Here is a 115,343-nt window from a genome sequence, read left to right as displayed (position 1 = left end):
TGGGCCATTAGTGAATGACAAAACAGGATACAAGCAGCTACGAATACTTTCGCTTTCATATTTTTTTATTATGAACTATGATAATGCAGGTTGAACTTTCATTTTATTTTTGAGTGATGCCTTTCCATTCATCTGTTCTGAAAGGGGCAGCGGGCAATCCTTCATCATTTACGAGGTTACATTCCGGATTATCGGCCCAGGCATATCTAACAGCAAGTGGCCCGGCAACTTTATCACAGGAAACAATCACTTCATTTCCTTTAATGATTGCCTTTGCCCAATGAAATTGTTTGTCATTACCCGCAATGGCAAAACCTGTCAATTCCTTTCCATGTTTTGCTAAAAGGCCTTTGCCTGTATTGGTAAAACTGATCCGGATACGATTCCCATCTTTCCTAAAACTTTTATAGACCGGGCCAGATGCGATGCAATCTTCTTTATACACGAGTTTATCAGCAATTAAAGCCAGCCGGCGGCCAACTTCCTGTTTGTTTTTTGGATGGATATCATTCGCTTCGCCAATATCTATGATGCAAGCCATACCTGTATTAGGAAGAGACAGTGCAAGTGTTTGCGCTTCCCTCAATTCGGCCCATTCACTTTCAGATGGAAGTGGTTTTGTTTTCATGTAATTGGCTAACTGCGCAAACAAAAAGGGAAGATTTCCCTGCTGCCAGCGTTGGCGCCAGTCTGTGATCAGCATAGGAAATAGTTTTCTGTAATTATAAGCTGCGCCAGCATTCGATTCCCCCTGGTACCAGATAAATCCCTTAATGCCATAGGGAATCAGCGGGTTAATCATCGCATTGAAAAGTACCGTTGGATAATATTGATAGTTGAGTATTTTTGGAAAAGCGGTTTCAATATCTTTCTTATACAACCATTTTCCCGCTAAAGAAATTTTAGAAGCACCACCGGCAATATAAAGATCTTCCGCAGGAGGATTTAATCCACCACCGCCCCACATCATGGCTACTCTTACTGCAATAATATTTTCCCCATGCTGTACCAAACGTGCAGGAACAGTATAAGAATGAGTGGCATTGGCATTCCAGATATTCCTGCAAATTTCTTCGCCATTGAAATAAAGCGAATAGTTCATTTCGGGATGTCCAAGGTTGATGGTTAAATCTTTTTGATTAAATGATTCAGGCAATATGATTTTTTTTCTTAGCCAAACCATTCCTTCATAATAACCAATTCCAAAATCCTTTAGCACATTAGGCATTTCGATAGTAGTCCACTCAGCATCATTATATTCTTTGGCCGGAACTATTTTATCTGTATTATTCTGGGGATTGTAAACAATATTCCAAATGCGTACCCAGTTCAAGCTATCGGTTACAAAATCTTTCTGATCAAGGCTAAGCGTGTCATTACTGAGTACTCTTGTTTTGGTAATGGGGGATGTAAGCAACATGTCGCGGCTCGTCCATGCTTCTACAGGTGTTCCGCCCCAGGTGCTTTGAATAATACCTATCGGAACATTTTGATCATGATGTATTTTACGGGCAAAAAAGTAGGCAACCGCTGAACATTCCTTTACATTTACAGAATCGCAAACTTTCCATCTGCCGCCACGAATATCAGGCTGAGGTTTTAGTTGTTTATCCTGCTCAACAACAAGAAAACGTATTTGCGGAAAATTGGCATTCGCAATTTCTTTACCGGCGTCTTTTGCCTGTTGCACCTGCCATTCCATGTTTGACTGGCCTGAAGCAACCCATACATCGCCAATCAAAATTCCTTTGAGCTTTATTTTCGTACCTGGGTTACCCGGTTCAGAAAGCTCAAGCACATAAGGACCGCCTGCTTTAAATACCGGAAACCTGATTTGCCATCTTCCTTTACCATCGGCTTTTGTTGTTGCCCGTACATTACCAAGTTTCGCAACGATAATTGCACCGGGAGTTGAATTTCCCCAAACAGGAATTTTGACACCTCTTTGTAAAACCATGCTGTCTCCAAATACTTTCGGCACACTGATTTGAGCAAAAGAGAATGTTTGAAAGAGAAGGAATAACGTAAAAAACAGAAGCGATGTTCTTACCGGTACTTTCATTGCAATCATTTGATTTTAGAATATGTAAGAGACAATTTTTTCATGAGTAAATCCTAACCTAAAGTTTAATAGCAGTCAAAAAGAAAACATCACTCTCACGTAAGTCCAGTTCTTTTGAAAATGGGATACCATCTTTTATAGTAATGATCTCTTTTAAAATGGGCTTAATCATGCAGAATAATAAAACTGTTTTCTTCATACTCTCTTCTATGTTTAAATTCTATTCACTCCATACCAATACACCGGCGGGTTTCAGTGTTTTTTCCCCGATTAAAATTTTACCTGTTGCAGGAATATTCACAGTATAGTTTTCTGATGAATAATTCACTGCTGTGTAAAAACCATCACGCCAATACACATATATGCCATCCGGATAATTTTCTACGCTGGCCCCGGCCTCTTTATAAATACTTTTCAGCACATCTTTTTCCAAAGCGCCTTCTTCGGTATCCACACCAATGTAGGTTACAGAACCTTTGCCCAGCCTGCGGGTAACCACGGCAGCGGCGCCCTCGTAAAACTGGTTGTTGTAGGTGGCCAATACATTTGTGCTATTTTCAGGAACCAACAAATCGGCCCAGTTGTTCCATTTATAATGCGAGGCATTCATTACAATATCGCCCTGGGCATGGGCAGAGAGCATATCGGTAGCTTTGATACGGGCCCCAATCAGTGTGCTGACAGGCGCCGCCATCCCTCCTTCCCAAAAATGCCCCATGCGGTTTTTGGTGGCCGTGCGGCAGGTGATGATTAAGTGGCCGCCATTTTCCGCATAACTGTACCACTTTTTTATCAGTGCTGAATCAACCATTTCATAAGCAGGTATAATCACAACTTTATACTTAGAAAGACCGGCGGTTTCGGGTACTATGTCAACAGGCGCACCCAGGCTTTTTGCCATGCCGTGAAACTTTACCGGGTAGTTCCATGCATCCCACTGAAGGGTTTGTTTTTGCCGGTCTATCGTCCAAAAATTTTCGAGGTTCCATACAATAGCTGTGGAGCGTGCAGCAAGCTTTCCGGGCATGTTTACACCCGGGTTATATTGCCTGCGCAGTTCTTCTATTTCTTTCATAAACTGCACATACTCTTCGCCGCCAGGCGATGGGGTTACCCCATCGGTAAGCATAATACCTGCGTGGTATTGCTCCGAGCTATAATTGATTTGGCGGAAACGGTAAGAGCAAGCCAGCTTTCCGCCAGCCGCAAAACTGTGGTACAGCCACATGCGCACCGTGCCTGGTAAAAGCAAGGGGTTATAACTTCCCCAATTAACCGGGCCGGGCTGCATTTCCATTACGCCTGTAATGCCACCCCGTACGGATTTATAATAATCTGCCGCAAAGGAAACTACGCGGCTGTTGCCCAACCTGAAACCGAGGTTGCCGATGTTATCGGTTCCGCCATTGGGATAGGCAGTATAAGTGGCAAAATCCAGTTTGTTGGTCCGCATGGCATCAGAACCGGTACATACTGCGGTATAGTTGGTGGTTATAAACTGGCTGGGCAAAACAAAACTTCTTAAAATACCTGCCTGAAAATCGAGAAACTCGGCCTGCGCATCCGCAGTATAACGTTTAAAATCAAGGAGGGCATGGGGGTTGTTGCCCCACCAGCCAACCAGGTTGGTATTAGGTATAATTACCTGCTCAAAATTGTTAAACCACTGGCTCCAGAAAGCTGCACCCCAGGCCGTATTTAATGCATCAATGCTTTTGTATTTATGCTTTAACCATGTCCTGAACGCCTCCTGGGATGCAGGGCTATAATCAGGAACTGCGCCGGGTTCATTGTCAATCTGCCAACCAATCACATCCGGGTCTTTCCCGTATTGTTTGGCCATTTCAACCACTATCGCTTTTACAAAACCCCTGAACCTTTCATTCACAACGGAAGCCAGGCCACGTGTGCCGTTCTCCGCACGAATGTAGTGCCCGTCCATAATGAATGTTTCCGGGTAGTTTATTCGCATCCAGGTGGGCGTGGTGGCAGATGGCGTACATAAAATCAGCTTCAGTTTATGTTTTTTGCAAATGCCTAACACTTTATCAAGCCAGGTAAAATCAAATTTCCCCTCTTCGGGCTCCATTTTAAACCAGGCAAACTCGGCCAGGTGTATAAATTCGAAGCCCATATCGGCAATTTGCTTAATATCCCTTTCCCACTGGCTTTCCGGCCAATGCTCAGGATAGTAATAAATGCCGGTGGTTACGAGGTTTTCTCCGCGAAAAAAACGATTGGTTTCCTGCGACCTGGCAGCCATAGCCAGAAGGAACATTGCGGATACGAGCAGTGATATACTTTTTTTCATTAAGACATTTTTTTGGCCTCAGCGGTTAACACATCAGGCAATATTCCGGCAAGCGTGCACCCAAAGGTGTAATATTATGCAGTGAGCAAATTTGCAGTGCCGGCAATTTTGTTCAACAATAAAAACTGGCTTATCACCTATCGTCTACCAGCAATATCGGTATCAACAGTACCTTGATCAGTTTTATTTTAACATGGGCACCCTGCTGCTATTTTACCTGTGCCGAAGGCACAAAACATTATGGATGTTCTGCAGCCAGGCCCTAAAAAATACTTTACAGCGTTTTTAAAAACTGAGCCTGCGGAACAGGTTAACTGCCGCAGGCATCAGTACCATTCTAAACTGCTGCTAAATGAAACCAGGAACCTTAATAGACATCAAGTTCCGGATTGCTATTTTGATATTAACCAGCTAAATACTCTATAGTTTTGAACTTGAAAATTTAGCCTCATCCCTACCCCACCTCATCCGCCAGAGAACATTTTTTATTGTCCAGGCGACATAACTGCTATGAGGCTTTGGTTGTGTCACTCACTTGTACTGCACCGCTTTACTGAACAGCAAAGGCAGCATCCCGCAACATGGCAATTATTCATACCCTACCTCAAAAAAAAGTTCCGTTATGGTTTGCGGCACAAGAGTGCGACGCAACGAAGCTTCATTCTTATTCTATTGCCGGGCCCATAAAAAATCTGAAAAAACTTTTAAAAGACTGAGCCTGCAAACAGTTTAACTGCTGCAGGCCTCAGTTCCATTTAAAACTGCTTGTTTTTTGAAGACAGGAACCATGATTGACATCAAATTCCGCATTGCTATTCAGAAATTTTTATCACAATTTTTATGTGGCTGTTCAAAACTTATTTTGTCAAACCTTCATCTGCAGGAAGGTCTCTCAATGTCAATTAACAATGAGTTTCTTAGTAACATTAATTTTTTGCCAAACGGTAAGGCCACTTTAGTTAACAAGAAACCGCGTAAGTAAAAATGTGGCATGGCCGTTAGCTTTTCCATTATAAATCAGGCTATTGAATTACAGCTTATAAAGGCAAGTTGAAAAACGCTGGTTGTAACCGTTAACAACCACCTTTTATCCCGGCTGTTTGGGGCGTCTTTAATCAACATATCTTTATTTTGCCCCAGCCAAAAGAGCGTCAATTGTTCTTTGATCTTTTACTGTACTGTTATTCCTGTCCAAAGCTCCGCCTGTATCCCACCAGAAAGGTTTTATACCACGGGCCAATGCCTCCCTGGTTACAAAAGTTATCCAGTAGTCCACAGACTTGTTATGTAAGGCCAGGTCTTTGGGGATATGGGGGGAACCATCACGCCTGTAAGCCCCATACTCGCCCATGATAACCGGAATGCCTTTGTCAACAAATTTTGCCTTAACCTTGTCGAAGTCAGAAATATGGGCATCCTCTTCACCATACGTGGGATTACGATCCGGTTCAATGGTTGAATGATTGCCGGCGCCCCAGTAGTAAACCATTTTACCCCAGCTCACATCTTCGCCAAGGAAACAAAACTGCGACGGCGTATAGTTATGCACTTCAACCATCAGGCGATTGTCCACCGGATCTTTGGGAAGTGTACTCATCAAATCTGATGTTAACGTTGCCGATGTACTTGGCCCTTGAAGAATAAGAACGCGGTGGCTGTTTTTTCCGCCTGTAGAACGAACAGCATCAACAAAGGTCTGATGGTATAGTGCCAAGACTTCCATTTCCTCCGCATTATCAGCAGCGGGTTCATTAGCGCTGGCAAACATGAGATGCTCGTCAAAGTCCCGCATAACGGTAGCTATTTGCTCCCACAACGCTTTTTGTTTAGCATTGACAGAATCCTGCTTTAGTTTGCTGATGTTGTTTTCGAGCCAGCCACCATCCCAGTGAATGTTGAGCATAACATATAATCCGTTATTGACACAATAGCCCACAACTTCTTTTACCCTGTTCATCCAGTTTTGATCTATGTGTGCTGTGGCTTTGTTGTCAACATGCAAATCCCATGCGCATGGTAAACGGATAGCAGTAAAACCTAATTGCTTTACAGATTTTACATAGGCTTCAGTGATCTGTGGATTGCCCCAGCTTGTTTCCCCGCCTGTAGCTTCCAATGTATTACCAATGTTCCATCCTAATTTAAATTTAGCCGCCAGTTGCACAGCAGTGCTCATTCCTGTTGAAACAGGGGCCTGTGGGGATGTGTTGTAAGATGGATATATTGTGGCAGGTTGCGAAACCTTAACTATTCTTGCCTGTCCGTTTGCGGCATCTACTGATAATACTACAGAACGGGCAGCGCCTGTTTGATTGGATGTGGCAGTTGCCTGAATGGTACTGCTACCGCTACTGCCGGATGTTTTGCTTAAATGTAACCATGAAGCCCCGTTGCTGACAGTCCATTGTGCATTTCCGTTAATGGCAATATCTGCTGTTCCGCCCTCCGCCGGAAGTGTAATTTCAGAGGGAGATGCGGAAAGTTCCGGAGTTATTTTATCGTTTTTTTTACAGCCTGTAACCAACAGTACTGCGAAGACAAATTTCAACATTGTATAAATTCTGATTTTGTTCATTTTTTCTGTCCTGACGATTTGAGATTTTTTTGATAAAGCTTTTTATACTTTTAATTAAAAGCCAGGAAACAGGCTATAAGGGCTGAAAAGCCGCCCAATGAGCCGGACGATGAACGGATTGCGACGCAACGATGCCGCCATGAAAAACCAGGGCTGGTATCCAAAAAAAGCGTGTTTTGCCAATCAATCCGTTTCATAAAGAAATAAGTATAAACAACCTTGATATAACAAACCTGAAGGAGTGCGGCATTTTTCATAACCTGCCCTCCAGGCTTTTCGCTGTATGTATTAAAGACTATTTTATTTTAACTACCCTTACATTATCGAATGCCGCATAAAAACCGGTTGCGGTTGCTGCCGTACCGTAATTATGCAGGTAGATACTCAAACCCGTATTGCCGGTACCACCCAATAAATTAGCTAAACTTGTAACGGAAGCGCCTTTTCCATCCCCAAGTATTGCGTCTTTAGAGCGGAATGAGGATAAGGGAATGGTTACTGTTTGCCATCCCTTGGTGGAGAACGCGGCTGTTTTGGTATCAGAAACTTGCCAGGGCTCGTAGCGTGCCATATAGTTGCCTGCAAAGCCACTTACAAAGCACAGTGTACTGCCGTTCCACGGGTTGGCTACACTTATCTCAAACTTAATTGCCCAATTGCCCACGGGGTCTGAAAGATTAGCAGCCGGCACCCATTCATTTGCCCCAATTGGGAAATTATAGGTACCATCAAAAGCTGAGCCGTCTCCACTTTGCATAATGCCGCTTTTATAGGAAACAAACATGGTGTTGTCGGTACCAAATACTCCATCGAAGTCGGGTCTTACCGTGATCCAGCCACCACTGTTTGCAGTACTGTTAACAGTGAGGCCGGCGCCACCCCACCATTGCCAACCAAAATAGTTACCCCACTCCATATTCGCCAAAACACCGGTATTGCTAAGTTGTGTATTTACATTGTAAACAGTGGTTACTGATCCAAATTGAGTAGTGATTGATACAGGGCCGCTGTTAGAAACAGAAGGCAAAACAAAACCAACAGAACTGCCATCCGCAGACGATTCGAAGGAAGTGATATTTGTTCCGGAAAAGCTGAACGATTGAATGTTTTTCAGATAAGTGCCGTAAACATACACCGAATCACCTGCAATGGCATTTTCGTTGGACACTGCAGTAATTGTAGGTATTGCAACTATTTTAAATGCCACCGAGCCACCTTTTGTTGTAAGCAATACCTGGTCCGTAGGTTGTTGTGCCGGCATAAGAAAACCCAGGGAAGTACCATCTAAGTTAGAGTTGAACGATGTTATGCCAGTTCCCGCATAAGAAAGACTTTGAACCAAAACTAAATTAGTGCCGTACAAAAAAACGGAGTCGCCAGGGTTGGCAAACACATTTGAAATAGCAGCAATCACCGGCTCACCAGGCCCTAATTTAAACGGAAAGGTGGTAGTGCCTCCGGTTGTTGTGTATTCTATCGTATAAAGTTTGGTGGTATCAACTGTTGAAAACATAATGGCTGGTATTTGTACTACGGCACTGTTCTCGGCAAACAAAGTGCTGTTGAAAGACGCATTTACACCATTAAATTTTATTTCAACCGCATTCTTCAGATTCTGCCCTGTAATAACCACCCACTGGCCATCTGCTACAAGGCTGTTAAGTATGGTGTCATTTGGAGTAGCCACATAACTCCTGATCTCTGAAATAACCGGAGGCCTCTCAACATCTTTTTTGCAAGCCGGCGATAATGCGGCTATCAATATGAAAAGCTGCAAAATATATAAGCGGCTATTTAATGATTTATTCATAATAGTATTTGTAATGTTATAGATTAATAGTACTTAACGGGGGGCTCAGCCAGGTTAGGATCTGCTGCCAGTTCTGATGCAGGCAACTGCAGCGTAAACGATGAAATGGTAGCCGGTACCACGGCTGTGCCAATAGGTGGATCCGGAGTAGCTACACCGTTTGAATAAGAAAATGTTACCCGCTTTTGATTATTGAGAATGTTAACCGCTTTGGTGGGGTTCCAATAAGAAAGGCGTACCAGGTCCAGCCAATATTGCCCTTCAAAAGCTAATTCAATTCTTCTTTCTTTAAGAATGCCGTCTATATTGATTGTTGAAACAGGATCAACACCGGCCCTTGTTCTTACTTTATTAAAGAATTTCAGCGCCTCGCCATCAGAGGTACTTGCATTATTCCCCAGAATCGCTTCGGCATAAACCAAATAAACATCTGAAAGGCGAAGCAGCGCATCATGCTCGATAGATGCGGTAAAGGTCATAGAGGGTGAGTTATTATCCTTTTCGTTACCGATAATATGCTTCTTCATGCTTTGGCTGGTAGCCTTATAGCCGCCGCCGGCTGCATTTAATTCAGGATAAAAGTCACCGTTCATCATGAATGAGGCTTTCCTCCTTACTGTATCCTTTGCCGAATATTCCAGGTACAAATCATAGGTAGCATCCAGCGCCGTCCACGCACCATTTTTTTGAGGATTAATGTCATTTGAAGGAGAATACGTGAGTAATAAATTGCCCTCTTCCCAACCAATACTTGCACCTGTAGCCCACTGAAGCGCAAATAGTGATTCCTGGTTGTCGTTGTACTGAGACTGGAACAGGTTGTAATAATTAGGCAACAAATCCAAACCACTCTCATTACAAACATTTCCCGCATACTTTTTTGCGCTGTCTAATAATTTCTGATCACGGCTTCCATTGCTTTCCAAACCAGACATAGTAAGGTAAACCTTTGCAAGCAATCCTTGTGCAGACCAGGTTGTTACCCTTCCTTTTTCATCATTACGGGGCAAACTATTGGCGGCAAAGGTTAAATCGTTGGCAATAAACCTGTACACATCAGAAACGATGTTACGTTTCTGCAATGGGTCTTTAATAAGCTTGCTGTTATCTTCAATAATAGGCACTGCACCCCACAGCATAGCAAGATAATAATAGGCAATGCCGCGAATAAATTTTGCTTCGCCGATGGCTGCATTTCTATCTGCCTCACTAATTGCTTTATCTGCATTTTGTTCAATTGAGTTAATAACACCATTGCATTGACCAACCAGGTTGTACAATCCTTTCCATCCACCCTGCATTACACTGTTACCCGCAGTAATGGTGCGTGTGTAAAGCTGCACCCAATCGCTGATCCATTGACGGTTGCCGTTTCCGCTTAATATATCCCCCAAAGGCAAATAGGCTTCGTGATGCCACACACCCCAGGTAGCGCCGCCATAGAGACTGGCAGTGGCTAATCTTAAATCTGACTTGGTTTTATAAAAATTTTCCGAGCTAATTTGCGATTGAGAAGGGCGATCGAGAAAGCTTTTATTACAAGCAAAACAAAACACCACAATCAATACAATCAATATTTTTTTATTTAGATGTTTCATGATTCACAAACTTTTTTATTTAGTTAAATTCAGGTTCACGCCGAATGTGAATGTTCTTGGCTGAGGATAATAGCCGCCATCCCAACCAGCCTGCAGCGGATTCCAGGATCCTATCTCAGGGTCCATACCGGAATAGTTGGTTATGATAAAAGCATTTGAAACAGTTGCATAAACTCTAAGTGCATGGATGTGCGCCCTGGATAATAGTTTTTCAGGAAGCCGGTAGCCCAGTGTAATGTTTTTGCACCTGATGAATGAACCATCTTCAATGTACAAATCAGACGGGCGGAGGTTTTCGTTTGTGTTATCATTTCTCAAACCAACAAATTTTGTATCCGGATTTGATACATAAGCATTGTTGACATCAGAACGAGATCCATTGGGATCCACATACTCAACCCTTGCATAGCCTAAGACAGACTTGAAATAATTGGTATTGTTACCAGGGTAGGTTTGTGAAATTGCCAACTGGTTAAACACCTTATTTCCATAGCTTCCGCTGAGAAAAATGTTTACATCGAAATTTTTATACGTGAAGGAGTTGTTGAAACCGAACTGAAACTTAGGTAAAGGAGAACCTAAAAATGTTTGATCTTTCGTATTGATAACACCATCCCCGTTAAGGTCCTTATATTTTCTGTCGCCATACCAAATTCCGCCGCCATTGGGCGAAACAGGATAAGGATTTCCACTTTGATTTACCGGAAGTGCGTGAGATTTAAAATCTTCAGGCGTTGCAAAAATGCCATCGAACTGATATCCAAAAAATGAACCGATTGCCTGGCCAACTACAGTTTTCTCAAAAACGTATCCGTTATAGGTTTGAGATAAATTGGCTGCATCCCCGCCATTGCCTAAACTGATTATCTTATTTACGTTACGCGACACTGTAAAGTCTGTTTTCCAGGTAAAGTTTTTACCGGCAATGTTGGTAGTGCTAATCCTGAAATCGAACCCTTTATTACTAACGGCTCCAACATTCACGAAGGGGGCCTGCATGGCCCCGGGTGACCAGCCCGTGGTAGTTCCGGAAAACAGCGGCAGCGGCAGCTTTAATAATAAGCCATCTGTTTTACGATCGTAAATGTCAAACGAGAAACTTACCCTCCAGTTTAAAAATGCTCCGTCAACGCCTACATTAGCGTATTTGGTTTTTTCCCAGCTTACATAAGGGTTTGCCAGGTTATATTGAAACTGCGCTGAACCGGATAAGCCATTATTAACAGAGGACAAAAGCGTAACAAAAGTGTTGCCTGGTATTCCCTGGTTATTGGTAACGCCATATCCAAGGCGCAGCTTTAATTCATTTACAAATTTTACACTTCTCAAAAATGATTCATTATTTACCTTCCATGCAAAAGCGCCGGAGGATGTAGTTACCCAACGGTTATCTGCAGGAAAATTGGAAGAGCCATCCCTGCGGATATTACCCGTTAGCAGATATTTATCTTCCCATCCAAGATTAACACGCCCAAAATAAGATTCAAGCGCAGGCCCTGACCCTTTTATACCACTGTTTGCAGCCGTATTGGCATCGCCACTGCTGATGGATGTTACATTATCGGAGGGAAAGTCTCTCCTGGATGCGGATATACTTTCAAAAGTGCTTAATTGAGATTCGTGGCCGGCTAACGCGTTTACGCTGTACTTGGCAAATTGATGATTGTAGGTAAGGTAGTTCCTGACTACAGTATATGCATTTCGTGAGGATGATGAAGATGCAGAGTTGGTAGTATTCTGGGCCCTGCCAAAATCATATTTTGGGTTGAAAGTATTTTCGACATTAAAATCAAAATTTCCGGATACTTCATTCCTTAATGACAAGTCCCTATAAAACTGGATTTCCGCATATACGTTTCCAAATACCTGGTTTCTTTTTTTAGTATGGGAATTCAACAACGCAAGCCCCACCGGGTTGGGAATAGGTACAACCCAACCGGCATCATTGGTAACGCCGCCCCAGCTTCCATCCAGATTTTTTACCGGAACATCTGGTGTTAAGCTCAGTGCATTCGAAATAACACTTGAAGTGGTTGAATTTACATTCTCGTCAACATGTGCCAATTGAATGCTGGTTCCAATTTTCAGCCAATTGGTGGTTTTGTTATCTAAGTTTAAGCGAACCGAATATCTTTTAAAACCAGAACCCAACGCAATACCTTCCTGGTTGAAATAGGAAGTGGACAATAAATATTGTGTACGGTTATCGCCTCCGTTAACAGTAACTGAATGGTTTTGCATAGGCGCTTTACGAAACAATTCTGCCTGCCAATCGGTACCCGCTCCCAAATATTTAGGGTTTGCCAATTCCGGCCTGGCATCAAACTGCCATACAACCGCACGATCATTTAACAGTGAAGCGAATTCCTGTAAAGTAACCGTGGGGAGCTTTTTAGGGATTTCCTGGTAACCATAATAACCGTCGTACGTAATGGTAGGAGTTCCCACCCTGCCTCTTTTTGTGGTAATGATTATTACGCCATTGGTGGCTTGTGAACCATAAATAGCAGAGGCTGAAGCATCCTTTAAAACATCAATACTTTCAATTTCAGAAGGATTGATCGTATTCAATGGATTTGATCCGCTGCCCGGATCGCTGGGGGATGGAATAATAACACCATCTATCACATACAGCGGGGCACTGTTTCCGCTGATTGATGATACGCCACGCACCTGTACCGATACACCACCGCCAGGCTGACCTGAAACCTGCTGCACCACAAGGCCGGCTACCTTTCCCTGCAATGCCTGGTCTATGGTTGCGGGCAGTGTTTTGCGCAGCTCTTCACCGGTAATGGAAGAAATAGCACCGGTTACATCCTTACGCCTGGTTTTGCCATAACCAATAACTACAACATCCTTTAAGTCAATTCCGTTTTCTTCCAGCTTCAGGTTAAGCACAATGCTTTTTCCTATTGTAACTTCTTTTGGCAGGTAACCAACCCTGCTTATAACCAGTACATCGCCGGTTTTGGCGGCAATAACAAAATGGCCGGTACTGTCAGTAGAGGCAAACATATTGGTGCCTTTAATTAAAACAGTTGCATCCTGCAGGGGCTGATTACCCACTAATGAGTAAACTTTACCGTTTATTTTTTTTTCAGTATTGTCCTGGGAAAAGCCATTGACAGCTAACAGCAGGCAACACAGGAAAAAGAGCAGTTTGTTTTTAATTTTTTGTACATCTCTTTCAGATCTCATAAGCAAACAATTAGTGGTTAAAAAATAATTAGCAGTAATAGGCGCATATTTTAAATAATGATGATTTTACACATTATTAATCCTTAGGCTCTTCGTTGTATCATCATTTCTGGGTTTTATGGCCGCACCGTTTGTATAGTAATTGCTTAACGCTATCACTATACACTTCCCTGCTTACACAGCCCCGATGCTATCGGGGATTACAGTGATTTATTGGGGGTCATTCACTTTTTTCCACTGTAAAGCTGTGTAAGCAATGAAGCGCTTTTGTTGAATAATGAACCAACCGTATCCCGAAATTTCGGGACGACGCAACGGAAGCCCTATGCTTAGTCTAAAAGCCGGGCCCCAAAAATCATTTCATCTTAACCGTAATTTTTTCGCCCGTGTAGCTTACGGTTGCATCGGCTTTTTGATCTGCATCCAATTCTTTGGGCCTGTCTTTATTTATCCATATTATGCGGAAGTTTCTTTTGGCAAGCATGCCATTAAAATAGCCTTCGCGTTTACTTATCGTTAGTTCTTTTGCCGCTTCAGCGTATGTAAAAACTATGTTTGAAAAAGCTCCTTTTTCGTAGTTATAATTGACGCCTTCATCTTCGTACAGGTTAAATGCGGCATCAGTTCCTGTATATACAAACAGGGTAATGGTATCCGCTGGTTTTTCGTTGCTGTATTGTAATGCGGGCCCTACAGGTATTATGGAACCCTCTTTAATCATTACAGGCATTTTTTCATAAGGGGCATCCGCGTTAATCTGGCGGCCACCCTCAAAATATTTTCCGGTATAGAAATCGTACCACCCGGTTGCTTTGGGCAAATACAATTGCCTGGATGTTGCTTTGTATTGGTACACCGGGTTAATAAGCAGTGAAGGCCCGAACATATATTGGTCGCCAATATTCAGTACAGCGGTATCTGCTGCAAAATCCATTGCCAGCCCGCGCATGATAGTGTAATTATGATGATAGGCCGCACCGGCTAATGAATATATATAAGGCAGCAGGCGGTACCTAAGCCTGTCGTAGTAAAGAAAACTTTTGTACGCCGGATGGCCTTCAGGGGCAGTGTTAAATACTTCTCGGTAAGGGAACTGCCCATGTGAGCGGAACAGCGGCACAAAAGCGCCAAACTGCGACCACCTGGTTGATAATTCCCTCCATTCTTCCAGGCTTTCAGCACGAGGTTTTTCAAATTTTTCAGGCACAACAAAACCGCCTATGTCCATCGTCCAGTATGGCAGGCCTGAAAGCGAGAAATTTATTCCTGCCGCTACCTGGTTTTTCATATCCGTCCATGTAGAGCCAATATCACCGCTCCATATAGCAGCCGCATAGCGTTGCGAGCCGGCAAAGCCTGAACGCGTTAACAGGAACACCCTTTTATCCGGGTTGGCTGAACGTTGGCCTTCGTAAATACCCTTTGCATTTTGCAGGGGATAGGCATTCAGGTATTCCGCGGCGCTGCCTAAAGCGGTAGGCGTCATTTGCAGTTTTCTTTTTTCGGCGCTAACGTTAGAAAGTATGTCCGGCTCGCTTGCATCCATCCACCAGGCATCTATGCCTTTGCTGTATATTTTTTTGTTTATTAAATCCCAAAAACCTTTGCGGGCATTTTCATCAAAGGCATCGTAGAAGGTTGAAATATAGCCTTTGCCTATCCAATCCCGTTGCCTGTCTGCTATGTTCTTTTTATACAGCCAGCCATTTTTATTAAACAGGTTGTAAGCGGCGATGCCTTCGTAAAATTTTGGCCATACAGATATCATTATCTGCGTATTATATTTATGATGCAGCATGTTGATCATACTGTCTGGTGAGGGAAAACGGGCTGCATCAAATTCCTGGCTGCCCCATTCGGCCTCTTTCCAGTAGCTCCAGTCTAACACAATATTGTCTATCGGTATTTGCCTTTTGCGGAACTCCTGAACGGTAGATAAAATTTCATCCTGGGTTTTGTACCGCTCACGGCTTTGCCAAAAGCCCAATGCCCATTTGGGAACAATGGGGGCTTTGCCGGTAAGCAGCCTGTAACCGGAAACCACCTCATCCATATTGCCGCCGTAAATAAAGTAGTAGTCAACCTGCTGCCCGGCTTCAGAACTGAAGCTGAACAAATCCTGCTCTTCCGGCGACAGCGGCTCCTGCCACTTTAAGGCCAGGTAAGATTCACCGCCTTCCGGTATCCACTCAATACGTACCGGAACTTTTTTGCCGCTTGTCATGCTTAATGGCAGCAATGCAGGGGCAGGGTTCCAGGCTTTGCGCCAGTGGTCAAGCACCAGGTTTCCATCCAGCCATACCTTTAATGAACCTCCAAATACAAATTTTAACTGATGAAGCCCGGAAATGTAACTGGCCAGGCTGCCCTGCCAGGTTACTATGCCCGTGGCGGGGTTAAACGCTGCGGGAAGCTGGATTTTTGAATCTCCAAGAAACTCCATATCAATGCCCGTTTCTGCCCTTTCTGTAACAATGTGCTGTGGTTGTTGCCTGTTGTTGGCGTAAGAAGCCGTAAGCCATCCTGTTTCGCCGTTTTTTGAGAAAAGCTGCATGTCAGAAAGCGGGTGAAGCGGCCTTACATCCCCTGCTTTGGTAAGGGAGTAATTATCCCAGAGTATGCCATAATTGTTGCTGGAAATCAAAAAGGGAATAGCCACTTCTGTGTTGTTCTGAAAAAAACTAACCTGCTGGCCCCGGTAATTCATCATGCCATCCTGGTGCTGGCCCAGGCCGTACAGGGCCTCGCCGGGAGTTATTTGGAAAGATTGAGTAAGGTTATAGTACCGCCTGCCATCAAATATGGCGGATTGAAAGCTACGGCCGCCAATGGGTTTTTCGTTCAGTATCTTTTTATCGCTGCTGTCTTTAAAGGTAACGGCGCCTGTTTTCAGGTTTACAACGGCTTTAAGGCTTTTTGTCTTTAACGTCAGGCTTTCTTCAGAAGGGATAACATCCCAGAAAACGTCAATATTTTTACTGTAAACGGTAACAAGGCTTTGCGTATTGGCAATTTCTTTACCCGGCGCCACTGTTACCCTTATAATATTATCGGCCACAACTTCAAGCTTAACAGCATAGGGGTTGCCGGTAAAAAGCGGGTCTGTAAAAACAATCACCCCATTTTTGGTATTTATGTAAGGTGGTGTTTCTGCCAATAAGGCGTTACCAAAAGCGGTAAACAACATTGTAAGCAGCAGCAGTCGAAATTTCATTATCAGCAATCTTTCGGTAAAAACAATGCTGTAAAACTACTTCTGTACTGCTTAAAACAGGGGTGGCCAATGTTGCAAACTACGGCCTTAAATGTTGCAAAAAGTTGATTTTCACGCACAAACAAACGAAGATGATTGATATCTCCTTTAATACTGTTGTTGTAATTATTAAAGGTTGACCGTTTTTATCACCCACACTCCAGCTAATTCTTTTGCCCGGCACCTTGTCCTGGTACGCAATTTTGACATGTATTTACCTGCAGGGTTACGACTGAACCGTACATTAGTAAATGATAAAAAACAAGAAATTTTTTGTACCCGGCAGTAGGACTACTATGAAGCTTTACTTGCGTCGCACTCTTCAGGGCTTTGTCCGCTCTTCGCCATGGTGCGTACATAAAGCCTGCCCACGAAAGCAGCAGCGTGCTGCACCTTCGGGTGAGGGATTGAAGCGGTTACCCCGGTGAGGGCCTTGTGCGGCTGGTTTGTGCCGGAGTAATAGCGGAAAGCCCGGCCCGAGGTACGAGGGACACCCCCAAAAAATCTTATCAAAGCATAATGCAACAACGCCGGGCATAGAGGGCCTGAAGTTGCAGGTATTAGGGCATGCCAAACCTATTGCCCGTCTTTTCTTTTTTTATCCGCCGCATACTGCGATGGCAGCACCCTGAATTCTTCTTTAAAAAGCTTGGCAAAGTTTTTTGGGTTGTTAAACCCAACCTCGTAAGCAATCTCAGCAACAGACATCCCGCTTTTTTCCAGTAACTGGGCAGCTCTTTTTAAACGCATCAGGCGAACGAATTCCAATGGCGTTTTTCCGGTTAGCGACAGGATTTTCCTGTACAGGGTAACACGGTTCATAAACATGTCCCGGCTAAAGTCTTCCACTGAAAAATCAGGGTTGTCCATATTTTTTTCAACTGCCTCCATGGCCTGTTTCAGGAATTTTTCGTCAACAGGCGTTACGGTTACCTCCCCTGGGCTAACGTCAATTTGTTTTTGAAAACGCTTTTGCAGCAGTTCCTGCTGTGCCAGCAGGTTGTTAATGCGTGAAGCAAGTATTTCGAAAGTAAAAGGCTTGGTAATATAATCGTTAACGCCGGCCTTTAAACCTTCCAGTTGTTTTTCCTCGCTTCCCATTGCGGTAAGCAGTATAACCGGGATATGCGCCGTGAGCGTTTCTGTTTTAATTTTTTTGGCCAGTTCAACACCGTCCATCAAGGGCATCATAATGTCGCTTACTACAAGGTCTGGGTTTACCAGTTTTATTTTCTCCCAGCCTTCTTTTCCGTTGGCAGCTTCTTCTACCCTGTATTGCCCCTTTAAATTGTCTTTTAAATAAAAGCGGATGTCTTCATTGTCTTCCACTATCATGATGGTTTTCTTTCTGCCGCTCTTTTGCCCGGCCAGGGTATCTCCCGGCGCCGGATGTTCCGGGGCTTCAGCCTGTATGGCCGTCGCAGTGTTGCGGGTGGGAGGCTCATATATTTTTTTAGCCGGAAGCAAAACTGTAAAGCAGGTTCCCTGGCCCGGTTCGCTTTTTACCGTTATAATGCCATTGTGCAACTTTACAAATTCCCTGGTTATGGCAAGGCCAATACCGGTTCCCTGGTTTACCATGCTGTCAGGTAAATCTGTTTGAAAAAAACGTTCAAAAATCTTTTCCTGCATAGCCTGCGGGATGCCTATGCCCGTATCCTTTATTTCTATGCAAACAGTTCCCCCCGCTTCGTTATCTATGGGTGGGTTATACGCCATACTTACCTGCACTGTTCCGTTATCATGCGTGTACTTAAAAGCATTTGAAAGCAGGTTGAACAATATCTTTTCAATCTTATCCTTGTCAAAATAAATTTCAAGGCTGTCTGTATTGCAGGAAAAGGAAAACCGTATATTCTTCTTTTCGGCTATGTCCATAAATGAAAGGCTTATCTCTTTGCCAAAGCCGATTATATCGCCAATGGCGGGGTGCAATTTCATTTCCTGCACTTCTATTTTCCTGAAATCGAGCAGTTGGTTTACGAGGCTTAATAAGCGTTTGGCATTACGCTGAACAAGGTTTAACTGTTTTTTCTGTTCCTCATCGCCGGCATGTTTAATAATCTTGTCCAGCGGTGCTATTATCAGGCTTAACGGCGTACGGAATTCATGGCTTACATTGGTAAAGAATTTGGTTTTTAATTGCTCGAGAGCATGGGCCCTTTCTGCTTCCCCGCGTTGCCGGGCAACTTCGTAGCGCATGTGTATCCTGTCTAATGTAATGCGCCGCGCCAATAACAATAACCCGGCAATTATGACTATGTAAATACAGTAAGCTGCAGTGGTGCGCCAAAACGGGGGCTCTATGTTTATCCTTAGGGTTTTTACATCGCTCCATAAGCCATCCTTGTTTAGCACTTTTACTTTAAAGGTGTAGTTGCCGGGGTCAAGGTTTGTATAAGTAACCCTCCGTTGGGCAGCATTGGCATATAGCCACCCTGTATTAAAACCCTCCATCATGTAGGCGTATTTCTCCCGGTCGTTATGCGCAAAATCAAGCAGGGCAAATTCAATGGCAAACACATTTTCCCTGTATTTCAAATCAATATGCTCAAGCTTGGGCAAAGCCTTTGGCAAAAGCACACGGCCATTGATGAATTTGCCCGGTTCCACATTTTCGCTTAATATCTGTAAGCCGGTTAAAACAATTTTAGCGTAATAAGCAGGCCGCTTTACTTTATCGGGCCTTATAATATTAAAACCGGATGGCCCGCCAAAAAACAACTCCCCCCGGCGGTTTTTTAAGGCAGCATTATCATTAAACTCACGGTTTTGAAGATTATTGGTTTCATCATAATTTATAATGGAGAGGGTAACCCCATTTTTTGCCAGGTTGGGCACGGCATTGCATAAGCCGCTGGGGGTGGAAAGCCACAGCGTTTGATTATTGTCTTCAAGTATGTTGAGTATTATATTATCAGGAAGCCCTTCAGCCATAGTAAACAACTGAAAATGCCCGGTTGCATCATCAAAAAGGTTTAGCCCTTCCCGTGTGCCTGCCCAAATTCTGCCTTTACTGTCTTCAATAAGGCAGATAACATTGTTATTGCTTAAGCTTTTGTTGTGTGTGTTATGATTATGCAAAACAGGGGTAGCGCTGTTTTTGCCAAAAACGGAGATGCCGCCGGAAGTACCCACCCACAGGTTCCCCTTTTTGTCCTGCATAATGCAGGACACATAATTAGAGGGCAAGGAGTCCCCTGGCTGGCCTTTGTATTGCGTATGATTAAACCGGTTGGCTTTACTGTCAAACATATCCAGCCCGCCCCCCAGTGTACCTATCCATAAACGCTGCTCACGGTCTTCAAATATTTCCCACACATTGTCGTTGGAAAGGCTGGATGCATCATCATCGTTATGCCTGTAGTGCGTAAACTTTTTTCCGTCGAAGCTATTGAGGCCGCCGGTGTAAGTACCAATCCACAGAATGTTTTTACTGTCTATGCACAAGCTAACAATTACATTATTGCTCAGGCTGTTTTTATTGCCGGGCTTATGCAGGTATTGCTTAAATGTATTTAGCTGCCTGTTAAAATAAATAAGGCCGCCGCCATTAGTGCCAATCCATATATTCCCCTGTTTATCCTCAACAAAACGGTTAACATCATCGTAGGGAAGGCTGCCTGTATTTGACTGATGATGATGATAATGCGGGAACTGCAGGATTTTACTATTTAAATAATTAACCCCCTGCTTATACGTCCCCAGCCAGATAATGCCGTTTTCATCTTTAATGAGTGCATTAATGGTATTTTGGCTGATACTTTTGGGGTCCTTAGGATCGTTAAGCAGGTAATTGGTACTGTAATCGTTCTTTTTATCAATCAGCGTAATGCCGCCATGGTCTGTAGCCACCCAGATTATTCCGGCATCATCCTGTACAATTTGGCTTATAAGATTAGAACTCAGCCTGGATGAAAGTGTATTTTCAGTAAACATTCTTACAGACCTGTCATGCGGGCGAAAAAGACAAAGGCCGGAAGAGTAGAACACGACCCAAACGTCCCCATCGCCATCAACATAGAGGTTACCTGGAGCAATCCCTTCATTAAACTGCTGCAGGGCAGTACTTGAAGAAATAACCCTGCCCGATGCGATATCGTACTCCTGCAAAAAACCATCCTGGTAAATTGCCCAAAGCGTTCCGTGTTTTGTCTCTTTAACAGAAACAATTTTTCCAGCAGGATCGGAATGGTTTTTATTTTTTAATGGCTGCGTTACACTGCCATTACGGGCATACAAAAACAAATCATAGTTATTGTTAAGAAACCAATATCTTCCTTCCCCCCCTTTTACAACGTTCAGAATGTTCTGCGGGGGCAGGCCAAGTTTAAGCAAATAGTCTTCGTAACCGGCATCAAACTTTTCGCTATCAGGATTATAGATGCAGGGCCCGCTCATAGTTACCACCCATATTTTACCATCAGGAAGCCCGTAAAGCGCCTGCACGCCATTATCTAACAGTGAAGAACTGTCATTAAGGTTTTTTCGGAATATCTTACAGGAATATCCATCATAGCGGTTAAGGCCCGAAGAAGTGCCAAACCATAAAAAACCATCCTCATCTTTAATAATGGCATTAACCTGGTTGTGAGAAAGGCCGGTATAAGCATCTATCTTAAAGAAATTATACTGATCATTTTGAGAAAAAACAGAAAGTGACTGTATCATCAAAACAATCGCTGCCAAAAAACGCATCGGGTTAATTTTAACTGAACAAATTGCAATCATCAGCGATCCGAATCCGGGGTATCAAAAGCAAATTAATTAAAAATCACCGGCTGCTGCTTATTTGTTCATGCTTAACACATTCCTGCCTTTGAGAAGGTGCTGGGGATATTTAATTGCAGGTAACCAGGTTGATAAGTTAGCAATGGTTTTTATGACACGCAGGAAGCATTGCAAACAATTTCTATTGCTGAAGTATTCCATTGAGTAGTTTGTAAGGTATTAGATTAGGCTTAAAAGAAAAATCCCTGTAAATCAATAAAATTTACAGGGAATGATACGAATTGAGCAGTCAAAAAGTCGGGTGGACTGGATTCGAACCAGCGACCCCTTGCACCCCATACAAGTGCGCTACCGGGCTGCGCCACCACCCGAAACCGGTTAAGCCTTCATTTACAGTGCTTTTTGTATAGCCCTGCTTTTTCCGGCGGGCTGCAAATGTAAAGGCTTTTTACAAAATTCAACCTATATTGCGGCAAATTTTATAAGCCTCTCATGAATATTCTTCTAAGAAAGGTACTTATCGCTTATCCAGGTTCTGTTTTCAACAATTCCGTAAAAGATATTTTGGTTTCCGGTGGCGTTATTAAAAGCATTGATGATGCTGTGGATGCACAGGATGCCGATGTGATAGACATACCGGGTTTGGTGGTATCGCCTGGCTGGGTGGATATTTTCTCGCATTTTGCCGATCCCGGCCTTGAATACAGGGAAACGCTGGAAACAGGCGCGGCAGCCGCTGCGGCTGGTGGTTTTACTACCGTTTTTGCCATACCCAATACAGCGCCGGCCATACAAAGCAAAACACAAGCTGAGTATGTAGTGCAAAAATCAAAGTCGTTACCGGTTAATATATACCCGCTGGGGGCTGTTACTAAAAACCTGGAGGGTAAGGAACTGGCGGAGATGTACGATATGCATGCCAGCGGCGCTGTTGCCTTTAGCGATGGAACGCAGCCCGTTCAGTCCGCTGGTTTGTTATTAAAAGCATTGCAATACGTAAAAGCTTTTGATGGTGTTGTGGTACAGGTACCGATGGATAAAAGCATTGGCCAATATGGCTTAATAAACGAAGGTGTTGTTTCTACCCGGCTTGGCCTACCCGGTATACCTGCTATGGCAGAAGAACTGATTGTGGCCAGGGACATTAAGCTGGCCCGCTATGCGGAGTCTAAAATCCATTTTACAGGTGTAAGCACGGCCAAATCCATGGAGTACATTAAAAGGGCCAAGGATGCGGGGTTGCAGGTAACCTGCTCTGTTACGCCTTACCATTTGTACTTCTGTGATGAGGACATGGTTAGTTATGATACCAACCTGAAAGTAACACCGCCCCTGCGTTCCAAAGCAGACAGGGAGGCGCTGAAAGATGCAGTGCTGAACGGCTGGGTTGATTGTGTGGCATCTCATCATATACCCCACAACTGGGACAGTAAAGTATGTGAATTTGAATATGCCAAACATGGCATGATTGGATTGCAAACAGCCTACGCGGTGTTACAAACCGCTATTCCGCAGTTAAATGCAGCGCAGGTTGTAAACCTGTTATGTACCAACGCTTCAAAAATTTTCAACCTGCCAACCCCTGGTTTTGCCGAAGGTGAAGCAGCAGCGTTAACATTGTTTAACCCGGCCGGACAAACCAGGCTTACCAAAGAAAATAACAAAAGCAAGTCAGCCAATTCTCCGTTCTTCGATCAAACTTTAACGGGTGAAGTGGTGGGCATCATCAACAGGAACGGCCTGTACAGGAACTGAGGCAGTATTGGTATGTTGCCGTTACTACCTGCAAAGCCTGTAGATGCCCGCAATGCTGCTGCGTAATGGACAAAGCGTACAAGAGTGCGACGCAACGGAAGCCTAATTCTTGTTCATCTGCCTGGTCAATAAATTTTTTTTTAACGCGATAGCCAACACCCCTTTAGGGGATGGAGGCAGCAGTAACACAATATTCATGAAAGATATCATCAACAGTTACGGAATAAAATTCGGCATTATTAACGGCCTTATTGCCGCCGGGCTTATGTTTGGCACCTGGGCTGCCGGCCTTGATGTGTTTGTAACCTACCAGTTCGCCTCCAGCTTTATCCCGTTTATGATTGTCATTTTAATCATAGCCGGTTTAAACCTCCGCCGCAACAATGGCGGTGTATTGCCTTTTAAAGACGCGTTGCGGTTTGCATTTTTATCTTATGTAATAGCGGCGGTTATTTACGCCATTGGCAACTACATACTTTTTAACCTGGTTGATAAGGAGCTTACAGAAAAAGCGTTTAACCTTAGCCTTGAAAAAACGAAGCTGATGATGGAAAAACTAAAAACCAGCGATGAGGAGATTGAAAAGACCCTGGAAAAGGCAAGGGAAGGCAAAGGCGATACTGGTTTTAAGACAATTTTTTTAGGCTTTGGCATAGGTTTAATCTGGGATTTCGTAAAATCGCTTTTGATAGCTATCATCATCAGGAAAGAGAAGCCTGTTTTTAACGAACAATAACATTAGCGGATGCACTTGTCAATTGTGATACCCTTGCTGAACGAAGAAGAATCGCTGCCGGAACTAACGGCATGGATAGAGCGTGTGGTTAATGAAAACAATTATACCTATGAAATAATATTGGTTGATGACGGCAGTACCGATAATAGCTGGCAGGTAATTGAAAACCTTGCCGCGGTAAACGCCAACATTAAAGGCATCAGGTTTCAACGCAACTATGGTAAGTCGGCAGCGCTTAACGAAGGCTTCAGGGCGGCAAAAGGAGATGTGGTAATAACCATGGATGCCGATATGCAGGACTCGCCGGATGAAATTCCCGGCCTTAGGGAAATGATTATTACCGACGGTTACGACCTGGTGAGCGGCTGGAAAAAAAAGCGCTTTGATAATACGCTGACTAAAAATATACCTTCTAAATTTTTTAACTGGGCCACACGAAAGGTTTCAAAAATATACCTGCACGATTTTAATTGCGGCCTTAAAGCCTACCGCCACAAAGTAGTTAAAAGCATAGAAGTGTATGGGGAAATGCACCGGCAAATACCCGTATTAGCCAAATGGGCAGGCTTTAAAAAAATTGGCGAGAAAGTAGTGCAGCACAGGCCGCGTAAATACGGCACTACAAAATTTGGATGGGAGCGTTTTGTAAACGGCTTCCTGGATCTTGCCTCCGTTACCTTCGTTGGCAAATACGGCAAAAGGCCCATGCATTTTTTTGGACTGTGGGGCACATTATGCTTTTTATTAGGCTTCATACTAATCATTTACATGGTGGTTACCCGGCTAATGTATCCCGATACCGGCCTTAGCAACAGGCCGCCTTTTTACATGGCCCTTACCATTATGATCATCGGCTCGCAGCTTTTTTTAGCAGGCTTTATTGGTGAGCTGATAGCAAGAAATTCTCCCGGTAAGAATTTTTACTTAATTGAACGTAAGCTGGGTATTGAGTAGCGGTTTATTTGGTTACCGGCGACGGTTTTCTATGGCATCGTCCCTTGAGCAACCTTGCGTGACGAAGCAGCAAGATTGGAACACTTGTACGTTCGGTTCATTGGGCGGCTTTTCAGGCCCGGGTAGTGCATAACCCATCAAAAACTAATGAAAAAAATTATCATCATAGGTTCGGCACATCCCCTGCGCGGCGGCGGCATCGCTACATTTAACGAGCGGCTGGCCCGCGAATTCCAGCAGCAGGGTTTTGACACCACCATCTATACATTCTCCCTGCAATACCCTTCCTTTCTTTTTCCGGGCACAACGCAATACTCATCTGAGCCTGCGCCAAAAGACATCAGAATAAAAGTGGCCATTAACTCCATCAATCCTTTCAACTGGTTTAAAGTAGGCCGGGAGATAAAGAAATTAAACCCTGATATTGTGCTGGTACGCTACTGGCTGCCCCTGATGGGCCCCTGCCTTGGCACCATTTTGCGGATAATAAAAAAGAACAGGCACAGCCGTGTGGTGTGCATTGCAGACAATGTTATACCCCACGAGAAACGCCCAGGCGATTATGCCTTTACCAAATACTTTGTAAAACCTGTTGACGCGTTTATTGCCCTTAGCGAGAGTGTATTGCGGGATATAAAGCAGTTTAGTAACCGCCCAAGCCGCCTTATCATGCACCCTTTGTATGATAATTTCGGCACACCCTTAAATAAAGCTGAAGCAAGAAAGCACCTGGGCTTAAAAGACCATGAAAAGATAATTTTATTCTTTGGCTTTATACGCAAATACAAGGGGCTTGACGTATTGTTGCAGGCGATGGCTGATGAGCGCATAAGGCAGGCCGGCATTAAACTGATGGTAGCCGGTGAGTTTTATGGAGAAAGGGACACGTATGATAAGCTGATTGATGAACTTGAACTGCGCCCCCGGCTAATACTGAAAACGGATTTTATTACCGACAGCGAGGTGAAATATTACCTGGGCGCCGCGGATTTTGTAATTCAGCCTTACCGCAGTGCTACGCAAAGCGGTGTTACCCCCCTCGCCTACCATTTTGAAAAGCCGATGCTGGTAACCAATGTGGGCGGCCTGCCATCTTTTGTACCGCACGAAAAAGCCGGCCTGGTAGCCGAGCCCAACGCGGCAGATATAGCTGAAAAAATATTGCGGTTGTACCAGTTGGGCGAATCTCACTTTTTGCCTCATCTTCGGGAAGAAAAAAAGAAATACACCTGGGATGTGCTGGTAAAAGCGGTGGAAGAACTGGCAGAGATGAGTTAATTTGTTAAGGTACAAAATCACCCACTCACCACTCACTACTCACCAAAAAAATCCACTATGATATACAGAAGCCGTGCACCATTAAGAATAGGCCTTGCCGGCGGCGGCACCGATGTTAGCCCCTACAGCGAGGTGTATGGCGGCGCCATTCTTAACGCTACCATTACTTTATACGCCCATGCCAGCATAGAACCTATTGATGAAAACGGTATTATACTGCAGGCACTTGACAGAAAGGAAGAACAGCGCTTTGAATGGACGCATGAACTGCCCATTGATGGCAAACTTAACCTGCTGAAAGGTGTTTACAACCGCATCCAGAAAGATTATGGCCTGCCGCTTACCAACTTCCGTTTGTCAACTTATGTAGATGCACCCGCCGGCAGCGGGCTGGGCACATCATCCACGCTGGTTGTAGCTATTATTGGCGCGTTTGTCGAAATGCTCAAACTGCCGCTTGGCGATTACGACATTGCCCACTATGCTTACGATATTGAGCGTAACGACCTTAAACTGGCAGGTGGCAAACAAGACCAATACGCGGCCATGTTTGGCGGCGTAAACTTTATGGAGTTTTACACCGGCGATAAAGTAATTGTAAACCCTTTGCGCATACGGCAGGAATACCTGAACGAACTGGAAAACAATATTGTGCTATACTTTACTTCAGACAGCCGGGAATCTGCCAATATTATTAAAGAACAGCAACGCAATGTGCAGGAGAACAACGAAAAATCCCTGGAAGCCATGCACCATTTAAAAGACCAGGCCCGCATGATGAAGGAAGCGTTGTTAAAAGGCCGCCTGCACGAAATGGGCGAAATACTCGATTACGGCTTTACCCAAAAGCGCAGTATGGCGCACAACATAAGTAACGATAAAATAGAAACCATTTACGCCGCGGCTAAAAAAGCCGGTGCTACCGGTGGCAAAATAAGCGGCGCAGGCGGTGGAGGTTTTATGATATTCTACTGCCCCGGCAACACCCGCTATAAAGTAATGGATACATTAAATACCTTTGGCGGCGAAATAAAAAGTTATCGCTTCAGCAAGAGCGGCCTTACTACATGGGCAATGCAGTAAACCAATGTACAGCTATGAATGAAACCATTGTTAATATTATAGAAGCTTCCATCAATACCAAGCAACAGATCCTCGCCGATGCCGGCATGCTGGCCCGTATGGAACAGGTGATTGATGTAATGGTTGCCGCTTTTAAAGCAGGCAACAAGGTATTGTTCTGCGGCAATGGAGGCAGCGCCGCGGATGCACAGCACCTGGCTGCCGAGTTTTCAGGCCGCTTTTACAAAAACAGGCCAGCCCTGCCTGCGGAGGCTTTGCATTGCAACACTTCTTACCTAACCGCCGTAGCCAACGATTACAGTTACGATGTTATCTACTCCCGCCTGCTGGATGGCATTGGCGTTAGTGGCGATGTGGTGGTTGGCCTCAGCACGTCCGGCAATTCGGCCAACGTGGTAAAAGCCTTTGAAACAGCAAGGGAAAAAGGCATTATTACCGTGGGCCTTACCGGCGCCAATGGCGGTAAAATGAAGCCGCTTAGCGATTACCTGTTCAATGTGCCCGCCACAGATACGCCACGCATACAGGAGAGCCATATTTTAATCGGCCATATCATTTGCCAGTTGGTAGAAGCCAAAGTGTTTCCCGGCTAAGCAAAGCTTGCGCTTTGTTTAATTTTTTTTATGGACCCGGCCGGAGTATTTCATGGCATCGCTGGTTGCGTCGCACAGCGTGTACGTTCCGTTTTTCATGGCGACATTTAAGCGTATGATAGCTTTAGCTAAAGCCTTGCGCCATGCGGCGCTAATTAACCCAGGCCTTAAGGCCTGGGTTAACTAAAAGAAAAAGACCTGGCTTTAGCCAAACCTTTCATGGCCAGAGCAATAACTAATAACATTCCAAATTAAAAATGAACCTTCAATTAAAAATAATTTTACTACTTGCGTTATTAATTAACGGACAAAGTTTGACAGCCCAGGTCAGCTATTCGAAATTTGAGGTTAACGAACAAATGACTGACACTTTTTCTTTTGCTAAAAAATGGGATTATTCTTGGAATATCTTAAAAGATGAAGCTACGGGCAGGCTCGAAAGCGCAGATGACCACGCTTTAACGGCTGAGGATACCGCTCATTTGTTTTATACCGCCAACTGCAGCACAAACGTACAGGGGGGATATAATATTAGATATGGCTTTGCCGAAAAAAAGCAAGATCTGGTTACATTATGTTTTTCAGATGGCTTACCCGCGTATGCCAGCAGATTTTATCTTTTCATACAAGGAGACAGCTTTTATTTTAAACCGGAGATTATATTACCACAGCGTAAAATAGAACAGGAGCAAATCATTGAGATTAATGAACAGAAACTTATACTTAATAAAAAGAACTACAGGAATGGGGATATCATTATGGGATACGCTGATATTGAATTTACAGAGATAACTGTCAGCGTTAATAGCCGAAAGCAGCAAAAGAAATTTTATATGCGGGGGTATTTCAGAACTCGAGTTAAGCAAGGTTCATCTTAATTAATACAGTCTCCCCCGGTTCGTATCTCTTACGCATTGCTGCGTAAAGAACAATGAGTACAAGTGTCCCAATCTGCTGCTTCGTCACGCAAGATTGCTCAATAGACGATGATAGTAGCAACAAAGTTCAGTACATAAAAAACATAAGGTTAAGAAAAACGATACCGGCACCCCGGTGCGTGTCTCCACGCACTGGCGATAAACTCAAAAAACATAAATTGAAAAATCATTCCGCTTGCCTGGTGCGTGTCCCCCCGCACCGGCGATAAGCTTAAAAACACAAATTGAAAAATTATATCAACGATACCACTGTAACCGAAGCCATTATACTTGCCGGCGGGCTGGGCACAAGGCTGCAGGCAGCCATACCGGGTTTGCCAAAATGCATGGCCCCCGTAAATGGCCAGCCATTTCTTGCTTACATAATGTTTTATCTTCAGCAACAGGGTATTCACCGCTTTATATTTTCGCTGGGTTATATGCATGAAATGGTGGAAGAATTTTTGCATCACCAGTTGCCGCAAAAAAATTACCAAGCTATAGTCGAAAATAATCCGCTGGGCACGGGCGGCGCCATTAAGCTTGCCTGCGGCAAGGCAACAGGGAGTAACGTTATAGTGGTAAATGGCGATACATTGTTTAATGTAAACCTGCCCGCTCTTTCTATGTTTCATGTATCAAACAAAGCGGAATGCACTGTAGCGTTAAAGCCCATGAAAGATGTTGACCGCTATGGCGTGGTGGAAATAAACAAGGACGCATCCATACTGTCTTTTAAAGAAAAACAATACTATGCATCAGCACTTATTAATGGTGGCCTGTACGCTTTAAATGTTGCCGCCTTTTTAAGCAAGCCGCTGCCGGAAAAATTTTCTTTCGAGAAAAATTACCTTGAAGCATACTACAATACCACAGCCATGTACGGGCAGGTGCAGGATGAATATTTTATAGATATTGGCATACCGGAAGATTACAACCGGGCACAGGAAGAATTGAAATACCTCTTCACATAATTTCATATCATTGCAGCTATGTTAGATTTTACTTTAATTGACAAAAACTGGACTTTATTTCTCGACCGCGACGGCGTTATTGATGTGGATAAGGAAGACAGCTATATTTTCAACGTACAGGAGTTCTTTTTCCTGGAAGGCGTACTGGCCGCAGTTAAAAAACTTAATGAAACATTTGGCGTTATTGTAGTTGCCACCAATCAAAAAGGCATAGGCAAAGGCCTTATGACGGTAGAAGACCTCGATAATATTCATGCATACATGCTGGATGAAATAAACAAAGCCGGCGGCCGCATTGATAAAATATATTTTGCATCAGACCTTGATGACAACAGCCCCAACCGCAAACCGCAGCCGGGCATGGCCTGGCAGGCAAAAACTGATTTTCCCCAAATAGACTTCAGCAAAAGCATTATGGTGGGCAACCGTGTTACCGATATGCAGTTTGGCCGTAATGCAGGCATGCACACAGTATTCCTGGCCACTACCAATCCTGAAATACCTTTTCCCAATGAGTTTACCGATGCAAGGTTTAACAGTTTGTACGAATTTGCACAGGCATTACCTGCAACAAAATCTTAAAAAACTATAACAGCGTGGCTATAATGCGCAGCGCCACCTGTTCGTTGTACATTTGAATGATATGCCGGATATGAAAAAAATGTTGATTGTGTTGTGCCTCTCCAGTGTGTTGCAGGCCGGTGCGCAAAAAATAGCAGGCAGCGATATGCAGTTGCTGAAGCAAACAGAAGACAGTTTGGCTGTTTTATGCAAAAAAATGATACGGGACGATAACCCTTCAAAACGTTTTGAAGCAGACAGCTTGTTTACCCGCACCCTGGTTAGGGCACTACGCATCCCTAACTCTTTCTGGTACAATTTTGATTCAGTTATTACGGTTTCCCAACTTTATGCGCCGGATAGCAGCTTTCGCATATTTACCTGGCAGTACCAGAAAGATGAAGATTATTTCCGCCAGCGCGGCGCCATACAGATGAACACGCAGGATGGCAGCCTGAAGCTGATACCTCTGCTGGATGGATCGGACTTTACCGCCACCCCTACGGACTCCATAAGGACCGGCCGTAACTGGATCGGCGCCATTTACTACGGGGAGATACTGGAAAACACTTACAACAATCAAAAATATTACACACTGTTCGGTTACGATGACAACAACATCAGCAGTACAAAAAAATGGCTGGAAGTATTGCATTTTGATGAAGCCGGCAATCCGCAGTTCGGCGGCCGCTTTTTTGATTACAAAGATGACAGCCTTAAAGCGCCACAGCCCGCTTACCGCTTTTGCCTGGAGTATAAAAAAGATGGCCGGGCCCGCATGGTATATGATGCGGAAATGAACATGATCATCTTTGACCACCTGGTAAGCGAAGCCAACGACCAAAGCAAAAAATTCACGTTAATACCCGATGGCGATTACGAGGGCTTTAAATGGACCAATGGCAAATGGGTACATGTAAACAAAATATTCGACCAGCAGTTGGAAGATGGCCAGGCCCCTATGCCCGAGCCTTTAAAGGATGACGCAGGCAACAATAATGAGCAGAAACTGCAGCAACAGTCAGAAAAGAACAGGGCAAAGAAGAAACCCAAAGGCCAGGGCTTTTAACCATTATACCGCCGCAATGGGGATGCATCGCCTACCAGCCATATATGCCCGAAAGGATCAATAAACCCGCCCTGCCGGTGCACACCCCAGGGGACTTCGTGATCCCTCACTTTATCATGATCGCCTTTGGCGCCTGCCGCCACGGCCTGTTTAACAAAACTATCAGGATCTTCACAGAATACTTCCACCCTTGCAGAAGTAATGCCCAGCTTTTGCGGGCTCTCCCAGCCATTGTTTTCCGGCTCTCCAACAAAGAAAGCCGCGCCGGCAATTTCAAGGCCGGCCACGCCGCCCACGTTCCACAGCTCCGTAGCCCCCAGCGCCTGCTTGTACCAAGCCACAGCTTCATCCGCATTGGAAACAGCAAGCATGATAGATATAACGGTTGACATAATGGTTGTGTATGGTTTTCTAAAGTTTCCAAATATACTTCAGCCTTCGGTTAAAGCTGCGCCTGCATTTAAGTTTACAGCAATAAAATACAAACGGGTTTTAACCAAATTGTATCCTGAAAAAAATATTTCAGGGGGTGCCCCCAAGCTATCGCAAGGGGTCGGGCTTTCCACTATTACTCCGCCACAGAAACCCCTCGCACATAACCTTCAGCGGGGTAACCGTTTCAATCCCTCACCCACAGGTGTAACAGATTGCTTTCTTTGCAGGCAGGCTAATTGCACAACAATTGTCTTACATCACACTTTTAGATACAGTAAAAGATAACCAAAATAATTTCCCCTGCTGCCGCCAACACCCGATATTGCAGCAAAACACTAGCTATGGACTTAAAGAAAGCTGCCGCACTGAAGGCGCTTGAGTTTATCAAAGATAACATGTCAGTGGGGCTGGGTGCGGGTTCCAGCATAGCCCACCTGGTAACGGCAATAAAGGAAATGCAGGCGGACGGCGGCCTTACAGTTAATCTATACACATCATCTTACAGTACAAAGCAACTGTTGCTCAACAACGGTTTTACGGCGGGTGATGTATCCAGCATTACCAAACTGGATATCTATTTTGACGGTTGCGACCAGTTTGATAAAAACTTACATGCCTTAAAAAGCGGCGGCGGCATACATACCATGGAGAAACTGCTCGCTTCCATGGCAACAAGGTTTATTATTATCGGCGACGAATCCAAATACAGCGAAACATTGGGCACTACATTCCCGCTGGTGCTGGAAGTTTTACCGGAAGCGGTACCTTTTGTAACCATGCAGGTTAAAAAATTTTTTGAGGATGCTGATGTGCAATTGCGCATGGCCGCGAAAAAAGATGGCGCCGTTATAACAGAGCGCGGCAACCTGCTGCTGGATGTGTACGTTAAATTCTGGCACCCGCTGGCCATTATTAACCCGGCGCTGAAAAGCATTAGCGGTATTGTGGAAACATCCCTGTTTTATAATATGGCTGATATGGCCATACTGGGTACTGCCGAAGGTGTTAAGCTGATGAAGAGATAGTTGTGAGTGGGGGGTAGTGAGTGGTGAGCTATGAACTGTAAGGTATAAATTTCGGGAGGGTTACTTTCTACGCGTAAATGCCGCACAATGAACCGAACGATGAAAGGATTGCGACGCAACGAAGATGCCATGAAATACTGTTGCTGGTATCATAGTCGTGTTGGCGAATCAATGCTGTTTCTTTAATGCTGCAAGCCCTGGGCCTGCCGAAGGCGGTGTAATAAGATCTCATTACGTAAGACGGCATCAACAAGCTTCAACTGATATTAATTTTATAAAGGAACCAGTATTGACTGGTGAATGGGAATGACAAATAACCTCTGACAACGTGCAATAAAAAAGCCCTCGCATAGATATGGAGGGCCATGTCTTCTACTTTGTATTTTGATCACATGAGAAAGAGAAGAACAATCATTTTAAAACTATTTTTTCTTTAGTATAAACTTGTTGCCGGCATAGGGCACGCCACCGTAGTAAACAGTAAGGTTTAAAGTAATGATGCCTGTACAGGAAAACACGAAACCTGAGCCTTGTACTTCGGCTGTAGTGCTGCCGTAACCGCCGGTGCCTTGTTTGGCAACAGTGGCCTGGCCACTTTCGGGGTTTACATCAACAACCGTATTCTTCTGGTTTACCCCACCCCAGGCGGTTGCAGGATAACCGAGAAAATTAACCTGGTTCTCAGAAGGGCCTTCCAGTACCTCAATGATGTCGCCGGGGCTGTAATCGGCCCAGTCGTCCTGAACCACTTCGTAAGTGCCGGCAGATGCTGCCGCGGAAAAAGCACAAACAGCAGTTGCAGGCCAGGTAAGTGCCATTTTATAGGCCGGGAAAGAGGAGAAGGATGTGGGGGTATTGGCCATAGAAAATTTACGGCCATCAGCAGTCACCACCTCATTTTGCAACGAGTACTGGGTACCTGGTGTTATTTCGGCAGGGGCCAGCGCTGCGGCCAGTTCTGATGTTTTTACCTCCAGCGTAGTACTGCCGGAATAAGGTACATTTTTAATCAGCTTCCAGGCCGAGGCATCCAGCACGTTAGAACCTGTTGCCACATAAATATTTACGCTGGCAACCGCCGAGCCATACTCGCTTACTTTTATAGAAACGGTAGCATCAGGGTTACTGAAATCAAGGTTGGTATTAACGGTTTCGTCAAGCACCAGGTAAGAGCCAACCAACAGGTCTTCGTACTGGGCATTGATGCTGTCTTTTTTGCATGACTGCAGGCCTGCAAGCATTATTATTGCCGCACCCGCCAGTAGTATGTTGAATAGTTTTTTCATTGCCGGTAATTTTTTAGTGGTATAAATTGTCGGGGTTAATATCCCAGAACACTTTTACATTGGTAGCATCTTTCTGCTTCACTTTCTGGTTAAAGTTTACATATACCGAAGGGTAGAAGAAAGAGCGTATGAAAAGACCTGGGTCTGGTATGATGGCCAACTGGAAATTATCCGGCTTGGCGGTACGGCGATAGTTGTTATAAGTTTCCAAACCGTTGCCCCACGCAGCTATGTAATATTCTTTCTCAATAATGTTCAGCTTAGCATCTGTAGTTGCCGCCGCCCTGTATTGCTTTACCACATAGTCTATGTAAGATTGCTTTTTGTATGGAGTAATGAGAAAAGCAGTGTCGGAAGTGGGCAGGCCATAGTTAATGGTTGCCGGGAAGGCTTCTACCTTGTCGAATGAAGCTGAAATGGCGCTCACAAGCAGCGCTTCAGCATCGCCGGTGGTACCCAGTGTTAAGGCAGCCTCTGCCTGCAGGAATAAAGAGAAAGAGCTAAGCCAGATGGGTTCCATACCAGCCCCTTTGGCCCCGGTTTCGCGTCCTGAACTTTGGCCAACTGAAGTATTCTGGTCTGCATCAAAAGCGCCTGCCGCGGGGTAAACGCCCCAGGTTGTTTTTACAAGCCCATCGGCGCCGATGCCTTCATTGTTGCCATGGTCTCTGCCCCACCAGCCACCGGGCAATACGCAATAGGGCGATGTGGCCGGGTAATTGGGCGGGAAGGCCCTGAAATAACAGGCAAGGGCAAATTGCAGCTTGGTTTGGTCGTTAAGGCGGGAGTCTGAATAATCCGTGGGGCTGATGCACTGGCGATAAAAATAATAACGGGTCCGGGGATCCATAAAACCCTTTTCCTTTGCGCAAACCCACATAGCATAAGTGCCAATATAGGCGCCTGCACCGTTATCGGTACCATAGTTGCCTACATAGCGGCCATCGCGGCTATCAGGCGCCTGTGTACGTGTACCGTAGAAGAAGGAAAAATCCTGTGATGCTGTTTTAATAATATCACCCTCAGCAAGAATGGCGTTTATCTTATCTTTTGCACCGGCATCAACAAGGCGTGTTTGCACGTAAGCACGAAGCTTAAGCGTTTTGGCGAGTGTAATCCATTTGGCAGCGGAACCGGCATAAAACAAATCATTGGTTGGGCGTGATGCCGCTGTTTGACCTAATGTTGATATTGCCGAATCCAGCAGGTTAATGGCTGCCGCATATACATCTTCATCATTATCGGCAGCCGGGTTGGTGTTATCAACACCAAGGTTGGCTTCGCTGTAGGGCACATCGCCAAACAGGTCAACCAGTGTAAACAAAGTAAATGCCTTCAGCACTTTGCCGATGCCTGAATGTATGTACTGCCCTTTTGCCTCGGCAATGGGTATCATCGTATTCGCAGTTTTGAAGATGGAAGTGTAGGCGTTGGTCCAAACACCATCAAAACTGCCTGCTGAATATGCGTTAAAATAAGTTGGGCCAAACATGGTTTGCTGACGTACCAGCGGGTCTGTAAGGTCTGATACGCCGCGGTGAAAGTTTTCAAAACTCAGCAACAGGTTATTAAGGTACAGGTCTGCATCGCCTGCGCCTGTTGTGGCCAGGTTTGGGTTTGACAGCAGCGTATCGAACTTATCGTTAAGCCTGCTGCAGCTCACCGTAAACAAAACCGGCGTTATTATGATGACCAGTAAAAGTATTTTTTTCATCGTAAAATAATTTTATGCGGTTAAAAAGTTACCCTTATACTGCCCCCAAAACGGCGTGAAGAAGGGCCTGCAAAGAAATCCAGCCCCTTGGCATTGCTTACACCAAGGCTGTTGCTCTCAGGATCAAACCTTGCGTTTTTAGGAAAGTTGGGCGCATAGTAAAACAGGTTTGTACCGGAAAAAGTGAGCGATACCGAGCCAAACGGTGTTTTATCCAGGAATCTTTTGGGAAGCGAATAAGAAAGCGACAACTCTCTTAAACGTACAAGTGTGGCATCCCAGATGGCGGAAGAAGAAGGGCCAAAACCAAGATTATTGAAATAGATATTGTTCACACTTTGCTGGATATCATTTGGTGTTCCATCCTGTTTAACTGCGTTGGGCAGTATAAGCGGGGTTTTTCGGTCTGTACCAACATCGGCGGTAAGGCCGCGGGCCAGTAATGTACGCACTGTATTAGACCACATGCGCCCCCCATGCGTATAATCCCACTGCATACGGAAGCTGAAGCCTTTCCACGATAAGGTGCTTACACCGGTAAGCTTGTAGCTTGGGTTGGGGTCTGCAATAATGCCTATATCGGCAGAGCTGAGGTAATAGCCGTTATTATCAACGATGTATTTGTTACCCTTGCTGCTGTCCACCTGTATGAAAGTGCCTTGAATAATACCTAAAGGCTGTCCTTCTATGGCAAAAGTCCCCAGGTTGGAGTAGCCTCCTGTCTGTATTTGTTTGATGTCGGAAGGCAGGTCGTGTACTTTGCTCCTGTTAAGGGTAAAGATGCCGTTAAGGTCCCACTGCCAATCAGCACTGCTGATAACAGTCACTCCAATATTGGCTTCTATACCTTTATTGTCAACAGCACCAGCATTAACAAAGGTTGATGTAGAGCCCGTCGAAGGGTCTAACTGCCTTTCGAGTATCTGGTTATTGGCTGTTCTAAAGTAGCCCGTTAAATCTACGCTTAACCTGCTGTTAAAGAATTTGCCTTCTATACCGGCCTCCACTTCTTTAATAAGTTCCGGCTTTAAATTGGGGTTGGGCAGGCGGTTGGGAATCGCGGCTGTGTTAACCACATTGCCTGTTGCATCAACAAATGAATTGGTTGTAATTGCCAGGGATGGCCTTGTATTGTAAGGATCGGGAAAATGGGCAGAGGTTGAGTACCCCAGGCGCACTTTAAGATAATTAATCGTCTTTGATGATTTCAATGCTTCAATAGCGGAAGTGGGCACAAATGAAGCGCTTACGCCGGGATAGAATAACCGCCTGTTATCTTTCTCCAATGTAGAAATCCAGTCATTCCTGCCGCTTAATGTCATGTAAAGAAACTCGCGGAAGCCTAACTGGGCCTGCGCATAGGCGCCAGCCCTTATTTTTTCGCCTTTGTAGTTCAGCAATCCACCACCCTCGCTGTAAATATCATGGCTAATAAAGTTGCTGTGGTTAAAAAGCCCGTACACCAACTGCTGGGTACTCTTCATACCATCCTGGTTATAACGGTCTTCACGTAAATCGAAACCGGCATCAACGGTAAGGTCAAAATCAGGGGTAAGGTCGCCTGTGTAATTAAAGTTTAGGGTATGGTTAAGTATGGAGTTAAATACGTTGGTGGTCCTGAAAACACCGTTTACATAACCCACACCGCCAGCTTTGCCCCCTTTATTAACCTGCAGGCTTGTTTGCTGGCTGTAAACATCCACGCCAAAGCGGTAGTTTACAGTAAAGCCGGGGTAAATATCATACTTAAGGCCAATGGACCCATAGGAGCGATAAGTTTTATCTGTATTCCGTGAGTTGTTAACCGTCCAGCGGGGGTTTTCTATATCATTGCCTCCCCTGTAATAGATAGACTCGTGTGTAATAGGGTTCTCATAAGGCAGCCCCATCAGGTTAATGCTTCTTGGCGTAAACAGCAAATAGCCAAAAACGGAGGTTACATCAGGGCCGCCGCCGCCGCTGTTGGCGCCTACAGCCGGTGTTTGAAAATCTGTAATGGCAAAATTCAATACGGCATTTAAGGTAAGTTTGTTGCTAAGCCTGGCTGAACCGCCAAGGCCGAAGTTATTCTTGTACACACGGTTATTGGGTGTAAAACCCTGGTCGCCCAGGTAAGAATAGTTGCCGTTAAAAGACACTTTTTCCGAAGAACCAGATATATTGATAGAAGTTGTGCTTACAAGCCCGGTTCTGAAAAAGGGCCTTACATTATCATACGCTTTATAGTCCTGTGTTTTCCCTGCAAACAGCTCGGGATAAGCAGCTATCTGGGATGGAGAATATGCTAATTGCGCCGGGGGATCTGTAAACTTAGCTCCCCAGTTGCTAAATGCTGCGGAGGGCACAAGGTCAAACCCGCCACCATACTCATTTTGATAGTTGGGAAGGTTGGCAATCTTGTTGGCAAATAAAGACTGGCTTACTGTAACTTCTGATTTACGTGCTGACTTTTTTGATGAGCCGTTTTTCGTGGTAACCAGCACAACACCGTTCCTGGCGGCCTCCCCATATAACGTAGTTGCACTAAGACCTTTTAGCACAGTAACACTTTCAATATTGTTTGGGTCAAGGTCAAGAAACCGGCTGGAGGTAGATGTACCGCCACCATACTGAAAGTTATTATCAGTGTTGTTTCCACCGTCAAAAGGCACGCCATCTACAATAAATAACGGGGTAGCCGCACCGCCGGTAATGGTGCTGATGCCACGTATGGAAATGTTCGTTCCCGAGCCGGAAATACCGCTTGAATTAAGCACTTCCATGCCCGGCACTTTACCATTCAGTACCCTTGCCAGGTCTCCTTCAGGCCTTAGCTGCAGGTCTTTTGAGGCTACCGTAGACACCGCGTAGCCAAGCGCTTTCTTTTCCCGCGTAAACCCCAGCGCGGTCACCACTACCTCGCTAAGGCTTTTTGTATCTGCAACCAGCGTTATTACCAGGGCGGTTTCCTTTGCCGCTACTTCCTGCGTAATAAATCCCACGGCAGAAATTACCAGCACAGCATCCGGTTTTGCAGAAAGCGAGAAACCGCCATCCGAACCTGACACCGTACCATTTTTTGAACCTTTGATTACAATGCTCGCCCCGGGAACAGGTAAGCCCTTGTCATCTGTTATCGTTCCCGAGATTTTGGAATTTGCCTGGGCCAGGGCAAAGCAATAAAGGCCCAGAAGTGCCGGGAGGCACATCAGTAGTTTTTTTCTCATAAAAGTGTTTTAAAGTACCGTTTATAAAAGTTTACAACCGGCTATACGCAAGAAAAGGCCGACCATACCAATGGCAGCCTTTTCTTATCGAAGTGCTTAAAAATAGTGATTTTTACTAAACCAAAATAGTTTGTTAAAAAAAAACTGTGAGTTTCTTTTATTTTTTAAAAAGTTTTGTTCCAGATTTTTTGATTCATGGCTTCTCAAGTTCCGCTTAAGATCAATTTAAAACAACGTATTAGTTCCCTGCACAGCAATAGCAGCATTTAATCCTTGCTCAGTAAGAAAGTACAGTTATTTTTAGGAATAAGATTTTTTAGGGGGTGTCCCTCGTACCTCGGGCCGGGCTTTCCGCTCATACTCCGGCACAAGGCCCTGCTGCAAATGGCCTCACCGGGGTATCCGCTTCAATCCCTCACCCGAAAGTGTAACCTCTTTCTTCTTTTGCAGGCACTCTTAACTACAACACAATAGGCCGGATACTGCAACTATTAATAGTGAATCCATACCGGTTTCTTAGCGGTGCCGGCATGCTAATACTTCACAACAGTTTGTTCATGCTTACAGATGCACAGCTTTTAAAAAATCAATTATTACAACTTATACCGGTAAATAATTAAAGGCAAACACATGCTAACTGAAGCTTTGATTTAATGCATCCGCACCTGTAGATTTATACCACGCTAACATGTTGCCATACTTTTTTTTCACGCTTTTAAACAGCCGGCTATTTATGCTTTGGCTATTCTTCTTATAAAATCCAGTCTTCGTCAATAAGCAGCCATATAATCCTCAGTACTTATTTCAGCCCTTCTATTTATCACAAATACTTGTGATACAGGTAATTTTTTATCCTATACATTATTTAACATTTAAACATTCGTTTATGACCAGAAAAACTTACGCAACTATTCTTTTGGCGCTCTCTGTTGTATGCGCTGAAAAAACCAATGGCCAGGCTAACACGTCATTATCTAACCTGGCAAATCCAACCTCTATTAATCAACACCTTATACCTAATGCGAGTAACCTTCGGGATATTGGCAGCGCTGCCAACAACTGGCGCAATTTTTATTTCGGAACCGGTATTTATTTCGGTAACAGCTTAACAGTGCACTTGTCAGGAACAGATAATTTTTTCGCAGGGCGCAATGCGGGCAATCCTGCTCTTACCGGCCTTTCCAATACAGGTGTGGGAAATTATGCGCTTGACAATGTTACTACTGGCAGCAACAATACGTCACTTGGCTTCAGGTCACTTAATTCTTTAACTACAGGCACCAACAATACAGCACTAGGCTTTAGAACCTTGTACAGCACCACTACTGCGGGTTATAATACGGCTGTAGGCTACAGGTCTCTTTACACCAATACCACAGGGGCAAATAACACCGCCATAGGGTATCAAACTTTGCAAGCCAGCACAACGGCAAACAATAACACCGCCGGTGGTTATTCTTCGTTGTATTCAACTACTACAGGGTCTAATAATACGGCATACGGATATCGCTCACTATATACCAATACTACGGGTGCCCGGAATGTAGCTATAGGTCACAATACCCTCACCTTAAATACTACAGGCCAGTATAATAGTGGCGAAGGGTATGAAGCCCTGTATTCCAATACTACCGGCGGCTACAATGCAGCGGTTGGAACTTATGCCCTTAGAACAAATTCAACCGGATCTTACAATACTGCTACCGGTTACGGCGCCTTGTACAGCAATACAACCAACTACAACACAGCTTATGGCGCTTTTTCTTTATACAATAATACAACCGGCTCTTACAATACTGCCGCTGGCTATGCTGCCTTGTACATAAACACAACCGGCACACGCAACTCTGCTTTCGGCCATTATGCGCTGGAAGTAAATTCAACCGGCAATGACAATACTGCCGCTGGTTATTATGCGCTTCAAAGCAATAGTACCGGTACAAACAATACGGCCACTGGTTCACAGGCCTTATACACTGCAACCACCGCCGGCTACAACACCGCGGTTGGTTCACAGGCTTTGTACTCCACCACAACAGGAAACTATAACACTTCTGCTGGCTACTATTCTCTGCGGGCAAATTCAACCGGCTCATCCTCTTCTGCTTATGGGTACTATGCACTATATTCCAACACTTTAGGTATTGGCAATACAGGCATTGGGTCCTACTCACTTGAATCCAACACAACAGGCGATTACAACGCGGCTCTTGGCCGGTTTTCATTATCAGTAAATACAACAGGCAACTACAATACCGCTGTAGGCTATAGTGCCGATGTTAGCGCAGGCAGTTTTACAAATGCTACCGCTTTGGGCTACAACGCAACAGCTACAGCCAGCAACCAGGTTAGAATTGGTAACAGTACAGTAACAAGCATAGGTGGTTATGCCAACTGGAGCAACATTTCTGATGGACGTTATAAGAAAAATGTCAAAGAAAATGTTGCAGGGCTTGACTTTATCAATAGACTCAAAGCTGTTACGTACAACCTCGATATAGCGGGTCTGAATAATAAAATGGAAACCCGGACAAGGTCTCTTACTACACCGGAAAAAATATCAGAAAGCGAAAGAAGAGCGATAGCCGAAAAAGAAAAAGTTATTTACAGCGGTTTTGTAGCACAAGATGTTGAGAAAGCTGCTAAAGAAATAGGCTATGAATTCAGCGGTGTGGATGCTCCTAAAAGTGAAACTGATGTTTATGGTTTGAGATATGCTGAATTTGTTGTGCCATTGGTAAAAGCTGTACAGGAACTTTCACAACAAAATGAAGCCATGCGGCAGGAAATTGCCGAACTGAAAGCAATGATTGGCAAAAACCCATCTGCTGTATTAAATGTTTCCGACGCATCGCTGGAACAAAATACCCCAAATCCGTTTAAAGGCAGCACTGTTATTAACTATTCTTTGCCTCAACGTTTTGCCTCCGCACAATTGGTGGTATATGATGCATCTGGCAAGGCTCTTAAACAATTGAACTTGTCCTCACAACAGGGCAAAGGCAGGATTACCCTTGATGCCGCCACACTCTCCTCAGGCGCTTACAGTTATTCGCTGGTTGTTGATGGCAAACTTGTTGGCACTAAAAAAATGCTGCTGTCAAAATAAATGCCCGTGCAAACTTTTCACAGACTTTTTACGTCAGCCATGTTTTGCAAAACATGGCTGACGTATTTATGCCCAGCAAGCTGCTACAGCAGGCTAAAACAATCCTGCAAAAGCCGTTGAATAAACGGATAGCAGCCGCTGAAAAACTCATTCCGCCTGCAAGTTGCCGCATAAAATAAATTTACCCGGTAAATAACAATTAAACCTATTCAACAAAAAACTAACACTATGATCAACAGGACATGCGCTGTTACGCTCGTTACTCTTTTTTCTTTTGGCTCCCTATTATCTTATGGGCAAGCCAACCAATCGTTATCCAACCTTTCTAATCCAACAACGATTAATCAGCACCTTACTCCTAATATTACCAACACGCGGGATCTTGGTACTTCCGCCATAGGATGGAGATCAATTTACCTTAACTCCAGGTTATTTCTTAATGGTGCGCTAACTGTACACGCACCAGCTACCGGCAATTTTTTTGCAGGCCCTTACGCCGGTAATACCGCTGCTACCGGTGAATCAAATACCTCTCTCGGGCATTATGCGCTGGATAATGTTACTACCGGCAGTAATAATACCGGCCTGGGCTTCAGATCGCTTAACTCGTTGACCACCGGCACTAACAATACAGCCCTGGGCTTTAGAACATTATACAGTGTTACCACTGCCAGCGGCAGCACTGCCGTAGGGTATAGAGCGTTGTATTCAAATACCACAGGCGGTAATAACAGCGGGTTTGGGTTCCAGGCATTGCAGGCCAACACAACAGGCGCCGCCAACACTGCCGGTGGGTATAGCTCATTATATTCCAATACTACCGGCAGCGCCAATACAGGATATGGCTATTTGTCTCTCTACTCCGTTACTACCGGTTACGAAAACAGCGCTTCCGGGGCATCAGCCCTGTATTCCAACACTACTGGCGAGGGCAATACCGCCGGCGGTTACAGCGCTCTTTATGCCAACACCACCGGCTATGCCAACACTGCTACCGGCAGGTATGCCCTTTACCTAAACAGTACAGGCTTCAATAATTCCGCTTACGGCGACAGGAGCCTGTACCTTACCACAACGGGCGATTATAATACCGCAGTGGGCACTAATGCGTTATACAACAATTCAACAGGCAACGGCAATACCGCCGTGGGTTTTAATGCGGGTTCTTTTTATTCCGCAAATTCGTACAACCTCTACCTCGGTTACGCAACACAGGCTGGCGCCGCAGGCGTCAATTATTCCGCTGCTATTGGATATGGGGCTGTAGTTAATGCCAGCAACAAAATACAGCTCGGCACATCCACTACTGTACTGGCCGCTACTGGCGGCGTTACCATTGTAAGCGATGGCCGCTTTAAGGATAATGTGAAGAGCAATGATGTTCCGGGGCTTGCATTTATTAATAAACTGCAGCCGGTTACATACAATATGAATTATATAAAGTACGATGATTTTGTAAGAAAAGGACAGCGAAACAATAAAGAAATAGCCGCCGATGCAGCTTATCAAAGCAGGCTTTCAGAAAAAAGCAAAGCCAGGGAAGCCGGGTTTATTGCACAGGAAGTAGAGAAACTTTGCAAAGAACAAGGCTATACCTTTAACGGTGTTTATACCCCACAAAACGAAAACGATAATTACGGCATTGATTACAGCCGCTTTGTAGTTCCGCTGGTGAAGGCCGTACAGGAATTATCACAGGAAAATGCAGCATTAAGACAGGAGCTGGCCGCAAGCAACCAGGCATTGAAACAGGAAATAGACGCTCTAAAAGCATTGATTGCGGGCAAGGCGCCAGACGCCTCCCCTGCCGATGCTTACCTAAAGCAGAATATACCCAACCCGTTTAACAATACTACATCAATACAATATAGTTTGCCTGCAAAATTCAAGACTGCTCAAATTGTTATTTTTGATGCGTCGGGTAAATCATTACAGCAAATAAATATTTCCAAAATGGCTGGCCCCGGTATAGCAACCATCAATGCGGCCACACTCTCATCAGGTGCATATAGCTATTCGCTGGTTATTGACGGCAAAATTGCAGGCACCAAAAAAATGATCCTCTCCAGGTAATTTTTACCGGCATCATAATAAAGCAAAATGCTACCGGATTTGGTAGCATTTTGCTTTATTATAATTTTCTAAACAATTTACCCTTATTCTGATTTTGGCTCTTCCGTTGTTGCGCCTGTGCCTTCCTTAGGTTCTATGCCCAGCAACTCTACATCAAAAACAAGTGTAGAGCCGCCTTTAATTGTTGGGCCTGCATCCCTGTCGCCATAGGCCAGGTGCGATGGCAGGAACAATTTCCATTTACTGCCTACAGTCATCATTTGCAGGGCTTCTGTCCAGCCGGGTATTACACCGTTCACAGACAACACAATGGGTTCGCCACGGTCAACAGAACTGTCAAATACGGTACCGTCAATCAGCGTACCATGGTAATGCACTTTTACTTTATCAGTTAATGCAGGTTTGGCGCCCGTACCTTCTTTTATTACCTGGTATTGCAAACCGCTGGGCAAAACAACGATACCAGCTTTCTTTTTATTCTCGTCCAAAAAAGCTTCTCCGGCTTTGCGAGTAACCGATGTTTTGTCTTTGGCAATCTGCTGCATGCAAGTCATCAAAACCTGTTGAACCTGCTCTCCGCTCAACTTTGTTTTACCGGTTTTAAACACATCGTCAAACGCCTTTTGCACCAGCAACGAGTTTACCTGTTTTACACCCTGCTCCTTAAAATAAGTAGCCACATTGGCGCCTATAGCATAACTAAGCGAATCGGTGGTATTTTTAAAAGCGCTTACCGTTGTGGCAGCCACTGCTGTTCTTGGTTTTGGCTTGGCCTTGGTTTGAGCCATTGTTGCATAAACACCCGCGGTACATACCGTAATCAAAACAATTTTTTTCATTCTCTTGTATTTGTAGCCGCCGAAATTAGAATAAATTGTGTTTAAACCTAACAGATTTATAATTGTTTTACCAATAGAGGCATGTGTATTGTTGCCGCTTTACCACGGCCAGCCTGCAAATAAAGCAGCAGGTTACACCACGGGTGAGGGATTGCAGCGGTTACCCCGGTGAGGCCATCGCAGCCGGGCGTTTGTGCCGGAGTATGAGCGGAAAGCCCGACCCCTTGCGATAGCTTGGGGCACCCCCAAGTACGAAGATTGAAGTACGAAGTACTTACTTGTGTTAGATGTTTGATGTGGGATGTAATCAAGTACGAGTTACGAAGTACGAAGTACTTTTCTATGTAAGATGTTAGATGTGGGGTGTACGATGTAAAGGAACTGTGTCTTTAAGATCCGAAACACGATGTAAAAATGTGAGCAAACAAATACACTGTACATTATATTTTTTGTATTAAAGTTTATACCATGGCAAATCCTACAATTGAACTGGTGGCGGCTTTACGGGAAACAGCCCGCCGGCTTAAACAAGGCGCTCATTACGCATGGGGCAACCATGGCGCCTGTAACTGCGGCAACCTGCTGCAGGTAATAACCCACCTGAGCAAAGAAGAAATTCTTGCCTATGCACATACCGGCATTGGTGAATGGACAGAGCTTGCCGTAGACTATTGCGGCGTTACAAATGCGCCGGTTGATATGCTGCTTTCTAAACTGCAGCAGGCCGGACTTACACCTGTTGATATCCATAACCTGGAATACCTGGAAGACCGTGAAGTGCTGAACCATTTACCTGGCGGTTTCCGCTGGCTTAAACGGAACGTAAAAGAAGATGTGATACTGTATTTTGAAACCTTTGCGCAGTTGCTGGAAGACAGGCTGGCGGCACAGGTACACCTGCCTGAAGAATTGCTGCAATACAGGCAACCTAACACTGCATTGCCTGTTTAGCGCTTCAGCCTGAAAAAGTTTTACCTACAGCACTTCCGCCACTAAAAAAACACTGCCGCAAACTATAATCATATCATTGGCATGCGCATGCTGTTTAGCTTGCTCAAGTGCAGCATGTACATCGGCAAAGGCTTTACCATCAAGGCCGGCCTGGCGGGCTTTTTCCAGCAAATCATCTTCTGGCAAAGCCCTGGGTATTTGTGCCTTGGTAAAATAATAAGCCGCGGTTTTAGGAAGCAGTGCCAGCACGCTGCTTACATCCTTATCTTTTACCATACCCAGCACAATATGCAGGTGCTGGTAAGTACAGAGTTCAATTTGCTGTACCAGTTGTTTTATGCCATCTTCATTATGAGCAACATCCAGTATAACAGCAGGATGTTGCTGCACCTGTTGCCAGCGGCCTGCCAGCCCGGTTATGTGTTTTGCATTAGCCAGCGCCTTGTGTAAAGCAGCCTCTTTAATATCCCACCCGGCAAGCCGCAGTTGATGAACCGCCTCCAGTACGGTAACCAGATTTTTTGTTTGGTATATGCCGGGCAAGTCAAGCTCATACATTTTTCTTTCGCCATTTCTTTTTTCTTCTACGTTAACCTGCAGGTGGTTATGCTGATAGGCCCAATCCACGGCATTCCATTTGTCCTGCGCAAAAACCAGCGGCGCTTTTACAGAAAAGGCTTTTTCTTCAAATACAGGTTGGGTTTCCGGCAAAACCTCCCCCACCACCGCGGGTATGCCAGGCTTTATAATGCCGGCCTTTTCAAAGGCTATTTTGGCAAGCGTATCGCCAAGTATATGGGTATGGTCAAGCCCTATGTTGGTAATAACACACAGTTGCGGCACAATCACATTGGTACTGTCAAACCTGCCGCCAAGCCCTACTTCAACAACAGCCACATCTACCTGTTGCTGGGCAAAATACTCAAATGCCATGGCAACGGTAATCTCAAAAAAAGAAGGTGATAATTTTTCAATTTCCGGTTTTATCCGTTCTGTAAACTCAATCACAAAACTTTCCCCGCACAGTTGGCCATTTACTTTAATGCGTTCCCTGAAATCTTTCAGGTGCGGGGATGTATATAAACCTGTTTTGTAACCTGCCGTTTGCAATATGGCGGCCAGCATGTGGCTTGCTGAACCTTTGCCATTGGTACCGGCCACATGTATGGTTTTAAATTTTTGCTGCGGATTTTCCAGTGCGGCACATAAGGCTATCGTATTGGTAAGGTCTTTCTTAAACGCCGCATCGCCAATGCGGCTGAACATGGGCAGTTTATCAAAAAGGTAATCAATGGTTTGCTGGTATGTCATAGCGGTTGCAAAGATGCGGATAGAAAAGATAAAGCGTAACAAACTTGACCGGGTGGCGGTAAATTCAAAAAAAAATTTAGTGCCTCAAATACTGTATGCGTAAAGATTAATAGTTTTGGCCGTACCCAAATAACATATTATGAATCCTAAATCTATCGTACGTCTAAGCAATATCATAGGTGTTGCTTCTATTTTGCTCCTCATTTACTGGGTTTTTACTTTTACCTTAAACGAAGTGTTTGAACTGAAGGTTTTCAGGCGCAATATGACTGAAATTTTCATGTTTAGCGTGATGGGCATATTGGCACTTATGTTTGGCGCTTTAATGCTTAATGTAATGTTTAACCTTACAAGAATAGCATGCAAGCTTCATAATGACGCTTTGCCGCCGGAATGGAAACGCACCAGGCTTTATGGCATTCTTTTATTGGTGGCTTTCCCTCTTATTGCGGCATTTCTATTCACTGGCAATCACCTTACAATAAAGAAAAAAGAAAAAGTGCTGATAAACACCGCGGAAAAAATTGTTGCAGATAATCAGAAAAAAGTTACCGACTTGCTCAATTACAATTTTACGCCGGAATGGCTTCACAAAATGGACGATTTTATTAAAGTGATCATAAGAACGGATGACAATATCCCATCCATGGAAATTATAACAAGGGACAGTATCAATGGCATGGCCACATACCTTTCTTTCGATAGTTACTACAGGCCTGAAAGTGATACTCTTCTGCCTGAAAAAAAAGATTTCATTTTTCGGAGCAGTAATGAAGAAAGGTTATACCTGGATAGTGTTTTTAAAGGCCAGGCAACCAACAAACGCTTTGGGAGGGCAGGGTAATTACGAACTTTTCTACCCGGTACAGGATGGCAACAAAAAAATGGTTTTTTATTTTACAGACCACATGAGCTATGGCAAACTGGGAAGTTAAAATCTCATAAAACCCGCATCCCTTTCAACGCTGTTCAAGTTAAAACACCTTAATTCTGCTTTAAAGCATATGGTTACATTATTTAATTTACTACCTTACTTTTAATTTAACCATTTTACCAACTTGTTAAGCAAATAATAAAGTGACCTGTAATCAACACTTTTACGGGCCGGCAGGCTTGCCCAATACACTAAAAAATAGTTTGCAGCGTTATTGCCGCATGAAAATGCTGCTCTTACTCTTACCTTTCATTTCCTTAACTTATTTAACCAATGCCCAATCGGCCGATAGTGCCGCCCTGCAGTACAAACCCCTCAGGTTTACCGGGCGCCAGTTGCTAATTCCGGCAACCCTTATGGCGGGTGGCATTTTGCTCAACAGCAATGCCCCGGGGTCGTTCAAAAAATTTGTTGTGGATACACGCAACAACAAAATGCCCCATTTTAGAACGCATGCTGATGATTACCTGCAATATGCCCCCATCGCCCTGGCCTATGGCCTGGATGCGGCCGGCGTTAAATCCCGCACAGATCTTGCCAACCGCACTGCCATTCTCTTAAAGGGAGAACTGATTATGACGGGCACCGTTTGCCTGCTTAAAAACCGTATTGACCAGCGCCGCCCCGATGGTGTAGGTTATGACGCCTTTCCTTCCGGCCACACGGCCCAGGCATTTGCCGCTGCCACTTTTTTGGCAGAAGAATACAAACACCGTTTTAAGTGGATGCCTTATGCGGCTTACAGCATTGCAGGCTCAGTAGGGGCGCTGCGCATAGCCAACAACAGGCATTACATCAGCGATGTGCTTATGGGCGCAGGTATTGGCTTTTTATCTATGAAAGTTGCTTACTGGACACATGGCTACATGTGGGGCCGCAAAAAGAGAATAAATACGGCCATCCTTTAACCAGTTGTTGCCGTTGGCAACATCAACAAACAATTTTATGAGCCCGGCAGTGTGAACTACTATTGGGCGTCCCTTGCGTCGCACTCTTCTGCGGCTGGATTCGCTAAGCAGCTTTTCCCGCAATATATAAGTTTCTATCGCGGCCCTTTACAACCCATTTCCCGGTGCGTATGGAAAACGCTGGCCCATATAGTATTCCAGCGCCTGGTCCGGCTTTTCGTACCCATCCGGTATCGGCATTTTCGAGAAAGTCTGAAAATACAGCAAACAGGCATTGCGCCACCAGGCAGCTTCTTTCAGTTGTATCGCCAACAACATCTGCACCTGCCTGAACCGCTCCTGGTCAACCTTTCCGGCAAGCTTGTCCCACTGTTGATGCATAGCTTTTACGGAATCAACCCCGGAGTAATAACGGTGGCATAATTCCGCCCAAAGCGTACGGCCCGATTTCATTTTAAAACCCCAGGGCACATGGTGAAACCATAACAGTAATTTTTCCGGCGTTGAATCTATTGAAAGGAATTGCTGCTGTGCCGCCGGTGCATATTGCGCCAGTGCGTTGCTGCCGGTAGCAGTTCGGTCAAAGCCCAGCCCTGTGGAGTCCGCACGGTGATAGTAAACTGGGTTCCAGTCTGCCCTGCCTGCATTGGTTACCCAGGGGGCGGGCCCGTAGTGGTGCCCGGTACCCATAATATGGTTAAGGCCAAGCGGCGTCATATAATTTACCATGGCTTCGTAGGAGGCCAGCATTATGCTTTTGATACTTTCAACCAATTCAATGTTATTGCCAAAAGTTTGGCGCACCCATTCATCTGCTATGTTGGCGGCGGTAAGGCGGTTATCCCATGCCAGCCTGCCGAATGCATACCAGTTTGCCTGCCCAAAGGGGTGGCCGGTCCAGTTTCTGTCATTGCCAATATTGGCAACACCGGCTATCCCGGTTTGGGTATAGCGGTGCAGGCTTCCGTCAATCACACGGGCAACGGTAGATCCTTTGCCATCCCTGTAAGTATCCGTTTCAAATATTTCCTTAAACATTGGGGCTTCATATACCAGGTGTGTGGACTGGCCCAGGTATTCCTGGGTAAGCTGTAACTCCATCATCAGGGGTGTTTTGGGCATTGCCCCAAATAAAGGGGAAACAGGTTCCCTTGGCTGAAAGTCAACGGGCCCGTTTTTTACCTGTACAAATACATTACTGCTAAACTGTCCATCCAGCGGTTTAAACTCATTGTAAGCCTGTTTAAAACGGTCTTCCGGCGTTTCGTTGCTGTACACAAACGCCCGCCACATAACCATGCCGCCATAAGGCGCTACGGCGTTGGCCAGCATATTGGCGCCGTCTGCATGTGTACGCAGGTATTTCTGCGGCCCCGGCTGCCCTTCGGAATTAGCCTTAACCAAAAAGCCGCCAAAATCTGGTATAAGCTGGTAAATCTCCTGCGCCTTTGCATTCCACCACGCTTTTACAGAATCGTTCAGCGGGTCTGCGGTTGATAATTTGCCAATCTCTATGGGAGCGCTGAACCTGGCAGTCAGGTAAACCTTTATGCCGTACGGCCTCAGCACATCTGCCAGTGCTTTTACTTTTACCAGATAGTCCCTTGTAAGTACAAGCGCATTGGCATTTACGTTGGTTAATACGGTACCATTAATACCAATGGAAGCGTTGGCCCTTGCGTAGTCAATATAACGTTGGTCAATATAATCCGGTAATGTATGCCAGTTAAATATAGAAATGCCGGCATAGCCCCTTTCAACATAACGGTTAAGGTTATCCCAGTGGTTCAGCAGGCGGTGCTGCAGCGCAGGTTTGCTATGTACAGAAAGCTTCTCCAGGCTTTGATGTGTTTGCATCAACCGCAAAAAGTAAAAAACGCCGTACAATACACCTATGTGAGTATTACCTGTAATAATAACCGCTTTACCGGCAGCGGCTTTGTAACTGATGATGGCGTAACCTTCTGCGCCCAGGCTATCATAGTTTACAGCAGGCATGGAAAAACCCGCGGGTATATGCTGCCTGCTGAATACCAGCAAACTGCTGTTACCCGCATTGCCCGTATTTATCTTTTTTTGCAGCAGCCCTTCCAACCCAGCATTAAGTTCCTGCCAGGCTGCTTCAAGCGTTGGGCTTACCCTGGGGCAATATACATTCCGCACCTGCTGACGGTATTGCTGCAACAGCTTTGCGTTACTTATTTTATCATAGCGCAGCCACAGCCGGTAGCCGTCTTCCGCAAAAACCTGTATTGTTACAAGAAAAAAAGAAAAGGCAAGACAAACTTTTTTCATTTCAGATGGTTTTTACCTGGCAGCATAACCAGCCAGCAAAATGCCACGCAGGGCATTAAAAGTAAGCATTATCCAGATTTTTTTGCAATCGGTTGCATTTTTGCCTGCCTGGTTAAAGAAACAAAAGGATGACCGCCATATCAACCGTGGAGATCATTGCGTCTCACGGCATGTATAAAACCTGCCCGTAAAAACAGTTGCCTGTTGCACTTTAGGGTGAGGGATTGAAGCGGTTACCCCGGTGAGGCCATCGCAGCGGGGGCCCTGTGCCGGAGTAATAGCGGAAAGCCCGACCCCTTGCGATAGCTTGGGGGCACCCCCTAAAAATCTTATTCAGACAGAACACAATAACCTGCCGTATCCCGTAGCTTTAGTACCATCAACCATCCGTAAAATTGCCCTGGCCCCGGTAACCGGTGGGCCTTAAATTCCGCATATAGCAAATTTTTCGTTTTCAATTCGCCTATAAAACCGGAAATTGCACCACCTTATTGTAAATATAACCGGATATGGCAGGCATTCTTGATCTTGTTGGCAATACGCCGTTAGTTGAATTAAAAAATATTCCCACTAATAAAAACGTAACCATATACGCCAAACTGGAGGGCAATAACCCCGGCGGCAGTGTTAAAGACAGGGCCGCTTACGGTATGATAAAAGGCGCTTTAGACCGCGGCGAACTTAAACCAGGCATAAAACTTATAGAAGCCACCAGCGGTAATACCGGCATAGCGCTGGCCATGATTGCGAGCCTTTTTGGCGTGGAAATAGAGCTGGTAATGCCGGAAGACTCCACCCGTGAAAGGGTGCTTACTATGGAAGCATTTGGCGCCAAAGTAATTCTTACACCCAAAGAAGGCTCTATGGAAGCCGCTATTGATTATGCCAATGCGCAGGTTGCCAAAGGCGGTTATGTTATGCTAAACCAGTTTGCCAACGAGGATAATTATAAAATGCACTATGCCACCACCGGCCCTGAAATATGGAAGGATACGGAAGGTAAAGTAACGCATTTTGTATCGGCCATGGGTACAACCGGTACCATCATGGGCGTATCGCGGTATTTAAAAGAACAAAACCCGGATGTGCAGATAGTAGGCTGCCAGCCTACGGATGGATCCCGCATACCTGGTATAAGAAAATGGCCGGAAGCTTACCTGCCCAAAATATTTGACCGCAGCCGTGTTGACAGCGTAGTTGAAGTTGATGAAAAGGATGCACGTACCATGACTAAACGCCTGGCAAAGGAAGAAGCTATTTTCTGCGGTATGAGCAGCGGCGGCGCCGTTTATGCCGCCACACAGGTGGCCAAAAAACTGGAGAAAGGCGTTATCGTGTGCATCATCTGCGACCGCGGCGACCGCTACCTGTCCTCTGACTTATTTGATTAAACCGGTATTTTACCGGCACTAACCGGTATAAGATTGGCCGGCTACCGCTACGCCGTTGGCGCCCCTGCCCAAACTTTTTATCTTGTTGCCATAATCAGCATTTATGAGAAATATCTGCCTGTTACTGCTGCTTGGCTTTGCCTGCCAGCTTAAAGCACAGCAACTGTACACCATGCCAGACAATGCACAATCTTCCATCAGTAGTTTTGAAAACATCAACGGCCTTAAGGGGCAGGGTGGCAAAACCAATAAAACAGCCAAAGGCAATGCCTTTGAACCATTAAAAGCCGGCGAAACAAAAACCTTGCTTGATGTTAAAGGCGCCGGCATTGTACAAAGAATGTGGTTTACCGTTAACGACAGAAGCCCGGCCATGCTGCGCTCCCTGCGCCTGAGAATGTTTTGGGATGGCCATACAAAACCCGCCGTAGATGTGCCCTTCGGTGACTTTTTTGCGGTAGGACTGGGCAAAACCGCGGTGTTTCAATCAGCGTTGTTCACCAACCCGGAAGGCAGGTCTTTTAACTGTTACATACCCATGCCATTTAAAACCGCCGCCAGGATTATTATTACCAATGAAAGCAGTACAGATTTACCGCTGTTATTTTTTGACATAGACTTTTTGAAAAAACAGCCACCGGCCAATTCACTATATTTTCATGCAGCATGGCACAGGGAAATTACATCAGACCCGGTTAATGATTTTGAGCTTTTGCCGCTGGTAAAGGGCCGTGGCAGGTTCCTGGGCGTAAACGTAGGCGTAAATGCAGATACAACTTACGGCACCACCTGGTGGGGCGAGGGAGAAGTAAAAATGTTCATAGACGGAGACTCAAAACTGCCCACCATCAATGGCACAGGTACTGAAGATTATATAGGTACCGGCTGGGGGCAAGGCGCTTACAACCACCTGTACCAGGGCTGTACCGTTGCAGATGAAAAAACGAAACAATACTGTTTTTACCGCTTTCATGTACCCGATGAAATTTACTTTGAAACCGACTTTAAAGCTACTATTCAAAAGATAGGCGGCGGAGATTATGGGCAGGTTAAAGAACTGCAGCAAAAAGGCGTTAAACTTATACCGGTTTCCGTAGCTACAGATACCGGTTTTGTAAGGCTTTTTGAAGTCAATCCACCCTTATCCCTGCAGGACAGTAATTTTCCCAAAGGCTGGGTTAATTTTTACCGCATTGACGATTATTCGGCTACCGCTTACTTTTACCTGGATAAACCCGTAAGTAACCTGCCACCGTTATCGCCGGTAACAGAAAGGGCTAAAAACATGAAATAGGCTGCATGTGGGGCGAGTGGGTTAGTGGTAAATGGCGAGTGGGGAGTAGCCGGTGTTGCATCGTACGTTCCACACTTACATCTTACATTTCCTTTACATCGTACACCCTACATCAAACATCTTACATAAAAAAGTACTTCGTAACTCGTACTTGATTACATCCCACATCAAACATCTAACATAAGTAAGTACTTCGTACTTGCTTTTGGGGGTGCCCCCAAGCTGCGCAAGGGGTCGGGCTTTCCGCTATTACTCCGGCACAGGTCTCTGCTGCGATGGCCTCACCGGGGTAACCGCTGCAATCCCTCACCCGAAAGTGCAGCAGGCTGTAAACAAGTAAGAGTTACGAAATACGAACTACCCAAGGATAACAGGTTGACTTTTTTGTTTACAGGTGGATAGTTGAAGTACGATTTACGATTTTTTTCGCCGCTTGCATACATAACAAACTTCTAAATAATTCGCTCTTTTTTACATCATACATCCCACACCTAACATATTATATAAACAGGTTCTACCCACGCAAAACAAAGCCAGATATTGTTAAAACATTCAAACATTGGTTCAACACACTGTAAAAAGCTGCTTACAAAAACAACCAAAACCTTAACTTTGCTGCCCGTTTTAAGGCACGCAGATATTTTTTTCGCATTTCTGCAATGCCGCTTCATTTAAAAATCAACAGAAAATAAAATATCATGGCTACAATCACCCGTGAGAATCTTGGCCTTTTAAACGATAAATTGGTAGTTAATGTGGCTAAAGATGATTATTACCCAGCCTTTGAAAAAAGCCTGAAAACATACGCTAAAAACGCTAATATCCCAGGTTTTCGCAAAGGCATGGTACCGGCCGGACTGGTTAAAAAAATGTATGGCCAAAGCGTGTTTACCGATGAAGTGCTGCGCACCGTTGAAAAAGAGCTGAACAACTACATGGTTCAGGAGCAACTGGATATTTTTGCCCAGCCGCTGCCGCTGGAAACAGATTCCCGCATGTTCGACCTCAGCAACCCCAGTGATTATGCGTTCGCTTTTGAAATTGGCCTGAAACCCAGTTTTGATGTAAACATCAGCGGCATTAATGTTACCCGTTACAAAATAGAGGTAACAGAGGAAATGATCAACGACGAAATTAACCGCTTACAGATACGCAACGGTAAAATGACAGAACCTGAAACCGTTGAATCAGACGAAACTGTATTGAACCTTGACTTTAAAGAATCAGACGCGGACGGCAATGAAGTGGAAGGCGGGATCAGCAAATCTAATTCGCTGCTGCTTAGATATTTTAACGAAGCTACCCGTGAGCAACTAAAGGGCAAAAGGAAAGATGATACACTGGTAATACAACTTAGCCAGGCTTTTGATGAAAAGGAAAGAGAGTGGATTTTGGGAGACCTTGGCCTTGCTAAAGATGACGCTTCTGCTGCTGACAAATTCTTTAAAATTACCATCACTAAGCTCGGCCTGGTAGAAAAAGCAGAACTGAACGAGCAGTTTTTTGCTACTGTTTATCCCAACAGGGGCATTGCTACCGAAGAAGAATTCCGCAACGCGGTAAAGGTTGAAATTGAAACCTATAATGAAAGCCAGAGCCGCAACCAGTTGCACGACCAGATTTATCACCACCTGGTTGATGATACGCCAATGGAATTTCCCGCCAGCTTTTTAAAACGCTGGCTGCAACAAGGTACTGAAAAGGCAAAGACTGCCGAAGAGGCAGAAAAAGAATACCCATCTTTTGCCAACCAGTTAAAATGGACCCTGATAACTTCCAAGCTTATCAACGAAAACAAAATTGTAGTAGATAACAGCGAAATAAAAGAACAGGCAAAGCAGCAAATGCTGGGTTATATGGGCGTTCAAAGCCTTGATGACGCACCCTGGCTGGAAGAATACAGCAACCGTATGATGCAGGACCAGAAATTTGTAGAGAATACCTACTTCCAGATACAGACTTCTAAATTGTTCAACTTGCTGGAGTCGCAGGTGACTGTAAAGGAAGAAAGCATTAGTGCCGAAGATTTCGCCAGCAAAGTACACCACCACCATCACTAATCAGGTAAGTCAAATTACTAACAGGCCGGGCTTTTGTCCGGCTTTTTTGTTTCCTTTGGTGCCTTAAACCATTCTTATGCAGGAACTGATTGACCGGTTAAAAGCGAAAGGCTTAACAGAACAGCAGGCCTATGACGCTGTGGAAGTAATCAAAACATTCGCGGCTGAAAAGTTTCCCATATTTGCCGGGGCCATCAACAAGTTATTTGACAAATACAGCCCTAAAGAAGATGATGATTTTATGCCTTGAGGGGTAAAACGCGGTGCATGGATAGACGCGATGCGTCGCGTCTCTACTGTCCTTTTGTCGCATCTGCGGCTTTGCACGGTATTTGAATGAAAGCCGGGATAGTTTAGGAAAACAGGGTTGTTTTACAGCAGTTTTTTCCGCTATCAACAAACTCTTATCTTCATTGACTAAAATAAGCACTATGGATTTTGGAAAGGAATTTGAAAAGTATGCCGTTAAGCATAAAGGTATCAGCAGCGCAACACTGCACAATTACCAGCACGTAACCAACCTTACACCATACATTATTGAGGAAAGGCCTTTAAATGTGGCCAGTATGGACGTGTTTAGCCGCCTTATGATGGACAGGATTATTTTTTTAGGAGAAGGCATTAACGACTATGTGGCCAATATTGTAACCGCCCAGCTATTGTTTTTGGAAAGTACAGACCGCACAAGGGATATTCAAATGTACATCAACAGCCCCGGCGGCAGCGTATATGCCGGCATGGGTATTTACGATACCATGCAGTTTATAAGCCCGGATGTATCTACCATTTGCACAGGCATTGCTGCCAGCATGGGCGCCATTTTATTGTGCGCAGGCATAAAAGGCAAACGTACAGCCTTAAAACACACCCGCATAATGCTGCACCAGCCCAGCGGGGCCATTGGCGGACAGGCTACTGATATTGGCATTACCGCCCGTGAAATAAAGAAAATTAAGCATGAATTGAACGAGGTTATCAGCATTCATACCGGCAAGGATATTGATACCGTGGCAAAAGATACTGACCGTGATTTCTGGATGACCGCCCAGGAAGGCAAGGATTACGGACTGGTGGATGAAGTGTTGCTGACCAACCCCCGCAAAGAGAAAAAGTAAACAGGCAGGAAATACAAACTATAACCACAAACTTTAATACCATGATGAATTCAAAATATATTACGAACCCGTTTTTGATGGAAGATGACGAGGAAGAACAGCCAAAAGATGACAAACAGGAACAGATGTCGCCCATGCTGATGAAAAAAATGGAAAAACTTTTCCTGGAGAAAAGGGCCGTTTATTTCTGGGGTGTGGTAGATGATAAATCTGTAAGAGACGCGGTTTCCAAAATATTGTTACTGGATGCTGATAAGCCTGGTGAAGAGATAAAACTGTACATCAACAGCCCGGGAGGCATGGTTACCAGCGGCATGGTGCTGTACGATACCATTAAGCTGATACAATCTCCCGTAAGCACCATTTGTATGGGTTTGGCGGCCAGCATGGGCTCCATACTGTTAAGCGTTGGCAAGAAAGGCAAACGTTATATATACCCGCATGGCGAGGTAATGATACACCAGCCCAGCATTGGCGGTGTATTCCAGGCCACATCGGCAGATATTGAGATACAGGCCATACAAATAGAAAAAACCAAGCTGCAAAGCGCCAAAATACTGGCTGATAACTGCGGCAAAACTGTAGAGCAGGTATTGAAGGATTTTGACCGCGATTACTGGATGAATGCCCAGGAAGCCATTGATTATGGCATTGTGGACAAAGTGCTGAACAAGCTTTAACAGGTTTAAGCCCAAATTATTTACGCACAAAACCGCTTATCCGGGCGGTTTTGCTATTTTTGCAGAAACAATCAAAACACACTGCCATTACAATATTTAAAAGCAGTTTATAAAACATGGCAAAACAATCGCACCTGCATTGTTCATTTTGCGGCAGAAACAGGGATGAGGTAAAAATTCTGATTGCCGGCCAGGAAGGGCATATTTGTGAAAATTGCGTTGAGCATGCTCAGGAAATTATTGCACAGGAACTCCAGGCAAGGCATGAACAGCAAACCTCTCAATACCGCTTCACCGTTAGAAAACCTAAAGAAATAAAAGAGTTTCTTGACCAGTACGTTATTGGACAGGAAGAAGCAAAGAAGGTACTTTCCGTATCTGTCTATAATCATTACAAAAGAATTACCCAAAAACAGCAGGACGATGTTGAAATTGAAAAAAGCAACATTGTTATGGTTGGCGAAACCGGCACCGGTAAAACTTTGCTGGCCAAAACCATTGCCCGCCTGCTAAACGTTCCTTTTGCTATTGTTGACGCAACCGTATTTACCGAAGCCGGTTATGTGGGAGAGGATGTGGAAAGCATGCTTACCCGCCTGTTACAGGCCTGCAATTACGATATAGCCGCTGCTGAAAAAGGCATTGTTTATATTGATGAGATAGATAAAATTGCCCGCAAAGGCGATAACCCTTCCATTACCCGCGATGTAAGCGGCGAAGGGGTACAGCAAGGCCTGCTAAAAATGCTGGAAGGCACGGAAGTACTGGTGCCGCCCCAGGGAGGCAGAAAGCACCCCGAGCAAAAAATGATTAAAGTAAATACACAGAACATACTGTTTGTTTGCGGCGGCGCTTTTGATGGCATTGACAAAGTAATTGCACGACGCATTAACACCAACGCCATTGGCTTTAACGTAAACAAAGACGAGCAGGAACTGCAGCGTAAAAACCTGTTGCAGTTTATTAACGCTACGGATTTAAAGAGCTTTGGTTTAATTCCTGAATTGCTGGGCCGTTTGCCAGTGGTTACACACCTGGAGCCGCTTGACCAGGCTACCCTGCGTTCCATTCTTACAGAACCAAAGAACAGCCTGATAAAACAGTACTCAAGGCTGTTTGAACTGGAAGGCATAAAGCTTACCATTGACAGCAATGTGTACGACTTTATGGTAAGCAAAGCGCTGGAGTTTAAGCTGGGCGCAAGAGGGCTTAGAAGCATCTGCGAACATATTTTTACCGATGCCATGTTCGAGTTGCCGGGCACCAGCGAAACAGCATTGCATATTACGCTTGACTATGCACAAACCAAGTTTAACAAGAGTAAATTAAGTATGCTTAAAGTAGCTTAAAAGCACTGTATATACCAATAAAAAAGGCCGCTGTTGCGGCTTTTTTTATTGGTATATTTTTATGGGCCCGGCAGCAGGAACTGGTATGAGGCTTTACTTGCGTCGCACTCTTGTACGTTCGGATTCGCTATGCAGCTTTCCCCGCAATATAGCGCTTGTTTCTGCCGCCTCCGGCGCCAGCAACTTAGCTGCTGCTAAGAAACCATCTTTACTTCATACACCGGGCTAAAAAGATAAACCAGCCCTGTATTTACTTCTGTGCATCGGTAACGCTTCCGCAACTTATTGCCCTTTATAAAAATACGGCCGTCATTGGTTAAAAACTGGGCGCCCTGCGGTATATCTTCCACCAGGTGAACGTCATCCTTCCTGTCATCGTAATTGCGCAGCACACGCATTAAATCTTCTTCGGCGCAACTGCTTGCGGCAGGGTTGTGCAAAGATTTTTGCAGGGCCTTGTTTATATCCGGCGGAAAAATATTTTTTGCTGTAAATGCAGCCAGCAGGTTACCGTAAATGGCTTTCCATTCTTTGCCATGCGCGGCAACACGGTGGCGGTATTGCTCATAGGTAAGCAGGTGTGCCAGCTCGTGCAGCAGGGTAATTAAAAACGCGAATTTGTTAAGGTTGCTGTTTACGCTGATGCGGTGGTTTTTGCCATGTATTGCATTGCGGTAATCGCCCAGTACACTTTTTCGTTCTTTGGTAACTGTAAGATGTACTTTATAACGGTGCAGGTACTCCACCACCATGTCAAAACTGCCTTCCGGAATAAAAGCGGCCAACGCCTGCATAGGGTGTTCAGTGGCTGCCATTGTTTTTTGACTTGTTTAAAAGTAAGGCCGTTCTTACCTCGGTAACTGTATAAACAATGTACAGGCCCATACAAATGATTACCGCGGCGGAGTTACGGGCCTTACCTGCAATAAAAACGTAGGTAAGTATAGCTATAGCTATTACCAGCAGTTTGATAACCGTAGTGGCCATAATAGTTCTTACGAATGCCGCGGGATTGGCACTCTGGATAGCTTTAAGGTGCATATAAGAACTGAGGATGGAAATAAGGAACAGAATAAGGTTGCCCGCTTTCAGCACGTTAACATCAATATTACTTTGCTCCAAAGGGCGTTTTAGTGCAAGGCTTAAAATAATGGCAATGGCAAACACCACAACGGCTGGCAAAATTAATTTTCTGAACTTGGCTTTAGTATCCATATATGCAGGTCAAAAATAAACAGTCTCGCCAACGTGAAAAAACTATTATGAGGGGCGGCAGTTTAAATTTATTGTTACGCGGTTAATGGAGGGATAATTTTAATAGTTGCCGGAGGCAGGAGCGCTGCCATATCCTATCCTGCGGGCAAGCTGATACCTGTTCCTGTAGCTGAATGGCTGCCGGATTGAAACGGAAACCCCGCCACCGTGAAGGGAAATGCAGCGCTGCGGGTGGCGGAGTTGCAGTGAAAAGCCGGGACCGGTGCTGAAAAATGCTTCATTAGCTGAAAGCCCCAAATACTTGTTTACAATAAAAAGCCACAGGCTTTTTACCTGTGGCTTACATTATTGTGACTGTTTTGTTAGGTAAAGCTAACACACTCTTTTAACTCTTTTTCCGTGTAAGCCAGGCCATATTGCTTCAGCACATCGTCTGGTACACCGTTCCAGTTATTGGGCACGTTGCCCATATAACCCACATCTTTGGTGCCTATTTCAGAAGTGTAAAAACCGGTAGCTGTCAGGTTGCGTACCAGGCTAAAGAATGCCACACCCTGTGCCATTTCGGGCTTGGCTTTTTTGGGATAGGCAATCTGGTCAACTATTTCTATCTGTTGTTGCTGCGTGCAGTTTTTAAAGGCATTGTTATAGCGGTTAAAGCACTGCAAATCCAGCCAGCGCAGCCCACCCCGTAATGGCGTTTGGTGCTCATCCATCTCTGTTATGATATGGTCAATGAACTCCGGCACTTTTGCATCGGAAGCGCTGCCGCTGACATCATCCTTTGGTATAATAATATCGCACAAAACGGTGATGGTAGCCAGCTCTTCCGCTGTAAAAAACTTGTTGGTTTGAAGCGCTTTGTCAATTTCAATTTCCTCTTTCATCCTGCCCGCAGGCGCTTTGTCGTCCTTAACATCGGCAGCGGTTTTTCCATCCGCCTGTTTATCGCCGGGTTTGCAGGCATCCAGCAATACGCCGGTTGATACGGTGCCTACCACCAGGGCTTTTAATGATTTTCTTCTGTCCATGATTATGTATTTAATGATTCATCTGAGGGCGTTTATACCCATCATTATAACCAGTGGTTAGAGATTGTTCTTTTTAAGTTCATCAACAATGTATTCGCTGGTACGCATAGAAAGCGCCAGGATGGTCCAGGTAATGTTTTTATCTGCCTGGGATACAAACTGTCCGCCATCCACATTAAACAGGTTTTTGCAGTCATGCGCCTGGCTCCATTTGTTTAAGGCAGAACGTTTGGGATCGTTGCCCATTCTTATCGTACCTGCTTCGTGAATAATAAGGCCGGGGTCGTGCAGGCCGTAATTGTTTTCAGGGCCATCATCGCCGCCCCATGTAATAACGGCGCCCATGGCATGTAATATTTCGGCAAAAGTTTCTTTCATGTGCTTGGCCTGCTTAATCTCGTAGTCGGAGTATTTAACATTAAAACGCAGCACCGGTATGCCAAATTTATCAACCACGCTGGGGTCTATTTCACAATAGTTGCTTTCAAAAGCAATCGCTTCTCCCCTGCCGGCCATGCCCACATGCGCACCAAAGAAATAGCGGTAATCTTCTTTCAGCGAAGCGCCGTAACCGCCGGCTTCTTTTTGCTTGCCTTTAATTTTATAAGTACCATTAAGATTTTCTATGCCCCAGTTAAAACCATATAAAGGTTGGCCAAAACCGCCACCGTATTCAATATGATAGCCACGGGGAAAATCAAGTTTTTTATTATCCAGCCACCAGGGTGTATATACGTGCATGCCGCCAACGCCATCTTCGTTGTAGCGCTTACGGTCGAAAAGTTCGGGTATAATGCCGCCCATATCAGCGCCGGTAGAATCGTGCAGGTACTTACCTACTACGTTGCTGTTATTAGCAAGCCCGTTAGGATGCCGCTGCGATTTAGAATTAAGCAGCAGCCTGGCGCTTTCGCAGGCGCTGGCGCCTAGTATAACCGTACGGCCTTCTACCTGGTATTCCTGCATGTCGTCTTTATTAACATAAGACACGCCTGTTGCCAAACCTTCTTTATTGGTTAAAACTTCGCGGGCCATGGCGTTGGTAAACAAGTCAAGGTTACCGGTAGCTATGGCTGGAATTATTAACGCCGAAGAAGACGAGAAATCCGCATACGCTTTACAGCTACGGCCGCACTGGGCACAGTAAAAACACTGGCCGCGCTGGTCGTTAATTTTTTTGGTAAGTATGGATAAGCGGGAAGGTATCACCGGTATGTTAATGCCAGTTGCCGCCTTTTTAATGAACAGTTCGTGAAGCCTTGGTTTGGGCGGTGGCAAAAATATGCCATCGGGATCGTTGGGGAGGCCTTCATTGGTGCCAAATACACCCAACAGCCTGTCTATTTTATCATAATAAGGTTTTATATCTTCATAACCAATCGGCCAGTCATCTCCAAGGCCATCAATACTTCTTCTTTTAAAATCCTTTGGCCCAAAACGAAGGGAGATACGGCCCCAGTGATTGGTGCGGCCACCCAGCATGCGGGCACGCCACCATTCCCATTTGGTATCGCCAACATGGGTATAGGGCTCGCCATCAATTTTCCAGGCCCAATAGCAACCGTCAAAATCACCAAAAGGGCGGAACTTGGTACTTGCACCCCGCCTTGGCGAATCCCAGGCATTTTTTAACTGCGCAGAATCGGTTTTAGGATCGTACATAGGGCCAGCCTCAAGCAGGGCAACTTTTAATCCTGCATTGGCCAAAACATAAGCAGCCATACCGCCACCGGCACCGGAACCTACGATAACGGCATCGTATTTCTTTGGCTGTTTTTTAATCTGGAGGTCTCCCATAAATTATAATTCGTTAGAGTGAAAGAAAGGAAGCGTGAATGTAATACTTTATACGAAATGCTAAATGCTTTTTCTATTTTCGGTGTTCATCTGTTAACAAACATGCAACACATACTGGCATTAGACTTAGGCACCACACATTGCAAGGCGGTTATCATTAATACAAGGGGAGATGTTATCAAAAAATGGCAGGCCCCCTCCCCTTTTATCAGCAAAGAAAAAGGACAGCATGAGCAAGAAGCGGAAGCCATGCTGCAGGCAGTTACAGGTTTGCTGCAACAAGCATTTACGTACGATAGCGACAGCCTTATTGGCGCCGTTAGCTTCAGTGCCGCCATGCATGGCCTTATGGCAGTTGATGCAAACGGCAGCCCGCTTACCAACATAATTACCTGGGCGGACACACGCAGTGCCGCTGATGCAGAAATGTTGCTTGCCAACAAGGATGCGGCCCTGAAAATTTATAGCCGCACGGGCCCGCCCATACACTCCATGACGCCCTTATGCAAGCTGTTATGGTTAAAGCGTACACAACCTGCATTATTTGGCAAGGCCCATAAATTCATTGGCCTTAAAGAATATATTTTCTTTAACCTGTTTGGCAGCTATGTAATAGATTATTCCATCGCGTCTGCAACAGGGCTGTTCGATATTTACAGCAGGAACTGGAACCCCGATGCGCTTGCCCTTACAGGCATTACTGCCAACCAGCTTTCTAAGCCTGTTGATATTACACATACCGAAACCGCTATGCTGCCAAAATACCGGCAGCTCTTCCAGCTTAACCGCGATGTACCTTTTGTTGTTGGCAGCAGCGACGGCTGCCTGGCCAACCTGGGCTGCGGCGCTATTGACAGTACCAAACTTGCCCTCACCATCGGTACCAGCGGTGCTATAAGGCTGGGTACCCAACAACCCTATAGCCAGAGCTTTAACAGCCTGTTTAATTATGTGCTTGCGGATAACCTGTTCATCACCGGCGGCCCATCCAACAACGGCGGCAATGTACTGGAATGGTTTATTGAAAACATGCTTAATCACAAGGAAAGCCCCGGCAGCTATAACGAAGTGTTGCAACTGGCCGAAACTGCCCCGGCGGGCGCCGGCGGACTTTTGTTCCTGCCTTATATTAACGGCGAAAGGGCGCCTGTTTGGGATGCAAGGGCGAGAGGTGTTTTCGCGGGCCTCACCAGCCAGCATAAACAGAACCACCTGGCCCGTGCCGTGGTGGAAGCAACCTGTTTTGCCCTCTATGATATCTTTACATCCATGGGTAGCCTTAAAGATGAGGTTGAACTGGTTTATGCCAGTGGCGGATTTATACAATCAACATTCTGGGTGCAGGTAATGGCAGATATTTTTGGAAAAAAAATAGTGGTGAACGATGTGGCCGACGCTTCTGCCATCGGCGCTGCCGCAGTAGCCATGCACGCAACGGGGTTGGCCAACAATCTTACCGGCGCACTGCAGTTGGCATCTGAAGGCACAGTATATCAACCCGGCGAAGAAAGACATGCTTTTTACAGGCAATTGTTTACCGTTTACCAGAGGTTGTACCATAACCTGAAAGAAGAAATGAAAATGTTGGATACTATTTCTGCAACTGTTCTTCCCTGATGTGAGTTTCCTGTTTTTTTGGTGGCGGGCTGACGGTATTTCATGGCGACCTGGTTGCGTCGTTCCGAAACTTCGGAATTCATCGTTCTGTGCATTGGGCAGCAGACCACGATTTATGCTAATTTTACTGATTCGCCTGATTCTCTATTATTATTAAACTTCCGTGCTTTTGTGACAACCTCTCCTCTGTCACCATTCCGCTCTTGCCGCCGGGCTTATATCAAGCGCCGCAAACTCACCGGCGAGGTATTTGTAATACGCCGTAATCGCAATCATGCCCGCATTATCCGTGCAATACTGAAATGCAGGTATAAATGTTTGCCAGCCCAGTTGTTCGCCGGTTTGCTGCAACGCATTGCGAAGCCCGCTGTTAGCGCTTACACCGCCGGCAATACAAACACGGTTAACGCCGGTTTGCTTAACCGCTTTCTTCAGCTTTTTCATCAGCACCTGCACAATGGTATGCTGAACGGAGGCACATAAATCGGCCAGGTTTTTTTCTATAAACTGAGGGTCTTCCCTTTGCCTGTCCTGCAGAAAATATAAAACGGAAGTCTTTACCCCACTGAAAGAAAAGTTCAGTTCAGGTATCTGGGGCTCGGCAAATTTGAAAGCTAATGGATTTCCCTGTTTGGCATATTTATCAATTAAAGGACCCCCGGGATAAGGAAGGCCCAGCAGCTTGGCGCTTTTATCAAAAGCCTCGCCGGCAGCATCGTCTATAGATTCCCCTATCACCTTTAAGCTTAACGGAGATTCTGCGAGTACTACCTGCGTATGCCCCCCGCTTACTGTAAGGCATAGAAAGGGAAAAGCAGGCCGCCGGTCATCAATCAGGTTGGCCAACACATGCGCCTGCATGTGGTGCACCGCGATAAGTGGTTTACCAAGCGCAAGTGACAGTGATTTTGCAAACTGTGCCCCTACCAGCAAACTGCCTATTAAACCAGGAGATTGGGTAAAGGCGACTGCATCCACATCCTGTAACCGGCATTTGGCTTCCTTAAGTGCTGCATCTACCACCGGCACTATATTTTGCATGTGGGCACGGCTGGCAAGTTCCGGCACAACACCGCCATACTTTTCGTGCACGCTTTGGTTAGCAATAAAGTTGGACAATATCTTCCCCTCCAAACATACGGCGGCGGAAGTTTCATCGCAGGATGATTCTATGGCTAAAATGGTTACCTGTTTCACACGGCAAAAGTAGCAATATAGCAGGTATGATGATGAGGATACGGAATGTTAGATGTGAGGACCGATTATGAATTTCTAGCATCTCTCTACTTACCATTTACCACTCCCCCACTTGCCCTTACCTGGGCCCATTACGGCTATCATATCGCTGCTGCTCAACCAAATATTCCAGCAACAACACATCATTGTAAGCCGGGGCATAAAAATAAAACTTGCCCAAACCGGTAGAGGCAAAAAATTTGCGGAAGAAGTTGGGCAGGTAAGTGGCGATATCGCCGATAAAAAAACAAAAGCCTGTATCTTCTATGTAGTTGAAAGAAAGGTCTGCTTCAATGGCCACCTGCTCCGGTGCTGCGCCAAGCCTTATTAAAGCCGTGTTTAAAATTACCTTATCCATAAATTCTGTGCTGCTTTGGAGCAAGGCCCGTGCATCGCTGATAAGCCGGGGCTTTAAACTATCCAGCGCAGGTATAGAATAGCGGCCAAGCAACCTGGCAAAGTGGTATAGTATAACCTGGGGACGGTTATAATGCGGCGATACATAAGGCGCTTTGCTTAAATAATGTCTGTTAACAATAATGCGGCGCATTAACTCTGCACTGGCTGAGTCTGCATGGCTCCATGGCAACCCATAGCTGTTTACAAAATAAAGGATGTTGGTAAGTACACAAACATCAAAATCTATTGGCATTTTTTTGCCAAACCAGGTAGAATAAGCGGCTATGTTACGGTACTCTTTAAACGTGTTCTTTATTTTCTTTTTATACAGATTGGCATGCTGCTGCAAAAGGGCATGCACCTTTTTTGCCGTTGAATCTGCAGCCTGCATGGCCATTAGCATCATTACCGTATCGTCCGCGTCATCCGGCATAGAATTGCTTTTGTTAAACCAGTTTAAAAAGCCGCTGTTCGGAAAAATAACCGGGGTATCTGTTTGCCAGAAATTATAAGTGTAGCCGGTACCAGCCCTTACATACTTGTTAAATGGCTGTACACCTTTTTCAACAATAGCCTCTACCTGCAACTGCTGCTCTGCCGGCAAATCGTTCTTTAATTGCTGCAACGCAAACAAGGCTATAGCAGTAAAAAAAATATTGTCATCTGGCTTATATGCATCTTTTTTTTTGTGATAACGCCGGTAACTTTCGAACATACCGGGAGAAAAAAAGCTATCGCGGGTAACCTGCAGTTGCTGGATACGCTTTACCAGGCTTGAGGTGCTTAAATACTGTTGCGCCTGTAAACGGCCGGGGCTTAAGAAAATAACTATCAAATAAAGAATGTAACGAGAAAAATGCTTGATACAATTTGTCATCATCTGCCGTAACAGGTTTTTCAGGCAGCAATATACACTTGATTTTATAAAGGGATGATTTGCCAAAAGGTTGTTAACAAAAGCGAACAATTGTTATTATTTACAAGGGGTTAACAAACTAAAAACCAGCCGCCCGTCAAAGGAATGATAAAGTTACGGTAGCCTGTCAAAATGGATTAATACTTGATACTTATCCGTAACGAACATTCGTTCATAAATAAATATTTGGCCATGAAAAGCTATTACACGTCATTGTCATTTGCAGCGGTTGTTTTGCTTACCACCATTTCATGTACAACATCAAAGGAGGCAGCGGCCCAGGTAGTGTATGATGATGTTTACGACGACGATTACAACGCCCCGCAGGGCGAAGAGGTGGATTTCAATTCTTTTTACAGTGAGTTAAGCCCTTATGGGCGATGGGTAAACAACCCATCTTACGGGCGTGTATGGGTATGTAATGAAGCAGGCTTCAGGCCCTACTACTCCGGCGGCCACTGGGCATATACAAACTATGGCTGGACCTGGGTTAGTGATTACAATTGGGGCTGGGCGCCTTTTCACTATGGGCGTTGGGCTTTTGATGCAGGATATGGCGGCTGGTTTTGGGTGCCAGGCTACCAGTGGGCACCGGCCTGGGTGGCATGGCGTGGCGGTGGCGATGCATATGGATGGGCGCCGCTTGCACCTGGCATAAACATAAGTGTTGGCGTTTCTTTTGGCAATGCCATGCCATACGACCGCTGGGTATTTTTACCGCAGCGTTATATGAACAATCATAACTTCAGAAACTATTGTTACGACAGGGGCCGCAACGTTACCATCATTAACAATACAACCATTATCAATAACACCAATGTTTACCGCAATACAAGGTTTGTAAGCGGGCCCAACAGGCGTGACGTAGAAAGATATACAGGCGGCCGTATTCAACAAATGCGCATTGAACGTTCTGCTAAACCCGGCCGTACCGTTGAGCGTGGCAATAACATACAAATTTACCGGCCCATGGGTAACCGTAACTACAACAACGGTAACCGTAATGCCGATGTTAACAGGAATAACAACAACAACGACAGGAACTACAACAACCGCAATGATGTGCGCAACAACAGGCCAGGCAGAACTTACCAGCAACCGGGGCAAACCCCACAGCAGAATAACGACAGGAACAGGAATAACAATTTACCTGATAAAAACCCCTGGGTTAAACCTAACCCGCAGTTAAGGCCAGCGGACAGGGTTGAGCAAGCCCCTGACAGGAACTTTAACAACAGGCAAAATGAAAACCGCCAGAAGAATGACGAACGTATGCGTGAATGGCAACAAAGGAACAGGACTTTACAGGAACAAAACCGCAACCGGCCCAACAATAGTTTTGACAGGCGGCAAAACAACAACCGCCCAAACTATCAAATGCAACGCAACGACAGGCCTCAACGAAATGTTATGCCAAATAATCAGCGGAAATTACCTCCGCCACCAGCTAAGGTTAACAACAACCGCAAACCCAGGTAAAACAAAAAGCAAAGCCTGCACTTATTGCGCAGGCTTTGTTATTTACATAAGTTTTTACTTTATACTGCAAATGAAGTTCCGCAACCGCAGGATGATGAAGCGTTGGGATTTTTAAAAGTAAAGCCACGATTGTTAAGCCCTTCCTGCCAGTCAATCTCCATACCGTACAGGTATAATTCGTGGGCTTTGTTCATTACACAGGGTATACCCTCAATGTCAAACAACTGGTCATCGGGTTGCTGTTCATCAAAACCAAGCACATAGCTAAGGCCGCTGCAACCGCCGCCTTTTACACCAACACGAAGTTTTTGATTTCTGTCAAACCCGTCAGCGTTCATCAGTCTTTTAATTTCAACCACAGCGCCCTCAGTAAAAGATACAGGAGCAGAAACCGCCATTTCCATGATGCAAATATTTTGTGATGCAAATTTACAAAACCAGCGGGTAGCATAATCAATTACAACTTTCGTTTAACGGAAAAGATAGGCAAAGTACAAAGAGTGAAGTACCTTTCTATGTTAGATGTATGATGTGGGATGTACGATGGATATGTCTTCACCATTTAAAATTTGGCTACCAGCGATAGTATTTCATGGCGACTTCGTTGCGTCGCAATCACTTTATCGTTCGGTTCATTAGGCATCTTTTCAGACCCGGATGGGGAAATATCGAATAAGGAACAAGGAATGATATGTCATGTCCTGAAATAGAAGGCACCACCATTTGCCAATTGAATGTATGGAACAGTATTTGTACTTCGGGTATAAAATTCAATGATATGAATGGACCGAAACTTATTTGGGCAGCGTTGTTTGCGGCGTATATGATGGCGGCCTGTACCCATAAAGCACACCCGCATGGCATGCCTCCGGGCCAGGCTAAAAAAATATCAGGCAGCAAATCCGCAAAACCTTTTGCACCTGGACAACAAAAGAAAAATTATTAAAGCTATACAGCAGTAAAGCCGCTTGTTCAGCGGCTTTACTGCTGTATAAATACCGTCATGGTTTTAGGGCCGTGGGCGCCCAATACAAGAGACTGCTCAATATCGGCGGTTTTGGAAGGACCAGCGATAAAAGTGGCGAAACCATAATCTACGTCAGCTATTTTATCGTAGGCATGGTGCATGGTGGCTACAATATCCTGCCGGCGTATTATCGCTACCACGCTTTGTGCTATAAAGGGAAGTACACGAACCGGCACATCGTTATCAGTAATCCAAACGGCACTGTTTTCCGCAACAGCAAGAGCAGGCTTCATGATAAACACATCCACATTTTCATAGCTATGCGCACTTGAACCGGGAGTTTTTTCTTCGGCTATACCTGCAAACTCTGCGCAGAATGAAACAATGCGCCCCGCACCCGGAAACTGTAGTTTTATTTTTTCGATGATCTCTTCATTACTGTTAACAAGGTAAACATCTCCGCCAATTGCTGTCAGTACCTCCATGTATTTAGCAACCACATCATCAAAAAAAGGGGTGAAAGCAGGTATCTCTACCAGCGCAACAGGGGCCGGCTGATTGGCCTTGATGGCCTGTAAAATGGCACTCCCATCCCCTGAAGGGGGGCTTTGTAAACCTGTTGTATTGTTTGCGATGCTCATTGTTGTAAGAAGGCGATTGAAGTTACTTTAAACTAAAAAATTAAAGCTGCCTGCAAAAAATTAAGCAGGTTACACCTTGGGTGAGGGATTGAAGTGGATACCCCGGTGAAGGCCCTGTGTATTGGCCCTGTGCCGGAGTATGAGCGGAAAGCCCGACCCCTTGCGCAGCTTGGGGGCACCCCCTGATAAAAAAATTATTCTCACTCATTGTTAGGTTGGCGGTTCTTTTTGTACCAATCTGCAAAAGACTCTTTTGGCGAAGCAGGCATTTCCCGCTGGTGGTACCAGGGGTTTAGCTTGTTGTTAAGCAGGAACGGCGTGTTTCTCAAAAACCACCTGCCAGCCTTGCCAGCCACTTTGTACATGGAAGGATGCGCCAGCGTAAAAGCCATGCCCTGCATGCTGATGGCCTTTGCTTTGCCGGCATAACCTTGTTTACCAATAACCTGCCGCCATTTGTATAGCTGATCGTGTATATCAATTTTAACCGGGCAAACATTGCTGCAGGAACCGCAAAGCGTGGATGCGAAAGGCAGGTCAGCATACTGCTTTATATCAAGGTTAGGCGCCAGTATTGAACCGATAGGCCCGGCAATAGCGGTGTGATAACTATGGCCGCCGCTTCTTCTGTAAACGGGGCACGTGTTAAAACAAGCCGCGCAGCGTATGCATTTTAATGAATTGCGAAAATCTTTTCTGCCAAGTTGTGTGCTGCGGCCATTGTCAACAATTACAATGTGCACTTCCTGCCCCTGCCGCGGCTTTTTAAAATGGCTGCTATAAGTTGTAACAGGCTGACCGGTGGCGCTTCTTGCCAACAGCCTTAGGAACACACCTAAGTGTTTACGCTGGGGTATTATTTTTTCAAACCCCATGCAGGCTATATGCACATCGGCAAGATGGGCGCCCATATCCGCATTGCCTTCGTTGGTGCAAACAACAAACTCGCCTGTTTCTGCAATGGCGAAGTTTACGCCTGTTAAAGCTGCTTTTCTTGTAAGAAATTTTTCCCTTAAATGCAGCCTTGCAGCATTGGTTAAAAACTGCGGATCATTGTTGCCTTTTTCTGTATGCAGGTGTTCGTGAAAGGTATCGCTTACATCCTGCTTTTTTAAATGTATGGCCGGTAACACAATGTGGCTGGGCGGCTCCTGCCGCATTTGCACAATGCGTTCGCCCAGGTCTGTATCTATTACTTCAACACCGTTTTGCTGCAGATACTGGTTAAGATGGCATTCTTCTGTAAGCATTGATTTGCTCTTCACCATCCTGTCAACACCATGGCGCTTCAATATAGAGAGTACAATTTCATTGTGTGCTTTTGCATCCGGCGCCCAGTGGATAACCATACCATTTTGCCTGGCTTTTTCTTCAAACTGCTGAAGGTACCCGCTCATGTTGCTGAGCACATTATTCTTTATCTGCGAAGCGGTTTCCCGCAACTCCTCCCACTCAGGCAATGCATTGGCCGCCTTATCTCTTTTGGAGCGTACAAACCACAATGTTTCATCATGCCAGTCAACACGGGGTTCATCTGCATTAAACTTTTTGGATAATGCCGCATGTGTGGTTGTATTGTTAGCGTTGTCGCTCATGTTTTAAATTGTTGCAAGTTACTGGTTGCTGGTTGCAAGTTACTGGTTGCAAGTCTGTTGAATGGTATGTTGTTGAGGGTATTTTTAATGGCTATACCACTCACCACTCACCATTCACCACTCACTACTCACCATTCAATATTTCCGCTATGTGCTTTACCCTCACCTTACTGTTTTGCCTTTTTAAAATACCTTCCAGGTGCATCAGGCAGCTCATGTCTGCACCGGTGATAAATTCAGCGCCATGTTGTACATGATCTTTCACACGGTCTTTACCCATTTTAGCGCTTACCGCTTCTTCAGCTACACAAAAAGTACCGCCAAAGCCACAGCATTCATCCCTTCTGTCCAGTTCAATCAGCTCCAGGCCAGATACCATGCCCAGCAACTTGCCCGGCTTTGAAAAAGGCGCAGCCACCAACTCGCTCATCTGCGAAATTTTTAACCCACGCTGGCCGTGGCAGCTTTGGTGTACGCCAACCTTATGCGGAAAAGAAGCATCAAGTTGTTCCACTTTTAGAACATCCACCAGGAATTCAGACAACTCGTAAATACTATCACGAATGTTTTTCGCCGCTGGCTCATCTTTATCGTGCAGATGGTCTTTAATATGCAGTACGCAACTGCCTGATGGCGAAACAATGTAATCAAACCCGCTGAAGTTTTTTACAAACAATGCATTGCAGCCATGTGTTAAATGCTCAAAGCCTGAGTTGGCCATTGGCTGGCCGCAACAGGTTTGGTTTAACGGGTATAGCACCTGGCACCCCAGCTTTTCCAGTAACTGCAATGTGGCAATAGCTACCTGCGGATAAAACTGGTCAACATAACAGGGAATAAATAATCCGACTCTCATACTGCTGCACCATGTGTTACGGAATAATATTTCAGTTCAATTAAATCGTTGGGTAAAGCTTTGCTGTTCCAGGCATTGTGAATGCTTAAGGCAGTGCCAACAGCAGTTGCCTGCGCCATAGACGCGGCATACACTTCTATATGAGGGAAAAGTATTGCAAGCAGGTTCATGTACAGTGAATTTTTACCAAAGCCGCCATCTACAAATATCCGCTTCACACCTGTTCCGTTCAGCACAAACTGAGTTGAGACAAGCTGACGGGCTGCAATATCCATCATCAGGCGGTGATACGCTTCTTCATAATTAGCCATTGCTGATAAATCCTTTGCATCCTGCGGCAGCAGCCGGTTAAAGCTGTTGCCCTGTTGCCACAAGGGGTGCAGCCGGTTATAAATAGCTAAATCAAACGAAACATTTTTGTAATAGTGCAATGGCTTGTTGAAGTACTGCGATAAAATTTTTGTTTGCTGCTCATGCTCATAACCTGCAAACAAACGTGAAGCTTTTACCGGCTTTCCCTGGAAACTAAGAAAGCACAAACAATCGTTGGAAAGCTCTTCGGTAGTAAGCGGTATGTCATTAAACGGGTTAAGGCTAATGCACCAGGTACCCGTTGAAATTAATACAAACGGTTCATGAAAACTAACCAGGTAAGGAATCATGGCGGCTGAGCTATCGTGCAGGCCGATGCCCACTGAATAGTGGTTGCCAAACGCTGCCGGCAGCACTTTATCGCCCGGCAAAATGGGCGCTAATTTTTCAGCTATGCCTTCCCTTGTAACCCATTCGTGGTATTGGTTCTTTTGAAAATCCCAAAGATTGGTATGGCAACCAATGCTGGTAATATCGCTGCATGCTACGCCCGTAACCAGGTAGCTTATATACTGCGGCAGGTGCAGGGCGTATTTTATTTTTTTAAACACTTCCGGCTTCTCATACTTCTGCCGGTACAACTGCATTCCTGAATTAAGACTGCCCAATACCGGTGAGGCTGTTTTGTGGGCAAAAATGGTTTCGCCCCCGTAAGTATCATAAAACTGTTTACGCAAATAAGCAGGATATTCCTTCAAGTAATTATACAAAGGCGTTACAGGTACGCCTTCCTCATCAATATAAACAAAGCTGGCGCCGTAGGCGGAAAAATTAATGGCTTTAATATCAAACTCCTTGCGGCGGAATACCTCCCGCAGCGAATCAAACACACTCAACCTTAGGCTCTCCAGGTTCTCGCAGGCATCGCCGTCTTCGTCTGTTGTTTCATTAAACTTAGCCGATTTTTCAAACACAATTTCGTACTGCTCATTAAACAGGAAAAGCTTTTTGTTGGTCTTTCCAACATCATATATCGCTATTACGGGCAGTGCATTCATTAGAAAGTAGCGTTAACATTATTGACTATCTGTTAGCAGTGTTCTTCTTATGGTACCAGCAGAAGTTTTTATTTCGACTATTTGTTGTTTTATTTTGGCCTCAATGAATGCCTCAATGATTATGATACCGGCTGAGGCATTTCATGGCATCATCGTTGCGTCGCAATCCGTTCATCTGTTATACCAATGGGCGGCTGCAGTTTGTAGTGAAACACCCTGGTTATTTACCAAACTTCTGCTTTATAAAAGAACCTGCACCCGGCCTATCTCACTTATTGACCTTATGACTCATCGACTTTATGACTTCTTGACTTTATGACTTCTTGACTTTATGACTTCTTGACTTTATGACCTACAGACTCATTGACTTTATGACTTTATCTTCTACAACCCCGTTGCCACTGTTTTACTGCCTCTCTGCTTTATTAAGTTCTCCCTCACTTTCTCATTGCGGTAAAAGCCAATAGGGTTCAACGACCCACCTGCACGCAGCCTCGCTTCCGCTACCAGTGCACGTACATCTGTACGAAAAGCCTGCTGCAATATTTCCTGTGCGGTAACCACATCATTCTTTAATTGTGCCTCAGTAAGTTTTTGCCTGTCCACCAGTAAAGCCTGCGCATAGGTTATAAGGATAGCTTCTACCGACTGCAGCAAATCTTCCAGCGGGTCTTTTATATTGTGAGAAGCATCAATCATCCAGCCCAAATCCGTGTTGTGGTTCATACCCCTTGCGTCCATGCCTTCCACCAGTTCATTGAAAATCAGGAATAGCTGGTATGGCTTTATGCTGCCCACTGTTAAATCATCGTCGCCGTATTTGCTGTCATTAAAATGAAAGCCCCCCAGTTTACCTTCCATCAGCAGCAAGGCAACTATTTGCTCAATGTTGGCATTGGGCAGGTGATGGCCCAGGTCAACCAGGGTGTAAGCCTTATCCCCCAGTTTGCTGGCGTACAGTAAGGATTGCCCCCAATCCCCCACCGTTGTTGAATAAAAATTAGGTTCGAAAGCTTTATACTCCACAAACATTTTCCAACTGTCCGGCAAGGCAGCATATACTTCCTGCAGGCTTTCGAGTGTATGCTGAAAAGCCTTTCTAAAATTCAACTGCCCCGGAAAACAACTGCCGTCACTCAGCCAAACCGTTAGCGATTCGGAGCCCAGCTCAACACCATATTTGATCACCTCAATGTTATGCTCAACAGCCTGCTTGCGCACAGCTTTGTCCACATGCTGCATAGAGCCGAACTTATAGCTCAGTTGCTGTCCGGGCTGGTCCTGGAAGGTATTGGAGTTCATCGCATCAAAACGCAGTCCGTTTTGAGCGGCCAGCGCTTTAATGTTGGCTGCGTTTTCGGGTATATCCCAGGGGATATGCAGAGAGATGGCGCCACTTGATTTATTAAGCGCATGCAGCAACCCTATATCTTCAATCTTCTCTTCCAGGCTACGGGGTTCGCCACCACCTGCAAAACGGGCAAAGCGTGTGCCGCCGGTACCCAGCGCCCAGCTTGGTATGGCCACCTGGAAATCTATAAGTTTCTGCAAAATGCCTTCCGGGTCCTTTATTTCCGCCGCGATGAATTCGAACCTGCGCCGGTGCTCTTTTTGCAGGGAGTGATTGTGCTCTTCCAGTTTATATTTTTCTATTTGCATAGCAAGACGATTTAGTTGCAGGTTACCGGTTGGATGAATTTTGAAAACCGCTTACCCTGAAGTGAAGCTCGGGAACCCCCGATGCTGCAGCTTCACCACTTATTATAACAAAGTTGCTGTTAATAAATCTTTGATGTTGCTTTTTTTAAATGAAACACTTTTGCAAGCGGAGTGCTCACTGGTGAATTATCTTCATTAGTTTCCATAATATCCTTCATATAAGCCCACCATCTTTTCATCACGTCATATTGCGGCAGTTCTTCCAGCGTGGCGGCATCACTTATTTTTAGCGTTGCAAACAGGATGCCCGTCTCTTCATCCAGGAAAATACTGTAATCACAAATACCGGCTTCGTACAGCAACTCCTTCAACTCCGGCCATATTTCATCGTGCCGCTTTTTATACTCCTCTTCAAAGCCTTTAAAGAGCTTCATTTTAAATGCGATCCTGGTCATGGCGAAAGTTATTAAATTACTAATTGCTGCAGGCTGCTGGTCAATGTCATTAAGTTATGCTGTCAGCCTGAGCCTGTCGAAGACGGATTGGTGAAAAATGACTTGTATAACCGATTTCGACAAGCTCAACCTGACATTCGTTTTCTTAACTTAATGACATTGGGCTGCTGGTTACTGGATGCTGGTTTGATGAGTGTTAAAGTGGCTGACTATTCAGTGCTTCATTTTCACATTTAATTATCCTCTTTAACATGCAACACCCACTCACCACTCACCACTTTACCACTCACCACTCACTATCTCACAAACCCCATCGCTACTCCCCCATCCACATTTAAAATGTTACCGGTTGATTTATTCATCAGCCCCCCGGCAAAAACGAAACAGGCATTAGCTATGTCGTCTGGCAAAATCACTTCATTCAGCAATGTACGTTTGGCGTAGTAAGCGGGCAGTTCATCCACTGTAACGCCATAAGCTTTTGCACGGCCTTCGGCCCAGCCGCCGGCCCAAATGTTGGAGTCAACTATTACCGCATCAGGGTTAACCGTGTTTACACGAATTTTATCCGGCCCCAACTCCGCAGCCAATAACCGGGTAATGTGGGCCTGTGCCGCTTTGGCAGAGCCGTAGCCAACATTATTAGGGCCGGCCACAATTGAATTTTTAGAAACAATATTGATAACATCGCCTCCAAAGCCCTGCCTGCGCATCACTTCCACCCCCGCTTTGGTTACAATAAACTGCCCTTTTACCAATATGTCGTACAATTTATCCCAGTCTTCAACAGTGTGTTCTGCAATCGGTTTTGAAATGCTGATGCCGGCATTGTTAATAACAATATCCACGCCGCCAAAGGCAAGTGCCGCCTGGGCGAAAGCCTTTTCAGTACTGCCTGCATCGGTTACGTTAAGCGCGGCGGCAGAAGCCGTATCTTTTCCAAATTGCTTTTGAAATTCTTCCAATGCGCCCTGCAGGCGTTCTTCGTTAATATCGTTGATAACCACACAAGCCCCTTCTTCCGCAAACTTTTTAGCAATGGCTTTTCCAATGCCGCCGGCGCTGCCGGTTATCAACGCTACCCTTCCGCTTAATGCTTTAGGCTTTGGCATGCGTTGCAGCTTGGCTTCTTCCAGCAGCCAGTACTCAATATTAAACGCTTCCTGCCGTGGCAGTGAGGTATATTCACTTACCGCTTCCGCACCTTTCATTACGTTAATAGCGTTGATATAAAATTCCGCTGCTACCCTGGCTGTTTGTTTGTCTTTTGCAAAAGTAAACATGCCTATACCCGGGTACAGTATCACTACAGGGTTAGGATCCCGCATGGCCGGGCTGTTAGGGTGTTTACAGGTATTGTAATACTCCGCATACATTTGCCGGTAGGCTTCAAATTGCGGGGTTAGTTTTTCTTTGAGGGCAGCAATGTTGGTTAACTCTTCCTCTTTTGCTAAATCAAGTACCAACGGGCTGATCTTGGTTCTGAGAAAATGATCCGGGCAGCTTGTACCAAGCGGGGCCAGCCTTTCCAAATCGTTGGAATTGATAAACTGTAATATCCTGTCATCATCTGTAAAATGACCAACCATGCCGCCCACGCCGGAAGCAGACCGTTTAGCGGCTTCAGATGAGCAGAAACCTCTTAGCACAGGGGCAAGGATGGCTGCCTTTGCCAGGCGCTCATCCCCGGGCAAAGACTCTATTTTTGCGCCCCCAAACACAGGCGCTTTTTTACCATAATTGTCCTCCAGGTACTGGGCGCAACGTTCTATTACCTCCAGCGTATTAAGATAGCTTTCGTAAGCGGTATCACCCCAGGTAAACAAACCGTGAGAGCCCAGCATGATACCACGTATACCAGGATTTTCATCAAGGCATTGCTTAAGCTTAAGGCCCAGGTCAAAGCCCGGCCGCTGCCACTCCACCCAGCCGATGGTGCCATTAAATAATTCCTGCGTTATTTTTTTTCCGTCTTTAGCCGCTGCGATAGCAATAGCCGCATCGGGGTGCAGGTGATCAATATGTTTAAAAGGCAGGAACCCATGCAACGGCGTATCAATGGATGGCGCCTTTGATGCCAGGTCGTAAATGCAATGATTAAACAGTTCTACCATTTCATCTTCATGCTCAATGCCACGGTACACATTGGTAAGGCTTCTCAACCGGTTCACGTACAGTGCAGCGAGGCCACTTCTTTTCATGCTGCCTAAGTCGCCGCCGCTGCCCTTTATCCACATCACTTCCACTTCGTTACCTGTAAGCGGGTCTTTGCTGGTAAGTTTGCAGGATGTATTGCCGCCGCCATAGTTGGTAAGCCGCAAATCTGCACCCAACAGGTTTGACCGGTAAACCAGTAATGCTACTTCATCCCCTTCCAACTCTGCGGCTTTGGCCTCATCCCACAAATAGCTTACATGTTTGTAATCCTTTCCTATTTCTGTATTCTCTTTTATCATGATTCAAATGATTTAAATGATTAACATGATTTGTTACTCACTGTATTTTTTATTCAACTCTTAATACCAGCTTTTTGCTTTCAAAAAACACCTTTACCATTTTGGCTAAAGCTCATCTGTTGAGCGGACTTCACTAACCCAAGGCTTAAGCCTTGGGTTACAAAACAGAGGAACCGGCTTTACAAATGCATGCCCCTGCCTTGTTACTGCAAATGACAGAGCCCAGAAGTTTGCGGCGCAGCCGCGAACATTGAACTTTGAACAAAGAAACCCGGAACAATTAAAGCCTGTTACACCTTGCCGCGTAAAGAACCAACAGTACAAGAGTGCGACGCAACGGAAGCCTGATAGTAGTCCATTCTGCCGGGCCCATAAATTCTCCTTCCTACCTGCTACTTCATGGAATTGCCCCACCCTACAATTAACACGGATAGTATGATGGTGATGATGCCAAGAACAACTGTGGCTAATGTTTTTTGTGTTACCCCTTTCCATTCTTTAAGTATCAGCCCCCACATATTTGCCACGAGTATAATAAAGGCCATGTGCAGTATCCACGAGCTGGGGCCATTGCCCAACCTGCTTTCGCCCATGCCGTAAAAAAAGAACTGCAAAAACCAGGTGGTGCCTGCCAGCGCCGCAAACAGGTAGTTACCCGCAAGTGGTGTTTTTTTGTTGGTATAATCTCCAAAAGTTTTGTTGCGTGCATTAAGTAACATGCACCAGATAAAGTTGGTGGTTAAACCACCCCAAAGCACCACTACATAAGTTACATTGTTTTGAAACAGAAATTCGCCCTGACCCGGGTGAGATGCCTTCCACAGTTCATTTGCCACATTAGCCATTGGCTTGCCTGCCTCTAACCCAAAATTGAAACAGGCGCTTAATATGCCGGACACGACAGAAACAAAAAGCCCAAGGCCAAACTTATATTCCGTTTTAGTTTGCATGCCATGCGTATCTGCAGCAGTTACATTGGCCAATTGTTTCTCTTTCATGGTTCCGGCCCTGCCACAAATAATGATGCCGGTAATACATACGGCCAGCCCGGCAATTACGGTTAAACCCCATTTTGTACCCACCAGCATACTAAAGGTATCCTTGCCTTCCTGGGGAAAAAAATCGTAATACACAGATGGTATCAGAGAACCAAACACCATGCACAGGCCAAGTATGATACTGCTGCCCAAAGACACACCCAGGTACCTTACCCCAAGGCCATAAGTTAACCCGCCAATACCCCACAACACTCCAAAAATATATGCCATGCCGATAACGCTGCCGCCTGCCTGTTGTATAATTTCCGCAAAACCCGGAACAGTTAACCATGCAGCCAGCGGCGGCACTATTAGCCAGGAAAATAACCCGCCCACAATCCAGTAACTCTCCCAGGCCCAACCCCTTACTTTTTTATATGGAATGTAAAAACTTCCCGAAGCAAAGCCACCGATAAAGTGATAGAGAACGCCAAGTATTACCTGCATCTGTAGTTGAGTTTTTCTATATGGCCAAGAACAAATTATATAAAAATAAAGCCGTGGGTTATAACAACTGTTCTGAACTGTTAGGTTTTTTACTTATTAGTTTTTGATTTTGCAACGATGCTTACAGGGCCCAGCAAACCGGAAGGCAGCAATGGAGAACCTACTTTATAAAAAGGCATGGTGGTATAGGTAATTTTACTGGTAACGCCAGGCTGCTGATCGCCAATTAAACGGTTTACCCAAAGATTGGTAACTCTTATTTCCAGCTTATTTTCCCCGGGTGCCAATACGCCTGATATATCAACTGCAAATGGCTGTTTCCAAACGGTGCCCAGTGGCTTACCATTTATACTTACCTCCGCAATATTTTTAACATTGCCCAGGTTTAACCACAACTGAGGCTTGTTGGCAAACCAGCCTTTATCAGCGGCTATTGTTTTTGTGTACGTGGCCGTACCTGAAAAATACCTGATACCGGCATCCTTGCTTTCTGTAAATGACATAAGAGTATCCAGTAAAACCTCCGCAGGGGCGCCACGGCCCTCCTGGAAATTGACCTTCCAACCACCATCAAGGGTGGTTAGGAGTTTTTCAGTGGGTGCTGCCAATGTAATAGCAGTTTTATCTGCCTTCTCACCAAATACAACAAACACCGCATCATTAGGGGTAAGCGGCAGGTTAACTTTGGTAACGCCATTAGCAATTTGATACGACAAAGCTTCGGTTTTACCTGTTTCGGGGTGCCATAACTCAGGTATTTTGCCGGTTACCCTAAAGCTTGCTTGGATATTTTCTGGTTGATCGCTACGGCTGTTTACCCAGTAAATGTCACGGTTGGGTAACCTGCGGTGCACAAACAGCAGTTTTGTATTTTGTTGCGGCTTGTTGTAACTAAAGTCAGCCGCAATACCCAAAGCTGGTAATACTTCGGCCAAAGCCTTACCGGTAATTACCCTGGTATTTGATGGGCCCCATATTTGGTTTACCAGCGTGGTAAACTCCTCATTGTTATCTAACAAGCCGGCAGGCGCTTCGGGCTTTACACCGCTGATAGTGGCGCCTCCTTTTACCAACGCATTTAGTTTGCGCAATACCGGCAGCGACATTTTTCGTGCATTGGTATCCAATACCAGCACACGGTAACTCATGCCGCCGGGCGTAACCAGGCTGCCATCTTTTACAGAAAGCAGGTTAATTAACGCATGTGTATTAATGAAATCGTAGTTATACCCTTCAGGTATATCCGGCATTTTTTTGCCAAACAAAGAAGTGATGTTATTGTCCTCTCCATAATAATACAGCACATCCGCCACAAATTTTCCCTGTTGCAAAAGGTAAGAGCTGCGGCTTAAATAATCATTCCATGCTTTTGCCTGGCCGGCCCAGGTTTCGTGCCTGGTGTACCACTGGCCAAAGGGCCCAAGGCCAAGGCCGGGAACCTTATCATCTGTTGGCTGGTGTACAGAACAATGAATAACAAACCTGTTTAAACCACAGGCCAGTTCAAGGTCTACAGTGGGTTTTAAATTTTCGGGGGTGTAAGACCATGCGCCGGAAGGTACGCCCAGTGCGGTAAGAGACTCCGCAGCCACGAGGTTTTGGCCGTAAATATGCGCTACGGAGGCTGATTCACGAATATCGGCAGTATGGTAGGTTTGGTCGTTTTGATTGATGAAAATATTGGGTGTCCACATGGCAGACATGGGTACGGCAGCCGTTCTTTTAACATCCATACCATCTGCAATGAGGGCACGGCCATTTTCGTGAGATTCTGTATAACGTTTCATGCCATACCCTTTCAATATGTCTGTTAGGGCATCGTAGTGGTATTCGGCAACCATTTCAGCCAGTGTTTTCCTGAAGTCGAACAGGAACTGTTCGCTGGCTTCGGCGCTTTTAATTACCAGGCCAGTTAAAGCAGGCATCCAGGGCAGGATGCTGTAGCCCCGGCGTTTCTGAAACTCCTGCGGCAGGTTCTTTGTCCAGTTTTGAGCGCCTGCTTCCCAACTATCGGTTATCATGTACTGCAAGCCCCCCTTGTTGCCCATCAGCCCGCCGGTTGCGTTTTTATACTGCTCCAGGTAATTGGTGAAATAATTTTTAACCGCCACAGGGTCAAGCTTATCTACTTCAGGGCCCGTTGCTTCAGGCGATGCGGGGTGGTTATCTATGCCCATTAAAGAATAACCGAAACGGTAGAGTTTCCATTCTCCTTCCGGTGCTGTCCAGTTGAGAGTACCATCAATGCCCAGTTTTCCGGTAAGATCAATAATATCGCCGGTAGCAACAACATCGTTTGTAGAAGCAGATGCCTTGGCATATAAATCCCCAACCGGGGCAAAGGCGGCTTTCTCTTCAAAGCGGTTAATTACATCCGCCGCATGTAAGCAGATTTCTGAAATTTCCGTACCGGGAGAAGGCTCCGGCTTTACATCCATGCCTACCATAGCGGCCAGGGCGTTAAATTTAGGCGGTGGATTCTTTACCGTTATGCGAAAGTATTTTGCCGTAGAGGCAGGTATGGCCATTGTTTGCTGCAAAATAGCACCTGGCGGTATATGAGAAATGAATCGGAAGCTAATGCCATCATCGCTTGCTTCCAGTGTACGGGCATCTGTCGGGGCCGCACCCTGGCCAAACATACCCGGGTTACCGCCACCCACCATGGTTATGGCTTTAATGGTTTGAGGCTGCGGAAAAGCAAACTGTATCCATGCATAGCCTTTTGCCGTATCAGCAGGCAGCAATATGGATGCAGCCAGGTTTCCATCCGATAACTGCTGTAAGGTAAAGTTGCCCCCGCTTGAGGTAACAATGGCTCCCATATTGTTGAGCGATTTATCCGCCGCGGACACTTTACAGGCAATTACAGCAATATCCGTATAAAAAACCGGCAGTCTTAACGCTTCTACCTGCTCGCCAAAACCGGGCTGCTTAGGTATATTTTGAAAAGGCCCGGTAACACCAGGTGGTTGTGGCAGTTTTATGCCAGAGGAGCCAGCTTTTACCCTTGTTTCAGTCCATACAATTTTTTTCATCCCGTCTTCCGGTTTTACCCATGGGCCGCCACTTTCACTCCAGCCGGGTGAGCCAGCAATAGCCATTTCAAGCTTAAGCGAATCTGCCAGCCTGGTGGTAAACAAAAAAGCGTCTTTCCACTCCGGTGTCATGTATGTCAGCCGCTTCTCAACTATTTGCGGTGTCATAAGGCTGGCATCAAAATTTTGAAACCCGCCTATGCCAGACCGGTGCATCCATTCAAGGTCTTTGCGTATGCCCTCTTTGGTAATGTTTCCATTCATCCAGTGCCACCATACCCTGGGTTTGGCAGCAGGCGGCGGCGCCATAAAATTCTGCGCAATACTGTCTTTTGAAACATCACCGGGCTGAGATAACACGACAATTTGCAACAAAGCTGCAGCAGAAAACAAGAGTAGTTTTTTCATTTATGACAAGTTTGATAATGATGTTTACAAGGCAATACGGTTTAAGCGCAGCCCTTTACAGGGCAGAGATATTTTTTAGGGACCAGCCGCGGTACATGTGGCATCGCCTGTTGTGTCACTCACTTGTACGTCCGGAATAAAAATCAGCACATTAATACCCGGCAAAACAATAATAGACTGAAAACACAAATGCTCGATTTTGATTAGAGTTGCAGAACTGTTTTAAGCAGAATTGTATTGCGGTAAGACTTTCGCCTGGAATGGAAAGCATTTTGCATGCGAATGTTTTACAGCAAGCAATGAAGGATTAACTGGCCTCATAATAAGCAATTTATAGTTACAAAACACTGTAACCGTTTAGCAATCTTTTTGTGATATTAAATACCGTATGCCGGCGCGGGTATAGCAATTTTTATAAGCAGTATAAAAATAAATCGTCTAATTTGCAGAGCTGTCACGAACTGTTATGATTGCACCCGGGCGGCGTACAGAAAATTAGATTCCCGTTTTAAAACCTGCCATGATTTCTGAGAATATTTATACCATCATCGAAATTGACGAGCATTCCATTACGCCAAAATACCTGCAGATTATTAATTCCATCATTAAAGGTATTGAAGATGGCAGGGTACATAAAGATTACTTCCTTCCGTCTATTAACGACCTTAGTTACGAACTGGAAATAAGCAGGGATACCGGGATAAGGGCCTACCGGGATTTGAAGAACATGGGCATTATTAATTCTGTGCCCGGCAAAGGATATTTTATAGCCAATACGGATATCAAAAAGAGGATTAAGGTGTTCCTGCTCTTTAATAAGCTGAGCGCCCATAAAAAAATTCTTTACGATGCATTCGCCGCCGCACTTGGAGAAAACGCGGCCATTGATTTTTATATCTACAACAATGATTTTTCATTGTTTAAAGAACTGCTTAACAACAAGCGGGATGACTATTCTTATTATGTTATCATCCCTCATTTTTCAGATGGCGGAGAAAACGCTTACGAAATCATCAATAACCTGCCCAAAGAAAAGCTGTTGCTGCTGGATAAACTATTGCCCGAAGTAAATGGCGAATACGCGGCCGTTTATGAAAATTTTGAGAAAGATATTTACGCCGCCCTGGAGCAGGCATTAGAGCCGCTGAAAAAATACCATACGCTTAAAATAATATTCCCGGAATATACTTACCACCCTAACGAGATAGTAAAAGGCTTTCAACGCTTTTGCAACCAGTACGCTTTTAACTGCGAAGTGCTTAACAGCATTGATACAAATGACATTAAAGAAGGTTGCGTTTTTATCAGCCTCATGGAAAATGACCTTGTTACACTTATTGAAACCATATTAAATACCTCCTTAACGGTTGGCAAAGAAGTTGGTGTGATATCCTACAACGAAACGCCCATCAAACGGATTATCCTAAACGGTATTACAACTATTTCAACAGACTTTCAGCTAATGGGTGAGCGTGCTGCCCAATTGATACTTGACAGGTCAACTGCGCATGTTGAAATACCTTTTTACTTAACGTTACGGGCATCTCTGTAATCTGAAAAGCATGGGAGATTACCAGACTGCTGCTATTTCACCTGAGATAGAAGCGGTTATATCAATACCTGCTGCTAACATTAAACAGTTACCGGTTACCAGTTGCTGGTTGCCAGTCTGTTGAAGTGGAAAAGACTTATAATTTGTTTGAATGATGAAGTGCAGAAGCTCATTAAACAGTTACCGGTTACCAGTTGCTGTTTGCCAGTCTGTTGAAGTGGAAAAGACTTGTAATTTGTTTGAATGATGAAGTGCAGAAGCTCATTAAACAGTTACCGGTTACCAGTTGCTGGTTAACGGTCTGTTGAAGTGGAAAAGACTTATAATTTGTTTGAATGATGAAGTGCAGAAGTTCTTCTTAACTGTCAACACAATGGATACTGTTTGATAAAGCCCGGAAGTTCCCGGTTATCAGGCTGGCTGTAAAACCTCTTTTAACGGCTTTGTATTATCGGTTTCAACCAGGCCGTCCCTTAACCTTATAACACGTTTGGCATAACCGGCAATATCTTCTTCATGCGTTACCAATACCACCGTATTGCCTGAAGCCTGTATGTGCCCGAATATTTCCATTACTTCCACAGAAGTTTTTGAATCAAGGTTGCCGGTTGGCTCATCCGCAAGAAGTATAGAGGGATTATTAACCAGCGCCCTGGCTATGGCTACACGTTGTATCTGGCCACCGCTTAACTCATTAGGTTTGTGATGGCTGCGGGTATCAAGCCCCACTTTGCGCAAAGCTTCCATGGCACGTTCCATACGCTCTTTCCTTGCAGTACCCGCATAAACAAGCGGCAAAGCCACATTTTCTGCAGCAGTAAGGCGTGGAAGCAGGTTAAACTGCTGAAAAACGAAGCCTATTTCCACATTACGTACATCGGCCAGTTCGTCATCGCTCATCTTACTCACATCTTTACCGTTAAGTATATAGGCGCCACCGGTAGGCGTATCCAGGCAGCCCAATATATTCATGAGTGTGCTTTTGCCGCTGCCACTGGGCCCCATCAGGGCCACATATTCATTTTTATAGATATCCAGTGTAATGCCTTTCAGCACTTCTACAGACTGGGAGCCCATGAAATATGTTTTCCTTATAGCTTCGAGATGAATGATGGATGATTGCATGTAGTACTTTTATTTAGACCAAAGCTGGCTATGCTTCTTTCTTAATTACTTTAGGAACTTTAAAAAAGCTGTCATCTTTTTCCGGGGCATTCAGCAAGGCTTCCTGTACAGTTACAGAACCTTCTTGTTTGTCTTCCCGCAGCACATTAATCTCCTTCCCCATGTGCAACAGCGGCGCCGCGCCGGCAGTATCCAGTTCTTTCAGTTTCTCCACAAAATCAATCATGCGCTCAAGATCTGTGTTCAGTTCTTTTTTTTCATCATCTGTAAAATGCAGCCTGGCCAGGTGCGCAAGATTGTCAATCATTTCGTCTGTTACCTTCATAATAACAAAAATAACCGTTCAGCTTAATACCGCCTTAAAATTTATAGAAGCGGCAAATAGAACGGCTAAACCGAGTTTTAAGCCGCTTTAAACCAGATTGTTAAAAACAATACCGATATTTACCGCTGCACACGCTGACCGAAATCATATATTTTATGAAACCAACCCCGATTGTAATACATGTTGTGGAGGATGATGCATTCTACGGGTCTCTTCTTGCACACCATTTATCCCTCAATCCTGATCACCTGGTAAAGAAATTCACCTCTGCCAAAACATTTCTCGCTGCCCTGCATGAGAAGCCCGATATTGTTACGTTGGACTATTCTTTGCCAGATGGCACTGGGGATTATCTTCTATCGCAGGTAAAAGAGTTAAGCCCGGAAAGTAAAGTGATTTTTATTTCTGGCCAGAACGATATAAAAATAGCCATAGACCTGCTGCGCCGCGGCGTTCACGATTACATAGTAAAAGACAACGACACCAAGGAACGACTGTGGATATCCATAGAACACCTGCGTGAAACCATTGAACTGAAGAAAGAACTTGATACCCTCAAAAAAGAAGTGGTTAAAAAGTATGACTTTCAAAAAGTTATTATTGGTAACAGCGAGCCCATCAGGCAAATGTTCCACTGGATTGACAAGGCATCCAAAACCAATATTACCGTATCCATAACGGGGGAAACAGGCACAGGTAAAGAACTGGTGGCAAAATCCATCCATTTTAACTCACAAAGAAAAAAGGAACAGTTTATAGCCGTAAACGTAGCGGCCATACCAAGAGACTTGCTGGAAAGCGAGTTATTCGGCCATGAAAAAGGCGCTTTTACCGGTGCTGCCGGCAGGCGCATAGGCAAGTTTGAAGAGGCCCATAAAGGCACATTATTTCTTGATGAGATTGGCGAGATGGATTTGAGCCTGCAGGCCAAACTGCTGCGGGTACTGCAGGAAAAAGAAATAACCAGGGTGGGCAGCAACCAGGTAGTGCCTATTGATGTACGGATTATTGTTGCCACTCACAAAAACCTGCTGCACGAAGTAAAGAATGGCAGGTTTAGGGAAGACCTTTATTACCGACTGCTGGGCCTGCCCATACAGGTGCCACCGCTGCGTGACAGGAACAACGATATAATACTTATTGCACGCTTTTTTATAGACCAGTTTTGTAGGGAAAACAGCCTGCCGGACAAGAACCTTTCCGTTGAGGCCAAAAAGAAGCTGATGCTCTATAATTTCCCCGGTAATATAAGGGAGCTGAAATCTGTAGTGGAACTGGCCTGCGTAATGTGCGATGAAATGGAAATACAACCTGAGCATATCAACATAATATCAGCCAGTTACAACGTAAACACCATGAACGGGGAGAATACCACTTTACGTGATTTTACCACTAAGCTGATACAGCACTACCTTGACCTTTACCAATACGATATTCTGAAGGTTGCGGAAAAACTGGACATTGGTAAATCTACCATTTACCGCATGATTAAAAACAATGAACTGGTAGTACAGAAAGTTGAAAATTAAGCTTCGCCAAACAGCTTTTTTTGGTGGCCGGCGGCAGCTTTTCATGATCCAGAAACTTCGGGATTGCGTCGCACTACTTTCATCGCCCGGTTTTTTATGGCGGCTGTAACAGCCGGCGAAAATTAAGGACATCAACCATAATAACTGCCGTATGCGGAGGATGCAAACAATTTTTCGTAATCTTTATGGTATTAACCTGGTTAAATGATAAGTCTGGTATAACCGGGGGAGGATGATTGGGCTGCTGAACAGCGAACAAGGCGTACAAGAGTGCGACGCAAGCAAAGCCTCATTAATAGCCTGTTGCCGGGCCCAAAATAAAAAAACAAAATTGCATTCTTTGTACCCTGATGATGTGTTGAACCCATTTAAGGTAAAAGCGTATATACTAAGTAACTCATGTTAACACCAAAAGATTACTACCAGGAAAAAAATGAACCCATTATGCAGGATGACGTATTGTTTAATCTTGACTACCTGCACGTTTTAACTGAGAATGATGAACGCTTTATAAAAGAGTTATTAGGAGTTTTTGTAACAACAGTTCCAAAAATGACCGAGGAAATGAACATAGCCTGCAACAGCAAAGACTGGGAGGAAGTGAAAGCAATAGCGCATAAGTTAAAACCAATCGCAGAAACTTTACGTATAGAAAGCATACTGGAAGATATTAAGTTTGTGGAAAACACCATTAAAGAAAAGGGTAACCTTAAAGAAATACCAAATCTTATCAGCAAGATTGATGGTGTTCTTAAACAGGTTACAGGCCAGTTGAAGGAGATAGTTCATATTTAATTATTGAATATCAATTGTTTTTCGGAATAAACACTTACTTTTACCTTATCAAACGCATTAAAAAAGAATTAATCCGACATAAATTTTAGTTTTTTTTTGCTGTTTTATATATCCATACTATATTAGCACAGAATTTCGTCCAAGACATCCAGAAACACCAAAATTAACTCCGTACTATCCTCCTTTGAAATTTCCGGTTTTTTTGTCTTAATATCCTCAAAAATAGTACAGCAGTAATTCTCTTCCACTTCCTGTGATTAATCGTTACTAAAAACGCTTGCACTATGTTTTAGGTAACCCTAGATTAATTCACAAAGCCACATGGCAAGAAATAATGAGAATATGAAAAAAATTTTGATTGTAGAAGATAACATTTCCATGCGCTACCTGCTGGAGAACATCCTTAAAAAATCTTACATTGTTCGCACTGCTGATGACGGACTGACTGCTATGATGTCCCTTTCACAAGGCTTCAGTCCTGACTTGATTTTGACTGATATTAATATGCCTTCAATTAATGGCTGGGAATTAATTGCCTACCTTAAGAAAAGCGCCTTGTACAAACATATACCCATAGTAGTATTGTCATCTGCTTTCCTGGAAGAAACAAAAGTTGAAGTTGAGACAGAGTACATATACGACTGCATAAAGAAACCATTTGAACCCATTGACCTGCTGCACAGGGTTTCAGGCGTACTGAAATCGTCTAAATATTTATCCGCAGTACCGGTTAACAACTAAAACACCCACCCTTAAAAAAAGGACCTATGATGTCTTTACTGAAAGATTTTCCATCACTGCCGGACAATCATCTGAAAAACAAGATGATTGTTGTTACGGAAATCAGCGCGGCTGATTCCGGAAAGCTGGTTTTACTATTTGGCGCTTTTGATAAAGAAGAGGCCAGGTTGTTGTTTACCAACGATTACCAGGTTTACCAGTTACCTTTTGCCAGTACAACAGTTACGCGGGAAGAAATACAGGCCTTACCCTTAAAAGAAGTAGGGCTGATACTTATTAAGCAAGATACCAAGGGCCTTTATTTAAAACAGTTAGCAGCTTTACGCAACCTGAAACTGCATGTTTCTATACCCATCATCCTGTACGTTAACAGCGATATAAAACAAAATGCCGACCAATTCAAAAAATTTAAGGTTGTAGACGATGTAATAACGTCTCTGGACGATTTTGCCGAGCTGGAATTTAAAGTAAAGTTTTTACAGCGGTATAAGCAGCTTGCCTCTACGAAAGTTACCATTCCTAAGCATGTGACGCAGGTTAGCAAAAAGACAAGCTATATTATACGCAGAAGTTTTGACATTGTTGTTTCGTCATTGCTGCTCCTTATTTTGTCCCCGGTATTGTTACTGATTGCCATCGCTGTAAAACTGGAATCGAAAGGCCCGATATTTTATATATCAAAAAGAGCTGGCAAACATTACAGGATCTTCAAGTTTTACAAGTTCAGGACGATGGTGGTGAACGCTGACAAGAAGCTAAAAGATCTTTCTCACCTAAACCAATACGGCAGCGGTACAGAAAACAGTAATGCGCCCAGTTTTTTAAAGATAAAAGACGATCCCCGTATAACACGTGTAGGATCTTTTCTGCGCAATACCAGCCTTGATGAGCTGCCACAATTGATTAATGTTTTATTGGGCCATATGTCGTTGGTTGGCAACCGCCCATTACCTTTGTATGAAGCCGCCACATTAACCAGTGACCATTGGGCTAACCGTTTTGATGCGCCTGCCGGCATGACAGGATTGTGGCAGATAATGAAACGCGGCGAATCAGACATGTCAACCGAAGAAAGAATTGAACTTGATATTACTTACGCCAAAAACAACTCCCTGATTTTTGATTTGTGGATTATGGTAAAGACGCCTTTTGCCATGATGCAGAAATCTGATGTTTAGCATATATGCCAGCCCAAGCTAACATAAAACAAAAGCCCGAAATGCAACCCTTAGTTTCTATCATCACCCTTAACTATAATCAAACGGACACCACCTGCGAATTCCTGGAATCAACCAAAAAACTGGAATACCGGAATTTTGAAATTATTGTAGTTGACAATGCCTCTAAAACAGATGGCACCGCACAAATAAAAGCTTCTTATCCGCAGGTTACAGTTTTAAGGAGCGAGGTTAACCTTGGTTTTACCGGCGGTAATAACCTGGGCATCAAAGCCGCCAAAGGAGATTTTGTATTTATCGTAAACAACGATACCGAAGTAACGCCCGACCTGCTGCACAAATTGATTGAGCCTTTTGAGCTTGACCAATCCATTGGCGTGGTAAGCCCGAAAATAAAATTCTTTTATCATCCTGATGTTATACAGTACGCCGGCTTTACAGAAATGAACATGTATACCTGCCAGAATGCTACGGTAGGCAACAAACAGCAGGACAAAGGCCAGTTTGACTTTATGTCAACCACGCCCTGCGCCCATGGCGCAGCCATGATGGTAAAGCGGGAAGTAATTGAAAAAGTTGGTATGTTTGCAGAGAATTTTTTTCTATACTACGAAGAAATAGACTGGAGTACAAGGATAACCAGGGCAGGCTATAAGATTATTTACCAGGGTTACGCTACTATTTACCATAAAGAATCCATTTCGATAGGTAAGCACAATGCACTAAAAGTGTACTATCATACACGTAACCGTATTTACTACATGCGCCGGAATGCGAAGAAAACCCAGTTAATCACGTTTTTTGCATTCTTTACCTTTTTAACCATCCCTAAGACGACCGTTAAATACATATTCAAAAAGCAGTTTGAACATTTACGATTCTTTTTCAAAGGAATAGCGTGGAATTTTCAAACATCAACCGTTTCTCCACAATAAACCTGAACATTTATTATGAAACAAAAAGCAAACTTCATCACAGCCGGTATACACATGCTGGTACAAATCCTTCTTAAGGGTAAGCCCTCATACCGGCTTATTACGGTGCCCCATTACTGCGGCCCCAACATTTCCACAACTACGCAAGGCATTGCCGCCCTGAATAATAAACTGTAACTTTGGGCATCTGCCGGCAACCACTAACCGTTTAACAGACCTGGTTAAAAAAATTATGCTGTTTATGAATAAGCAACATGCAGGACATATGCACCTGTAAAAACCGCTGATTCATAGAAAAGCACCCTATAACTTTTTTAACCGGTACTTTCTTAACACACCGCACTGTTAACCGTTGTTCGCCCTAGCGCATGGCAGCTACTGCTATTAACAACATTCCTAAAAAGTTGTATGGAAATTATACTTAAAGCGATTAATGTTCTGCTATATATATCGCAAATATGGCTGATGAGCTACTTTGTAATAGTTGTGATATTTGTAATTGCGGATATATTGAATGTACGTTTAACCAAAATACCTGCGTGGAACAAACCCCAGGAAAAAAATTATTCATTCGCGGTTATTGTTCCCCTGCACCAAAATATTGACTTCCTTGAACCCATTCTTGATTCGCTGCTAAAGCAACAATACAGGAATTTGCATTTTTTTGTAATAGCGGATGACTGCCCGGTTATTGACCTGCCCTACCAGGATGAGCGCATTCATATATTATATCCGCCAGCAGCGCTGCATTCTAAAATAAAATCCATACAACTTGCTTTAAGCAACATTGATGAACAAAAATTTGATGCCATTGCCATTTTTGATGCAGATAACCTTGTTCATCCTGAATTCTTCACGGTAATCAACAGCTACTTTAACAAAGGCTACCGTGCCGTTCAAAGCAATATTTTACCCAAAAACATAGATACAACATTTGCAAGACTGGATACCATTAACGACCAGTATTACAATTTTATCGACAGGTTATCACCTGCCCGCCTGCACCTTTCCGCACACATTGCCGGCAGGGGCACTGTTATTGATTTAAAAATGTACAAATCAGTATCCTATACCAACTTTTTTGGCGGCTTTGATAAAAAGCTTCAATGCGAACTAGCCAAAAAATATGTGATAGGTTACGCCCCGGATGCAAAACTGTACGACGAAAAAGTAAGTGACGGCAACAGCATGCAAAAACAACGCACCCGCTGGATAAACGCTTATTTCCGTTACTTTTCCGAAGCATGGAAAATATTCCTTCGCGGTATTGGCACGGGTAATTTCAGGCTCGCATTTTTTGGTTACAACAACATGAGGCCACCGCTGTTTATACAGTTCTTTGCAGCATTTGCCCTGTTTGCAACCAGCTTTTTTGTACTGCCTGCCATGTTGCTTCCGTGGACTGTGGTACTAACTGCCTACCTGCTAAGTTTTTTGTATATCGTAATATTTAAAAACAGTTTACTCAGCGTACGGCAATCGGTAAAAGCTGTAATGCAAATACCCCTGTTTGTAAGCCGCCAGGTAAGGGCTTTGCTGAACATAAAAAAAGCAAACAAATCTTTTTTACAAACCAACAATTACAAGGCTGTTTTTATTGACGATATTATGCAGGGTAACACTGCCAAATAACAAGCACAGCAACACAAGTACATGCAACCAGTTTTACAAAACATAACATCTACACAGAGCCAGGCAAGGCAGGCCACCAGGAGAAACTGGATTGACTATGCCCGTGGCATTGCAATTATACTTGTTGTGTTTAAGCATGTAACTGATGGCCTTGTAAATATGCAGGCCGATATTAACCTGGGGCCGTACGATTTCTGCAAACTGTTCTATTATGCACGTATGCCATTGTTCTTTGTTATATCCGGCATTTATATAAGAAAGAGTTTTGAAAAAAGAGGGCTCCCTGGTTTTATCCGTTACAAATTTTCAACCATTTTATACCCCTACCTGGTTTGGGCAACCTTGCAAATAACTTTTCAATTGGTAGCCAACCGCTACAGCGTGGGGAATACACCCCGAACAGCACTGGATTACCTTTATCTTTTCTACCAGCCACACCAGCTTGACCAGTTTTGGTTTCTGTATGTGCTGTTTACAGGTGCGGTACTGTTTGCCTTACTCCAGTTTTATTTCCGCCTGGGTAAATCCGCCATGCTGCTGGTGGGAACAGCCACCTATATATTGTTTTACTACTTACCGGCAGATTTCTTTGTTTTCGGTATAAAAACCGTTTGCAAATTCCTGTTCTATATAGCATTGGGAGATGCAATTGCACGTACGATGCTGAAACCTGAAAATTTTGACAAATTTTCTTCCTTAAAATTAACCGCTATTTTTATAGCACTGTTCGCAGCGTTAAAGCTGGTGATGAATGTTTACGAAGTTCCCGAACAGGAAACAGACTTCTTTAGTCTGCAGAACGCATTGCTCCTGCTATCTATATTCAGCGGTATCGCAATGATACTGAACATATCTTTTGTACTGGACAGGTTTAACCTTCTGGTGTTTCTACGGAAAATAGGGAAACACTCGCTGTACATTTACACCATGCACATTATTATTAACGGCATAACACGTGCTATACTCTTTAAAATTGGGTTAAGCCAATATCCCAATATCGCATTATACCTGGTTACAGCATTTTCCATTGGTTTACCAATTTTACTGTACAAATTATTTAATCAGTGGGGGCTGTGGTTTTTATACACACCCCAGAAAAAAACCCAAAACGCCTTAACCGTTTAAAACACAATTATGCGGGCAACCATCCAAAACAAAGAATCATTATTATTCAGGCTTACCAATAAAGCCTTAATGCTTTTTACACTCTTAAAGCATGGCAAACTGCCATTTGAGCTTAAGTATTTTTACCGCATTACCTACATGTGCGAGTTAATTCAATTAAAATATCTCATCAAAGATTATGTAACCAAAAAGCCCTATAAAACCATCTCTTTCAGTGGGGAGTTTGCGCCGGAGATAATGTATGTGCTGCCTTTTGCGTACTGGCATTACAAAAACGGCACCCTTCAAAAAACCGAGGGCGCCAAATTTACCAAAGAGCTGTATTTCTTTTCTCCCAATCATGAAGAAGTGTATGATGTACGTACGGGTGAAGGCAATTACAACTACGAAACACCCAGGATTCTTTACAGCCACGATTACGATATCAGCAAATGGGAGCCGGTGCCTTTAAAAGCTACCTATAAAAATGATATTTACGTGTATGATAAGCCCATCCTGATTATTGCCAACCGCTACAACGAAGAATGGAACGGCCCCCCGATCAGCTATTTCAGCAAGCCCATCCTGCATCATATGATTAATAAGCTGAAACATGATTATACCATCATCTACAACAGGCCGAGGCCGCACCAGATTACAGGCGACAATAGCGACATATACGACCTTAACGAATATGATGAAATACGGGAAACACACCCCGAAGTAATACTGATGGAAGACTTGTTTAAAGAGAACAAAGGCAAAGCCAATAACTTTAACCACCTGCAGTTGATGGTGTACGCCAATGCGGATCACTTTATCTCCATACATGGCGGCACTGCAAGCTTCGCCAGTTATTTTGGCGGCATTAACCTCATTCTTTCCAAAAAAGGGCCGGAGCACCAGTTCGGTTGCTTTCAAACTATCTTCCCGAAGCTTTCCGGCGCCAAAATACTACATGCAAAAACGGACGATGAGTTAAAAGAATACCTAGACCAGCATTTTGTAAAAAGCAGTGTAAAAACAGAAAAAAAGCAGCATGAAACGGTTTAAAGACCAATACTGGATTAAGTCGGGGTTTTTAACCGTGCTCCAAAACTTTTCGGGAGTATTGTTTGGCTTCGGCAGCTTCCTGATACTTGTAAGGCTGCTTTCAAAAGAAGACTACGGCGTGTGGGTTTTGTTCATGACTGCCATTAACATACTGGAGCTTGCCCGTAACGGCCTCATACAAAATGCACTGGTAAAATTCCTGGCGCAAACCAGCAAAGAAGATGCACCCAAAGTTATCAGTGCCTCTTTTACCATAAGCTGGGGCCTCACAGCCATCTTCATAATGGCCAACTTTCTATTTGTGCCTTCGCTGGCCAATATGTGGCATTCCCCCAAGTTGGTCAACATGTTTTATCTCTATAACATCGTTTTCCTGCTTACCGGAATTTTAAACCAGTTCAATGCCATAGAGCAGGCTCACCTTAACTTTAAAGGTGTTTTTCTAACTAATTTCATCCGGCAGGGCAGCCTTTTTGCATACATCGCTTTTTGCAGTGTATTCAATTTCCATACAGAATTGCTTTACCTGGTCTATGTTCAAATATTCAGCGCGGTAATCAGCACCGCTTTAGGGTACTTCCTGGCACGGCCCTACCTCAGGAACCTTTCTTACAAACTTTATCCTGAGTGGGTAAAGAAGCTCTTTAACTACGGCAAATATTCGTTCGGTACCTCTATCAGTTCCATTATTTCAGGTTCTATAGACCAGATGATGCTGGGCGCCTACCTTGGCCCTGCCAAAGCAGGGGTTTTCAATATCGCCATGCGCATTACCAACCTGATAGAAATACCCATTAACGCGGTTTCAACCATTGTGTTTCCCCAGAGTGCCAAACGTATAGAATCAGAAGGAAAAACAGCCATCAAATACCTGTACGAAAAATCGGTTGGCAGCCTTTTGGCTATACTTATACCTGGGTTATTGTTCCTGTATTTTTTTGCTGACTTTGTAGTGGTATTAATCGCTGGCGAAAAAAACGCAGAATCAGTACCTTTACTGCGGGTAACCCTTTTATACTGCCTGATGATTCCCTACGGCAGGCAGTTTGGAACCATTCTTAATTCCATTGGAAAAACCAGGCTAACATTTTACATGGTTTTGTTCAATGCCCTTGTAAACATAGCGTTCAATTATTTTCTTATCCATCGCTGGGGTATTATAGGCGCCGCTTATGCAACGCTTTTCAGCAACATCAACGGCTTCATTATTGCCCAGGTTATCTTAAAGAAAGAATTGAACATCAGCCAACGCAATATTTTGTTGTATGCTGTAAATTTTTACCCGGAGTTTTTCAAAAGGTACATTAAAGCACCTAAAGCTAAACTTCACGCAAACCCATAAAAACGTAACAAACAACCCTGAATAATTAATAACTTTTAAAAACCACCGCATGGTAGCCATACTTTTCAAAGGCAGACTTGGCAATCAACTGTTTCAATACAGTTTCCTGCGCTTTATGAAAGCGCATAACAAGGGAAAGATTTTCTTCTTTCCCAACCCCCACCACGCTTACCTTACCAGGTATTTCGAGCTGGGGCTTTACAACGATTTAACTATCGGCTCTAAACTGTATTCTATTTTCACGAGAATATTTTTTAAGCTGGTAAAGTTTAAGCCTGTGTACGTGCACAACTTCTTTGGCCCTAAAAAATTCAAGGCAAAGAATTTTACAGTATATGACGGTTATTACCAGTCTGACTGGTATTTAGACAACAACCCGGAAAAATTCGAATTCAAAATCAAGAAAAAATATACCGACAAATTTGACCAGGAATTTGGAGAAATCTTCCGTAACAATAAAACCATAACTGTTCACATTCGCCGTACAGACTATATGCACTATGGCAAACGCGATATCTCCTTACCCATAGAATATTTTCAGCGCCAGTTAAACGCCATCCCTAACCTTGACAGTTATAAAGTATTTTTTGTAAGCGACGATATCAAGTATGTAAAAAACGTATTTGGCGAAAGAAGCAATTTCATCTTTTCGTCCAATAACGAAATCACAGACTTCCAGATCATCAAAAATGCGGATGTAGCCATCATTTCCAACAGTACGTTTGCCTGGTGGGCAGCTTATCTCTGCGATAAAAAGAATACCGTTATCGCACCCAAAAACTGGCTGGCCTTCAAAATTGGCCGTGAGCACCCCAAAGGCATCATGACAAAAAAATTCACCTGGGTAGACGTTTACCCGGAAGTAGCGGAAACAGCTTCAGCCGTTGTATCTTAATATTTTGTAACCTGTTACTGCACCATAAAACCAAAACAACCAGTTAAAATAACCACCACTTTAAACACTCCTAAAACATAAAGCAACATGAGCGACACAACCATAAAACTCGACTTCGGATCCTCGCAAATGCTTACCAGCGAAAGAATGAAAAAAAACCCGGCACTTTCAAAATTCCTCTACAGTGTTTTTGGGTACACCAACGTTGGCAACTGGGCCCGCAGCCTCGTAGTTATTAAACTCTTTAAAAAGCTGCCCCTTAAAAGCTTCAAAAAAATACTGGATGTAGGCGCCGGCCTTGGCGAGTTTTCATTCATGCTTTCAAAAGCGTTACCTGAAGCGCAGATAACTTCACTGGAAATATGGCAGGAAAGGGCCGACATACTGGAGAAAACCAAAGCACAGGGCAATTACAACAACGTTACCATTTACCGTGATAAGATTGAAACCATGGAAGGCAATGGCACTTACGATTTCATTTTTGCCATAGATGTGTTTGAGCATATCTACGAAAATGAAATGCCTTTTAAAGGCTGCTGGGATAAGCTGAAACCCGGCGGTTACCTGATGGTTAAAATCCCCAACATCAAACAACTTACTATACTTCCTGAAAAATGGTTTGAAGAACACCAGGACTGGTTGCACGACGAGCATGTTGGACAGGTGTACGATCTTGATGGCCTGGTAAACAGGTTTAAAAAAGAAGGTTTTTCCATTGTGCATGCCTCCAATTCCGACGGCTGGTTTTCAAGGCTGGGTTGGGAAGTAGGTTATCTTAGCCGCAAAGGTGGCTCGGCCATACAATTGCTAACACTACCTTTAAGCAAATTGTTCATACGCATAGACAGGCTGGTGGCCGGCAAAAAAACAGGTAACGCCATACAGGTAATAGGCAAAAAACCATAAGTATTTACATAGCTCAATCACAGTACAAAAGGTTGCCATAACAGGCAGCCTTTTTGTTTTACGGCTGTTACAAAAAATATTGTATTCTGCAAATACAATTGGGGCTTTCGGCTGTTGTGTTAACATGGCAGCTTCTGTTCCGGCTTTTCACTGCAACTCCGCCGCAAGACCTTCCGCACCAGCCTTCAGCGGGGTTTCCGTTTCAATCCGGCAGCCATTCAGCATCATCAATTCTACCCGGCAGGCATTCCCCCAATGTATAATCATTGGGTAAAAATTATCATTCACGGCCCCACTCCTAACCGGGCTGAAAAGCTGCATAGCGAACAGAACGTACAAGAGTGCGACGCAACGAAGGCCTCATAGATGTTCCTGCAGCCGGGCTCATAATAACCCCCGTCAGGGGATGGGGCTTTCCTGCAGCCGGCCCCATAAAACTCTCTACCAAAAGCATGCTGTATGCATTAAAGAAAACGGGCTGCCGTTTAAACAACCCGTTACTTCTATTTTACCTGGCCACCGTCATTTTTCTTGTGGCAGCTACTTTGCCATCGGCCACCAAAACATACCTGTATATTCCGGCCGCTACATTGGGCATAGTAAAATTTATTCTTCCCGCTTGCTGCATGGGCAAAGGCATTTGCCTTATCTTTTTGCCAGACAGGTCGTACACGATGATGCAGGCGGAGGAGAACTTTGATGGAATATCATAGTCTATAACCGTTGAGCCGCGGAAAGGGTTTGGAGAATTTTGCAAACGGGGTTTAGTTGTTATTTCCGCACCTGCCGCCGGCCATTGCTTAAGCAGTAATGATTTTATATCTGCCAGCTCGTTTTGCAATAGCTCATTCTGTTGTGCAAGCGCATCATTACGCTGAGACAATTCCTGCACCGCTTTAACCAGGGGCACCACCAAACGGCTGTAGTCAATAGCATAATTATCGTTATCGTTCTGTGGCGTGTACAAACCATTGAACACATACCCTTTTTGCTTACAAAGCTGCTCAATATCCTGCGCAATAAAACCAGCCTCTCTAAGCCTGCTCTTTTCTTGCAGCCTGCTTTCGTATGCTTCCCCGGTTTGCAATGCTTTTACACGGGGAAGGTTTCTTTTTAAAAATTCATCATAGCGCTTATAGTTCATGTTGTAGGTAACCGGGCGCAGGTTGTTAATAAAATCAAGCCCCGGCACATCATTGTCCCGCACAGATTCTTTAAACCGCCCGTCGCTAACAATGGTAACACCACCGGTTGTTGCCAGCACGGTTGTAGATGAACCCAACTGAATTTTATTACTGGCATTTACTACCGCGTTGGCGCCAATAGCCGTTGCGGAAACAAGGTCTCCGGCGCTAACATCCGCATTATACCCAAGGGCCGTATTGTAATTGCCCGTGGTATTGGTACCAAGTGAAAAATACCCGGCCGCTGTATTGCCCGTGCCGCTGGTGTTTATGCGCAGGGCACTGTAGCCTGCGCCAACATTGTGGTTACCGTCATTATTGGCATTAAGTGCAAAGGCGCCTGCCGAAGTATTGGAGCTGCCTGCTGTATTTTGAGCAAGCGCCAGGTAACCCAATGCAGCATTATCATTACCGCCTGCATTTAACTGCAAAGTGGCATAACCATTGGCGGTATTGTTGCTTCCGGTGCTGTTAAGCCCCAACGCGGAATAACCTGTAGCAGTGTTGTTATTACCTGTGGTATTTGAGTTTAACGCGTATGCACCCAGCGCAACACCGGCTGTACCTTCAGCGGCGGAAGCAAGTGCATAGGCCCCCACCGCTGTATTAAGAAAGCCTGTTGTATTGGAACGTAACGCAAAAATGCCGAAAGCGGAATTGCTGCCGGAGGTTGTGTTGGAATACAGCGCCTGGTAACCGAATGCGCTGTTATCGTAACCGGAAGTGTTTTGATAAAGCGTTTGCACCCCGGCCGCCGTATTCTGGTTGCCCTCGCTGTTAAGCCCGAGAGCCTGGCTGCCTAAAGCTGTATTAAACGAGCCTGTACTGTTAGTGGTTAAGGCAAGATAGCCAGACGCCGTATTGTTACTGCCGGTGGTAGTAAAATACATTACACGGTAACCTACTGCTGTATTGTTTTCTGAAGGCCCTGTAGTGTAAAGCGCCCTGTGCCCAACAGCGGTATTGTACCTGCCTGTGGTTAAAAAATTAAGGGAACGAAGCCCCAGGCCCGTATTGCCGGTGGCAGTGGTTACCTGGTCGAGCGAATAAAATCCTATACCGGTATTGCCATTGCCTGTGGCGGCAGGGTTGCCCGCATTAGGGCCGGCAAAAAAATTATCAGTGCCAACGCTGTGAATGGTGAGGGCGCCTTTATAAAAAAGACCGTTGCCCAGGTACAAATTCTTCCAGGTGCCGGCATTACTGCCAAGGTTAAAAGTATTGGCGGCGTTGGGCAATAAATCTCTGTTAACAGCCGTGGGATTGGTTAAGTTGGAAAGCGACTGATTGGCCTGTGCATACAAGTTGCCCGGGTGCATGGCTATGGCCAGGGCACAAAGCACAGGGGCGTAAATACTTTTGTTCATAAAGGATGATTTTTAGGTTTACGGCATTTACCAAGGTTAGCCTGGTTTACACTAAAGGGAACGGAGCATAGCAAGAGGTATAAAGCATACAGGATGAATGCCGGCTGGTGCGTACACGCAGTTACGCTGTAATGGCAAACATTTTAACCTGCTTAACGGGGGAAACTCGATTGTAGTGAAGGAGAGGCTACAAAGATACAACGCCACCCTTGCGAACACTTCAGGGGAAGAGAAATTTAATTAAGCGTTCGTGATGGGCTAAAAACCAGCAGGGTTAAGGCTGCTGCGCATCATACAATTGGGCCATCGTAAAATCATATGGGGCTTTCAGCTACAGGGTGTCAATGCAGCAACAGTTCCGGCTTTTCACTGCAACTCCGCCGCAAGACCTTCCGCACCAACCTTCAGCGGGGTTTCCGTTTCAATCCGGCAGCCATTCAGCGGTGGGATTGCTGTTGTGCTTTTCCCGCAGGGTAGTTTTTGTTTCTGCCACCTGCGGCAGCAGAAACATCTAACCGAAGTAACTTAGCCTACCATGATAATCAGGCTTCCTTCTACATGTTTCTTGAAGATTGATGAACATCATTTTCCCATCCGCTAAGCCGGAAAATACCGACAAATAGGAAGAGAATATCCTATTTTTGGAAATACGCAAAAGCGGGGGGACGATAGTTGTTATCTAACACCTCCAAACATTGCCAGCATAAGATTTCTACCTAAACAAAATAATTTATTTAACTTGACAAAATCTTCAGTTAATTATAGTACAGGTTTAAAGCGTTTTATTGCGTACCTGATTGACTTTCTTATTTGTATTCTGTTATTTTGGGGATATGCAGAATTGTTTTATAAAAAAACAGGCATACGAACATATCAATCCATAGGCATTCCTCCAGTGATTGCGTTGCCATTGATCATGTTTGCATATTACAGCTTACAAGAATATTTTTTTCAACAAACAATTGGAAAATATATTTTTAAATTGAGAGTCATTAAAATAGACCACTCCAAGTTAAAATTTGCAGACCTTGTAAAACGGCACTTTTTTGATTTTATTGAGTTGTTACTTTTTCCAGCTATAATTCCTATTGTTTTAGAATTAATAAACAAGAAACAACAGCGTCTTGGTGATATGTTCGCCAAAACAAGGGTTGAAAGGATAACCAAATAATACTGACGGAACAATAAAAAATCCTGTTAAAAGCAGTGGAATCCAAAACTCAAGAGCGTGGTTCTGTTGTAATAATTCTAAACCCCTTGAACAAACAGAAACGCCTTGAATTTGACACTAAACTTAAATGGATTATGCAAAACCTCGAAACCTTCACATGTAAGTGGAAAGAGCACATACGAAAACGCCCCGGCATGTACATAGGTGACATGCATTTCACAGGATTTAAACATATGTTGGAATATTTTTTCGAAGAAATTTTAGAAGATTGCTCAGAAAACCTAATTCTTAAAATTGATTTTTTTAAAGGGAATACAATTACAATTAAGCTTATAAATGCAGATACAAAAAAATTTCTCTTAAGAATCGAAGAACTTCAGTCAACTGAGAACAAGATGCAAAGTTTGGGTATCCATATTCTTACGACGTTAAGCTCTGACATTTCAATAGCCATAAACGATCAGCCTAACTTGTTGGTTTTATATGGCCAAAAAGGAGATTTCAAGATTGCAGCTACAACATCACAAAAGAAAGAAAAAAACATTGTAATCACATTTACGGCAGACAAAGAAATCTTCAAAGATTTTGAATTGGTCTACGAGCACATCAACACTTTTTTACGCCAGTTTGCATTGTTAAATCAAAATTTAAAGATTATTAGTACCGACAAAACAACTAATGAGCTCCAAAGAAATATTTTTTGTTACCCTACAGGTATTTTTAAACAACTTGACTATTTAATATCACAGCACCCTTACTGTCTTTCCTCATTGAGAATTGATATCGATGCCGAAATTGACAACTACATATATAAAATTGGAATTTCTTATGTGAACATTTGGTGTGACATGCCGCTTATAAAAACTTACGCAGGAAATATTGAAACACCGTTAGGTGGTTCTTTGAATGAAGGCATTTTAAATGGGTTAATTTTATCAATTAAAAAGATCGCACAAAAAGAAAGCATTGAGATTGTAATAAATCGAAAACTGGTAAAGAAACAGTTAGTGCTTATTGCAGTTGTTAAAGGCAAAAACTTTCAATTTAAAGGAAGTACCAAGACTAAGTTGGGCATGCCCAAAGTAAAAAAAGATGTAACACAGCTTGTATATGAACATATGAAAAATCACTTTGATACTAACAAAAATACGACAAGCTATATTTTGAATAAATTCAAAAAATGGGAATAACCTTAGAAAAAAATCCACCAACAACTGAGGTTTCGCACAGTTAATCAATAGCGCTGAAACCTGTGTTTATCAATCGGTCAAGCATTACCTCACCCTATCCCAATAACGTTCCACCCTAAAACTTCTGCCACCTGCGGCGCCAGAAACAAAGGCGATATGGTGGAAAAAGCCCCACAGAGAATCCAACCGTACAAGAGTGCGACGCAACGGCAGTTTAATGCTTGTCCTGCTGCCGGGCTCATAAAATTTCTTCTTCTTTTGGGGCTAAGGATAATACTCGTAGGGCAGTTTGGTTGCAAGTTTTTCCCACCAGCCCCAAAAACCATTGATGAACAGGTCTATGTTGTTAAAATAACCGTTCTCGTTTATCTCTACCGGTATTTGCTGGGTTAATGTAAGTTCTGTAACAGGCGGCAGCGAATTTAGTTGCTGCTGTACGGAGGATTTGTCTAACACATTGTTTTCATTAAGCCGGTTGCGGTAATTGTAATATTCAACTGGCTCCTTAAGCTTTTTGTGCGTAACCTGCAGCGTTTCGTTAAAGAAAAATATTACTGTACCGCTGTCTGTTTTACTGGTAAAAGAATCTATGGGCAGTAATTCATCATGAAACCTTTTTACCTTGTCTTCCTGTTGCAGAATTTTGCGGTAGTACCTAAGTGAATCCCTCGGGTAAGATTTTTCCACGGCCTTTATAATATTCTTTTCTTTCATGCCACTGTTGGCCGTTTTCAGTTTTATGTAGCTGGCTTTATATAGTTCCTGTATGCGCAGCTTTTCCAGGTTTGGCTTTCGCTCAATTAACCGCACTTCAAAACCGTCCTGCGCATAATCACCGGCATATAACCGGCGCATAAACCGCATCAAAGACAAATCGTACACATCCGACCTGTTCTTCTCCCACTGCTCCATTTCGTCCCTTTTACCATCCATGGCTGTAAAGAATGAATACACCTGGTAATCTACCTCGTTGCGGTTAAGGTCGTAGGAAAAATCATTCAGTTCCAATGTTATCTTGTAGCCAAGGGCCCGGTTTTCAATGATCAGTGGCTCATCGGCAAATGCCTGTAATAGCCCTGACTGCTGGTTGTGCACAAAATGTACTGCCTGTGTGTTGGTTATTTTACAGTACTGCGCATACACAGATTCGCCAATAAAAGTATTGCTGAAAAGCGTACCCCATTTTTCCCAGCCGTCTTTATCATATTTTCTGATAATTACTTCTTTTAATTCTGCCTCCACAGGCTTAAGGCGAATGATTAACCTGGTACTGCGCAGGGCTTTAGGCACCGTTTTTAAGCCGGTGGTAAAATTTACGAAAGAAGCGGCCACTTTAAAAATGCCTTTGGGCAGCTTACTGAGCGTAAACTCTCCGTTATGGTCTGCAACCGTTCCAATGCTGGTGTTGGGAATAAATACCGTTGCGCCCGGCAATGGGTCTCCTTTTTCTGATACTACCTTGCCGGAAACCTGGTCCTGGCCCAACATTTTAATACACAGCAGCAGCAGCGGTAACAATAAAATGTGCTTCATACGCTCATGCAAAATTTGCTGTAATGGAGTAACTGTACCGTTTTTAGTTTACCTGGTAATGGTATACTGACCTGGCCAGTTGTCCGTTTTCGGAAATACCCTCCAGTATTATGCTATATGTGCCTGTTACATCAGCATTATAAAATTTTACGGCAGCCTTTCCATATTCATCTGTAACAATATCAGGTTTCCAGAAGATAGTGCTTCTTGCATCGGCGGTGCTTACAGCGGGTGTAACGCTATAATCCGGCGAATAAAAAACACGGGGCTGGTGGTATGCCCTGAAAGAACCGGTAAATACGCGTTTGGTATCTTTCTGTAAGCCCTCATTATAATCTATACCACCCTTCTTTGTTGTAATGATAAGGATGCCACCCCTGCCCCTCTGGCCGTATGAAGACAAATAATTTCCGCTGCGCAATACCTCAATACTTTGAATACTTGACGGCGGTATATTATCAAGGGATGCACCACCCTGCCTGATGTTCATCTCCATGCCATCCAGTATAACCATCATGGGAGAGCCCATACCCAATGTAGAGAATGGAACAATGTTCATGGTATGTGACTGTGAATCCAGCAGCATTTTAAAATAAACACCCCGTAATTTACCCTGCAGGCAGGCGCCAAGATCGTTACAGGTTCTTAAATCCATGTAGGTAAGTACCTGGTCTGCCTTGCCCGGGCCATTCAGGTTGGCCGAGGGGGCAACCGCTTCTTCTGTTTTGGATAGGATTTTACTTTTTACCACTACCTCTTTTAACCCTCCTGCGTTTTTTGAGGCAGCGGTACGCATCTTTTCAAATTCAACCACTTCCACGGGCAGGGGCTGTTGTGCAGCCTTCCTCAACATCCTGCTACGCGGCATACTATCTGGCTGCAAAGGTGTTAAGGCCGGAAGCTGTTCTAACTCAACTGTAAGGTTATCGTTACCGTTTATGTCTTCTGCCTGAACAATGAACGGGATACTATCCCCTGTTACATCAAGGTCTGCAAAAGCAAAGCTGCCTGCCGCGTTGGTAACGGTATCCAGCATAAAACCACTGCCGGCTTTAGAGATAAGCCTTACTTTACCGCCCGCAACAGGGTTGTTGTTCGTATACTTTACACTTCCGCTTACGCCAAGGCTCTTTTCGGCTTTATAAGTTAATGCCGGAAAGCGGCCGTACAAGATATCCTGCCAGGCAAACCGCCGCCATCCCTGGGTTAACATCAGGTTATCCAAATCTTTTGCCGCCTGCAGCCCCGGTGTGGTAAAATAATAGCTAGGGCTTTCTATATAGCCCTTCAAATCAGATGCGAGCAGCAGGTTTGACAGGATTGTTTTTTCACTTGCCTCATCAAAATCCGTATGAGGCCTGCTGGTTACAGCTACGGAAAAGCTGCCCGTTACGGGGTTACCCGCTTCGTCCAGCGCCTGCAACGATAACTGTACAGCCTCCCGTTTAGCGTAAGCTTTCTTATCCGTGTTTATCGTAGCCTGCAATACATCGCGGTGGTTAACAAACAGCAGGCGCTCTGCCAGTGGGTTAAGCGCAGAATCGAAAAGGGTAAACTGCACTATACCTGTAGGAAACTTTTTTTTGGAAACAAAGCCGCTGTAGCCGCTTGGGCCCAACATTGTTTTTGCCACATACTTAATGCTGTTATTACTTTGTGCCACCAACAGCACCGGGTAGGGCAACGAAATATTAGCCGCGGAAATCTGCACCCTGATGATATCATCATCACCGTTATCCAAAAACAATACGCATCCCTGGTCCAGTGGCTTGGGCAGCTTTACTTTCTGCCTGCTGCCATCGGCATAATTTACCAACGCATAATAATCATTACCCGCAAAGGGGGTTATTTCAAAACTGCCTATTCCGCTGAAACCGGATTTGAATGAACCAATTTTTTTATCAGAATCATTAAAAACATCCCCCGCAACATCTATACCCAAACCATCGGCACCCAGCGCTTTAAAACCCAGTTTTGAATGCAGGCCATACACAAGCTGGCCGCCTTCGGGCAAAAATGATATAACCGGTTTCTTATTGTTATCCAGGGTTACGTTAACCCTACCTGTAACGGCATTTTTAGCGCCGCCGTTTGCATAGGTTGCCAATTGCAGTTTTGAGGTAGATGTGAGCAGCGATGCCGGCACCGTAAATTGCACTGTACCGTTTTTACCGGCCGCAGCCTGTCCTTTTTTTACTTCCTTACCATCCAGCAGCAATTGATAGTTAATGTTGGTTAATGTATCGCCAGGGTTGGCCAGCAAAGCCTCTATAATGGCAGTGGATGTATTGCCGCTGTCGGCCCTTAGTGTGGCTTCTGCAACCATACCGGAATTTATAACTTCAACAACAGGCACGGTTTTGTAAAAGAAGTACCGGGCATCAAAATTGCGCATCCAGGTAGTGTAGGCACGCAGGCGGAAGGCTGCGCCTGTTAGTGGGCCCGGCACGCTGAAAGAGCCCCAGGCAATGCCATCCCAAACGGGCAGCGTAAGCGATGAAACAACACTGTCGCCCATGTTCATTACATCAACGTACATGATGTTGCTGGTAGCGGAAGGCGTGTTATTTTCCGCATCAACCAGGTAGGCTTTAAAATAGATGGTATCGCCGGTAAAGTACCAGGATCGGTCTAAATGAAGATGAATTTTCTCCTGCCGGTAAATACCGCTGAATTTCTGAAGATTACCAACCAGCAGTTTAGGGTCCCGCTCAGCCCCGGTAAACAGCCACGTAATGGCAAAAAGGCCAAGCAGGGTTAGCAGCCTGCGTTGTGTTATCAAGGTTAGTTTTTCAATAAAGGCGAGCAAGGGAATGAATTTGATTAGGGATAGACGGATTAATTGTCTGCGGGGTACTATTTACTAAAGAATATTCATTGCAACTAAAGCCACGGAAAGCTGCATGCTACAGGTATGTTTTCACTAATATGGGAGTTTGAACAAAAAACATGGGGGCAACCAGGCCCAATAAGTCACTAAGCCCAGCTACCCTGCGGGAAAAGCTGCATAGCGAATCCAGCCGTACAAGTGAGTGACACAACCCAAGCCCCATAGCAGTACCTCAGCCGGGCTCATAAAAAATACTACGGTTCATTTAACCGACATGCGGTTATTTGGCATTCATGTCCATATAATCCAGTACAAGGCCGCACATAGCTTTTATACCGGTGGAAAATGCACTGTCATCAATCATAAACTGCGGCGTATGGTGCGGGGCAGCCGCAGCGGGGTCTTGCCCTTTGGGCATGCCACCCAGAAAGAAGAACAGGCCGGGTACTTTTTGAACATAAAAAGCAAAATCTTCTGCGCCTGTATTGGGCACGGCTAACTGCACATTGTCTTTGCCGGCAGCTTTTTGCAGGCTGGGCAGCATGGTGGCCGTTAAAGCCTCGTTGTTGTAGGTTACGGGATAGTAGTGTTCGTAAGGTAACAGCACTTCGGCAGAGGCGCCCGCAGCTTCAGCGGTTTTGGTGGCAACCTCCCTGATACGCTTGTACACAAATTTTTCATCCTTGTCGCTAAAGGTTCTTACCGTGCCCAGCATTTCAACCTTTTCTGAAATAATATTGTCGCGGTTGCCACCGTGTATGGAGGCAATGGTTACAACGGCAGGGTTTTCAGAAATATCTACATTACGGCTAACGATGGTTTGCAGGCCGTTAATGATTTGCGCCGACACAACAATCGGGTCAACAGAAGACCAGGGCTTGGCGCCATGAGAGGGCTTGCCTGTTACCGTAATTTTTACAGTACCCACAGCAGCCATTGTACCACCGGGCCGGTACGCTATTTTACCCACTTCCAGTTGCGAATTAAGGTGCAAGCCAAATATAACATCCACTTTAGGGTTATCCAGCACACCCTCGGTTATCATTAACGCTGCGCCGCCTTTTTCACCGGGAGGCACGCCTTCTTCCGCAGGCTGAAAAATAAATTTAACCGTACCCTTCAAGTCTTTTTTCATGCCTGCCAGTATTTCCGCCACGCCCATCAGCATGGCTGTATGCCCATCATGTCCGCAGGCATGCATAACACCTGTTTCTTTACCGTTATAGTTAACCTTTACTTTAGATGTATAGGGCAGGTTGCCTTTTTCTTCAACCGGCAGTGCATCCATATCGGCCCTGAGGGCCACTACAGGGCCGGGCTTGCCTCCTTTTAAAATACCTACGACACCTGTAACGCCCACTTTTGTTTGTACTTCTATGCCTAATGATTGCAGGTGTTTGGCAACTATTTCAGCCGTGCGGAATTCGCGGTTGCCCAGCTCCGGGTTTTGGTGAAAATCCTGCCGCCAGCCAATTACCTTAGCCTCTGTTTTGTTAACGGCGGCGCTAATTACCGCAGTATGGTTAACGGTTTGCGCTAAACTGGCATTTGTTGTAGCTACCAAACAGCCTATCGCCATACAGCAAATGGCACCGGTAAGCATGGGTATTTTTCTCATTACGTTTATTTGTTGGTTGATGGTTGATGGTTGCGAATTTTAATGGTTGCACCTTGCACTGTCAGCAGTGCGGAGTTATTTCATTCTGTTTGGTAAGATAACTGTATAATCTTTTCCTTTTGCATAGCGCAGCAATTTTATTCTGCCGGCTTTAAGGTATGTACCGGGCAACTGCCTTGATTACAATTTTACATACTGTGGAGAATATGGGATGAGCGAATGATTCATACTTACGGCTAAGGTATTGAGACTTTTGGGGCTGTGGGCAGCAGGAACTTTTTGCAGCACCTGTTCCGGCTTTTCACTGCAACTCCTCGCCGCCTTCGCTATGCTCCGGCGGCTGCGGGGTTTCCGTTTCAATCCGGCAGCCATTGGGCGGTGGGATTGCTATGAGGCTTTGATCATAAGGAGTATTGTGCTTGAGCAGTCCGGAGACTGCCTCTTATTTAAAATCTAAAGAGCTGCTTAACGCTAACTCTTTGGATAGCTTGGGAACCGCCATGCTATGTAGTATTAACTTTTGAACTTGCTTTTTAATATAGATTCAAACAGAATAAACTCTTTACCTTCTGGCAATACATAAATTTTCCGATTGCGTCGAACATAAGTGCCATTACTGTAGTATGTTTCTGGTGCGTCTTTTCCCAAGAAAGTTATTTTGTACCTCCCTGGAAACTTTGCATCGGATGTCTCCATAGCGTTAAAAAGTTTTCTTATGCTGTTAACCGTATCAATATTGTGAATTAATAATGTATCTGTCCGCTCAAAATTGTTCAAATCAAAAAAAACGATTTGAACAGCCTCTATATTTCGTGACTTGCATTTCGTAAGAATAAAACAAATACTTATTAAGATAATAAGTGACACTAATTGCAGGCGCATTGTTCATTAATTTTTCCTTGATGTATACTTTCCCTGAATAAATCTATTATTTCATTTCCACATAATGCCGCCAAATACTTTTTCCGCAACAGCCTCCAGAATTTTTGCAGCCGCAGTTCCGGTTTTTCACTGCAACTCCTCACAACTAACTCTTCGTGGTTTCGGGGTTTCCGTTTCAATCCGGCAGCCCAATGTCATTAAGTTAAGAAGAAAGACATTGTTCTTTGCGCCGTAGGTGCTACATGTTTGTAGAAATAGCATACAACAAGGGAATTATGCCGCATAGCGGCTACCCTTAAGCGACGATTGGATAGCCACTACGTGGCATCCGTTCATCTAAAATGATCTTGTTTCTACAAACAGGAGGCCCCGATGGGGCTTAACTTAATGACATTGTCCGGCAGCCATTGGGCGGAGGGATTGCTATGGGGCTTTGATTATAAGGGGTATTATGCATGGGCAGTCCGGAGACTGACTCTTATTTAAAATCCAAAGAGCCGCTAAACGCTAACTCTTTGGATAGCTTGGGAATTTTTATTCCTCGGCGAAATTGCATGTTAAATAGTGCTACGTTCTACTCCAATTCGAAAGTAACAGAAACATTTCCTGAACCAAGGGCATTCGCAAGCCCCGCCTCGTTATCAATACGTCCAATCCTCGTATAGCTAAAGGATGTAGAAAATGTTTTGTAGAAAAGTACCAAAGTGTTAGAACCATATAACATCAAATCGCCGGTTTGGATGCTTCGCGGATTAGATGCATTGGCAGGAAGACTGCGGGATAAATCATAGTATTTCTCATTGCCGTTCAGCTCTGCCATACTGACAGTGATCGGCAGCATGGATTTGAATGCATTCGCTGTTGAATTGTCGTAGAGTGTTGCAGTGAAATTATAGGATCCAATTTTGATATTCATTTTACTACCGTTTGGATTTACATTATCGTTATTGTTCGCGGTGGCCGGTGCATCACTATCTTTACCACAAGATGTGCAACTTGTGACGATTGAGATTGCGCAGAGAACGAGTAAGAGTAATTGTTTCATAGAAATCTTACTTATTTTTTTCCTGGTTATTGTACTCTTCATCTAAAACAGGCTGTAACCATTGAACAATCCCTTTTTCTGTATTGGGCATAATGTACAATTGTTGCAAACCGCCTTCAGGACTTGCACCATGCCAGTGTTCAACATTGGGCGGGCACTTTATAACATCTCCTCTTTTAATTGTTTGCCTGGGCTGTCCTTTTATCTGATGATATCCGATGCCATCTGTTATGATCAATATTTGCCCTGCCGGACGTATATGCCAGTTGCTTCTTGCACCAGCTTCGAAATAGACATTGCCTGCGAGAGTGTTGTACAAAGTATCATCGGCAACTAAACCATAATGCCATGCTTTTCCTGAAAAATTTTCTGCCTGGCCCAATTCTCCTTTTGGAAAAATGCTTTCAACTTTGTTATCGTTTGCCACCGTCTTTATTTTTTCTGTACAACTGATGGTAAGTGCAGAAAACATCAGGATGGCTGAAATCAACGGCACTTTCATCATGTTACTTTGTTTTATTGATGAACTATTTTCTTTTCGCTGAAACCGCGCTTTTTTCCTTTGCTGCTTGAGTAGTTTTAGCCACTTTCAGGTATTCTTTGAAAAAAGCTTCCAGTTTATCAAATGGTATTATATCTTTTTTATCGTACAAATCAACATGAACGGCTTTCGGAATAATCATCAATTCTTTTGGTTCGGCTGCCGCTTTGTAAGCATCTTCGCTAAAATAACGGGAGTGCGCATTTTCACCTGCTATAAGAAGCATGGGCCTTGGCGATATTTCTTTAATGTAGGTGAGAATTGGCATATTCATTAAAGAAATTGAACTGGTCATTGTCCATGCAGCATTTGAGTTAATTGATCTTAAATGAAATCCCCGTGGTGTTTTGTAATAGTTAAAATAATCTTTTACAAATTGCGGTTCATCACCCTGCAATTTTTCGGGTAAATTAAATGGAGAGGGGGCAGGCGTTCCCTGCTGTGCATCCTGCCATCGCTGAATGGATAATTGCTCCAAAGTTTTGGAGCGTTGCCCTGGTGTTACAATATCATTATATCCTTTTGATGTAACTCGACACATATCATACATACTTGTGGTGGCAACTGCTTTCACCCGTTTATCTACAGCGGTGGCATTTAAAGCAAAGCCTGCAAATCCACAGATGCCAATGATACCAATGCGGTCTCTGTCAACATTTTTTTGGAGGCCCAAAAAATCAATTGCGGCACTGAAGTCTTCTGTATTGATGTCTGAAGAAGCTACATTTCTCGGTTCACCACTGCTCTCACCGGTGTAAGAAGGATCAAAGGCAAGCGCAACAAAACCACGTTCTGCCATTTCATTTGCATACAATCCTGACGATTGTTCTTTCACCGCACCAAATGGACCACTGATGGCAACTGCTGCTAAAATTTTGCCGCTGCTGTCTTCTGGAAGGTATAAGTCACCGGCCAGTGTAATTCCATAACGGTTTTTGAAGGTTACTTTTTGTCTTGTTACCTTATCGCTTAACTGAAAGGTGTAATGTTCAGTTTGCTTTGTTTTTTTCATTTCGCTTAATTTATTTGCCTGGCCAAAAACCTGTCCTAAAAAAAGGAAGGATACAATTGCCAATACTGTTTTCTTTTTCATTTGTCTGATTATTTATGATTACTCAATTACCCTAATCATTTTTGCAGGCACACCGCCAACAACTGAATCCGCGGGCACATCTTTCGATACAACGGCGCCCGCCGCTACAACGGCATTTTCACCAACAGTAACACCGGCCAATATGATTGCACCTGCACCTATCCATGCATTTTTTTTGATATGAATACGACCGGGAACAAGCGATTGCCTGCCCTCGGGTGAAAGCGGATGACCTTCTGACAGCAAACTGACTTTAGGTGCGATAAGTACACCATCTTCAATAGTTATCCCTCCCAGGTCAAGAAAAACACAATCGAAGTTGATAAATACGTTTTTACCGATTTTGGTGTGCTTACCGTAATTGATATGCAATGGTGTAAAAACATCAACACTTTCGTCAATTTCTGAGCCTGTGATTTGACTTAGCAAGTGCCTGACCTCTGTAGGATCGTCGGCGTTGTTTAATCGCACCAATAACTTCTTTGTAGCAAAAGAAGCTTCCTTCATTTTAAAGGCTTCAGGGTCATTCCCCGTAATTATTTCCCCGTTTCGTAACCGTTTAAAAATGTCTTTAGAATGTTCATTTGATATCATACCACAAAGGTCTCACGGTAAATGCAACCGGTGGTAACGATAATCAAACCGATAATTAAGAATTTCAAACAATGACTGCGAATATTCAGCATAGTAACTTGCAGGATGCCTGGTTTTGAATCTAATATCAGGGACAAGGGAAATAGAAAACAATTCATTCGTTACAACGCAACGTATCGTTCGCCAAAAGAATAAGTTAAAGTGACATTCCACACAAAGTCTTTTCCTGAAATATCCGTTTGAATTGCGTTGTTAATAATAGATGAAACAGAGAGCGGGAAATTCCGCCTGGTTAATGTAAATGCTGAAGTAAAATAAAATCCATCGCCATCATCAACATCAAGGTAATACACTTGCGGAGTTACCATCATAAAAAACTTGTCACTGAGCTTGATGTTCGAAAAATTAGCATTGACGGTAATAAAGTTCAGCAATTGGTTTGCGCCGGGGTCTAAGCCGCGGGAATGGAGGTAATACATGCCCACACTGATATTTTCAGCGAGTGAGTAAGAAGGCGCCAGTTCTAACACTGCATAACGGTCAACGACTTTCACCTCATTTGTGTCGCTGTTTAAAGTATGTATGGCATTTTTGAAATTCAGCCCGGGGTGAGTGCCTGCGGTCATTTTAAACTTACCGGTATTTGCTAATTTATACCTGAACCAAAAAAGAAAGTACCAGGGTTTGCCTTGCAGCGAGAAGGCGAATTCGGGTTCAAAACTAAGTTTGCTTTTCCCCGCTGACATATTGAAAATTGCAGCAGGCCTGTTTAATGAAAAAGAAGGAACCAATGAAATGCCATTGTTTGTCACATTTGCAGAACCTGAAAAATGACTGATACTTTTTGTACTGTCAATTTTTTGGCCAAATGAAAGGCAAGCATTTCCCGAGAAAAAGAAAAGCAGCAGCAGGGTTTTCTTTTGCATGCACGAAACTACACACGCACATATACCTACTGTTAATGATTATCAAACCAATCATTAAGAATTTCAAGCAATCTGTGCCCGCAATGCTGTGGGAACGGTGCCGGTTAATCTTTTAAAGTAATTGTTGAAGTAAGTGGGATATTCAAAACCAAGTGCATAAGCAATTTCGGCAATCGTAAGGTCAGTATGCTGCAGCAATGCT

87 protein-coding genes and 1 tRNA gene (1 of these 88 running past the window's edge) are annotated in these 115,343 nt (G+C 44.4%); 41 read left to right on the top strand and 47 right to left on the bottom strand.

Features of this window, described 5'->3' with window-relative positions; all coding sequences use genetic code 11:
- From F0364_RS14940 to F0364_RS14890, 11 genes are all read right to left on the bottom strand, one after another.
- Positions 1–59 carry the beginning of an alpha-L-fucosidase gene (locus F0364_RS14940; RefSeq protein ID WP_153798594.1) on the bottom strand. The gene continues 1,573 nt to the left of window position 1, outside the view, so the window shows 59 of its 1,632 coding nt (coding positions 1–59); its start codon is at positions 57–59; its stop codon lies off the left edge, out of view.
- Positions 60–103: 44 nt separating this feature from the next.
- Complete coding sequence (locus tag F0364_RS14935) at positions 104–2,062, bottom strand: sialate O-acetylesterase (RefSeq protein WP_153798593.1); 1,959 nt, start codon at positions 2,060–2,062, stop codon at positions 104–106.
- A gap of 58 nt (positions 2,063–2,120) precedes the next feature.
- Positions 2,121–2,261, bottom strand: coding sequence for a hypothetical protein (locus tag F0364_RS14930; protein WP_153798592.1), 141 nt, complete (start codon positions 2,259–2,261; stop codon positions 2,121–2,123).
- A gap of 21 nt (positions 2,262–2,282) precedes the next feature.
- Positions 2,283–4,373: a beta-galactosidase gene (locus tag F0364_RS14925; RefSeq protein ID WP_153798591.1), complete on the bottom strand. Its 2,091-nt coding sequence runs from the start codon at positions 4,371–4,373 to the stop codon at positions 2,283–2,285.
- Between the two features lie 1,126 nt (positions 4,374–5,499).
- Positions 5,500–6,924, bottom strand: a complete 1,425-nt coding sequence (locus F0364_RS14920; protein ID WP_153798590.1) for a cellulase family glycosylhydrolase — start codon at positions 6,922–6,924, stop codon at positions 5,500–5,502.
- Between the two features lie 319 nt (positions 6,925–7,243).
- Positions 7,244–8,758, bottom strand: a complete 1,515-nt coding sequence (locus F0364_RS14915) for a glycan-binding surface protein (RefSeq protein ID WP_153798589.1) — start codon at positions 8,756–8,758, stop codon at positions 7,244–7,246.
- Positions 8,759–8,781: 23 nt separating this feature from the next.
- The gene (locus F0364_RS14910) at positions 8,782–10,356 is read right to left on the bottom strand and encodes a RagB/SusD family nutrient uptake outer membrane protein (RefSeq protein WP_153798588.1); all 1,575 of its coding nucleotides are present in this window, start codon (positions 10,354–10,356) and stop codon (positions 8,782–8,784) included.
- Positions 10,357–10,371: 15 nt separating this feature from the next.
- Positions 10,372–13,557, bottom strand: a complete 3,186-nt coding sequence (locus tag F0364_RS14905; protein ID WP_153798587.1) for a SusC/RagA family TonB-linked outer membrane protein — start codon at positions 13,555–13,557, stop codon at positions 10,372–10,374.
- 355 nt (positions 13,558–13,912) lie between these two features.
- Complete coding sequence (locus F0364_RS14900) at positions 13,913–16,771, bottom strand: glycoside hydrolase family 31 protein (protein WP_207632691.1); 2,859 nt, start codon at positions 16,769–16,771, stop codon at positions 13,913–13,915.
- A 615-nt stretch (positions 16,772–17,386) separates the two neighbouring features.
- The gene (locus F0364_RS14895; RefSeq protein WP_235921118.1) at positions 17,387–21,508 is read right to left on the bottom strand and encodes a hybrid sensor histidine kinase/response regulator transcription factor; all 4,122 of its coding nucleotides are present in this window, start codon (positions 21,506–21,508) and stop codon (positions 17,387–17,389) included.
- 330 nt (positions 21,509–21,838) lie between these two features.
- A tRNA-Pro gene (locus F0364_RS14890) sits at positions 21,839–21,912 on the bottom strand.
- A 121-nt stretch (positions 21,913–22,033) separates the two neighbouring features.
- Between F0364_RS14890 and F0364_RS14885 the strand changes: the two genes are divergently transcribed.
- The 10 genes from F0364_RS14885 (at position 22,034) to F0364_RS14840 (ending at position 31,461) form a co-directional block, all read left to right on the top strand.
- Positions 22,034–23,296: a dihydroorotase gene (locus F0364_RS14885; RefSeq protein ID WP_153798585.1), complete on the top strand. Its 1,263-nt coding sequence runs from the start codon at positions 22,034–22,036 to the stop codon at positions 23,294–23,296.
- Positions 23,297–23,492: 196 nt separating this feature from the next.
- Entirely contained in the window at positions 23,493–24,032 is a 540-nt protein-coding gene (locus F0364_RS14880) for a DUF4199 domain-containing protein (protein WP_153798584.1), read from the top strand.
- 9 nt (positions 24,033–24,041) lie between these two features.
- On the top strand, positions 24,042–24,986 hold the full coding sequence (locus F0364_RS14875) for a glycosyltransferase family 2 protein (protein WP_153798583.1): 945 nt from the start codon (positions 24,042–24,044) through the stop codon (positions 24,984–24,986).
- Between the two features lie 147 nt (positions 24,987–25,133).
- Positions 25,134–26,264 (top strand): glycosyltransferase family 4 protein, encoded by a 1,131-nt coding sequence (locus tag F0364_RS14870; RefSeq protein WP_153798582.1) that lies wholly within the window; start codon positions 25,134–25,136, stop codon positions 26,262–26,264.
- A 57-nt stretch (positions 26,265–26,321) separates the two neighbouring features.
- Positions 26,322–27,347, top strand: a complete 1,026-nt coding sequence (locus tag F0364_RS14865) for a GHMP family kinase ATP-binding protein (protein WP_153798581.1) — start codon at positions 26,322–26,324, stop codon at positions 27,345–27,347.
- Between the two features lie 14 nt (positions 27,348–27,361).
- On the top strand, positions 27,362–27,940 hold the full coding sequence (gmhA, locus tag F0364_RS14860) for a D-sedoheptulose 7-phosphate isomerase (RefSeq protein ID WP_153798580.1): 579 nt from the start codon (positions 27,362–27,364) through the stop codon (positions 27,938–27,940).
- Positions 27,941–28,197: 257 nt separating this feature from the next.
- On the top strand, positions 28,198–28,818 hold the full coding sequence (locus tag F0364_RS14855) for a hypothetical protein (RefSeq protein ID WP_153798579.1): 621 nt from the start codon (positions 28,198–28,200) through the stop codon (positions 28,816–28,818).
- A gap of 284 nt (positions 28,819–29,102) precedes the next feature.
- Positions 29,103–29,831, top strand: a complete 729-nt coding sequence (locus F0364_RS14850) for a nucleotidyltransferase family protein (protein WP_235921117.1) — start codon at positions 29,103–29,105, stop codon at positions 29,829–29,831.
- Positions 29,832–29,849: 18 nt separating this feature from the next.
- Entirely contained in the window at positions 29,850–30,413 is a 564-nt protein-coding gene (locus tag F0364_RS14845; RefSeq protein WP_153798578.1) for a D-glycero-alpha-D-manno-heptose-1,7-bisphosphate 7-phosphatase, read from the top strand.
- A gap of 70 nt (positions 30,414–30,483) precedes the next feature.
- Positions 30,484–31,461, top strand: a complete 978-nt coding sequence (locus F0364_RS14840; protein WP_153798577.1) for a hypothetical protein — start codon at positions 30,484–30,486, stop codon at positions 31,459–31,461.
- On the opposite strand, the gene F0364_RS14835 is transcribed toward F0364_RS14840, so the two are convergent.
- Positions 31,458–31,853, bottom strand: a complete 396-nt coding sequence (locus F0364_RS14835; RefSeq protein WP_153798576.1) for a VOC family protein — start codon at positions 31,851–31,853, stop codon at positions 31,458–31,460. The two genes, F0364_RS14840 and F0364_RS14835, sit on opposite strands and share 4 nt — an antisense overlap.
- Positions 31,854–32,237: 384 nt before the next feature.
- Here F0364_RS14835 and rpiA point away from each other — a divergent pair, with 384 nt between their 5' ends.
- Positions 32,238–32,921 (top strand): ribose 5-phosphate isomerase A, encoded by a 684-nt coding sequence (gene rpiA / locus F0364_RS14830; protein WP_153798575.1) that lies wholly within the window; start codon positions 32,238–32,240, stop codon positions 32,919–32,921.
- 422 nt (positions 32,922–33,343) lie between these two features.
- Here the strand turns inward: rpiA and F0364_RS14825 are convergent, their stop codons facing one another.
- The 3 genes from F0364_RS14825 to F0364_RS14815 are packed head-to-tail and all read right to left on the bottom strand — an operon-like array spanning position 33,344 to position 39,127.
- Positions 33,344–34,207 (bottom strand): KOW domain-containing RNA-binding protein, encoded by an 864-nt coding sequence (locus F0364_RS14825; RefSeq protein ID WP_153798574.1) that lies wholly within the window; start codon positions 34,205–34,207, stop codon positions 33,344–33,346.
- Positions 34,208–34,220: 13 nt separating this feature from the next.
- Positions 34,221–35,921, bottom strand: coding sequence for a SusD/RagB family nutrient-binding outer membrane lipoprotein (locus F0364_RS14820; protein ID WP_153798573.1), 1,701 nt, complete (start codon positions 35,919–35,921; stop codon positions 34,221–34,223).
- 20 nt (positions 35,922–35,941) lie between these two features.
- The gene (locus tag F0364_RS14815) at positions 35,942–39,127 is read right to left on the bottom strand and encodes a SusC/RagA family TonB-linked outer membrane protein (RefSeq protein WP_153798572.1); all 3,186 of its coding nucleotides are present in this window, start codon (positions 39,125–39,127) and stop codon (positions 35,942–35,944) included.
- Between the two features lie 886 nt (positions 39,128–40,013).
- Between F0364_RS14815 and F0364_RS14810 the strand changes: the two genes are divergently transcribed.
- Complete coding sequence (locus tag F0364_RS14810; protein ID WP_153798571.1) at positions 40,014–42,236, top strand: tail fiber domain-containing protein; 2,223 nt, start codon at positions 40,014–40,016, stop codon at positions 42,234–42,236.
- A gap of 228 nt (positions 42,237–42,464) precedes the next feature.
- Positions 42,465–44,309: a tail fiber domain-containing protein gene (locus F0364_RS14805; RefSeq protein ID WP_153798570.1), complete on the top strand. Its 1,845-nt coding sequence runs from the start codon at positions 42,465–42,467 to the stop codon at positions 44,307–44,309.
- Positions 44,310–44,392: 83 nt separating this feature from the next.
- Here the strand turns inward: F0364_RS14805 and bamJ are convergent, their stop codons facing one another.
- Complete coding sequence (gene bamJ, locus F0364_RS29305; RefSeq protein ID WP_153798569.1) at positions 44,393–45,148, bottom strand: BamJ family beta-barrel-assembly machinery protein; 756 nt, start codon at positions 45,146–45,148, stop codon at positions 44,393–44,395.
- 468 nt (positions 45,149–45,616) lie between these two features.
- Between bamJ and F0364_RS14795 the strand changes: the two genes are divergently transcribed.
- On the top strand, positions 45,617–46,099 hold the full coding sequence (locus F0364_RS14795; protein ID WP_153798568.1) for a hypothetical protein: 483 nt from the start codon (positions 45,617–45,619) through the stop codon (positions 46,097–46,099).
- A gap of 24 nt (positions 46,100–46,123) precedes the next feature.
- On the opposite strand, the gene F0364_RS14790 is transcribed toward F0364_RS14795, so the two are convergent.
- Complete coding sequence (locus tag F0364_RS14790) at positions 46,124–47,410, bottom strand: bifunctional folylpolyglutamate synthase/dihydrofolate synthase (RefSeq protein ID WP_153798567.1); 1,287 nt, start codon at positions 47,408–47,410, stop codon at positions 46,124–46,126.
- 139 nt (positions 47,411–47,549) lie between these two features.
- On the opposite strand from F0364_RS14790, the gene F0364_RS14785 reads away from it, so the two are divergent.
- Positions 47,550–48,254: a hypothetical protein gene (locus tag F0364_RS14785; protein ID WP_153798566.1), complete on the top strand. Its 705-nt coding sequence runs from the start codon at positions 47,550–47,552 to the stop codon at positions 48,252–48,254.
- A 317-nt stretch (positions 48,255–48,571) separates the two neighbouring features.
- A complete protein-coding gene (locus tag F0364_RS14780; protein WP_207632690.1) occupies positions 48,572–49,252 on the top strand; it encodes a phosphatase PAP2 family protein in 681 nt (226 codons plus the stop codon).
- A 147-nt stretch (positions 49,253–49,399) separates the two neighbouring features.
- Here F0364_RS14780 and F0364_RS14775 read toward each other — a convergent pair whose 3' ends face one another.
- Positions 49,400–51,547, bottom strand: coding sequence for an alpha-glucuronidase family glycosyl hydrolase (locus tag F0364_RS14775; RefSeq protein WP_153798564.1), 2,148 nt, complete (start codon positions 51,545–51,547; stop codon positions 49,400–49,402).
- A gap of 509 nt (positions 51,548–52,056) precedes the next feature.
- Between F0364_RS14775 and cysM the strand changes: the two genes are divergently transcribed.
- The 7 genes from cysM to clpX all read left to right on the top strand — a co-directional run bounded on the left by cysM (position 52,057) and on the right by clpX (position 59,436).
- Positions 52,057–52,938, top strand: coding sequence for a cysteine synthase CysM (cysM, locus tag F0364_RS14770; RefSeq protein WP_153798563.1), 882 nt, complete (start codon positions 52,057–52,059; stop codon positions 52,936–52,938).
- 103 nt (positions 52,939–53,041) lie between these two features.
- The gene (locus F0364_RS14765) at positions 53,042–54,232 is read left to right on the top strand and encodes a glycoside hydrolase family 172 protein (protein WP_153798562.1); all 1,191 of its coding nucleotides are present in this window, start codon (positions 53,042–53,044) and stop codon (positions 54,230–54,232) included.
- Positions 54,233–54,930: 698 nt separating this feature from the next.
- A complete protein-coding gene (gene tig / locus F0364_RS14760; RefSeq protein WP_153798561.1) occupies positions 54,931–56,292 on the top strand; it encodes a trigger factor in 1,362 nt (453 codons plus the stop codon).
- A 76-nt stretch (positions 56,293–56,368) separates the two neighbouring features.
- Positions 56,369–56,542, top strand: a complete 174-nt coding sequence (locus F0364_RS28960; protein ID WP_207632689.1) for a hypothetical protein — start codon at positions 56,369–56,371, stop codon at positions 56,540–56,542.
- Positions 56,543–56,723: 181 nt separating this feature from the next.
- The gene (locus tag F0364_RS14755; RefSeq protein ID WP_153798560.1) at positions 56,724–57,407 is read left to right on the top strand and encodes a ClpP family protease; all 684 of its coding nucleotides are present in this window, start codon (positions 56,724–56,726) and stop codon (positions 57,405–57,407) included.
- A 41-nt stretch (positions 57,408–57,448) separates the two neighbouring features.
- Entirely contained in the window at positions 57,449–58,087 is a 639-nt protein-coding gene (locus F0364_RS14750) for a ClpP family protease (RefSeq protein ID WP_207632688.1), read from the top strand.
- Between the two features lie 116 nt (positions 58,088–58,203).
- Positions 58,204–59,436 (top strand): ATP-dependent Clp protease ATP-binding subunit ClpX, encoded by a 1,233-nt coding sequence (gene clpX / locus F0364_RS14745; RefSeq protein ID WP_153798559.1) that lies wholly within the window; start codon positions 58,204–58,206, stop codon positions 59,434–59,436.
- A gap of 194 nt (positions 59,437–59,630) precedes the next feature.
- Here clpX and F0364_RS14740 read toward each other — a convergent pair whose 3' ends face one another.
- The 4 genes from F0364_RS14740 to F0364_RS14725 all read right to left on the bottom strand — a co-directional run bounded on the left by F0364_RS14740 (position 59,631) and on the right by F0364_RS14725 (position 63,479).
- The gene (locus tag F0364_RS14740) at positions 59,631–60,251 is read right to left on the bottom strand and encodes a SprT-like domain-containing protein (RefSeq protein ID WP_153798558.1); all 621 of its coding nucleotides are present in this window, start codon (positions 60,249–60,251) and stop codon (positions 59,631–59,633) included.
- Positions 60,238–60,651: a hypothetical protein gene (locus F0364_RS14735; RefSeq protein ID WP_153798557.1), complete on the bottom strand. Its 414-nt coding sequence runs from the start codon at positions 60,649–60,651 to the stop codon at positions 60,238–60,240. Before F0364_RS14735 ends, F0364_RS14740 begins: the two co-directional genes overlap by 14 nt.
- A 362-nt stretch (positions 60,652–61,013) precedes the next feature.
- Complete coding sequence (locus F0364_RS14730; protein ID WP_153798556.1) at positions 61,014–61,682, bottom strand: gluconate 2-dehydrogenase subunit 3 family protein; 669 nt, start codon at positions 61,680–61,682, stop codon at positions 61,014–61,016.
- A 57-nt stretch (positions 61,683–61,739) separates the two neighbouring features.
- The gene (locus F0364_RS14725) at positions 61,740–63,479 is read right to left on the bottom strand and encodes a GMC oxidoreductase (RefSeq protein WP_153798555.1); all 1,740 of its coding nucleotides are present in this window, start codon (positions 63,477–63,479) and stop codon (positions 61,740–61,742) included.
- Positions 63,480–63,581: 102 nt separating this feature from the next.
- Here F0364_RS14725 and F0364_RS14720 point away from each other — a divergent pair, with 102 nt between their 5' ends.
- On the top strand, positions 63,582–65,096 hold the full coding sequence (locus F0364_RS14720) for a gluconokinase (RefSeq protein ID WP_207632687.1): 1,515 nt from the start codon (positions 63,582–63,584) through the stop codon (positions 65,094–65,096).
- A 189-nt stretch (positions 65,097–65,285) separates the two neighbouring features.
- Here F0364_RS14720 and tsaD read toward each other — a convergent pair whose 3' ends face one another.
- Both tsaD and F0364_RS14710 read right to left on the bottom strand, forming a co-directional pair.
- Complete coding sequence (tsaD, locus tag F0364_RS14715; protein WP_153798553.1) at positions 65,286–66,293, bottom strand: tRNA (adenosine(37)-N6)-threonylcarbamoyltransferase complex transferase subunit TsaD; 1,008 nt, start codon at positions 66,291–66,293, stop codon at positions 65,286–65,288.
- 118 nt (positions 66,294–66,411) lie between these two features.
- The gene (locus F0364_RS14710) at positions 66,412–67,566 is read right to left on the bottom strand and encodes a hypothetical protein (RefSeq protein ID WP_153798552.1); all 1,155 of its coding nucleotides are present in this window, start codon (positions 67,564–67,566) and stop codon (positions 66,412–66,414) included.
- Between the two features lie 273 nt (positions 67,567–67,839).
- Here F0364_RS14710 and F0364_RS14705 point away from each other — a divergent pair, with 273 nt between their 5' ends.
- A complete protein-coding gene (locus tag F0364_RS14705; protein WP_153798551.1) occupies positions 67,840–69,126 on the top strand; it encodes a DUF6600 domain-containing protein in 1,287 nt (428 codons plus the stop codon).
- Positions 69,127–69,185: 59 nt separating this feature from the next.
- Here F0364_RS14705 and F0364_RS14700 read toward each other — a convergent pair whose 3' ends face one another.
- Positions 69,186–69,530 carry a HesB/IscA family protein gene (locus tag F0364_RS14700; RefSeq protein ID WP_153798550.1) on the bottom strand — a complete coding sequence of 115 codons (345 nt, stop codon included), beginning with the start codon at positions 69,528–69,530 and terminating at the stop codon, positions 69,186–69,188.
- 374 nt (positions 69,531–69,904) lie between these two features.
- On the opposite strand from F0364_RS14700, the gene F0364_RS28955 reads away from it, so the two are divergent.
- On the top strand, positions 69,905–70,072 hold the full coding sequence (locus F0364_RS28955) for a quinol oxidase subunit 4 (protein ID WP_207632686.1): 168 nt from the start codon (positions 69,905–69,907) through the stop codon (positions 70,070–70,072).
- 35 nt (positions 70,073–70,107) lie between these two features.
- Here the strand turns inward: F0364_RS28955 and F0364_RS14695 are convergent, their stop codons facing one another.
- The 9 genes from F0364_RS14695 to F0364_RS14655 all read right to left on the bottom strand — a co-directional run bounded on the left by F0364_RS14695 (position 70,108) and on the right by F0364_RS14655 (position 84,055).
- Positions 70,108–70,734 carry a LutC/YkgG family protein gene (locus F0364_RS14695; protein ID WP_153798549.1) on the bottom strand — a complete coding sequence of 209 codons (627 nt, stop codon included), beginning with the start codon at positions 70,732–70,734 and terminating at the stop codon, positions 70,108–70,110.
- Between the two features lie 200 nt (positions 70,735–70,934).
- Positions 70,935–72,329 (bottom strand): lactate utilization protein B, encoded by a 1,395-nt coding sequence (locus F0364_RS14690; RefSeq protein ID WP_153798548.1) that lies wholly within the window; start codon positions 72,327–72,329, stop codon positions 70,935–70,937.
- A gap of 124 nt (positions 72,330–72,453) precedes the next feature.
- Positions 72,454–73,185: a (Fe-S)-binding protein gene (locus tag F0364_RS14685; RefSeq protein ID WP_153798547.1), complete on the bottom strand. Its 732-nt coding sequence runs from the start codon at positions 73,183–73,185 to the stop codon at positions 72,454–72,456.
- Complete coding sequence (locus tag F0364_RS14680) at positions 73,182–74,555, bottom strand: FGGY-family carbohydrate kinase (protein WP_153798546.1); 1,374 nt, start codon at positions 74,553–74,555, stop codon at positions 73,182–73,184. The genes F0364_RS14685 and F0364_RS14680 overlap by 4 nt, the downstream gene beginning before the upstream one ends.
- Before the next feature lie 384 nt (positions 74,556–74,939).
- Positions 74,940–76,214: a sugar isomerase gene (locus F0364_RS14675; protein WP_153798545.1), complete on the bottom strand. Its 1,275-nt coding sequence runs from the start codon at positions 76,212–76,214 to the stop codon at positions 74,940–74,942.
- 119 nt (positions 76,215–76,333) lie between these two features.
- Positions 76,334–76,669 (bottom strand): L-rhamnose mutarotase, encoded by a 336-nt coding sequence (gene rhaM, locus F0364_RS14670; protein WP_153798544.1) that lies wholly within the window; start codon positions 76,667–76,669, stop codon positions 76,334–76,336.
- A 296-nt stretch (positions 76,670–76,965) separates the two neighbouring features.
- A complete protein-coding gene (locus F0364_RS14665; RefSeq protein ID WP_153798543.1) occupies positions 76,966–79,125 on the bottom strand; it encodes a bifunctional aldolase/short-chain dehydrogenase in 2,160 nt (719 codons plus the stop codon).
- Positions 79,126–79,517: 392 nt separating this feature from the next.
- The gene (rhaT, locus tag F0364_RS14660) at positions 79,518–80,609 is read right to left on the bottom strand and encodes an L-rhamnose/proton symporter RhaT (protein ID WP_153798542.1); all 1,092 of its coding nucleotides are present in this window, start codon (positions 80,607–80,609) and stop codon (positions 79,518–79,520) included.
- Positions 80,610–80,698: 89 nt separating this feature from the next.
- Complete coding sequence (locus tag F0364_RS14655) at positions 80,699–84,055, bottom strand: glycosyl hydrolase (RefSeq protein WP_153798541.1); 3,357 nt, start codon at positions 84,053–84,055, stop codon at positions 80,699–80,701.
- Between the two features lie 520 nt (positions 84,056–84,575).
- Between F0364_RS14655 and F0364_RS14650 the strand changes: the two genes are divergently transcribed.
- Positions 84,576–85,607: a GntR family transcriptional regulator gene (locus F0364_RS14650; protein WP_153798540.1), complete on the top strand. Its 1,032-nt coding sequence runs from the start codon at positions 84,576–84,578 to the stop codon at positions 85,605–85,607.
- A 411-nt stretch (positions 85,608–86,018) separates the two neighbouring features.
- Here F0364_RS14650 and F0364_RS14645 read toward each other — a convergent pair whose 3' ends face one another.
- Together F0364_RS14645 and gatC are read right to left on the bottom strand one after the other, a co-directional pair.
- On the bottom strand, positions 86,019–86,732 hold the full coding sequence (locus tag F0364_RS14645) for an ABC transporter ATP-binding protein (protein WP_153798539.1): 714 nt from the start codon (positions 86,730–86,732) through the stop codon (positions 86,019–86,021).
- Between the two features lie 28 nt (positions 86,733–86,760).
- Positions 86,761–87,057: an Asp-tRNA(Asn)/Glu-tRNA(Gln) amidotransferase subunit GatC gene (gene gatC, locus F0364_RS14640; RefSeq protein ID WP_153798538.1), complete on the bottom strand. Its 297-nt coding sequence runs from the start codon at positions 87,055–87,057 to the stop codon at positions 86,761–86,763.
- A 155-nt stretch (positions 87,058–87,212) separates the two neighbouring features.
- On the opposite strand from gatC, the gene F0364_RS14635 reads away from it, so the two are divergent.
- The 12 genes from F0364_RS14635 (at position 87,213) to F0364_RS14580 (ending at position 99,167) form a co-directional block, all read left to right on the top strand.
- The gene (locus F0364_RS14635) at positions 87,213–88,586 is read left to right on the top strand and encodes a sigma-54-dependent transcriptional regulator (protein ID WP_153798537.1); all 1,374 of its coding nucleotides are present in this window, start codon (positions 87,213–87,215) and stop codon (positions 88,584–88,586) included.
- Positions 88,587–88,985: 399 nt separating this feature from the next.
- The gene (locus tag F0364_RS14630; RefSeq protein ID WP_153798536.1) at positions 88,986–89,381 is read left to right on the top strand and encodes an Hpt domain-containing protein; all 396 of its coding nucleotides are present in this window, start codon (positions 88,986–88,988) and stop codon (positions 89,379–89,381) included.
- Between the two features lie 342 nt (positions 89,382–89,723).
- Positions 89,724–90,122: a response regulator gene (locus F0364_RS14625; RefSeq protein WP_207632685.1), complete on the top strand. Its 399-nt coding sequence runs from the start codon at positions 89,724–89,726 to the stop codon at positions 90,120–90,122.
- A gap of 26 nt (positions 90,123–90,148) precedes the next feature.
- Positions 90,149–91,300 carry a sugar transferase gene (locus tag F0364_RS14620; protein ID WP_235921116.1) on the top strand — a complete coding sequence of 384 codons (1,152 nt, stop codon included), beginning with the start codon at positions 90,149–90,151 and terminating at the stop codon, positions 91,298–91,300.
- 41 nt (positions 91,301–91,341) lie between these two features.
- The gene (locus F0364_RS14615) at positions 91,342–92,235 is read left to right on the top strand and encodes a glycosyltransferase family 2 protein (RefSeq protein WP_153798534.1); all 894 of its coding nucleotides are present in this window, start codon (positions 91,342–91,344) and stop codon (positions 92,233–92,235) included.
- Between the two features lie 15 nt (positions 92,236–92,250).
- Entirely contained in the window at positions 92,251–92,412 is a 162-nt protein-coding gene (locus F0364_RS14610; protein WP_153798533.1) for a hypothetical protein, read from the top strand.
- Positions 92,413–92,643: 231 nt separating this feature from the next.
- The gene (locus tag F0364_RS14605) at positions 92,644–93,867 is read left to right on the top strand and encodes a glycosyltransferase (protein ID WP_153798532.1); all 1,224 of its coding nucleotides are present in this window, start codon (positions 92,644–92,646) and stop codon (positions 93,865–93,867) included.
- A gap of 21 nt (positions 93,868–93,888) precedes the next feature.
- The gene (locus F0364_RS14600; protein ID WP_153798531.1) at positions 93,889–94,992 is read left to right on the top strand and encodes an acyltransferase family protein; all 1,104 of its coding nucleotides are present in this window, start codon (positions 93,889–93,891) and stop codon (positions 94,990–94,992) included.
- A 9-nt stretch (positions 94,993–95,001) separates the two neighbouring features.
- On the top strand, positions 95,002–96,024 hold the full coding sequence (locus tag F0364_RS14595) for a hypothetical protein (RefSeq protein ID WP_153798530.1): 1,023 nt from the start codon (positions 95,002–95,004) through the stop codon (positions 96,022–96,024).
- Positions 96,011–97,366 (top strand): flippase, encoded by a 1,356-nt coding sequence (locus tag F0364_RS14590; RefSeq protein WP_153798529.1) that lies wholly within the window; start codon positions 96,011–96,013, stop codon positions 97,364–97,366. The genes F0364_RS14595 and F0364_RS14590 overlap by 14 nt, the downstream gene beginning before the upstream one ends.
- Positions 97,367–97,415: 49 nt before the next feature.
- Complete coding sequence (locus tag F0364_RS14585; protein WP_153798528.1) at positions 97,416–98,261, top strand: alpha-1,2-fucosyltransferase; 846 nt, start codon at positions 97,416–97,418, stop codon at positions 98,259–98,261.
- A gap of 87 nt (positions 98,262–98,348) precedes the next feature.
- The gene (locus F0364_RS14580; protein ID WP_153798527.1) at positions 98,349–99,167 is read left to right on the top strand and encodes a class I SAM-dependent methyltransferase; all 819 of its coding nucleotides are present in this window, start codon (positions 98,349–98,351) and stop codon (positions 99,165–99,167) included.
- A 508-nt stretch (positions 99,168–99,675) separates the two neighbouring features.
- Here F0364_RS14580 and F0364_RS14575 read toward each other — a convergent pair.
- On the bottom strand, positions 99,676–101,718 hold the full coding sequence (locus F0364_RS14575; protein ID WP_153798526.1) for a tail fiber domain-containing protein: 2,043 nt from the start codon (positions 101,716–101,718) through the stop codon (positions 99,676–99,678).
- Between the two features lie 739 nt (positions 101,719–102,457).
- On the opposite strand from F0364_RS14575, the gene F0364_RS14570 reads away from it, so the two are divergent.
- Entirely contained in the window at positions 102,458–102,889 is a 432-nt protein-coding gene (locus tag F0364_RS14570) for an RDD family protein (protein WP_207632684.1), read from the top strand.
- A 35-nt stretch (positions 102,890–102,924) separates the two neighbouring features.
- On the top strand, positions 102,925–104,079 hold the full coding sequence (locus tag F0364_RS14565) for a DNA topoisomerase subunit B (RefSeq protein WP_153798524.1): 1,155 nt from the start codon (positions 102,925–102,927) through the stop codon (positions 104,077–104,079).
- Between the two features lie 264 nt (positions 104,080–104,343).
- Here the strand turns inward: F0364_RS14565 and F0364_RS14560 are convergent, their stop codons facing one another.
- The 10 genes from F0364_RS14560 to F0364_RS14515 form a co-directional block, all read right to left on the bottom strand.
- Positions 104,344–105,612 carry a carboxypeptidase-like regulatory domain-containing protein gene (locus F0364_RS14560; RefSeq protein WP_153798523.1) on the bottom strand — a complete coding sequence of 423 codons (1,269 nt, stop codon included), beginning with the start codon at positions 105,610–105,612 and terminating at the stop codon, positions 104,344–104,346.
- Positions 105,613–105,655: 43 nt separating this feature from the next.
- A complete protein-coding gene (locus F0364_RS14555; protein ID WP_153798522.1) occupies positions 105,656–108,394 on the bottom strand; it encodes a carboxypeptidase-like regulatory domain-containing protein in 2,739 nt (912 codons plus the stop codon).
- A 328-nt stretch (positions 108,395–108,722) separates the two neighbouring features.
- Positions 108,723–110,060 (bottom strand): amidohydrolase, encoded by a 1,338-nt coding sequence (locus F0364_RS14550; RefSeq protein ID WP_207632683.1) that lies wholly within the window; start codon positions 110,058–110,060, stop codon positions 108,723–108,725.
- Between the two features lie 513 nt (positions 110,061–110,573).
- Positions 110,574–110,942 carry a hypothetical protein gene (locus F0364_RS14545; RefSeq protein WP_153798521.1) on the bottom strand — a complete coding sequence of 123 codons (369 nt, stop codon included), beginning with the start codon at positions 110,940–110,942 and terminating at the stop codon, positions 110,574–110,576.
- A gap of 574 nt (positions 110,943–111,516) precedes the next feature.
- Positions 111,517–111,987 carry a cyclophilin-like fold protein gene (locus tag F0364_RS14540; RefSeq protein WP_153798520.1) on the bottom strand — a complete coding sequence of 157 codons (471 nt, stop codon included), beginning with the start codon at positions 111,985–111,987 and terminating at the stop codon, positions 111,517–111,519.
- A gap of 7 nt (positions 111,988–111,994) precedes the next feature.
- Positions 111,995–112,492 (bottom strand): cupin domain-containing protein, encoded by a 498-nt coding sequence (locus F0364_RS14535; protein ID WP_235921115.1) that lies wholly within the window; start codon positions 112,490–112,492, stop codon positions 111,995–111,997.
- A 22-nt stretch (positions 112,493–112,514) separates the two neighbouring features.
- Positions 112,515–113,621, bottom strand: coding sequence for an alpha/beta hydrolase (locus F0364_RS14530; protein WP_153798519.1), 1,107 nt, complete (start codon positions 113,619–113,621; stop codon positions 112,515–112,517).
- A gap of 18 nt (positions 113,622–113,639) precedes the next feature.
- Positions 113,640–114,215, bottom strand: a complete 576-nt coding sequence (locus F0364_RS14525) for a DapH/DapD/GlmU-related protein (RefSeq protein ID WP_153798518.1) — start codon at positions 114,213–114,215, stop codon at positions 113,640–113,642.
- A gap of 161 nt (positions 114,216–114,376) precedes the next feature.
- Positions 114,377–114,961: a hypothetical protein gene (locus F0364_RS14520; protein WP_153798517.1), complete on the bottom strand. Its 585-nt coding sequence runs from the start codon at positions 114,959–114,961 to the stop codon at positions 114,377–114,379.
- A 243-nt stretch (positions 114,962–115,204) separates the two neighbouring features.
- A complete protein-coding gene (locus F0364_RS14515; protein WP_235921121.1) occupies positions 115,205–115,339 on the bottom strand; it encodes a helix-turn-helix domain-containing protein in 135 nt (44 codons plus the stop codon).
- Positions 115,340–115,343: the final 4 nt, after the last annotated feature.

The organism is Foetidibacter luteolus (assembly GCF_009650435.1).
Taxonomy (GTDB): Bacteria; Bacteroidota; Bacteroidia; order Chitinophagales; family Chitinophagaceae; genus Foetidibacter; species Foetidibacter luteolus.
This window is presented reverse-complemented; position numbering and strand designations above follow the sequence as displayed.

Coding starts and splice junctions, on each gene's coding strand:
- F0364_RS14935 (WP_153798593.1), bottom strand. CDS start 2,062: ATGAAAGTACCGGTAAGAACATCGCTTCTGTTTTTTACGTTATTCCTT.
- F0364_RS14930 (WP_153798592.1), bottom strand. CDS start 2,261: ATGAAGAAAACAGTTTTATTATTCTGCATGATTAAGCCCATTTTAAAA.
- F0364_RS14925 (WP_153798591.1), bottom strand. CDS start 4,373: ATGAAAAAAAGTATATCACTGCTCGTATCCGCAATGTTCCTTCTGGCT.
- F0364_RS14920 (WP_153798590.1), bottom strand. CDS start 6,924: ATGTTGAAATTTGTCTTCGCAGTACTGTTGGTTACAGGCTGTAAAAAA.
- F0364_RS14915 (WP_153798589.1), bottom strand. CDS start 8,758: ATGAATAAATCATTAAATAGCCGCTTATATATTTTGCAGCTTTTCATA.
- F0364_RS14910 (WP_153798588.1), bottom strand. CDS start 10,356: ATGAAACATCTAAATAAAAAAATATTGATTGTATTGATTGTGGTGTTT.
- F0364_RS14905 (WP_153798587.1), bottom strand. CDS start 13,557: ATGAGATCTGAAAGAGATGTACAAAAAATTAAAAACAAACTGCTCTTT.
- F0364_RS14900 (WP_207632691.1), bottom strand. CDS start 16,771: ATGAAATTTCGACTGCTGCTGCTTACAATGTTGTTTACCGCTTTTGGT.
- F0364_RS14895 (WP_235921118.1), bottom strand. CDS start 21,508: ATGCGTTTTTTGGCAGCGATTGTTTTGATGATACAGTCACTTTCTGTT.
- F0364_RS14885 (WP_153798585.1), top strand. CDS start 22,034: ATGAATATTCTTCTAAGAAAGGTACTTATCGCTTATCCAGGTTCTGTT.
- F0364_RS14880 (WP_153798584.1), top strand. CDS start 23,493: ATGAAAGATATCATCAACAGTTACGGAATAAAATTCGGCATTATTAAC.
- F0364_RS14875 (WP_153798583.1), top strand. CDS start 24,042: ATGCACTTGTCAATTGTGATACCCTTGCTGAACGAAGAAGAATCGCTG.
- F0364_RS14870 (WP_153798582.1), top strand. CDS start 25,134: ATGAAAAAAATTATCATCATAGGTTCGGCACATCCCCTGCGCGGCGGC.
- F0364_RS14865 (WP_153798581.1), top strand. CDS start 26,322: ATGATATACAGAAGCCGTGCACCATTAAGAATAGGCCTTGCCGGCGGC.
- gmhA (WP_153798580.1), top strand. CDS start 27,362: ATGAATGAAACCATTGTTAATATTATAGAAGCTTCCATCAATACCAAG.
- F0364_RS14855 (WP_153798579.1), top strand. CDS start 28,198: ATGAACCTTCAATTAAAAATAATTTTACTACTTGCGTTATTAATTAAC.
- F0364_RS14845 (WP_153798578.1), top strand. CDS start 29,850: ATGTTAGATTTTACTTTAATTGACAAAAACTGGACTTTATTTCTCGAC.
- F0364_RS14840 (WP_153798577.1), top strand. CDS start 30,484: ATGAAAAAAATGTTGATTGTGTTGTGCCTCTCCAGTGTGTTGCAGGCC.
- F0364_RS14835 (WP_153798576.1), bottom strand. CDS start 31,853: ATGTCAACCGTTATATCTATCATGCTTGCTGTTTCCAATGCGGATGAA.
- rpiA (WP_153798575.1), top strand. CDS start 32,238: ATGGACTTAAAGAAAGCTGCCGCACTGAAGGCGCTTGAGTTTATCAAA.
- F0364_RS14825 (WP_153798574.1), bottom strand. CDS start 34,207: ATGAAAAAACTATTCAACATACTACTGGCGGGTGCGGCAATAATAATG.
- F0364_RS14820 (WP_153798573.1), bottom strand. CDS start 35,921: ATGAAAAAAATACTTTTACTGGTCATCATAATAACGCCGGTTTTGTTT.
- F0364_RS14815 (WP_153798572.1), bottom strand. CDS start 39,127: ATGAGAAAAAAACTACTGATGTGCCTCCCGGCACTTCTGGGCCTTTAT.
- F0364_RS14810 (WP_153798571.1), top strand. CDS start 40,014: ATGACCAGAAAAACTTACGCAACTATTCTTTTGGCGCTCTCTGTTGTA.
- F0364_RS14805 (WP_153798570.1), top strand. CDS start 42,465: ATGATCAACAGGACATGCGCTGTTACGCTCGTTACTCTTTTTTCTTTT.
- bamJ (WP_153798569.1), bottom strand. CDS start 45,148: ATGAAAAAAATTGTTTTGATTACGGTATGTACCGCGGGTGTTTATGCA.
- F0364_RS14795 (WP_153798568.1), top strand. CDS start 45,617: ATGGCAAATCCTACAATTGAACTGGTGGCGGCTTTACGGGAAACAGCC.
- F0364_RS14790 (WP_153798567.1), bottom strand. CDS start 47,410: ATGACATACCAGCAAACCATTGATTACCTTTTTGATAAACTGCCCATG.
- F0364_RS14785 (WP_153798566.1), top strand. CDS start 47,550: ATGAATCCTAAATCTATCGTACGTCTAAGCAATATCATAGGTGTTGCT.
- F0364_RS14780 (WP_207632690.1), top strand. CDS start 48,572: ATGCTGCTCTTACTCTTACCTTTCATTTCCTTAACTTATTTAACCAAT.
- F0364_RS14775 (WP_153798564.1), bottom strand. CDS start 51,547: ATGAAAAAAGTTTGTCTTGCCTTTTCTTTTTTTCTTGTAACAATACAG.
- cysM (WP_153798563.1), top strand. CDS start 52,057: ATGGCAGGCATTCTTGATCTTGTTGGCAATACGCCGTTAGTTGAATTA.
- F0364_RS14765 (WP_153798562.1), top strand. CDS start 53,042: ATGAGAAATATCTGCCTGTTACTGCTGCTTGGCTTTGCCTGCCAGCTT.
- tig (WP_153798561.1), top strand. CDS start 54,931: ATGGCTACAATCACCCGTGAGAATCTTGGCCTTTTAAACGATAAATTG.
- F0364_RS28960 (WP_207632689.1), top strand. CDS start 56,369: ATGCAGGAACTGATTGACCGGTTAAAAGCGAAAGGCTTAACAGAACAG.
- F0364_RS14755 (WP_153798560.1), top strand. CDS start 56,724: ATGGATTTTGGAAAGGAATTTGAAAAGTATGCCGTTAAGCATAAAGGT.
- F0364_RS14750 (WP_207632688.1), top strand. CDS start 57,449: ATGATGAATTCAAAATATATTACGAACCCGTTTTTGATGGAAGATGAC.
- clpX (WP_153798559.1), top strand. CDS start 58,204: ATGGCAAAACAATCGCACCTGCATTGTTCATTTTGCGGCAGAAACAGG.
- F0364_RS14740 (WP_153798558.1), bottom strand. CDS start 60,251: ATGGCAGCCACTGAACACCCTATGCAGGCGTTGGCCGCTTTTATTCCG.
- F0364_RS14735 (WP_153798557.1), bottom strand. CDS start 60,651: ATGGATACTAAAGCCAAGTTCAGAAAATTAATTTTGCCAGCCGTTGTG.
- F0364_RS14730 (WP_153798556.1), bottom strand. CDS start 61,682: ATGGACAGAAGAAAATCATTAAAAGCCCTGGTGGTAGGCACCGTATCA.
- F0364_RS14725 (WP_153798555.1), bottom strand. CDS start 63,479: ATGGGAGACCTCCAGATTAAAAAACAGCCAAAGAAATACGATGCCGTT.
- F0364_RS14720 (WP_207632687.1), top strand. CDS start 63,582: ATGCAACACATACTGGCATTAGACTTAGGCACCACACATTGCAAGGCG.
- F0364_RS14705 (WP_153798551.1), top strand. CDS start 67,840: ATGAAAAGCTATTACACGTCATTGTCATTTGCAGCGGTTGTTTTGCTT.
- F0364_RS14700 (WP_153798550.1), bottom strand. CDS start 69,530: ATGGAAATGGCGGTTTCTGCTCCTGTATCTTTTACTGAGGGCGCTGTG.
- F0364_RS28955 (WP_207632686.1), top strand. CDS start 69,905: ATGAATGGACCGAAACTTATTTGGGCAGCGTTGTTTGCGGCGTATATG.
- F0364_RS14695 (WP_153798549.1), bottom strand. CDS start 70,734: ATGAGCATCGCAAACAATACAACAGGTTTACAAAGCCCCCCTTCAGGG.
- F0364_RS14690 (WP_153798548.1), bottom strand. CDS start 72,329: ATGAGCGACAACGCTAACAATACAACCACACATGCGGCATTATCCAAA.
- F0364_RS14685 (WP_153798547.1), bottom strand. CDS start 73,185: ATGAGAGTCGGATTATTTATTCCCTGTTATGTTGACCAGTTTTATCCG.
- F0364_RS14680 (WP_153798546.1), bottom strand. CDS start 74,555: ATGAATGCACTGCCCGTAATAGCGATATATGATGTTGGAAAGACCAAC.
- F0364_RS14675 (WP_153798545.1), bottom strand. CDS start 76,214: ATGCAAATAGAAAAATATAAACTGGAAGAGCACAATCACTCCCTGCAA.
- rhaM (WP_153798544.1), bottom strand. CDS start 76,669: ATGACCAGGATCGCATTTAAAATGAAGCTCTTTAAAGGCTTTGAAGAG.
- F0364_RS14665 (WP_153798543.1), bottom strand. CDS start 79,125: ATGATAAAAGAGAATACAGAAATAGGAAAGGATTACAAACATGTAAGC.
- rhaT (WP_153798542.1), bottom strand. CDS start 80,609: ATGCAGGTAATACTTGGCGTTCTCTATCACTTTATCGGTGGCTTTGCT.
- F0364_RS14655 (WP_153798541.1), bottom strand. CDS start 84,055: ATGAAAAAACTACTCTTGTTTTCTGCTGCAGCTTTGTTGCAAATTGTC.
- F0364_RS14650 (WP_153798540.1), top strand. CDS start 84,576: ATGATTTCTGAGAATATTTATACCATCATCGAAATTGACGAGCATTCC.
- F0364_RS14645 (WP_153798539.1), bottom strand. CDS start 86,732: ATGCAATCATCCATCATTCATCTCGAAGCTATAAGGAAAACATATTTC.
- gatC (WP_153798538.1), bottom strand. CDS start 87,057: ATGAAGGTAACAGACGAAATGATTGACAATCTTGCGCACCTGGCCAGG.
- F0364_RS14635 (WP_153798537.1), top strand. CDS start 87,213: ATGAAACCAACCCCGATTGTAATACATGTTGTGGAGGATGATGCATTC.
- F0364_RS14630 (WP_153798536.1), top strand. CDS start 88,986: ATGTTAACACCAAAAGATTACTACCAGGAAAAAAATGAACCCATTATG.
- F0364_RS14625 (WP_207632685.1), top strand. CDS start 89,724: ATGAAAAAAATTTTGATTGTAGAAGATAACATTTCCATGCGCTACCTG.
- F0364_RS14620 (WP_235921116.1), top strand. CDS start 90,149: ATGATGTCTTTACTGAAAGATTTTCCATCACTGCCGGACAATCATCTG.
- F0364_RS14615 (WP_153798534.1), top strand. CDS start 91,342: ATGCAACCCTTAGTTTCTATCATCACCCTTAACTATAATCAAACGGAC.
- F0364_RS14610 (WP_153798533.1), top strand. CDS start 92,251: ATGAAACAAAAAGCAAACTTCATCACAGCCGGTATACACATGCTGGTA.
- F0364_RS14605 (WP_153798532.1), top strand. CDS start 92,644: ATGGAAATTATACTTAAAGCGATTAATGTTCTGCTATATATATCGCAA.
- F0364_RS14600 (WP_153798531.1), top strand. CDS start 93,889: ATGCAACCAGTTTTACAAAACATAACATCTACACAGAGCCAGGCAAGG.
- F0364_RS14595 (WP_153798530.1), top strand. CDS start 95,002: ATGCGGGCAACCATCCAAAACAAAGAATCATTATTATTCAGGCTTACC.
- F0364_RS14590 (WP_153798529.1), top strand. CDS start 96,011: ATGAAACGGTTTAAAGACCAATACTGGATTAAGTCGGGGTTTTTAACC.
- F0364_RS14585 (WP_153798528.1), top strand. CDS start 97,416: ATGGTAGCCATACTTTTCAAAGGCAGACTTGGCAATCAACTGTTTCAA.
- F0364_RS14580 (WP_153798527.1), top strand. CDS start 98,349: ATGAGCGACACAACCATAAAACTCGACTTCGGATCCTCGCAAATGCTT.
- F0364_RS14575 (WP_153798526.1), bottom strand. CDS start 101,718: ATGAACAAAAGTATTTACGCCCCTGTGCTTTGTGCCCTGGCCATAGCC.
- F0364_RS14560 (WP_153798523.1), bottom strand. CDS start 105,612: ATGAAGCACATTTTATTGTTACCGCTGCTGCTGCTGTGTATTAAAATG.
- F0364_RS14550 (WP_207632683.1), bottom strand. CDS start 110,060: ATGAGAAAAATACCCATGCTTACCGGTGCCATTTGCTGTATGGCGATA.
- F0364_RS14545 (WP_153798521.1), bottom strand. CDS start 110,942: ATGCGCCTGCAATTAGTGTCACTTATTATCTTAATAAGTATTTGTTTT.
- F0364_RS14540 (WP_153798520.1), bottom strand. CDS start 111,987: ATGAAACAATTACTCTTACTCGTTCTCTGCGCAATCTCAATCGTCACA.
- F0364_RS14535 (WP_235921115.1), bottom strand. CDS start 112,492: ATGATGAAAGTGCCGTTGATTTCAGCCATCCTGATGTTTTCTGCACTT.
- F0364_RS14530 (WP_153798519.1), bottom strand. CDS start 113,621: ATGAAAAAGAAAACAGTATTGGCAATTGTATCCTTCCTTTTTTTAGGA.
- F0364_RS14525 (WP_153798518.1), bottom strand. CDS start 114,215: ATGATATCAAATGAACATTCTAAAGACATTTTTAAACGGTTACGAAAC.
- F0364_RS14520 (WP_153798517.1), bottom strand. CDS start 114,961: ATGTCAGCGGGGAAAAGCAAACTTAGTTTTGAACCCGAATTCGCCTTC.